At 62.4% G+C, this 115,343-nt stretch carries 65 protein-coding genes and 1 riboswitch (2 of these 66 cut by a window edge); of the genes, 38 read left to right on the top strand and 27 right to left on the bottom strand.

Annotated elements, in window-relative coordinates:
* Positions 1–570 carry the 3' portion of a YncE family protein gene (locus EC912_RS14285; protein ID WP_243649287.1) on the top strand. The gene continues 429 nt to the left of window position 1, outside the view, so only the last 570 of its 999 coding nucleotides appear in the window; its start codon lies off the left edge, out of view; the stop codon is at positions 568–570.
* A gap of 98 nt (positions 571–668) precedes the next feature.
* On the opposite strand, the gene rsgA is transcribed toward EC912_RS14285, so the two are convergent.
* The 3 genes from rsgA to EC912_RS14270 all read right to left on the bottom strand — a co-directional run bounded on the left by rsgA (position 669) and on the right by EC912_RS14270 (position 3,476).
* On the bottom strand, positions 669–1,724 hold the full coding sequence (rsgA, locus tag EC912_RS14280) for a ribosome small subunit-dependent GTPase A (RefSeq protein ID WP_132145199.1): 1,056 nt from the start codon (positions 1,722–1,724) through the stop codon (positions 669–671).
* A gap of 307 nt (positions 1,725–2,031) precedes the next feature.
* Positions 2,032–2,502: a hypothetical protein gene (locus EC912_RS14275; RefSeq protein ID WP_132145197.1), complete on the bottom strand. Its 471-nt coding sequence runs from the start codon at positions 2,500–2,502 to the stop codon at positions 2,032–2,034.
* 59 nt (positions 2,503–2,561) lie between these two features.
* On the bottom strand, positions 2,562–3,476 hold the full coding sequence (locus EC912_RS14270; RefSeq protein ID WP_207906850.1) for a LysR family transcriptional regulator: 915 nt from the start codon (positions 3,474–3,476) through the stop codon (positions 2,562–2,564).
* Positions 3,477–3,620: 144 nt separating this feature from the next.
* Between EC912_RS14270 and EC912_RS14265 the strand changes: the two genes are divergently transcribed.
* Together EC912_RS14265 and EC912_RS14260 are read left to right on the top strand one after the other, a co-directional pair.
* Positions 3,621–4,160 carry a lipocalin-like domain-containing protein gene (locus tag EC912_RS14265; protein ID WP_132145195.1) on the top strand — a complete coding sequence of 180 codons (540 nt, stop codon included), beginning with the start codon at positions 3,621–3,623 and terminating at the stop codon, positions 4,158–4,160.
* Positions 4,161–4,259: 99 nt separating this feature from the next.
* Positions 4,260–5,543 carry a WD40/YVTN/BNR-like repeat-containing protein gene (locus EC912_RS14260; RefSeq protein ID WP_132145193.1) on the top strand — a complete coding sequence of 428 codons (1,284 nt, stop codon included), beginning with the start codon at positions 4,260–4,262 and terminating at the stop codon, positions 5,541–5,543.
* Positions 5,544–5,561: 18 nt separating this feature from the next.
* On the opposite strand, the gene EC912_RS14255 is transcribed toward EC912_RS14260, so the two are convergent.
* The gene (locus tag EC912_RS14255; protein ID WP_132145191.1) at positions 5,562–6,983 is read right to left on the bottom strand and encodes a coniferyl aldehyde dehydrogenase; all 1,422 of its coding nucleotides are present in this window, start codon (positions 6,981–6,983) and stop codon (positions 5,562–5,564) included.
* A 184-nt stretch (positions 6,984–7,167) separates the two neighbouring features.
* Between EC912_RS14255 and EC912_RS14250 the strand changes: the two genes are divergently transcribed.
* The 4 genes from EC912_RS14250 (at position 7,168) to EC912_RS14235 (ending at position 12,347) form a co-directional block, all read left to right on the top strand.
* A complete protein-coding gene (locus EC912_RS14250) occupies positions 7,168–8,196 on the top strand; it encodes an AraC family transcriptional regulator (protein WP_132145189.1) in 1,029 nt (342 codons plus the stop codon).
* Positions 8,197–8,366: 170 nt separating this feature from the next.
* A complete protein-coding gene (locus EC912_RS14245) occupies positions 8,367–9,716 on the top strand; it encodes a D-arabinono-1,4-lactone oxidase (RefSeq protein ID WP_165973609.1) in 1,350 nt (449 codons plus the stop codon).
* Positions 9,713–10,933, top strand: a complete 1,221-nt coding sequence (locus EC912_RS14240; RefSeq protein ID WP_132145185.1) for an alanine racemase — start codon at positions 9,713–9,715, stop codon at positions 10,931–10,933. Before EC912_RS14245 ends, EC912_RS14240 begins: the two co-directional genes overlap by 4 nt.
* 277 nt (positions 10,934–11,210) lie before the next feature.
* On the top strand, positions 11,211–12,347 hold the full coding sequence (locus EC912_RS14235; RefSeq protein ID WP_132145183.1) for a hypothetical protein: 1,137 nt from the start codon (positions 11,211–11,213) through the stop codon (positions 12,345–12,347).
* 60 nt (positions 12,348–12,407) lie between these two features.
* Here EC912_RS14235 and EC912_RS14230 read toward each other — a convergent pair whose 3' ends face one another.
* The 6 genes from EC912_RS14230 to EC912_RS14205 all read right to left on the bottom strand — a co-directional run bounded on the left by EC912_RS14230 (position 12,408) and on the right by EC912_RS14205 (position 22,087).
* The gene (locus EC912_RS14230; protein WP_132145181.1) at positions 12,408–13,610 is read right to left on the bottom strand and encodes an MFS transporter; all 1,203 of its coding nucleotides are present in this window, start codon (positions 13,608–13,610) and stop codon (positions 12,408–12,410) included.
* 87 nt (positions 13,611–13,697) lie between these two features.
* Entirely contained in the window at positions 13,698–14,963 is a 1,266-nt protein-coding gene (locus EC912_RS14225) for an MFS transporter (RefSeq protein ID WP_132145179.1), read from the bottom strand.
* A gap of 20 nt (positions 14,964–14,983) precedes the next feature.
* Positions 14,984–16,333 (bottom strand): GH1 family beta-glucosidase, encoded by a 1,350-nt coding sequence (locus tag EC912_RS14220; protein WP_132145177.1) that lies wholly within the window; start codon positions 16,331–16,333, stop codon positions 14,984–14,986.
* 28 nt (positions 16,334–16,361) lie between these two features.
* The gene (locus tag EC912_RS14215; protein WP_132145175.1) at positions 16,362–18,827 is read right to left on the bottom strand and encodes a TonB-dependent receptor; all 2,466 of its coding nucleotides are present in this window, start codon (positions 18,825–18,827) and stop codon (positions 16,362–16,364) included.
* 415 nt (positions 18,828–19,242) lie between these two features.
* Positions 19,243–20,778, bottom strand: a complete 1,536-nt coding sequence (locus tag EC912_RS14210; protein ID WP_132145173.1) for a S41 family peptidase — start codon at positions 20,776–20,778, stop codon at positions 19,243–19,245.
* 118 nt (positions 20,779–20,896) lie between these two features.
* A complete protein-coding gene (locus EC912_RS14205; protein WP_132145171.1) occupies positions 20,897–22,087 on the bottom strand; it encodes a helix-turn-helix domain-containing protein in 1,191 nt (396 codons plus the stop codon).
* A gap of 654 nt (positions 22,088–22,741) precedes the next feature.
* Between EC912_RS14205 and EC912_RS14200 the strand changes: the two genes are divergently transcribed.
* The 3 genes from EC912_RS14200 to EC912_RS14190 all read left to right on the top strand — a co-directional run bounded on the left by EC912_RS14200 (position 22,742) and on the right by EC912_RS14190 (position 25,342).
* Positions 22,742–24,316, top strand: a complete 1,575-nt coding sequence (locus EC912_RS14200) for a phospholipase D-like domain-containing protein (protein ID WP_132145169.1) — start codon at positions 22,742–22,744, stop codon at positions 24,314–24,316.
* A gap of 28 nt (positions 24,317–24,344) precedes the next feature.
* A complete protein-coding gene (locus tag EC912_RS14195; RefSeq protein WP_132145167.1) occupies positions 24,345–24,773 on the top strand; it encodes a DUF5329 family protein in 429 nt (142 codons plus the stop codon).
* A gap of 119 nt (positions 24,774–24,892) precedes the next feature.
* Positions 24,893–25,342, top strand: coding sequence for an ester cyclase (locus EC912_RS14190; RefSeq protein WP_132145165.1), 450 nt, complete (start codon positions 24,893–24,895; stop codon positions 25,340–25,342).
* A 170-nt stretch (positions 25,343–25,512) separates the two neighbouring features.
* Here EC912_RS14190 and EC912_RS14185 read toward each other — a convergent pair whose 3' ends face one another.
* The 4 genes from EC912_RS14185 to EC912_RS14170 form a co-directional block, all read right to left on the bottom strand.
* The gene (locus tag EC912_RS14185) at positions 25,513–27,147 is read right to left on the bottom strand and encodes a multicopper oxidase family protein (RefSeq protein WP_243649286.1); all 1,635 of its coding nucleotides are present in this window, start codon (positions 27,145–27,147) and stop codon (positions 25,513–25,515) included.
* Positions 27,140–28,852, bottom strand: coding sequence for a phospholipase C (locus EC912_RS14180; protein ID WP_132145163.1), 1,713 nt, complete (start codon positions 28,850–28,852; stop codon positions 27,140–27,142). Before EC912_RS14180 ends, EC912_RS14185 begins: the two co-directional genes overlap by 8 nt.
* A gap of 786 nt (positions 28,853–29,638) precedes the next feature.
* Complete coding sequence (locus EC912_RS14175; protein WP_132145161.1) at positions 29,639–30,838, bottom strand: M24 family metallopeptidase; 1,200 nt, start codon at positions 30,836–30,838, stop codon at positions 29,639–29,641.
* 112 nt (positions 30,839–30,950) lie between these two features.
* Positions 30,951–33,275, bottom strand: coding sequence for a TonB-dependent receptor (locus EC912_RS14170; RefSeq protein ID WP_132145159.1), 2,325 nt, complete (start codon positions 33,273–33,275; stop codon positions 30,951–30,953).
* Between the two features lie 413 nt (positions 33,276–33,688).
* Between EC912_RS14170 and EC912_RS14165 the strand changes: the two genes are divergently transcribed.
* Entirely contained in the window at positions 33,689–34,141 is a 453-nt protein-coding gene (locus EC912_RS14165; RefSeq protein ID WP_132145157.1) for a YybH family protein, read from the top strand.
* A 2-nt stretch (positions 34,142–34,143) separates the two neighbouring features.
* Positions 34,144–34,722, top strand: a complete 579-nt coding sequence (locus tag EC912_RS14160; protein WP_132145155.1) for a helix-turn-helix domain-containing protein — start codon at positions 34,144–34,146, stop codon at positions 34,720–34,722.
* Positions 34,723–34,729: 7 nt separating this feature from the next.
* On the opposite strand, the gene EC912_RS14155 is transcribed toward EC912_RS14160, so the two are convergent.
* From EC912_RS14155 to EC912_RS14135, 5 genes are all read right to left on the bottom strand, one after another.
* Positions 34,730–35,377, bottom strand: coding sequence for an ankyrin repeat domain-containing protein (locus EC912_RS14155; RefSeq protein ID WP_132145153.1), 648 nt, complete (start codon positions 35,375–35,377; stop codon positions 34,730–34,732).
* Positions 35,378–35,444: 67 nt separating this feature from the next.
* Entirely contained in the window at positions 35,445–36,938 is a 1,494-nt protein-coding gene (locus EC912_RS14150) for a catalase (protein ID WP_243649293.1), read from the bottom strand.
* A gap of 186 nt (positions 36,939–37,124) precedes the next feature.
* Complete coding sequence (locus EC912_RS14145; protein ID WP_132145149.1) at positions 37,125–38,345, bottom strand: SGNH/GDSL hydrolase family protein; 1,221 nt, start codon at positions 38,343–38,345, stop codon at positions 37,125–37,127.
* Positions 38,346–38,370: 25 nt separating this feature from the next.
* Positions 38,371–40,803: a glycosyl hydrolase family 95 catalytic domain-containing protein gene (locus tag EC912_RS14140; RefSeq protein WP_207906849.1), complete on the bottom strand. Its 2,433-nt coding sequence runs from the start codon at positions 40,801–40,803 to the stop codon at positions 38,371–38,373.
* Positions 40,800–43,055 carry an alpha-galactosidase D gene (locus EC912_RS14135; protein WP_132145147.1) on the bottom strand — a complete coding sequence of 752 codons (2,256 nt, stop codon included), beginning with the start codon at positions 43,053–43,055 and terminating at the stop codon, positions 40,800–40,802. Before EC912_RS14135 ends, EC912_RS14140 begins: the two co-directional genes overlap by 4 nt.
* A 231-nt stretch (positions 43,056–43,286) precedes the next feature.
* Between EC912_RS14135 and EC912_RS14130 the strand changes: the two genes are divergently transcribed.
* The 6 genes from EC912_RS14130 to EC912_RS14105 all read left to right on the top strand — a co-directional run bounded on the left by EC912_RS14130 (position 43,287) and on the right by EC912_RS14105 (position 52,580).
* Positions 43,287–44,423, top strand: a complete 1,137-nt coding sequence (locus EC912_RS14130; RefSeq protein ID WP_132145145.1) for a phosphotransferase — start codon at positions 43,287–43,289, stop codon at positions 44,421–44,423.
* A gap of 18 nt (positions 44,424–44,441) precedes the next feature.
* A riboswitch (TPP riboswitch) is annotated at positions 44,442–44,537 on the top strand.
* A gap of 51 nt (positions 44,538–44,588) precedes the next feature.
* Entirely contained in the window at positions 44,589–46,763 is a 2,175-nt protein-coding gene (locus EC912_RS14125) for a TonB-dependent siderophore receptor (protein ID WP_132145143.1), read from the top strand.
* 1 nt (position 46,764) lies between these two features.
* On the top strand, positions 46,765–47,346 hold the full coding sequence (gene pnuC / locus EC912_RS14120; RefSeq protein ID WP_132145265.1) for a nicotinamide riboside transporter PnuC: 582 nt from the start codon (positions 46,765–46,767) through the stop codon (positions 47,344–47,346).
* A 779-nt stretch (positions 47,347–48,125) separates the two neighbouring features.
* Entirely contained in the window at positions 48,126–49,745 is a 1,620-nt protein-coding gene (locus EC912_RS14115; RefSeq protein ID WP_165973608.1) for a glucosyltransferase domain-containing protein, read from the top strand.
* 219 nt (positions 49,746–49,964) lie between these two features.
* Entirely contained in the window at positions 49,965–51,203 is a 1,239-nt protein-coding gene (locus EC912_RS14110) for an NRAMP family divalent metal transporter (protein WP_132145139.1), read from the top strand.
* A 6-nt stretch (positions 51,204–51,209) separates the two neighbouring features.
* Positions 51,210–52,580: a carbohydrate porin gene (locus tag EC912_RS14105; RefSeq protein ID WP_243649285.1), complete on the top strand. Its 1,371-nt coding sequence runs from the start codon at positions 51,210–51,212 to the stop codon at positions 52,578–52,580.
* Here the strand turns inward: EC912_RS14105 and EC912_RS14100 are convergent.
* The gene (locus EC912_RS14100; RefSeq protein WP_132145137.1) at positions 52,577–53,413 is read right to left on the bottom strand and encodes an isocitrate lyase/PEP mutase family protein; all 837 of its coding nucleotides are present in this window, start codon (positions 53,411–53,413) and stop codon (positions 52,577–52,579) included. The genes EC912_RS14105 and EC912_RS14100 overlap by 4 nt on opposite strands.
* Before the next feature lie 146 nt (positions 53,414–53,559).
* Between EC912_RS14100 and EC912_RS14095 the strand changes: the two genes are divergently transcribed.
* Complete coding sequence (locus tag EC912_RS14095; RefSeq protein WP_132145135.1) at positions 53,560–54,387, top strand: helix-turn-helix transcriptional regulator; 828 nt, start codon at positions 53,560–53,562, stop codon at positions 54,385–54,387.
* 83 nt (positions 54,388–54,470) lie between these two features.
* Positions 54,471–54,611 (top strand): hypothetical protein, encoded by a 141-nt coding sequence (locus EC912_RS19420; RefSeq protein ID WP_165973607.1) that lies wholly within the window; start codon positions 54,471–54,473, stop codon positions 54,609–54,611.
* Between the two features lie 57 nt (positions 54,612–54,668).
* Here EC912_RS19420 and EC912_RS14090 read toward each other — a convergent pair whose 3' ends face one another.
* The gene (locus EC912_RS14090) at positions 54,669–55,283 is read right to left on the bottom strand and encodes a c-type cytochrome (RefSeq protein WP_132145133.1); all 615 of its coding nucleotides are present in this window, start codon (positions 55,281–55,283) and stop codon (positions 54,669–54,671) included.
* A 472-nt stretch (positions 55,284–55,755) separates the two neighbouring features.
* Between EC912_RS14090 and EC912_RS14085 the strand changes: the two genes are divergently transcribed.
* From EC912_RS14085 to EC912_RS14040, 10 genes are all read left to right on the top strand, one after another.
* Positions 55,756–57,417: a Na/Pi cotransporter family protein gene (locus EC912_RS14085; protein WP_132145131.1), complete on the top strand. Its 1,662-nt coding sequence runs from the start codon at positions 55,756–55,758 to the stop codon at positions 57,415–57,417.
* A 268-nt stretch (positions 57,418–57,685) separates the two neighbouring features.
* Entirely contained in the window at positions 57,686–58,816 is a 1,131-nt protein-coding gene (locus EC912_RS14080) for an efflux RND transporter periplasmic adaptor subunit (protein WP_132145129.1), read from the top strand.
* On the top strand, positions 58,809–61,904 hold the full coding sequence (locus EC912_RS14075) for an efflux RND transporter permease subunit (protein WP_132145127.1): 3,096 nt from the start codon (positions 58,809–58,811) through the stop codon (positions 61,902–61,904). The genes EC912_RS14080 and EC912_RS14075 overlap by 8 nt, the downstream gene beginning before the upstream one ends.
* 2 nt (positions 61,905–61,906) lie before the next feature.
* On the top strand, positions 61,907–63,397 hold the full coding sequence (locus tag EC912_RS14070) for an efflux transporter outer membrane subunit (RefSeq protein ID WP_243649284.1): 1,491 nt from the start codon (positions 61,907–61,909) through the stop codon (positions 63,395–63,397).
* A 110-nt stretch (positions 63,398–63,507) separates the two neighbouring features.
* Complete coding sequence (locus tag EC912_RS14065; protein WP_132145125.1) at positions 63,508–63,921, top strand: hypothetical protein; 414 nt, start codon at positions 63,508–63,510, stop codon at positions 63,919–63,921.
* Between the two features lie 67 nt (positions 63,922–63,988).
* A complete protein-coding gene (locus tag EC912_RS14060) occupies positions 63,989–65,278 on the top strand; it encodes a TolC family protein (protein ID WP_132145123.1) in 1,290 nt (429 codons plus the stop codon).
* Positions 65,275–66,546: an efflux RND transporter periplasmic adaptor subunit gene (locus tag EC912_RS14055; protein ID WP_132145121.1), complete on the top strand. Its 1,272-nt coding sequence runs from the start codon at positions 65,275–65,277 to the stop codon at positions 66,544–66,546. The genes EC912_RS14060 and EC912_RS14055 overlap by 4 nt, the downstream gene beginning before the upstream one ends.
* Positions 66,543–69,728, top strand: a complete 3,186-nt coding sequence (locus tag EC912_RS14050) for an efflux RND transporter permease subunit (RefSeq protein WP_132145119.1) — start codon at positions 66,543–66,545, stop codon at positions 69,726–69,728. The genes EC912_RS14055 and EC912_RS14050 overlap by 4 nt, the downstream gene beginning before the upstream one ends.
* Positions 69,725–70,069, top strand: coding sequence for a copper-binding protein (locus tag EC912_RS14045; protein WP_132145117.1), 345 nt, complete (start codon positions 69,725–69,727; stop codon positions 70,067–70,069). The genes EC912_RS14050 and EC912_RS14045 overlap by 4 nt, the downstream gene beginning before the upstream one ends.
* Before the next feature lie 502 nt (positions 70,070–70,571).
* Entirely contained in the window at positions 70,572–71,480 is a 909-nt protein-coding gene (locus EC912_RS14040; protein WP_165973606.1) for a glycosyltransferase family 9 protein, read from the top strand.
* Positions 71,481–71,517: 37 nt separating this feature from the next.
* Here the strand turns inward: EC912_RS14040 and EC912_RS14035 are convergent, their stop codons facing one another.
* From EC912_RS14035 to EC912_RS14020, 4 genes are all read right to left on the bottom strand, one after another.
* A complete protein-coding gene (locus tag EC912_RS14035) occupies positions 71,518–72,420 on the bottom strand; it encodes a LysR family transcriptional regulator (RefSeq protein ID WP_132145113.1) in 903 nt (300 codons plus the stop codon).
* Between the two features lie 69 nt (positions 72,421–72,489).
* A complete protein-coding gene (locus tag EC912_RS14030) occupies positions 72,490–75,609 on the bottom strand; it encodes an efflux RND transporter permease subunit (RefSeq protein WP_132145111.1) in 3,120 nt (1,039 codons plus the stop codon).
* Positions 75,606–76,790: an efflux RND transporter periplasmic adaptor subunit gene (locus EC912_RS14025; RefSeq protein ID WP_132145109.1), complete on the bottom strand. Its 1,185-nt coding sequence runs from the start codon at positions 76,788–76,790 to the stop codon at positions 75,606–75,608. The genes EC912_RS14030 and EC912_RS14025 overlap by 4 nt, the downstream gene beginning before the upstream one ends.
* 103 nt (positions 76,791–76,893) lie before the next feature.
* Positions 76,894–77,577 carry a response regulator transcription factor gene (locus EC912_RS14020; RefSeq protein ID WP_132145107.1) on the bottom strand — a complete coding sequence of 228 codons (684 nt, stop codon included), beginning with the start codon at positions 77,575–77,577 and terminating at the stop codon, positions 76,894–76,896.
* Positions 77,578–77,740: 163 nt separating this feature from the next.
* Between EC912_RS14020 and EC912_RS14015 the strand changes: the two genes are divergently transcribed.
* Together EC912_RS14015 and EC912_RS14010 are read left to right on the top strand one after the other, a co-directional pair.
* The gene (locus EC912_RS14015; protein ID WP_132145105.1) at positions 77,741–78,424 is read left to right on the top strand and encodes a response regulator transcription factor; all 684 of its coding nucleotides are present in this window, start codon (positions 77,741–77,743) and stop codon (positions 78,422–78,424) included.
* On the top strand, positions 78,411–79,763 hold the full coding sequence (locus EC912_RS14010) for a sensor histidine kinase (protein WP_132145103.1): 1,353 nt from the start codon (positions 78,411–78,413) through the stop codon (positions 79,761–79,763). Before EC912_RS14015 ends, EC912_RS14010 begins: the two co-directional genes overlap by 14 nt.
* 1 nt (position 79,764) lies before the next feature.
* Here the strand turns inward: EC912_RS14010 and EC912_RS14005 are convergent, their stop codons facing one another.
* Both EC912_RS14005 and EC912_RS14000 read right to left on the bottom strand, forming a co-directional pair.
* Positions 79,765–80,916: a hypothetical protein gene (locus tag EC912_RS14005; protein WP_132145101.1), complete on the bottom strand. Its 1,152-nt coding sequence runs from the start codon at positions 80,914–80,916 to the stop codon at positions 79,765–79,767.
* On the bottom strand, positions 80,916–81,965 hold the full coding sequence (locus EC912_RS14000) for a GlxA family transcriptional regulator (protein WP_132145099.1): 1,050 nt from the start codon (positions 81,963–81,965) through the stop codon (positions 80,916–80,918). Before EC912_RS14000 ends, EC912_RS14005 begins: the two co-directional genes overlap by 1 nt.
* A gap of 98 nt (positions 81,966–82,063) precedes the next feature.
* Here EC912_RS14000 and EC912_RS13995 point away from each other — a divergent pair, with 98 nt between their 5' ends.
* The 6 genes from EC912_RS13995 to EC912_RS13970 form a co-directional block, all read left to right on the top strand.
* Positions 82,064–82,720: a cysteine hydrolase family protein gene (locus EC912_RS13995; RefSeq protein WP_132145097.1), complete on the top strand. Its 657-nt coding sequence runs from the start codon at positions 82,064–82,066 to the stop codon at positions 82,718–82,720.
* Between the two features lie 252 nt (positions 82,721–82,972).
* Positions 82,973–83,461, top strand: a complete 489-nt coding sequence (locus EC912_RS13990) for a hypothetical protein (protein ID WP_132145095.1) — start codon at positions 82,973–82,975, stop codon at positions 83,459–83,461.
* Between the two features lie 400 nt (positions 83,462–83,861).
* Complete coding sequence (locus EC912_RS13985; RefSeq protein WP_132145093.1) at positions 83,862–84,608, top strand: polysaccharide deacetylase family protein; 747 nt, start codon at positions 83,862–83,864, stop codon at positions 84,606–84,608.
* Positions 84,605–85,681, top strand: coding sequence for a glycosyltransferase family 4 protein (locus EC912_RS13980; protein ID WP_132145091.1), 1,077 nt, complete (start codon positions 84,605–84,607; stop codon positions 85,679–85,681). Before EC912_RS13985 ends, EC912_RS13980 begins: the two co-directional genes overlap by 4 nt.
* Positions 85,682–85,926: 245 nt before the next feature.
* A complete protein-coding gene (locus tag EC912_RS13975; RefSeq protein WP_343136987.1) occupies positions 85,927–86,862 on the top strand; it encodes an efflux RND transporter periplasmic adaptor subunit in 936 nt (311 codons plus the stop codon).
* 87 nt (positions 86,863–86,949) lie between these two features.
* A protein-coding gene (locus EC912_RS13970) for an Ig-like domain-containing protein (RefSeq protein ID WP_132145087.1) crosses the window boundary here: on the top strand, positions 86,950–115,343 show its 5' portion. It continues 7,852 nt past the right edge of the window; the window shows 28,394 of its 36,246 coding nt (coding positions 1–28,394); it begins with the start codon at positions 86,950–86,952; its stop codon lies off the right edge, out of view.

The following is a 115,343-nucleotide window of genomic DNA, read 5'->3' as shown; positions in this document are numbered from 1 at the left end:
AGCAACTCGATCAGCGTGATCGATCCGGATAGCGGCAAAGAGCTGAAGACGATCGCGCTCGAGGGAAATCCCGAGTTCGCGGCGAGCGATGGCGCCGGCAACGTCTACGTCAATCTGGAAGACAAAGGCGAGCTGGCACACATCGACATCAACGCCGGCGTAGTCAAGCACAACTGGTCGCTGGCCCCTTGCGAAGGGCCCACCGGCCTTGCCTTGGACAGCGCGCACAAGCGTCTGTTCTCGGTATGCGCGAACGGCTGGCTCATCGTGACCGATGCGAACGATGGCCATCAGGTCGCGAAGATCCAGGTAGGCAAGAAGCCCGATGCCGTCGCTTACGACACGCAGACACAGACCATCTTCAGCCCGGGTCGCGAAGGCGTCCTGAATGTCATCCATCAGGACGACGCGGACCATTACACCCCGGTCGCGACCGTCCCCACCATGAAGTACGCGCGCACGCTGGCGCTGGATCCGGCCTCGCACAACCTGTATCTCGTCGGGGCAAAAAATGCGGAACGTGGCCAGCCGGTAAGCGGCTTTACGATGTTGGTCGTAGGCGCGCACTAATTCCCCGCATCATCGATAAATCGATGCTGTAAGGAAGGTTGCTCGCGTCGTCACCGTGGGGTGACGACGCGAATGACTGGCCGCCCCATAACGTCCGGTCAGTAATCGCGCCCCTTCTTCTCGCGTTGCGCTCTTTGCACGTCCCGGCTCAGTTTCCCGAACTGACGGTTCCGATCGTGACGTTCCTTCAGCGTGTTTGATGCATGCGTCGATTCGCGTAACAGCTTTCTGTAGTTGACGAGCCGACGGGCATCCAGCTGACCTTCGGCAATCGCCTGCTCGACGGCGCAACCGGCATTGCCTTCGTGGCTGCAATCGCCGAACCGGCACCGTGCCGCGAATGCGGCGATGTCGTCGAATACGGTGTTCATCCCGGTTTCGACGGCACCGACACGCAGTTCGCGCATACCCGGCGTATCGATCACCCATGCTCCCGACGGCAACGCAAACATTTCGCGTGAGGTGGTGGTATGCCTGCCCCTGGCATCGTCCTCGCGGATGCCGCCAGTTGTCTGTGTGTCGTCGCCGGCCAGCGTATTGGCCAGTGTCGACTTGCCCACGCCGGACGAACCGACGAAGGCTACCGTTTGTCCGTGTTCCAGCCATCGGGCCAGTTGCCCGACGGATACCGTCGAGGTGGCGTCGATTGCCACGATGGCGACGTCGGCCGCTATCGTGCGTGCGGCGTCGATGTAGCCGTCGACATCCGCGCACAGGTCGGACTTGGTCAGCACGATGACCGGTTCGACACCCGACTCGAAGGCGACCGAAAGATAGCGCTCCAGCCGCGACAGACTGAAGTCGTCGTTGCACGATGTGACGACGAACAAGGTGTCGAGGTTGGCGGCGATCGTCTGCGTGCCCTGCCCGGTGCCAGCGGCGATGCGCGCGATCAACGAGTGCCGCTCGATCATGCGCAGCACCCGCGCGGCGTCCATTTCGAGCAGTACCCAGTCGCCAACGGTAACGGCGGATTCAAGGTTGTGGGAAAGAACGACCGTGGCCACGCCACGGCTGGACAGCACGGACAAGCCATTGCGATGCACGCCAACGACACGGGCGGGATAACCCGCCTCGAAATCCTCTAGCGTCAGATGCTGGGCAAAACCCGGCCGCCAGCCGAGCTGGTGGAGCGAGAAAGTCTGAAACGACATGCGTGGAACCCCAATGAATAGCGAAGCGCAGCGACCGCCCTTGCGGGAGGTCGAACGAAAGCCGGGGTCAACACGCGAAACGAATGGGGATGTGCCGGAAAGCGGCCATCCGGACGAGCGGAATTAGCGCAACGTCGACCCGGCGAGGATGTGACAATCAACAATCATGATTTTCTATACCTCGCTGTGGTTGGATGGACGGGATGCGCAGAATAGTGCCGCGCATCGCGGTGTGCAAGTCCGGAATGACGAATGTCGATGTGTGCCGCGTAGTTTTTCCGTCGGGAACCGACCGGTCACGGAACCGTCAGTTCTGACGGATGGAGTGATTTTCCGATGCGGCCGCGGGCCGGGCGAAGTAGTCGCGCGTTTTGCGCCCGAACATCACGAACCCGAGGTAGGCAAGAAACCCGATGCCCATCGCGACGTTCGCGATCTGCGCGCCCGCTTTCTCGGCCGCGCCATTGAGCGGAAACAACGGTGTGGGATCGGGCGTGAGGAGTGCCTCGAAGCCCACGACGCAGAACATCACCGCGAAACAGACGGTCACGACTCGTCCCCATGAGGGACGCTTGAAAATGGCATACAGCGTCAAGGCGGACAGAACGATCTCGACGATAAGCCTGAGCCACCTTCCCGCGTACCCAAGCACGGAAATTTCACCGGTGCTGACCATCTCGAGCCTGCCGGCGATATGCACAGCTCCCGAAATCGAAAACAGCAGTACCAGGCCGCTGATAACCAGCGTAAACAGAATAATTACCGGCTTCCCGCGCATGTGCTCCCCTTGTTGGCGTCCGTGTTGTCGTCGCGAATCTACCGCATCGGGTCGGCTTGCTAAAGCGCCACGGGCCGGTCGTGCGATCCCAGCGGCAGCCGTTCGGCCATTTCCGCCTGCAGGAAATCGATAAACCGGCGAACGCGCGCCGGCTGAAATGTATTGGGGTGGTATAGCGCGTGGATCGGTGCGGGCGCGAACCATTCGTCCGCGTGTACGAGTTCCAGGCGCCCTTCGCGTACATCCTTCGTCACGGCCCATAGCTGCCGGTATGCGAATCCCCTGCCCTGGATCGCCCATAGCCGGATGACTTCGCTGTCCGAGCACTCGTGATAGCGCCTTACCCGCACCGTCGTTTCGCCGAGGCGCCATTCGTTGCGCGGTCCGGCGCTGGTCGTCAGCACCAGCGCCGGAAGATCGGCCAGGTCTTCGGGACGCGATGGCATGCCGTGCGCCGCGATAAAGGCCGGCGCCGCGCAGACGACACGCCAGCTGTTCGCCAGGTGGCGGGCAATGAGATGACTGTCCTCGAGGGGGCCGACTCTTATGGCGACATCGACATCGTCGGGGACGAACCGCGATAGCGAGTCCGATAGCGTCAGGACAATACGGACGTCGGGATGGACGCCCATGAATCCATCGAGGATATCGATCAGCAGATTGCGCCCCAGATCGGATGGCGCGGAGATGCGCAGCGTGCCGCTGACGCCATCGGTACCGCTGCGAACGGCGCGCTCGGCTTCCTGCATGGTGTCGATGACGATCCGGCAATAGCCGATATAGGTCCGGCCTTCGTCGGTCGGACGCAGTTGCCGCGTCGTTCTTTCGAACAGCCGCGCGCCCAGCGCGGCTTCGATGCGTTGTACGCATGCGCTGGCGGCTGCGGGCGACAGGCCATTGCGGCGACCTGCCGCGGACAGGCTGCCGAGGTCGGCTGCATCGACGAGAAGCTGCATGTCGCTCAGACGATTCAATGCTGCCGGTCCCTGATGCGGAAGGCCGCGGGCATCGCATCATCTTCAAATAGGATTTGAAGGTCAATACAGATCGAGGCCAATTATCAAATCCACGTGCCGGCGCCACGATGCCTCACGCCCTCCCTCACCCAAGGTGATCCCATGCAGCGCTTCAAGACTTCCCTGCTCGTTTCCATTCTGGCGCTGGCCTCCGCATCGCCAATAGCCATGGCGGCCTCGGGCAGCGATGCCGCCGGCGGTCACATGCCGGTACCGAAAGACCTTGTCGGCGCCTGGACCCTCGTTCGCTGCGACAACGTGTATCCCGACGGGCATCGTGTCGAACTCTACGGTCCGAACCCCGAGGGGCTCTGGCTGATCGACGCCGACGGCGACTACATGATGCATATCGTCCGGGCGAAGCGGACAGCGTTCGCGGCGAACGACAAGTCCAAAGGCACGCCCGACGAATATCGCGCGGCATCGATGGACAGCAACTCCCACTACGGCCATGTGAGTGTCGAGGGGATGGTGATGCGTACCCACATACAGCGGGCGTCGTTTCCGAACTGGGATGGAAAGGGTGGCGATACGACCTATACGCTCAAAGGGGACGAACTGACGTACACCGTGGCCAAGCCATCGAGCGGTGCCGCCGAAGGCGCGCATGGCGAGGTCGTCTGGCGGCGGGTGCATTCGTAACGCCGATTGTCGGTCGTCGACCCGGAGTCCGGGCCGGCGACTGCCAGTGACGGCTGGACCGTTATAGGATGCGAGCCTGTATTCAGGCTCCCATTCATCATGACGATTCGTTGGCTCAGTTCGATGTTGTGCGGTTTGACGCTATGCGCCTGTTCCGCGCAAGCCCCATCGCCAAAGGTAGACTCGACTCCGGCCGCGGCCACGACGGCGGCGCAGGCAGCCTATCCTCGCTGCCCGTCTTCCGGCGGAGGCGGCAAATGCATCGATCTGTCCGATGGACTCAATCCGTATGAGTTCACCGCGAGAGATTACAAAGCACTTGCCGTGCCGCTTCAATCGCAGGGTCACGCCGCGACCGCGTTCGGACTGCCCGGCGCCGATACGTTTCTCAACGACATCGCCGTGAGCCCGTCCGGCCGCGTCTTTGCCGTCGGCGGCCCGGGCTTGCAGGTGGCCTCGAGCGATGGAGATTCCGGCAACTGGCATATCGCCACGCATATGCCGTACGCCAATACGTTGAACGGCATCGTGTTCCGCGATGCGGACCGGGCATTTACCGTTGGCGACTCCGCCGCGATATTGAGGACACTGGATGCAGGCTCGCACTGGGAAGCCTTCAACGCGACCTTCCCCAGCTACAAGGATCCCCAGTACAAAGCGTTACGCCTTGGCGGCGACGACCGGGGTAAAGCCTATGCCGTCGCATTCGCCGATGCCGACCATGGTGTCGTCGTCGGTCAGTCGGGCGTTCGGGACACCGTCGAAGCGGGCATCCTGCGCACCAGCGATGGCGGCCAGCATTGGGAGCGCGTCGCGCTGCCCAACGCGCCCGAGAACGTTGCCTTGCAGCAGGTGACCTTCGCGAATGCGAAAAAGGGATGGGCCATCGGCAGCCTCGGGACGGTCCTGCGTACCGACGATGCCGGTGCCGGATGGACCGTCGTCCCCCTCGGCGGCACCGATGTCCATCTTATGGGACTGAGCTTCAGCGGTCCCGATCACGGCTGCATCGCTGGCGGCTACAAGGTGTGGTGCACGTGGGACGGTGGCCAGCAGTGGCAGCCGGCGACCGTCGACGTACCGAAAAAGCTCGACGAAAACGAAGCCCTAGCCATCACGCGCTTGCGCATGCGCGACGCCGAACACGGCTGGTTCATCACGCGTGACGGCCTGATTTTCGCCAGCGAGGACGGCGGCCGGCACTGGAAGCTATGGATGAATGTCGTCGAGGCTTCGCACGGCAAGCTGGAGGGAGTCGAACTCTGGGGGCTGACGATGGGACGCGATCGCGTATGGGTCGTTGGCATCGGCAGTTTCGCGGCGCCCACGGAAGGGAAAGCATCGCTCAGCAGTTCGCCGCTTATTGTTTCCTGGCCTTGGTGAGCGGATCGATAGCCGGATTCAACGCACCAGCAGATCGATCATGCGCGCGGCGAAACCCTTGTAGGGTGGCTTGAGTTTGTCCGACAGCGGCCAGCGTGCCTGATGCAGTACCGGCATCATCTTGCTGAAGGTCACGAAGCCGTCGTGTCCGTGATAGTGGCCCATGCCGCTGGGGCCGATACCGCCGAATGGCAGGCTGTTGCACGCATTGTGAAACAGTGTCTCGTTGATGCAGACGCCGCCAGCCACCACCTGCGACAGCAACTTTTCGGTGTCGGCCCGGTTGCGGCTGAAGAAGTACAACGCCAACGGTCGATCGTGCGCGTTGATATAGGCAATGGCCTCATCCAGCGTGCGATAGGTTTTGACCGGCAGGATGGGGCCGAAGATTTCTTCCTGCATTAATTTTGCGTCGTCGCTGGGATCGATCACCAGCGTCGGTGGCAGCAGGCGTTCGGCTTCGGCGCGGGCTGTGTCCTTTACGTTGGCCAGAGGAATCACTTCGAAATGGCGTGCGCGGGCATCGTCCAGATAACCACGCAGGCGACGGTACTGGGCCTCGTTGACGATGCTGGTGTAATCCGGATTGCCGTCGATCTCCGGGTAACGTCGTGCCACTTCCTCACGCAGCGCCTGTACCAGCTCGTCGCGGCGCGACTGCGGCACCAGTACGTAATCGGGCGCGATGCACGTCTGCCCGGCATTGAGCAGTTTGCCCGTGGCCAGCCGCGTGGCGGCCTGCGCTATCGGAAAATCCTCGCCGATCACCGCTGGCGACTTGCCGCCTAATTCCAGCGTCAACGGTGTGAGATTGGCCGCCGCCGCGGCCATGACTTTGCGACCCACCGCCGTTGAGCCCGTGAACACCAGATGATCGAACGGCAACGCGGCAAATGCACTGGCGACATCCGCACCGCCCAAAGCCACCGCGACACGGTCGGCGGGAAATACTTCAGCCAGCAGTTCGCGCAGAAATTCACTGGTACGTGGCGTGTGTTCGGACGGCTTGAGATAGGCATGGTTGCCAGCGGCAATCGCTGTCGCAAGCGGCACCAGGGCCAGGTTGACCGGATAGTTCCACGGCGAAATCACGCCCACCACGCCGACCGGCACGTAACGCACCTCGGCATGCGCCGGCCACAAACGCCAGCCGGCACTGCGCCGCTCCTTGCGCATCCACTGACGCAGGTGCGCAATCATGTGATCGATCTCGGTAAGCACGGTCATGCCCTCGCCGATCAGGCTTTCATGCTTCGAGCGATGGCCGAAGTCGGCACTGACCGCTGCCGCCATGTCGTCCAGTCGCGCTTTGTACGCGCTGCGCAACCGTCGCAGATCGTCGCGACGCTGAGCGTAATCCGGGCGGTGCGCCATCCAGGCGCCGCGCAATTGCTGCAGCGTGGGTTGCAGTGCAGCGACGGGGGTGACGGCGATGTCCATGGGAGCTCCTGGGCTAGCATGCGAACTATGGATGCCATGTTAGGCGTATGCGCAGCTTAGGCAGCAACCCTTACCGGGCATAAGGACGAATCGGGTCAATTGCCGGGGATGCTGCGCTGCAGGGAACGGCGGGACGAAAGCCAGCGTAGTATGGGGACCATCGCGGCCACTATGGGGATTAAACGTGCCACGCCCCAAGCTTGATCCACGCCAGTTTGCTCCCGAAATCGCGCCGCTGGCGCTGGCGGAACTGACCGAACTGGTGAGCGAACTCGGGGTTGCACCCGAGCGTTTATGCGCGGACGTAGGCATCAGCAGCGCGGATATGTGCGCCGGCGAGCTGATCTCCAATCGCCAGGTCGGGCGCCTCGTCCGACGCGCCATACAACTGACCGGCCGTACCGATCTGGGCCTCGAGCTTGGACGGCGCCAGAACATAAGTCACTTCGGCCTGCCCGGCTTTGCCATGACCGCGATGCGTACGTTCGGCGAGGCGGTCGAACTCGGCGTGCGTTATCAAGGGCAAAGCGGTGGCCTGATGGACGTCACCTTTGAGCTCGACGACAACTTTGCTTCCTTGATAGGACAATCGCGCACGCGCGATCCGGTGGTGGAAACGTTCGTGGTCGAAGAGCTGTACGCCAGCGTGATGGTACTGGTTCGTATTCTTCTGGGCGGCGACTATCGTCCGCAGGCCCTCGAATTGACCTATGCCGCACCACCACACGCGGCGCGCTATACCGAGATATTCGGATGCCCGGTGCGGTTCGGACAACCGCGCAACCGTGGCCTTTTCCCGCGCGAATGGTTCGCGCTGCCACTGGCCAGCCATTCGCCGGTAGCAGCCGCGGAATTGCGTGCCTTGCTGGAAACGCGCGCACAAAGTCAGCACACGCCCAATACCGTGGCATCCGTCGAACATGTATTGCTGCAGACCGGCAACGTGGCGATGTCGGTGGAAGAGGTCGCGGCCGCGCTTGGTCTGAGCTCGCGTACTTTGCGCCGGCGTCTGAGCGAAGCGGACACGTCGTTCCGCATACTGAGCGAACGTCTGCGCGCACTCGAGGCGCAGCATCTGCTGCGCGATGAAGGACTGACGGTGGCGGAAGCCAGCGAGCATCTCGGATTCAGCGATGCACGCGCATTCCGTCGAGCTTTCAAACGCTGGGTAGGTGAAGTACCGGGAGCCATGCGGCGCAATGCGCGCGCATAACAGCGGACGCGCAACGGATTTGGCCGCTAGCGACCCCTGTAGCGCCCATAAAGCCTGTGCTGAACTAAGGCTCTAGATATCTCGAGCCAGCACTCATGTCCGAAAGGCCGTCACCGTCCGCCGCTGAACCCATGCATCCGCAGCCTTCGGCGACACCACGGAAACGCGGAATGCTATCCCGTCACTTCACGCCGCCAGCACCACGCACAGGCCTGGACGATGGTCTGCATGGTACGCAGCCGGCGTGGGAAAACTGGTCCGGCCAGCAGCACGCCCAACCTTCCGCGAAATGGTTGCCGCCGGACGAAGATGCGTTACGCCGGCAAGTACGCGATGCCACCAACGTACGCGTCGTCGGTGCGGGCCATTCATTCACCCCATTGGTACCGACGTCCGGTGCGATTCTGTCGCTGGATCGCCTCAGCGGCTTGATCAGTCACGACGTGCAGACGCAGCAAGCCCGGATGTGGGCCGGTACTCGCCTGTTCGACGCCGGCCCCTTGCTGCATGGCATCGGTCAATCCATGCCGAATCTGGGCGATATCGATCGGCAGAGCCTTGCTGGCGCACTTTCCACCGCGACGCACGGCACCGGCATCACCCTGCCCTGCATCGCTGCCGGCGCTACGGCGCTGCGGCTGGTGACCGCGCAAGGCGAGGTACTCGAATGCAGCCGCGACAGCGATACCGACCTGTTTCGCGCGGCCGCGGTATCGCTGGGTGCACTCGGCGTAATCACCCAGGTCACGCTGCAGAACATGCCTTCCTTTCGTCTGCGCGAGCGCGTGCAGTTGCTACCACTGGATAAGTTACTGCCCGACATGGACGAGTGGGTTCGTCAACATCGGCACTTCGAACTCCTGGTCTTTCCGTATAGCCGGCTGGCCATCGTCAAGACACTCGATGTCACCGAACAGCCGCCCTCGGGCGAAGCGCAAGGTGCCGACTCCGACGACGCCATGCTGAGATTGAGTTGCGAACTTACCCGTTGGCTGCCTGGCGTCGGACGTCGACTGCAACACATGATCGGCCGCTTCATTCAACCCACCGAACGCGTCGACTGGTCGCACAGGATATTCGCCTCGTCGCGCAACGTGCGCTTCAACGAGATGGAGTACCAGGTGCCGCTGGCTACGGGGGTATCCTGCCTGGATGAGGTCTGCACGGCGGTGAGCAAGAATAAGGTCGACGTGTTCTTTCCGATCGAATTTCGCTTCATAGCCGCCGACGATTATTGGCTTAGCCCTTTTCAGGGCGCTCAAGGCGAAGCGCGCTGTTCGATCTCGGTGCATCAGTATCACAAGCAGGATTACCGGCCCTTGTTCGCCGTGGCGGAACCCGTTCTGCGCCACTACAGCGGTCGCCCGCACTGGGGCAAGCTGCATACCGTCGATGCCGCGGACCTGCGTTCCCTGTATCCCGACCTCGAGCGCTTTCTCCGTTTACGCAATGAACTCGATCCGCACGGAAAGTTTCTCAATCCGTATCTGCGGCAATTGTTCGGAATGGCAACGTCATGACCCGGGACCGCTCGCCAGCGATTCACGCCAGCCCTCACGACATCTATTTCAATGGCCTGCAGAATGCGTTGAATCAGGCGGGCATCGCTCGTCCAAGCGTGGTGATCGACCGGGAACGCATGCGCCGCAATGCCGCGCGCCTGAAGGTGTTAATCGCACCGGGCACGCAACTGCGCCTGGTCGAAAAGTCGTTGCCCGTGCCAGCGCTGCTGGACGAGCTGATGAAACTGACCGATACCCGTTCGCTGATGGTGTTTCATGAGCCACAGTTGCGTCAGGTGGCACAGCGGTTCCCAGACAGCGACGTACTGATGGGAAAGCCGATGCCGGTACTTGCCGCACGGCATTTCTACCAGCACCTGGGCCATACTTCTTTCGATCCGGCACGCCAGCTGCAATGGCTGATCGATACGCCGGCGCGGCTGCAGGAATATCTGGAGCTCGCGTGCGGCCTTGGCACGAAGTTGCGCGTGAACCTGGAGATCGATGTCGGCCTGCACCGCGGTGGCGCGAGCGACCCGGCGGCCTTGCACGTCATGCTCGAACAACTACGTGCCGCGCCGGAGCATCTCGAGTTTTCCGGATTGATGGGATACGACGCGCATGTCGGAAAATTGCCGGCGCTGGTGGAAAGCCGCGATACCAGTTTCGCCAAAGCGGTCGCTGCCTATCGCGCCTTCCAGGCGACGGCGCGCGCCTGCTATCCCGAACTGGCACCGGGGATGTGCTGGAACGGCGCCGGCAGTCCGACCGTTGCCCTGCATCGGTACGACTCGCCGCTCAACGATGTGTCCGCTGGCTCGGCGCTGCTCAAGCCGCTCGAATTCGATATCGATCTGTTGGCGGAATTCGAGCCGGCGATATTCATCACCACGCCCGTGCTCAAGGCCCAGGACGGTACGCGTTTGCCGGGCCCGGCATGGCTGTCGAAGCTGCTGTTCGGCGGACGCGCGCGGCGTGCGCGCAGCTATTTCATCTATGGCGGCGGCTGGCCCGCGCAACCGGCCTCTCCCGTGGGACTTCAGCCTAACAAACAGTTTGGCCTCAGCTTCAACCAGTCCATCCTCAACGGACCGCGCGAGCATGCGCTCGCGGTGAACGACACCGTGTTCTTTCGCCCGTATCAGTCCGAAGGCAGTTTGCTGCACTACGGTCCGGTACACGTGATCGACAACGGTCGCATCGTCGATGCATGGATGCCATTCGGAGAGACCTGATGTCGTCTCCGCGCAATACCACGATCGCTACAGCGGCGGGTTCGTTCTTGTTGCTCGACAGCATCCGCGCATAGTTGCCGCCGTTGTCGCACGAATCAGTTGCAGGCTGACGCGAGTGACGAATGCCAACGGCATGCAATTCTGTGGCGATATTTGTGGGATTCGTGCGGCTTGACACCGCACGAACGTACTGCGTTTCGTAGTCGAACGTGCCCCCACTAGAAACTTATGTCGATCTGGCAGGTCCTTGTATCACTCAAAAAACACAGTGATATTCGTGCTAAAAATTCCTAGAAAAATTCGCCGTGCTTGCCAAATCAATATTGATCGTCGTCGTGCAGTGGGGAAAATACTTGGCGCCTCGTCAATGCTGGCGGTACCTGGTTTAGCGATAGGTGGCAGGGGTGGATTTTTTGGCACCGATGGAGGCAATAAAGTACAAATTTTGTCCCTCCAGACCATTACCCTGAACCCTGATATCCTCCACCCGCGTCAAAAAAATGAGTCGATTATCGATTTTGCCAAACGTGAAATTGAGGGTCGCCAGCTAAAATTGGCCAAGGCACTAGAGTCTTCACTTGCACAGCTAAAAAATGACCCATTCGACCCCTCCGTGACATTTTTTACCGCTCCTGAAATTTACTGGAATATTCCATGGCAAGCAGTAAAAAACAAAGATGAATTGCATCAATTATCCTATATTTATAATATCTTAGTAAAGAAACAGATCCAGAAACTAATCAAAAAATTCCCCGCCACGGAATGGGGCAGGCTAATTTTACTGCCAGGAACAAATGCTTTATTGCTTCCAAGCAAACAAAATGTAAATCGTTATGAGGCGATTAACTATGTGCTTGCCGCCAATAATTTCGGGCCAGGCCTGGAGCGAGGCGTGCCTTATTTTTCGATGTGGCCAAAACGTTATACCGCGGGAATTGACTTTCTTGGGTTATCGGTTGATATCAACGTGGAGGGAGAGGATACAATTATTTATACATACCACCTCTCCGACGGTCTCAGTGTCGAAGTGTATGAGTTAAGCGAAATAACGGCTCAGCACGATACTCGTTCTGGTCACGCGCCGCTATTTAATAATCAAATACTGACCTCAATACCTTATGGCGTTACTATCTGCGCCGATGTAGGCTTTCCTCGCCTGGAGGAATTCATACGACCTGATATAAAACTCGATTTCTTGATAGCCGCTGGTCAGTACGTGCCTAAAGGCTCCGATTTCCCGAAATCAGTGCAGTATTTGATACGCAATGATGGCAAGAATGGTTTGTCTGCTGACGGAACCAAACAGATCCCTCAATGTGAAACATGGCGCGTTACAAATGGTAAAACGAGCGAATTGGTGCAGGGACGTTTGCTGGATAATAATGTCTGGGTTTACCAACTTGATGTGACTTAATTTAATCAAAGCCCGCTTGCGCAGATGTCTGCTGGCGGATGATTACAACCTCAAACCCGGCTACGCGGGCCATCTTTGACGCGGCCCGCCAATGGCCGCAAGGACGCCCTGCACGACCAGCATGGCGATCAGCAGACAACAACCCAGTGTCCACTGCCCGGCATCGGCAATCGGCTCGAACGCAGCGATGAAGGCGGCGGCGCCGGCGTTACCCATCAGGAAAAACAGGCTGGCCGCGGTGCCTGCATGTTCCTCGCCGGCGCTCTTCGCCACGACCTGGATCAGCAACGGCAACGGTGCCAACAGGGTGGCGCCCAGCAGGATGCCGGCAAGACCCAGCACCACCGGCGAGCTGCTGGTAAATAACACCACGGTGACGCCGATCGAGCCCAGCGCGGCGATCAGCATAAGCATGCGCAAGCTCAACCAGCTGGAAACGCGTTCGATCAACGCCATGCACACAATCCCGCTGATCAGCATGCACAGTGCGACGATACCCGCTGTCTGCGGGTCGATCCCGTGCCGATGCAGAATCGATTCAAGCCATGTCGAAATGGCATTGAAATAGCCATTGGCCAGGAAGAAATACGCCGTGACTACCAGGAACGCCGGTGCACGCAGCATCGCCAGCATGCCGGAACGCCACGATGGTCGAGGGCCCGGCGTGGCAGCGGCCTCACGCGGGTCGGCTGGTACCCATAGCAAGGTCGACACGGCCAGTGCACCCAGCACGGCCACATCGAGCCATAAAGTCCGGAATCCGATCACCGGCACCAGCACGAAGGCCAGACCAAGACCCGCGAATATCGCCATGCTGGATATCTCGGTGGCTCGCAGGCGTTCGTCTTCAGCGAACCATACCGCGGCCAACCGGGCGACCAACGCCATGACCAACGGCTGCAGCACCGAGAACATGACCTGCCCCGCGAGCAGGAACCCGTAGCTCGGCCCGAGTATGCGCAGCAACGCAGCCAAAGCCATTCCTACCGCACTGATGCGCAGCGATGTACGCACCGGCACACGATCGAGCAACAGACCCGCCGGCAATGCCAGCGGTATAAACAGCAAGGGAAACACCAGCGACAGGTTGCCGATCGCACTCGGCGACACCCCGTACTGACTGGCGATCTCAGTGGTGATCGGCGCGAAGCGCAGCCATTCGAACTGCATCAATGCCTGCAGCGCGGCATAGATCGTGAGCGCGCGATAGCGCATGGGAATCATCGTGGCCCTGCCCCTGTCTTTGCCATCGGTTGCGGACACATATGCATCGTCGCAGATCGGTGCTCAGTCCAACACACCGCCGAAGGACACCAAAGGGCAAATCGTGCCAAAACCTTTCGACGGCGGTCAGGGAACGTTGCGAATCCGACGTACCAGCACGCCGCCGAGCAGGGTAAACGCCGCGGTGGCCAGATACAGCCCGGGATAGCCACCCAAGCGCGTCACCAGGATCGCCGCGATAGCCGGCGCCACCACCTGCGGGGCGGAGTTGGCGATGTTGATGATGCCAAGATCCTTGCCGCGATCGGTCGCCAGCGGCAACACCTGGGTTATCAAGGCCTGGTCGACCGCGACGTAAATGCCATAACCGAGCCCCAGTACCGCTGCAGCGGCCAGCACCAGCAGCCAGGTGGGTGGAGGCATCAACATCAAGGCGGCGACAGTCATTACCACGCTGGACAGGATCACATGGATCTTGCGGCGACCGCTGCGATCGGAAAGCACGCCACCCGCAAAGGCTCCGACCAGCACGCCAGCCGTATAGACCGTCACGACGATCAACAACCCGTCTGCTGAGGTTTTTCCCGGAAACAGTTGCTCGTAGTGCAGCCGGTCATGCAGGAAGTACAGCATGTACAGGGTGCCGATGGCATTTCCCAGATTGATCAGAAAGCGTGTTGCCCAGGCCCAGGCGAAATCCGGGTATTCACGCGGGCTGATCCAGAAGCCGCGCAGGAACGCGCGCGCGTTCCACGCTGGACGCTCGTCGCGTCGCAACGGACTATCGCGCACCAGCCCTACGAATGGCAGCGCGCACAGCACCAGTACCACGGCGACCAGAAGATAGCCTTGCGCGATATCGTGAGCCAGCAGGGTTACCAGCAATGCCCCGGCGACGACACCCAGCGGCTGGGTCACGCCCACCCAGGCGCTGCACACCGCACGCTGCGTTACCGGCACCTGGTCTGGCACTTCGGCGGACAACGCGGCAAGCATGGCATTGAGCGCGAACTGCACGACACACCACCACAACATAATACCCGGCAGGGTATGTTGCTGACCCAGCACAACCAGCGCCAATGCGCCGACCAGCGCGCCGCCGATATTCCACGGATGACGCCGGCCGAAGCGCGAAACAGTCCGGTCCGACCAGGCACCGAACAGCGGATTGGCAAACAACGACACCAGCGCGCCAATACCTGTCACCCAGCCCAGCGCGGACTCTTTGTGCATCGGCGCGAGCACTTCCATCTGCTGAGCCAGCAGGATCTGAATCGGCGCGAAAAAGGCCATCCATATCGCGAGATTGGATAGCGCCATACTGATGAAGAACCGCGAGCGTACCGGTGCGACAGGTTCGGTCAGTGCACCGGAGGAATCCCCTGCTTTCATCTCATGCGTGGCACCTGTGTTCATCGCTGGACTGCTATCAAGTGGCGATACCAGTCGAACGAAGCCTTGGGCGTGCGCTTCTGTGTGGCGTAGTCGACATGTACCAGTCCGAAGCGCGGCCGATAACCTTCGGCCCACTCGAAGTTGTCGAGCAGCGACCAGACGAAATAGCCGCGCACGTCGACGCCCGCGTCCATCGCGCGACGCAGCGCTTGCAGATGCGCCTGCAAATAAGCGATCCGACGCGGGTCGTCGATACGGCCTTGCGCGTCGACGATGTCGGGAAATGCCGCACCATTTTCGGTAATGAGGATCGGAGGCAACCTGGCGCCATAACGCTTGCGCAGATACAGCAACAACTCGCTGAAACCGTCGGCATCCACCGGCCAGCCCATCTCGGTGCGTTCCAGGTGCGCGGGTGGCTCGGCCGCTTCGATTGGCACGACGCCGCCCTTCGGTCCGCCACGGACATATTGCGGGTTGTAGAAATTGACGCCCAGGAAATCCAGCGGTTGCGCAATGGTCGCCAGATCGTTGGCGAGCAATGCCGACTTGTCCACGCCCAGCAGGCGAAGCTCTACCGGATAGCGGCCAAGCAGTAGCGGATCGGTATGCATGCGCAGATGCAGGATTTCGAGGAGGTGTGCCGCCCATCGATCCCTGATGCGGCCAGATGCCGGCCGCGTGCGCGCCATGCTCTGCGCGATGCCGATCCGCGAACCTGCCGGCAGTGCCGCTCGCAGGACTTGTACCGCCTTGCCATGCGACAGCAGCAAGTGGTGCACCACCGGGAAGATGTCCAGCCCCAGTTGCCGCCCCGGCGCATGCGTACCGATGGCATGGCCGAGCACGGTGTGCTCGAAGGTTTCGTTATGGGTGATCCAGCGCGATACGCGATCGCCGAGACGCTCGGCCACGATACGCGCGAATTCGGCGAAACGATCGGTCGTGTCGCGGTTGAACCAGCCCCCGGCGTCTTGCAGGGCCTGTGGCAGATCCCAGTGGAACAAGGTCGGCGTCGGGTCGACGCCTTTCGCCAGAAGCTCGTCGACCAGACGCGAATAGAAGTCCAGTCCCTTCGGATTTGCCGCGCCACGACCGTTTGGCTGAATGCGCGACCATGCGATCGAGAAACGATAGGCATCGACGCCGAGCGTGGCCATCAGTGCCACGTCTTCGGGATAGCGGCGGTAGTGATCGCAGGCGGTCCCGGCCGTATCGTCGTTGGCGATGCGGCCGGATTCGCTGCAGAAGGTATCCCAGATCGAAGGACCGCGACCGTCTTCGCCTAAAGCACCTTCAATCTGATAGGCCGACGTAGAGACGCCCCACAGGAAATTCCGGGGGAAACGCAGTTCATTGACGGACATGCATTCTTCCGCGGGGGCAATGGACGGGTCAAAAATCCACGCCTACCTCCACCCCCCACGTGCGCGGCGGAGTGATGTAGGCGAACGGTGTACCCAGAATGCTCGCGCTGATGTTGTTGATGCTCTGCACATAGCGCTTGTTGAATACATTGTTGGCGTACAACGCGACGCTCCATGGCATGCGCGACGAGGACCAGCCGATACGCAAATCGGTACGGTTCTGCGCAACGCCGAGCGTGAATGCCGGCGTGGACAGGCATTGTCCCTGGGCCGCCGAATCGCTGTTGCAGCGCTGCTTCCCACGATAGGCATGCTGCACGGTCAGATTCAGATCGCCGCTGGCGACATCGTGCCAGACATATTCCGCACCCGCCGCGGCCGACCACAACGGCTCACCCACTGCCTGACCGGACAGGCTGACGCCCTGCGGGTCCACGTAGTGCTGATAGGTCGCATTGGTGTAGGTCGTCGCGAGGTTGAAACGCAGGGCATTAGTGGCTTGCCAGTGCGCCTCGAGTTCGAGCCCTTTCGCGTGCTGATCGCTGGTCGTGACTTCGTATAGCGGCAGCGCTCCGTTGCCATTGGAAATCAGGCTCAGCGACTGCAGGTTGGAATAGCGGTAGTAGTACACCGACGCATTGAACAGCAGTCGATAGTCCGGGAAATAGCTCTTGAGGCCGATCTCATAGTTCCAGACGCTTTCCGGCTGATACACCGCATCGACCTGCTGCGCATTGAACCCACCCGCTTCGTAGCCCTTCGCCACCGAGCCGTACAGCATCATGTTGGGGGTCAATTTGTAGTCGAGTACCACGCGCGGACTGAAATCGTTCCAACTACGCTTGACGGCGAGGGGAGCATTGGTCGCGATGGGGCTGGCGAACTCGAGGTTCTGCTGGAAGGTCTCTATCGGGGGCACCCCCGGCATATCGAAAATCCCGAGTGCCTGCAATTGAGCCAGCGTCGCGTCGAGCTGCGTCGCCGTGCGCACGGGGTTGTACCAACTGAAATTCTTTTCGTCGCGGGTGAAACGCAAGCCGGTGGTCAGGTTCAGGCGATCGCTCAGATGCCAGATCACGTCGCCATACAGCGCTTCGGCCGTATAACGCCCGTGATTGATCATGTTTTCCTGCCACGGGTTGTTGAGCAGCAACCCCGGCTGTCCCAGCGCAGCCCCCAGAGGGCCGTACAAACCGCCCGGCGCCACGCCGGTATTGTTCAGAAGCGTATCGATGCTGTCGGTGAGCAGGTTGACCTGACTGTCCTGACGCGCGTTGTCGTGGTAGTAGCTCACGCCGGCCACCCAATCGAGCAGATCGTTTTTGCCGGACAGTTTGAATTCCTGCGACCAGCTGGTGTTCTGCTCGATATTGTTGGTGTCGAGATAGAGATAGGGCTGGTTGGTACCGTCGCCGTCCTCGAGGTTGAACGTGGAAAAATGTCGATAGGCCGTGATCGAACTCAGGTCGCCGAATGGAAACGAATGATCGACAAACAGACTCACGCCATCGAATGTTCGCCTCTCGTTATTCCCTTTGACGTCGTTGTAGACCGGCGCGTCGATGGGGTTGAGATAGGTTTGCGGATCGGCCGGAAACGGCAACACTCCCGGCGCCGCCGGCACCGGAACCAGGCCGATCGCCGGGCGCGCGGGCTGATTCAGTTTTTCGTGTTCCCAGGAAACGCGTACCTTGGTATCTCCGGGCGCATTCCAGCGCAGTTGGCTGCGTATGCCCCAGTCGTCGTTCTTGTTGTAGTGCTGACCATTGGCGGTGTCGCGCAACCATCCGTTGCTCTGGGTGTCGACAAAACTGAAACGGGCCGCGAGGTCGGGCGCGATCGGCGCATTCAGCACGCCGTCGACATAACGCGTGCCATAGTTACCCAGCCGCACTTTCGCTTTCCCTTCCCAGTCGTCTTCGGGTTCGTTCGTCACCACGGAAATGGCGCCGCCTGCACTGTTGCGGCCAAACAATGTACCTTGCGGTCCCTTCAGCACTTCGACGCGTTGAATATCGTTGAAGGTGAGTAGCGCACCACCCGTTTTCCCGGTGTATACCCCGTCTTCGTAGATGCCGATGGGCGAGTCGGTACCGATGCCGAAATCGGTGACCGTGATACCGCGCAACGAATAAACGGGCTGGGTCGGCTGCGAGCCATCGACGAACAGGCCGGGAATGTAACCGTTCATTTTGGACAGGTCGGTCGCGGCCAGCGCATCGATCTGCTTCTGGGTAACAATTTGCACCGGAATCGGCACAACCTGCACTTCCTGCGTACGACTTTGCGACGTTACCGTGATGTTGCCCAGGGCGACCGCATCTTTTTCCTCAGCGGATGCCGGTGCGGATTTCGTGACCTTTGCCGGTTTGGGTGCGTCGGTAGCCGGCTGATCCTGCGCCATGGCGCTGGCGCAGAAACATAGCGACAGCACAGTGCCGTTACCCAGGATGCTGCGCAGACACACGGCTAGCTTTCGTTGGCGAATAGACATCAAAACATCCCCTCGGCGATCTCGTAGCGACCCAGACAGCGGGTTGTCCTGGCTAGATCCACGCCATCGTCCCCGCATGAGTTCGTTTCCCCGGTGAGAACGGTACGGCACCGTCCTCTCCCCTATCGGCACGAGTCCTTATCGCTTTTCGCTGTGCCGCACGAACAGCGCAAAAGTGTCATGCCCCCGCAATCTATGGTGATTCACCATGGGTAGGTATCCGTGAGGACGGTTCGGGCCGATTCAACGACTGGGTCCCGCCCACGGTCCGGACCGCCTGGCCTCGCCTGCAGCTCCATGAAAGGCTGCGCCTTGCGTTGCATCATGAGCGTTTCGTTCGATGCGCTACGGGGACAATTACGGTCAATTGGGATTGCACGGAGCGGGCATCCTTGCCTGCCCCGCGCGATTCGACTTATTCGGGCGCCCGCAGAACCGCGGCACGTTGGGCAACACGTAGCACCGCATTCAACCGTCCGTTGTCGAACTCGGCATCGGATACCGAGGGATCGCCGGGATACACCTCAAGCGCGATATCCGGCGGCAAGCCGGTCACTTCGTAACCGATGCCATGCGGATCGCGGAGGACGGCATTGGATGTGGACAGTATCCAGCCGTTGGGCAGACCTTTCATGAAATCACCGGTCAACGCGCCCTGCGTGGCTTGTCCGATCTGAACCGTTCGGGGCAGAACCCGCATGCCGAGCGCGAGCCACTCGCCGGCGCTGACCGTCTCTTCGCTGGTCAGAACGAAAACCGGCTTGAGATAGCGGCCCTGCCCTTCGGGCGAAACCTGGAATGACTGCGGCGCCACTCTATAAGCCCCGGGTATCCGCACCGTAAAGGCAAGCCGGCGGCGATCGGCAAAACGCCCCGCAATATCCAGTCCGACCTGACCGTACCCACCGGAGTTGTTACTGATATCCAGCACCAGTGCTTTCGTGCCCTTCAGATCGTTAAGTGCCTTGTCCAGTGTCAGGCGCATCAGCTCCAGGTCTCTGCCGAAACCGGAGTCGGCTTCGTATCCCTCCATGCTCTCGATCGACAGATAGCCGACGTTGCCGTCGAGAACACCCCACATCACGGCATCGTCTTTCAGGGCCATATGACGTGTTGCCGGATTCAACGTGGCGAATACCCGCTGCTGTTGATCCTTGCGCCAGTTGAGGAACCAGTCGGAAAACAGAGTTGCGTTGTCCCGACGCGCCCGGGCCATCAATCGATGACCGGTCGGCTTGGCTTCGGAGCCGAGAATAAAGCTCTCGTCGCCCACCGAGCCGATGATGGCCGTGTGCGCATCTTCGAAACCAGCCAGAAGGTCGGTCAGTACACCTTTGAGTTCGGCGTCGTTGCGAGCCGCCGCGGCGCGCGGCCGCAAGAGCGCTTTTCGTTTCGCCCAGTCGATCTGGCGTTCGCTACCGAACGGATAGAAATCGACCAGCGTCGACGTGATCGCATCGAACGTGTAGAGCGACGTGCTGCGATCCGTGGCGCGTGTGCATACCGATGGCACGGACCCCAGTCTTTCCGCGTGGAGCTGATCGGTCCCACCGGGATACAGGTCCGCGGCGAAGGCGGTATCGACGGGGCGACGCGACTGCGCGTAGTAAGGAACGGTCTTTCCATCGCCCAGCAAGACCAGCAGCGCGGGATCCTGCCAGCACAAGCCGCCTGCATAGCTATAGGCGACCATATGCTCCCGATCGATATCGAGTATGTAACCCGAGCCGGGCATGTTCCACGTTCCCCGGATGTCGACCGCATTGGCTTGATTCACCGTTGATGGACGAAAAGCGCTTGCAGGAAACGCGGGCAAGCCACTGGCCGCCGATGCCGATGCCGATGCGATAGCTAGCGACAGGCCACCGATCGCGAGTGCCGTCATCGTGCGACGGCGGGAGGTACTGGAGCCTGCGCGCGTACTCAGGACGCGATATGGAACCGTCATCATCACTTGTTTCCTCTGGGGGTTTGGGGGGATAAAACGAGCGGCTGTGGCTATCCGCAGACGTGCGCGTACCTCCACCGGAGTGGCATTCGTTCACTGGACGAGTGGTTCGAAGCTGCCGCTAGGCTTCGCTTTGGTACGGCTCCGGCGCCGATGCGCGCTGGCGATAGATACTGGGTGTTTGTCCGACTATCTTTTTGAAAGCCGCGTTGAACGTCGAACGCGACTGGAAACCGACGTCTTCGCTGATGGTCAGGATGCTGCGTTCGCCATCGGCCAGTTGGGCGCAGGCGTCTTCGATTCGCCAACGATTGATGTAATCGAAAAAGCTGCAGCCGAGATGGATATTCAAAGTCTGCGATATGTAGTTCTGCGGTACGCCGGTCAGATCGCTCAGGCTCCGCAGGGTCAGCGAAGCATCGCGATACAGCCTTGCGTCATGCATGGCTTGCTGCAACTTGGCCGCGATCCGCACCAGGTCGACGCCGGTCAGGGCCGAGCGCGCGTATTTGGGCGGCGACGGTATGGAGGCCTCCTGAGCGCTTGCGCGCTCCCCTTCGTCGGCGAAGATTGGCGGCTGTGCCAGCGCAAGAAAGGTTAGCGGATACACCCAGAGCGCTTCGATCAGATTGGCGGCGGTGTCGCCGATGAGGTGGTAACCCAGCAGCGGTTCGGAAAACGTATCGACCACACTGGCCGCAAGCGCGACGCAAAGCAGCAGCAGGACCCAACGTAGCCAGGAGAGTGTTTTGTCCTCGATGTTGGAGAAAAAACCCTCCACCACGCGCATATGCCGGCGCAGACGCAGGAAGCTCGCGAGCAGGTATCCCGCCGCATACAGCGGATAAGCCAGTATCGCCAGCTGCAGCGGCACTCTCATCGATGCCGCGCTCGAACCGATATGCAGGTAGCCGACGTCGAGTACCGCCGTTTGTTGTGCCGCTTCCATGGCCAGGTACGGCACCGTGCAGAGCAGCCCCGCCAGCGGCCCGAGAGCCAGCCATCGAAGTTGGCGCGACTCCGGCGATCTGGCCGCCGATGTCAGTGTGTACGTATACAAATAGAGCAGCGGCGGCAACGCATACATCCACGGCAGATAGACGCCGACCAGCCAGGTCTGCTCCCGCAGAATGCCGAGCAACTGCAAAATATCCACCAGCTCGCAACCGGCGGCTCCCAGCAGGAACGCCGCCAGGAGGACCGCCGCCGACCGCGGCGAGCGTGGAATCGCCACCAGCCAGACCGCCACGAACAGCAAATGAGCCCCGAGGACCGCCTGCAGCACTATGTTGATCTGTGCATCCGTGCTCACCGGGATAATCCTTCTCGCGTTAAACCCCGGACAATAACGTGACCCTCGCGACACCGTAAGCGCCGGAATGCATGGGGGTGTAGCCAATGGGGTACTCGACGCATCGTGATGGTGCCGGCGGTAAGCAGGGGGATGGGGCGTTATCGCCAGGTCGCGCGCTTGGGGGAAGCCCGACCGGCTGTTGCCGCACCGGTATTGGATGCGATGGAGGCGCGGTTGTCGTCCGGGCCAACACTCCCGTACATGCGCGCGGCTAATAATCCCCCTCACCGTCGTCCCTGCGCAGGCAGGGACCCAGTGCGATGCATGGGGTTGTCGCGATCGCGCTCGATCAGCTCTTCGCCGTAGCGCCAGTGCATCGTTTTTTGCAGCTTTCAGCCTTACCCAGCGTGGTCGCTGCGGACCCCGGCGTACGCCGGGGTGACGGTGAGGAGGAGACAGGGGCGACAGTGAGGGAGACCGGGCCTCTCACTATTCTTCCGTCCGGCGTCGCTTCGTATTCACAACCCCTGGCCCAAGCTGCCCGCGGTGCCCGGCAGTGAATCCAGCCGTCGGCCCACGCCCGTCCGGCAGCTTCGATAACAAAGGAATACCCCGGGCGGAGCGGTTCGTCTGGATTCCGCTGCGAGTGGTCGATCCGGCCTGGTCATATTCATGTTGCGACGTGCCCATGCTCTGATGGTTCTGGCGATGATCGGGCTCGTGCTCGGCGCCTGCTCGGCCCCGCGCAGCGATGCCGCCAAGCCGCCGTCGAAGGCCATGTCGCCCGCCACCGGCACGCCGACCGGGCTCTATGTCCATTCCCAGGTGGACCAGCACCAGGACAAGTCCGGTTTCCGTCTGCTGACCCTCAGCACCAATGCGCTGATGAGCCGCATCGTGCTGGCCGACCACGCGCAGCATTCGATCGATCTGCAGTACTACATCTTCGACAATGACGCGACGGGCCGGCTGGTTGCGCAGCGTCTCCTGAAGGCCGCGGATCGGGGCGTGCGCGTGCGCCTGCTTCTGGACGACATCAATATACGCAACGAGATCGATATGCTGGATGCGCTCGACGCGCATCCGAATATCGAGGTAAGGCTGTTCAATCCGTTTTCCACGCACGACCCGTCTGTGGTGTCCCGGGCCGTGCAATTCATGTTCGATGCGCACCGGCTCAACCGCCGCATGCACAATAAGTCGTACATCGTGGACGGCAATGTGGCGGTCGTGGGCGGTCGCAATATCGGCAACGATTATTTCGATGCCGGCGACAGCACCAACTTCCGCGACCTGGACCTGATCGCCATCGGTCCCGTGGTAAAGGAGGCGTCGCATGCCTTCGACGACTACTGGAACTGCGATGCCGCCTATCCGGTCACGGCGTTCCAGGGCAAGCGTTCCAGTCTTTACGATCTGGCGAAACTGCGCGCCGATCTTGCACGCGATGCGCGAGCCTTCGCGCAATCGGACTATGCACAGGCAACTCTGGACGAGCTGCCGAACGGCCCCTCCGCGGACCGCCCCGGCTCCTGGTTCTGGGGGGAGGCCACCCTCGTCGCCGATCAACCGGAGAAGATCGCCACCGACCACGACGAGCCGGCGCTGCGAATCGGACCGCGGATCAGAGCCATGACCGATAGCGCACGACAGGAAGTATTGGTGATGTCGCCCTATTTCATTCCCGGCGATAGCGGCACGCAATATCTGGGCGGACTGGTCGCGCATGGCGTGACCGTCAAGGTGCTGACCAATTCGCTGGCCTCCACCGACGAGCCGGCCGTGCATTCGGGTTACGCGCACTATCGTCGCGCCTTGCTCGAAAGCGGCCTGCAACTCTACGAACTCAGGCCCGCGGCGGGCGCAGCCCAGCCAGCAACCGCCAGGGGAACGTCCTCCGGCGTCAGCCTGCATGCCAAGGCTATCGTGGTGGATCGGCGGTGGGTATTCATCGGCTCGATGAATATGGACGAACGCTCGAAACTTCTGAACACGGAGATGGGCATCATCGTCGACTGCCCCCCGCTTGCCGAAGCGGTGACCCATTTCTTCGATACCGCCATCCTCCCCGCGAATGCTTACCACGTGGTCCTTGATGGCAGGGATTCGCGGCATCGGGGCACGATGCGGTGGCAGGCAAGCAATGGCGACAAACCGTTGCGTTACAGCCATGATCCCGATGCCACCACGCAACGCCGCCTGGAGGTAATGCTGCTCCGGATGTTGCCGCTCGATGGAATGCTCTGATCCGCCCGGCCGACAGGAAGACAACCTCATGCTTTTTGCAACACAGCGCATAGCTGGCGACCGCCGCTACCGGCGTCGACTCGCACGAAGAATCGTGGCGGTATGGCTATTGTGCTTCGTGTGGCTGACCCCGGCATTCGGCCAGAACGCCGTCGAACAGCAGAAGATCGACTATCTCATTGCCTCCGTGGCATCCCTGAAGGGCGCGACCTTTATTCGCAACGGCACGTCCTACGATGCGGAGAAAGCCGCGGCGCACATGCGGCTGAAACTGCGTTTCGCGGGTAGCCGCGTGAAGACCGCCGAAGACTTCATCGTCTACTGCGCCACCAGCTCGTCGGAGTCCGGGATCAAATACACCATCCGGTTTCCCGATGGACAAATCGTCGATTCGGCAACGTTCCTGCGCGGCAAGCTCGCCGAATACCAGTCCGATCCATCCGGCGAAAAGCCCTGATGTCATATGGTGATCGAAGCGCAAGAAACGGAGGGTGATAGACGATCGGCATCGATATTGTTCGTGCACGGAGAAGCACACGGCTTCTCTTCCCTGCCGACCATTCGAGGAAATGCATCATGTCCAAAGAAGACGATAACAAGGCCATCGTAGGCCGCTGGTTTACCGAGTTCTGGGGAGATACCTACAACCCCGCCGTCGTGGACGATCTCGCCGCGCCGGATATGCTTCTGCAGTATTCGCTGCATGAACCGCGTCGCGGTCACGACGACATCAAGGCATTCATGGCCGACTTTCGCGAAGCGTTTCCAGACCTGTCTTTCGCCGGTGCCGCCGACCTTATCGCCGAAGGCGACTATGTCGTGGGACGCTGGGTGGGCGGCGGTACGCACAGTGGTCCGGCGTTCGGCGATTTCCTCATCGGTTCGCTCCCTGCCGCCACGGGCCGGACGATGCGCTTCACGGGCACGACGGTACTTCGTCTCGAAAACGGCAGGATCGTCGAAGAGATCGGCCTGGATGACGGTGTGAAGGCGTTGCAGCAGCTTGGGCTTATTCGCGCCGCTTGATCGAGTAGGAAGAAAGGTCGGGATGTTCCGGCCTTTCGCTTCGTAGGTATCGCGCGCAGGCGCGCTCCCACAGAGATCAAGATCAAGGAGCATACGACCCGCTTCCCGCTTTCTGTGGGAGCGCGCCTGCGCGCGATACCTACGGAGCATAGACGCCGGTACCTGCCCATTTACCCCGCAACAACCTCGAAAGGCCGCATCATCTCGTTGGCCTCATGTTCCGCCAGATGGCAATGCCAGGCATAACGTCCGGCATATCCATCGAATGTCGCAACGATACGCGTGACCATCCCGGGATACGCCTGCACCACATCCTTCCAGCCACGCTCGTGTGCCGGCGGTGCCTGCGCGGGACCGACATAGCGAAGGGTATTCGATTGCATGTACTCGTCGACGTCGTACGGGCGCCGGTCGAGAATCTGGAAACGCACGAGGTGCAGGTGGATCGGGTGGGTGTCCTCGGTGAGATTGACGAGACTCCACATTTCGGTACTGCCGAGCACCGGTTTTTCCGTGACCGGCTCATGCCAGCGCTTGCCGTTCAGCAGCATCAACATCGGCGTGGCGACGCAGTCGCTGTATTCGTCCAGTGTCAGCTCCCGCGTTTTCGTCGCGCTTGTTTCCGTCACCCGCGGAAGGTCGCGCAAGATGTCCGGCACGCGACTATCGTCGGTCGCGTTGCCCTGCCCTACCTGAAAGCGCATCAACGGCAGCGCGTCGTTCATCAGCTCCACCGCGCCGCCGCGCAACGCAGCGAAGTCGATCACGATATCGGCGCGCTCGCCCGGTGCAAGGAAGATCGCCTTCATCGTCACGGGTGCAGCCAGCAGACCCTGGTCCGATCCGATGACCTGGAAGGGGCGTCCATCTTTAAGACGCAGGTGATAGAAACGTCCGTTCGCCGCATTCAGCACACGCAGACGATAGCGACGCGGCTGCACGTCGGCGCGCGGCAGGATAACGCCGTTGACCAGCGTGAGGTTGCCGAAGACTTCGGGCACCCATGATGCCTTCGCGTCGCCGGAGTCGGGATAGTAAAGACGGCCGTCCGTATGCAACAGGCGGTCGGCCAGGACCAGCGGAATCTCCTGCTCACCCGAAGGCAGACCGAGCGACAGCTCGTGCTCGTCGCGTAACAGATACATTCCCATCAGCCCGGCGTACATGTTCAGGCGGTTAATGCCCATCGCATGATCGTGATACCAGAGCGTCGCCGCATCCTGCGTATTCGGGTAGTGGTGTTTGCGCGACTTGCCGGGGACATACCAGTCTTCCGGATAACCGTCGTCCGCGCGAGGCACCTTGGCACCGTGCAGATGCACGATCGCCCGCACTTCCGGTTTGTCGGCTTCGGCACCGCAGATGGCGTGATCGACCGGCAGGAAATGCTTCGCCGGCAGCGCGTTCTCCCAGACCACGTCGAACGCCTGACCCGTGCGCGCCTCGATCGTCGGACCGGGATAGTGGCCACCATAGGTCCACAACGTCGTCGTCGGCAGGTCGCGATGCAGCTTCTGCGACGACTCCGCCATACGCACGTGCAGCGGCTTGCCGGTGTCCGGACGTAGCGTCGGCGGTATCGGCAACGCATCGACGAAGGGCGCGAGTTTGCCCGGATCGACCAGCCCCGGCATGCGGGTGGTGTCGCCCATCGGATGCATGCACAGGTCGTTGCCCACCTGTCCCGGCGGGGCCGCGTGCATGCCGTGCATGTCGTGAGCGAACAGCCGCGACGGGAGCCAGCCCGCCGCGGTCGTCCACGCCGCCGCTTTCAGGAAGCGGCGGCGATCGATGGCATCAACCATGCCCGCCGTTCTCGAACGGCCAGTACGGCCAGCCCGCGTGGTTCTTCGGCTGACCGGTGGATTCGTCGAGGATCAACTTGCGACCGAACAGACGCGGTATCGAAAAGTCGAACATGCTGTCGAGACGGCCCGCCTGCGCGTCGGTGGAACCGCCGCCGATGCGCTGGCCGTTGAGCCAGTTGTCCTCGATGAAGCGCGTGATCGAGCTCTGGTCGGTCAGCGTGTGATCGACCGCGTTCTCGCGCGCCCAAGGCGAAATCACCAGCAGCGGCAGGCGCGGACCGAAGCCGCAACGGCCCTGCGCCGGCGTCGTGCCGTCCAGACCAGGAAGCGTCGCGCGGCCCTTGCATAACCCGGCTCCGTCGAGGGCGTCGGTCGTGCCGCTCGAGGCGTTCGTGCGCGGCGATGCCTGGTGGTCGTACCAGCCGTCGGAGTCGTCATAAGCAATAACCACGGCGGTATCGCGCCACTTGCCGCTCTGTTGCAAGGCGTTGATGACGTGGACGACGAAGGTCTGTTCGTCCAGCGGATCGGAATAGCCTGCGTGCCCATCCTGATACGCCGGCGCCTTGAGGAAGCTGACGGTCGGAAGATTGCCCGCTTCGAGGGTGTCGTAAAAATCTTCGATGTCGTACTGGTGATTGGCGGCGTCGCCGCTCTTGCCGATCGTGGCGACAGAGCTGGGCCGGGCATGCGTCGGGTTTGCCGTCGTCGGGTAATACTGGAACGGCTGATGATGCGGGCTATAGTCGTTCGAGGTCACGTTGGTGACCTTCGACAGCGTGCGGCGCGTGCAACCCGTGCTGCCGTCGGAATTGCTCCGGGTCAGGTCGAAACCGCCCTGAAAGAAGCCCCAGGTGATATTTTTCTCGTTGAGCAGGTCGCCGATATTGCGGCCGCCCATAGTCACCTGGTTTGCAGTCGGCGAAGCGCAGACATCGCCGATCGGATCGGGATCGCCGATCATCGTCAGGCCGCCGTTGCCGTCGTCCGTCTCGGCACCGGTGCCGTTGAGGGTATCGACGACACCGGCCGTCTGACCGGCGATCAAGCTGAGCGCACCGGGCGTCGAAGGACCGAACACCGTGCCATAACTATTGTCGTTAAGCGCGTAATTCTGCGCATAGTTCCAGAAAGCCGTGACGGTGTTGCCGTCGTAATAGCCCATGACCTGACCCTTGCCTTCCTGGGACGGGTCGCCGCCGGGCAGTACTTCGCCGCGGCCGGTGTACTGCGGAAAGAGATCCATCTTGCCGCCGTTGAAAGCGCGCTGCTCGGACGTATAGCCATGGTCCTGATCGGCCGTGGCGGCCTGCGTGCGGGCAAGGCGGAAGGGATTGATCGCGGCGGTGCCGTTGCCCGGATTGGCGGCGTTCGGATTGTGGTTGAGCAGGTTCTGGATCAATCCGTTGACCTGCGGCGTGAACGGCTTCGCATAGAAGGCCGGCTCGCCCTTCCCGTTCGCGGCGAAGGGATAGGTACCGAAGTAGTGATCGAAGGAGACGTTCTCCTGAAAGATCACCACCAGATGCTTGATCGGGGTAGCGGCACGCGGATTGTTGCCGCGACCGCCATGACCCCAGCCGGAATCCTGATCGTTGCCGCGCGCGTCGGCGGAGACATCCACCTGCTGCTGCGCTGCGACGATCGAGGCAGCGGATAGGGTAAGCACGCAGGCAATGCCTGCGGCCAGTAACTTACGCATGACGAAGCTCCTCGGAATGTGGTTCGGCCGAATTGCACAGAGCCGCATCCCCTGTCATGCGGTATCGTCAGCGTAGGTAGCTGTTGTGACAGGTGTGTAACAGACGCCCGGTTTTTTTGTGGTTCCTCTCGCACTATGGGGACGATCTCGCGCTTCTGGTCGCTCTTTGGGTGAAGACAGCCGATGCGCGGCTCGTGTCGGCAGCGGCTTCGTCGGCTCACGCTCGTGCCTCGGGGAAGCCGCGACCGGGTTGGCCCTTGGGGCCTTCGGCGCCGTCCCTGCGGGAGCGGGCCGTAGCTTCGCTTCGCTCCGTCACTAGGCGTCGCGGCCCTCGGCTAAGGCGGCCCCAAGGGCCAACCCGGCCACGGCACCGTCGACTGCGGTTGGTTGTGGGGAGAGCGTGAGCCGAGCACGTGATGGGACGGGACCGGCATGCGGTCGTCTATCGCCATGCGTCGACGCCATGCTTTCCTCCACGTGACCGCCGCATCCGGAAGAGCCGTCGGCCTCCACCCTCGACGCGACTTGCGCAACCGAGCGCGGCGGGCGGACAAGGCCCGCAGGGGGCGGACCTGGACGGTCCGCCGTTTTTGCTGAGGCAGGGATGCCGAATCAAAAACCCCCGCCCGCAGCGCGGGCGCGACGGGGCGCAGCCATCAGACAAAAGCCGCGCAGCGGCTCTCCCTCCCCGAGCGACGGTGAAGCCGGAGCGTCGAGGGTGGTGGCCGACGGCTCTCCCCGAAGCGTCCGAGCGCTACCGCGATGGCAAAGCCGAGCCGTCTATCGTCAGGAAAACGGCTTATCTATCGATGCAGAACGTTCCGTAAACCACTCGGCGCCGGTAGCCGTCACGAAGAAATGATCCTCCAGCCGCACCCCGAACTCGCCAGGTACGACAATCATCGGCTCGTTGGAGAAACACATGCCCGGCTGCATTTCCGTGCGGTCGCCGCGGACGAGATAAGGCGCCTCGTGCACCGACAGTCCGATGCCATGGCCGGTACGGTGGGGTACGCCGGGTAACTGGTAGTCGGGGCCCAGTCCGGCACGCTCCACCACGGCGCGCGCGGCCTGGTCGGCACGTTCGCAGGGTTCGCCGGGACGTGCCGCATCGAACGCGGCCTGCTGCGCTTCTTTCTCGAGATTCCACATGTCCCTTTGCAACCGGGTCGGTTCGCCGAACACATAGCTTCGCGTGATGTCGGAGTTGTAGCCCTGCACGGCGCACCCCGTGTCGATCAGAACCATATCGCCCTGCGCCAGCACGTCGTCCGACGGCAAGCCGTGCGGGTATGCGGTCGACGGGCCGAACAGGACAATGCAGAACGTGCTGCCTTCGCTGCCGATCGCGCGGTGGGCTTCGTCGATATAACGCCGTACCGTGCTGGCGGCGATGCCTTTGTGCAGGATACCTTGCGCGCGCCGCTGTACTTCCAGGGTCATCTGCTTGGCCTGACGCATCAAGGCAAGTTCGGCGCTGGACTTGAGCATGCGACAACCGTCGACGATCGACGCGGCGTTGACGAAGCTGACCGATCGCGTTGCGTGTTTCAGCGCGTCGACCATGGTGAATGGCAGCGCCGGATCGATGGCGAGTTTCCGGCTGCCGTTCTCGCGCAACACACCGGCGACCAGATCATACGGACTTTCATGTTCCTGCCAGAGACGCACGTCGACATCGATTTCCACGGCGGCATCCAGCGATCCCGCTTCGAAGGCCGGGCAGATGAGTACGGGATCGCCTTCCAGCGTCAGCACCATGCCCAGCAGGCGTTCGATCATGCCCCACGATATTCCCGTGAAATAGCGCAGGCTCTGGCCGGCACCGATCAACAGGCTGTCGACGCCGGCCTGAACCATGAGCTGACGGGCGCGTGCCAGTCGTTGCTTCCGTTCGTCGACGGTGATGGCGGGCGCGGGGTGGGCCCATCGGGGAATATCGAGGAGTGCCTCCCGAAGGAAAGCGTTGTCGATCGAGCGCGTCATGGGCGTCATCCAGAGTCTGTCGCGGGTTCGCCTGAGGCGATCCCGGTACGTGGTTCGGAATAAAAGATTCCGGATCGCCACGCGGCATGGTCGCCGCGTGGCTCCGTGAAGCTCAGTACTGGTATTGAACCGTTACACCGATCGTGCGCGGCTGATTGATCGCCACGCGGCGGGTCGTCGGCAAGTCGGCCGAGATGGCTACCGGCAGATCGGTTTCGCCATGCTTGTCGAACAGGTTGGTCGCGTACAGCGATATGTCGAAGCCGTTGCGACCTTCCACACCGATGCGGATGTTGGTGGTGGCGAAGCCCTTGCGACGGTAGAAAGGGCTATTCCGGTCGTAAAGGAAATTCGAGTCGCCGACATAGCTCATGTCGGCGCGTGCGAAGCCGTCGTAATCGGCATTGACGCGACGGCGGTACTCGGCGCCAACGGACCCGGTAAAGCGCGGGACATTGACCAGACGGTCGCCGTCTTTCGCCGAGGTGCCGGGAACGTCGTTCTTCAGATGTGCATCGTTGTAACCGAAACCCGCGCTCAGCGTCACCGCATCCACGGGGAGGAATTTCAGTTCGAGTTCGCCGCCCTGGCTTACCGCGTTGCCGAAGTTCGCGGTGATGTTATAGCCGCAACCCAGCACGATCTGCTGCTGCACGTGGTTCCAGTCGATGTGATAGACCGATGCGTCGACGAGCAGGCGACGGTCCATCCATGCACTCTTGAAACCCAGTTCGTAGTTCCAGAGAGTGTCCGGATTGTACTTGTTGAGCTGGGACTGGCTCAGGCCCAGACCCGCCACTTCCGTACCGCACAGCGCGGCCGGTGCGGGATTGTTCGGGCCGCCGGGACGATAGCCCTCGGACGCCGTCGCATAGACCATGTTGTCCGCATCGATCTGGTACTGCAGGGTGAACTTCGGCGTGCTGCCGTAATCCTTCGAGCTGCTATGCACGCTGCTCGGACCGCCGTTCAGGAGACCATCGCCGCTTTGCGAAAAGCCCTGCTTCACCTCGAACGCACGGATACCCGCGCTCGCCTTCAGCTTGTCGGTAATGTTCCAGGACAGTTCGCCGAACACCGCGTATTCGTCGAGCGTGGCGTTGCGCGCGCCGGCATAAATCGTGGAGTACGCCGGGAACGGGGTGCCGAAGGTCTGGTTGAATCCCGCGGGATAAGGGATGGAGGACGTCAATGGCGCCCTGACATCGTGATAGAACGCGCCAAGGATCGCCTGCACGGGACCGTCGAACTTGCTGGTCGCCCTCACCTCTTCCGTGAATTCCTTGTTCTTGTAGCTACCGTACATCGTGACCGGATAAACGCTGGGCAGTCCAAAGAAATAGTTGATGACCTTGGAACTGTCGTCGCGCAAGCTGATATCGCGGGTGAAGTAAGACGTGGAGGACATCAGCTCGAAGGTATCGAACTGCTTGTGGATGGCAATGTTCGAGATCGTCGACTTCTGGACATTGGCCTCGTTGACATCGCGAACCTGGTAGGGATTGTTCAGCGAGGCCGGGATCTTGTCGTAGGTAAACGGCGAGCCCAGCTTGGAGTACTGGTAGATCACGCTGGGCGTGATGGTCAGCGTATCGTCCGGCTTGATAAGCATGGCGATGCGTGCGCCATACGTCTTATAGGTGTTGACGTTGTCCTGTTTCTTGCCGGATGGGTCCGCCGCAAGGTAATTGGACGGACTGATGGGATAGCGATCGATGTAACCGTCGTCGTCGCGGTAGTACGCGGACACGCGCAGGGCCACCTTGTCCTTCATCAGCGGAATATTCAGCACGCCGTTGACGTTGGCATTCGCGCCGCCATGATGCGTGCCGGACACGTCGGTCTTGATGCGGGCTTCGACGTTGTCCAGATCCGGCTGGTTGGTCACGTACTTGACCGTGCCGCCCATGGAGCTGGAGCCATAGATGGTTCCCTGCGGCCCACGCAGGACTTCGACGCGTTCGATATCGAACACCGACGGATCGATCACGCCACGTGTCGACAACAGGGCGGCGTTGCTCGACGCCGCGATGGGCACGTCGTCGAGGTAATAGCCCACCGTGGCGGCGGAGCCGGCGCTGGAAGAAATGCCGCGAATAATGAGGTTATTTTCGCCGGGACCGGACGAGGCGACCGTCAGCGAAGGAGCGATGCGCGCGAGATCGGCAAGGCTGGTGACGCCCTGGCGTTCGAGCTGTTCGCCCGTCAGCGCCGTCATGCTGATCGGTACTTTCTGGATGTCCTGCTCGCGCTTGGCGGCCGTGACCGTGATGCCCTCGAGCGTCTGCGGCGTATCGGACGCAAGCGTTTTCTTCTTGTCGGCCTTGGTCTGGTCGGCACCGGTTCCGGCAGCGTCCTGCGCCTGGACCACATCGACAGTCAGCGCAGCGCTCAGCAGGGCTACGTAAAGAAGGGTGTGCCTGAGATCTTGTTTCATGTGACTCCCCGGATAGCGGCTGAAAGAAGCGGCCTGTAAGACCTGCATACCTCCCGCGCACGCCTGTCGTACAGGCGCGTTCGCGGTACATCGTGTGCGTTGCTACCCCGGCCGCCGAGTGGATGAATCCACTGGAACGGCCCACGTCCGGTTACTGCCAGATGTCCCTGACCGGCTGCGCCTTCATTCCCCTGGCACCGGATATTGCCTGGCCGCCTGCTTAATCGCGCGTTTGCGATTCATGGCCCTGCCCGATTTCGATCAGATCAAAAAGTTTTGATGGAGTCAAGCGTTTTAGGTTAGAATCGAAACGCGGGTGCCAGATAGCTTGCAAAGGGTGCCGATGCATTCCAGTCGGGTACATTTACTGGTGTCGTCGGTAGAGCTGATTCTCACAATGTTCCCGGGATGCCATGAAAAACCTATCCGTCCTTTTCTGTGCCGTTGGCGCAGTCGCCATGGCTGCGACCGTGTCGGCTGAAACACCTTCCATTTCGCCGCAGCAGGCTATCGGACAGGCACTGGATGCCAGCGCCGCTGCCTGGTCGGCAGGCGACCTGAAGACCTTCATGGAGCTGTACGAACGGGCTCCGAATACGCGATATGTCAGCGCCAAAGGTGTCGTCGAAGGCTACGACGCGATCGAGGCGATGTACGCCTCGCGCTTCAAAACGCCCGGTGCCTCCGGCATGGGCAAGCTGACGCTCGAGGTGATCGACGTGAAGTTGCTGGGTTCCCAGTACGCATTCGTCATCGGCCGCTATCACCTCAAACCGGAAACCGGCGACACGGTATCGGGCCTGACCACGCTGCTCTTTCATAAAGTCGGCACGCGCTGGCTTATCAGCGCCGATCATTCGTCGTAACCATGGCGAGCCAACAGCCTTCGCCGGAGAAAACCGTTGGACTGAGCATCGGCGCCGCGATCCGCGATCGGCGCCGCGGCCTGGGCCTCACGTTACAGGGCCTCGCCAACGGCTCCGGCCTTTCGGTTCCGTTCCTTTCGCAGGTGGAACGGAATCTCGCCCACCCTTCGCTGCTGTCGCTGGAAGCCATCGCGCAGGCACTGGATGTCGACGTCGACTATTTCGTGGGCGTGCCGACACCGGGCCAGATCGTTTGCCGGGCCGACGAACACGATCGCATCGACCTGCATTCGCCGGTGGTTTACGAGCGGCTGAGCGGTCGCCATGCCGAGCGCAAGATGGAAGCGCTACGGCTGATCGTTCCCGCCGGCCTCGCCGCGCCCACGATCCACCGCGAGGGCGAGGGATTCTGGTACATCCTCAGCGGCACGCTCGAGATGACCGTAGGCAGGAAGAAATTCGTGCTCAACGCCGGGGACAGTGCCCATTTCGATCAGCGTCATCCGTACAGCATGCGCAACACCGGCAAGTCCGACGTTCGCATGATCTGGGTCGGAACGCCGGCCATATTCAAGGACTGAAGACGCGTCAACGAATCGCGCCCACCTTGCGTAACGCTGCCGCCGACTCCTCGTTGCCTTGCTTGAGCACCACCTGCAACGGTGTATTGCCTTGTGCATCGGCGTGGTTGGGATCGGCACCGCGTGCCGCGAGCAGGGGAATGAATTCCAGCCGCCCGAACAGCGCGGCGAAAGACAGGGCCGTTTCACCGGAGTTGTTCGCCTGATCGATGGGGCAATGCGCGTCGAGCAGTCGTTTCGCGATAGCCGTATGGCCTTTGTATAACGCTCCCATCAGCGCGGTGTTGCCGTTACGGTCGCCGCGACACGCATCGGCACCGATACCAAGCAGATAGTCCAGCGCTTCGGGTTGCTCGTCGTAGGCGGTCAGAATCACGGCGGTATAGCCGGACGATGTCTGGGTATCGATGGGGTAATGCGCTTCGCTGAGCGCGCGAAGGATATCCGTTCGCCCTACCCTTGCGGCATCGAACCACGGCTGGTCGTAGCGATGGGCATCGACCCATTGAGCGTTCGGTATCTCGCGGATTCGGTCGCCATGGATCAGCAGTCGCAGCGCGGGAAAGCAAAAATAGGCACCGGCGGCAATGAGAATGGCGAGTATCGGCAGCACGACGTAAAGCGTGCGACGTCGCCGGAGCGGACGAGAGGACATAGCGGTTTCCCGGGAAAGTGACGACATGACTCCGGGCTGTAACGCGCCGGAGTCATGTCATGGAACGTCAGTCCTTCAACTGCGCCGCCGCGGCCTTGACCCGCGCGACATCGGCATGGGTCGCCTTTGCAAGGCGGCTACCGTAGTCCGGATCGGCTTTGTAGAAATACGAAAGCATCGTGTACTTGTTGCCTTCGTTGGTCACGTTGTTGAGATCGGCACTCAACGTGACGATCAGGTCGGACTTGTCCTGTGCCGACAGCGCACGGTAATACTCGCCGGCCTGAACGAAGTTGCGCATCTTCGCGATCGCCTGCTGCTGCGTGGTACCGCTCAACGCCGTATTCACTAGCCTGCCCTGCGGATCTTCCGGCACTTCCTTGACGCCCGAGGGCTCGAAGTTGATATCGCCCTTGCGGCCGCTGATGTTCATGTTGCCGTCCTGATCCTCGTTGTTCACGGGAACGGCGGGACGATTGATCGGCAGGCTCTGGTAGTTGGCGCCCAGGCGATAGATCTGCGTATCGGCATAGGCGAACAACCGGCCCTGCAACATGCGGTCTTCCGAAGCCTCGATGCCCGGTACCATGCGCGAGGGCGCGAATGCCGACTGCTCGGTGCTTTCGAAGTAGTTGTCCGGCACGCGGTTGAGCGTCATGGTGCCGATCTTCTTTTCCGGCACGTCGGGCCAGATCTTGGTGTCATCCAGCGCATTGAAGTCGAACCGGGCGAGATCTTTCGGTTCGAGCACCTGGATATACAGATCCCACTTCGGATAATCGCCGGCCTTCAGCGCCTTGTAGAGATCGTTGGTGTGGTGGTTCCAGTCCCCAGCCAGCGACGCGGGCACATCCTTCGGACGGATGCTGTGCAGACCCTGCACACTCTTCCAGTGGAACTTCACGTAGTGCACGTCGCCCTGGGCATTGACCAGCTTGAAGGCATGCACGCCGAAGCCATCCATATGCCGGTACGAATCGGGCATGCCCTCAGCCGAATACAGGCGCGTCAGCATGGCGGTAGCTTCGGGTGTGTGCGCGAAGAAATCGAACGCCAGATTGGCATCCTGCACGTTGGTCACCGCGCTGGGCTTGTTCGCGTGCACGAAGTCGGGGAACTTGATCGCATCGCGGATGAAGAAAATCGGCATGTTATTGCCGACAAGATCCCAGTTGCCCTGCTGCGTATAGAACTTCACGGCGAAGCCGCGCGGGTCGCGTGCCTGCTCGGGCGAACCGCGGTAGTTCATCACCGTCGAGAAGCGCACGAATACCGGCGTTGTCGTGCCCGGCGTGAATACCTTGGCCTTGCTCAGCGACGATATGTCGGCATCCGGCTGAAAAACGCCGAAAGCGCCGGTGCCGCGTGCGTGCACAACCCGTTCCGGAATACGCTCGCGATCGAATCGCTGCAATTTTTCGATAAGGTGCGAATCCTGCAGAAGCACCGGACCGTCCGGTCCCGCCGTCTGCGAATTCTGGTTGTCTCCAACGGGCGCACCGGCGTCGGTGGTTAACCGGACATCCTGCGCACTGACTGCGAATACGCTGCCGGAGACCAGGGCTAGGAGGGCATATTTCGCCACGAAACTACTTGTCGTTTTCAATGAGACGTCCTCTTTGGCGGGTTGCGCTAAGGCGCGCTGCATTAGCGCCTCCGCAGCCGGGGAACGTCCAATTGATTATTCGGATCAGCCCGATAGGCAATAACGATTCATATCATTCGTTGCTGTAGAAGATTCTCATAACTATTTCGTCAGCAATCGAAGATCGACTGCATTCGCCATGGCCTGCATGCCAGCCGCGTTCGGATGAAGGTGATCGCCGGAATCGTAGCTTGCGCGCATGGCCAGCGGATCGGATGGATCCTGCATGGCCCGATCGAAGTCGATGACGCCATCGAATGCACCGCTGCTGCGTATCCACTGGTTGCAGGCCTGACGGATCGCCTCGTGGGCCTCGGTGTAGTATCCGGCGCCCTTGTTCGGAAGCATGGTGCCGCCGACGATCCGAACGCCTGCATCGTGCGCCTGCCGGATCAGCTTCCGGTAGCCGTCGATCAGGTCCTGCGCGGTCAGGGGGCCGCCATCCGGACCGGCGTCGTTGCCGATATCGTTGATCCCTTCCATCAGGATGACCGTCCGTACGCCCGGCTGCTCGAGCGCATCGTGGCCGAACCGCTTGATGGCGCTGATGCCCTGCCAGATATTCGGTACGTCCGTCAGAACGCGGTTTCCGCCGATGCCTGCGTCCACGACGCCCATGGGATGGCGGTCGTCGGCAAGTCGGCGCGCCAGGTAGTCGGGCCAGCGGGCATACGCGCCAACAGGCGTGTTGTAGCCGTCGGTAATGGAATCGCCGAAAGCCACCACGGTACCGTCGGCACGGGAAACAATGTCCATGCCGGACAGGTAATACCAGGAGGTAGTCGACTTGATGTAGCTGCCACCGTCGGCATCGTCGGAGCGATCCCCCGAACCGGATTCGGACAGATAAGTCGTATCGAACGCGTCGGAATGCCAGGTCGCCGAACGGGTGGCCTGCGGAAGATACATGCTGACCAGCAGGTTCTGCCCGGCGTCCACCGTCATCGGGATCGGATCGCTGACTACCTCCGCACCGGCCGGGATGGTGAAATTCCTGGCAAGCGATACGGTCACCGGACGCAACGAGCCCGCGGCGGTTTCGGCGCCATGGGCCTGGGCGGCAATACTCACCTTCCCTACGACCAGCGGCGTCGTGCCGCGCAGGTTGGACAGGTGCAGGACCAGCGACGACCCGCCGACACTCGCATGCACGACCATGCGAATGGTCTGATTGTCGAAGGCCGGTCCACCGATGGTCATGCTTGGCGCCCACACCGCGATGCGCTGGATATGTCTGTACTGCTTTTCCGCAAGCGCACCGCTCGTCCCACAGGTTGCCGTCAGCAGCATCAGGGCCATCAGCCCGATCTTCTTGATCGTCATCGGTGTCGCCTCTTCGCTGGTTTGCTTAACCGATCTCCGGCTCGACGGTGATGGATTCACCGGCTTGCAATGAAATCGTCTTGGACTGCGCGCCGTACTTCAGTGTGGTTTGCGTGCCGCCGACACTATGCACGGTCACGGCCATGATTTTGCCGTCGCGCCAACGCAGGTCCACCTTGAAACCGCCGCGCGCGCCGATGCCGCTGACGCTTCCACTGGCAGCCCATGCCTTCGGAAGCGCGGGGAGCAGCTCGATCGAACCGGGCCGCGAGTACAGCAGCATTTCCAGCATCGCCGTGGGAGTACCGAAGTTGGCGTCTATCTGGAAGGCGTCGGAGTTCTCGTCCAGTTTGTAGAAATCGAAGAAGTTCTGCGAGGTACCGTTGCCGTGGTTCTTCGATGGCAGCAGATTGGTGAGCAGCAACTGATAGGCGTTGTCCGCGTTCTTCAGTCGTGCCCAGCAGATCGCACGCCAGGCGCAGCCCCAACCGTAGCCCGTCATGCCACGGGCTTCCAGCAGTCGGGTCACACCGTCGATCAGCGCCGGAGGACTGGTGTCCGTATTGATGCGGTCGCCCGGGAAGAAGCCGATGAGTGGCGACAGGTGGCGATGCGTCGTCTCGCCAAGATTGTCCGGTGTCATCCATTCTTCGAGCCAGCCGGTTTCGCTGCTGATCTGGGGCAGATATAGCCGAGCCTGCAATCGGCCGATCGTCGCGGCATAGTCGGCATCGCGTCGCAGCAGGCGACTTGCCTGCCGGTAGTTTTCGAACAGGTCCCAGACCAGCTCCTGCGCATAGGTGATGCCTTTGGCATTCGTCGGCCCCTGCTCCGGCGACCAGTCCGAATCGTCGATCAGTACGTCGCGTTTGAGCCCGGTCGCGGGATCGGTCACATTTACGGTCAACAGGCGCGCCTCCCAGAACTGGCAGGCCCCTTTCAGCAACGGATAAATGCGCGTCAGATAGTCGCGATCCGGTACGTACTGATAGTGCTGGTACAGGCTGTTGCACAGCCAGGCGCTCCCCGCCGGATGCCACCACCAGCCGTTGCCGCCATAGATGTTGGTGGAAATAGCCAGGGTCCAGCCGGCGAGCTTGCCCGAGCTGTTGCGGAAGCCATTGCTTGGATCGTTGAAGAACTGCTGCGTGAGTGCCGTCCACGAATCGAACTGATCCAGGCAGTACGTCGCCAGTGCATCGAAGCACGATGACAGGCCTGCCCTGTCCGGCAACCAGTAGTTCATCTGTATGTTGATGTCGCTGTGGTAGTCGGCCATCCACGGTGACGCGTTGTCGCTCAGCCACAACCCTTGCAAACCGGTCGGCAGCTTGTCGCGCGATCCGACGATGGTGAGGTAACGGCCGAATTGCAGATAGGTCGCTTCCAGCTCCGGATCGGCGGCGGCGCCGGCTTCGGCGCGGGCCTGAAGACGTGTCCAGCTATCCATGCCGCGCTGTTCGTTGCTCGATGCGCCGAGATCCACGCTCATCGCATCGAAAAGACCGCGATGGTCGGCTACATGCGTACGCAGCAACACCTGCGACGAGAGCTTCAGCGCCGCATCGACCTTGCGCGTCGCGAGCGTCAGAGGATCCAGCGCCGGGTCCATATAGCCTGTCGCAAGATTCGGCGTGTAGTTTGTGCCTCCGCAGAAGACCACGGTCAGGCTCTTGCATCCGTCGAACCGGAGTGTCGATCCGCTGGACGCGACCTTGCCCGACGAACCCACTGCCTTCACGGTCGCTGCGTATTTCAGTCCGTTGTCCAGCGTGCCGGAGAAATAGCTGAAAGGCTTGCCCGCATCGCCATGCGTGGTTTCGTTGTGCGTTCCTTGCAGATCGATCGCGCCGCTGTATACGCCGCCACCGCTCTGCGACAGATGGACAACGACGATATCGTCCGGATGGCTGGCGAAGATTTCACGCACATAGGCGACACCGTCTTTTTTGTATGAGACGCGGACATAGCCGTTGCTCAGGTCCAGTTCGCGACGGTAATCGGTCAGGCTGGAAAACTCGTGTCCATCCACCGAAAGATACAGCTTCGCCAGCATGACCAGACTGCCGAAATCCGACGTCGCATAGCCGAACTGCCCGTTGCCATCCAGCGAAGCGTTCCGCCCGCCCAGCCACATCGAGCCATCGGTCAGATAAAGGAAATCCCGCGTGGGATCGCCGCCGACCAAGGCCCCGAGACGGCCATTGCCGATGGGCAATCCTTCGCGAAGTACGTTGGCCTCGACGGCCGGCGTGTCGTACCAGAGCCCGAGCTTGCGTCCCGCGAGCGGCGACGGGCCCGTGGGGCGCTGAACCGCCGCGCACGCCGTGAACGTCGGCAGGCCAAGCATCGGAAGCAAGGCCGTCAGCGTGCCGGTCATTTTCAGGAAGCGGCGCCTTGCGGCCAGCTCTTGCGGCAGATCCTCGGGCGATGTCTTTCCTTCGTTTTCGTTCTTCATGGCCGGCCACACGTTTGTGTCGTGCCACCCAACGACCAGCCCGAATCGAACCATGGCGCGACGACGATACGATCGAGATCGGGTGCGTTGCCGCTGGGATTACCCATCTGGATCGTGTTCGCTCCGGCCTTCAGCTGGACGCGTACGATCGTTGTCGCAGGGTCGTCGAACGAACTTCCGTTCAGATCCAGCGGCTGGGATTTGCCGCCATTGACCGACACGAACAACGTGCGTACGCCGTTCGTCTGATAGTCGATTTCAAGCTGATACGTGCCAGCGGTGGGGACGGTGATGTGGGAGAAGGTCACCGTATTCGCCGGGCCACCGCCGATGTTTCCGGCTTTGGACAGACCGGACGCATAGTTGCTGAAGCCCGCTGTTACGGCACCGCCCAGCTTGGCAGCTTCCGCCTCGTAGGTAGTCCCGGTAGGCAGGGCGGCATCGCCGTTGCCGCTGACGACGATGCGGTCGAGATCCGGCGGATAGCTGGTGGGATTGCCGAACTGGATGCTGTTGTAACCCGCCTGCAGGCAAATCGGAACCGTGCTTGAGGATGGAAGAAGGAAGCTGCTGCCGCCGGAGTTGAATGTCTGGAACGGACCGTTACCGACTTTGAACAGATAGGAACGCAACCCGAGTGTCAGCGAATCGACCCGCATCAGATACACGCCGGAACGACGCGCATAGACGTTGTTGAATGTCACCGTGTTGCCGGAGCCAAGGCCCAGACCGCCTACTTTCTTTCCACCCGAGCAGCCGTCGCAACCGGAAGCGACAGCGCCACCGGCCAGCGATGCGGATTCGGCTTCATAGCTCGTGGAAGGCACGGGAGGCACACGATCGACCGATGACCGGACTTTCAGCAAGCGCACGCCGTGACCTTCCAGCCGTGTCGAAAACTCGCCCCACGATGGGCCGAGATCAGCATGTGCCCACAGGTCGCGTACTTGCCGCACGCCTGCGAATCCGAGCACGTTCCATGGCAGCCTGGCCACGGTCGGCGTCGCGTTCATGTTGAACAGCGCGATGTTGTAGCTGCCATCGCCCAGGTCGGTAACCCATACCTGCATATCGCCGCCGAGTATCTGTTTGGCGGGCTTGCCGGACTGATTGACTGCGATGACCTCATCGTTCGTCGCCAGCTTCTTGCCGAAATCGTCGATCTTCGTCAGATCGCCGCCCAGGTACAGCGGCGCATTCGCTATCGCCCACAGCGTCATCGCGGATCGCTTTTCGTCCTTCGTGAGGCCGTCCAGATCGCCGTCTCCGATATCGAGCGAATCCAGGTCGTTCCAGCCAAGCGTCGGGCCAGCGGCGTTCTGCCATGCGGGCAGATCCCTGAATCGCTTGTAGATGCGCGGCCAGTTGGAAAGCGTGGCGCAGCGACTTTCGCATTCGACGTCGTCGTCGATCCGGCGCGCATTGGAGAACTGTTGCCAGGTGCCGAGATAGTCCTGACCCACCGCCCACGAAACCGTCAACCAGATGGGACGCCCGCTTTTCGCGATCGCTTTGGACCACGCTTCGACGTCGGATCGATTGTCGATACGGAGGTCGTCGTTGTACGAACCCGGCGTCACGCCGTCGAGCTTGATGAAATCGACGCCCCACGAAGCGAACAACGCCACGACGGAGTCGATGTATTCCTGCGCGCCCGGCTTGGTGAAGTCGATTTTGTAGTGATAGGGCGATGTACCCGATCCACCGAACGCGTTGCCGGCGGTGTACGGCACCGTCAGGATGTCCTGGATGTGATACGGCGTTCCGAGGATCGGCGAGTTGGCGAGAACAGCGGGCTCTTCCACGCCCGGAATCCAGTAAATGCCAGCCTTCTGTCCGTTGCGATGGATGTGATCGATCAGTCCCTTGATATCCGGAAACTTCACCGTATCCGGCGTGGGACGGCCGTTTACGTCGAAGCTACCCTGCCAGCCCGAATCCATGTTGATGTAGTTGTAGCCATGTGCCTGCAATCCCGAAAAAAGCAACGCATCGGACTGCGCGACCATGCTGGCCTGGGTGAAGAATTCGGAATCGATCGTCTGCTGGCTGAAGCTGCTCCAGCCAAGATACGGCTTCTGGGCAACGCCATTGACCTGCGCGCTTGCTATCGATGCAAGCCCGAGCAATCCAAAGGCCAGAGCGCTACGTGGAAAGAGGGAACGGATGTTTCGATGCAGGGAGGGTTGCCCATCGCGTACATGGTGGGCCGGGATGTTCGAATCGTGAGGCGCAAATACACAGTCTTCCATCGAAGAATTCTTCCTTCAGATATGAAACGCACACGAGCGGGCGTTCGTCGATATCCCCCGAGCATCTCGACGAAGAGTATTTGTCATACAAATAAAAAGTAAGCCCGCGCGGCTTCCACTGTCAAGCAATCTTTGTCGAACAAAGTGAGACGTAGCGCATGGGTTCGCGCGTGCGGGTGATAGACTTCCCGCCCTTTCGCAAAACGATATGGAAGACTTCGCGTAACAGCCATGAGCGACATCACCCATCGCATTCACGGCGTCGCCGGCGACCATGTCGCTCCCGATTGGCCGCCCATAACCCGTAGCGAAGTCGACGACCTGCTTCGGGGTTATGCCGTGTCTGGCGCGATCCACGGTATCGAATGGCACAGCCCTCGCCCGTTATCGGCGGCATGCCTGGTGCGCACCGAAACGGCGACACTCTTCGTCAAGCGGCATCATCGCCGCGTCCGGACCGTTGCCACGCTAAGCGAAGAACATCGCTTCATCGCGCATCAGCGGGCGATGGGTATTCCGGTGCCTCGCGTCATGTGCGATCGCAATGGAAACTCGGTCGCCGCCATGGGCGCCTGGGTTTATGAAGTGCATGAAGCCGCTACCGGCATCGATCTCTACAGGGACGTATTTTCATGGTCGCCACTGGCTAACGTTGGCCATGCATTTACCGCCGGTCGAATGCTGGCCACCATGCACGATGCCGCAACGGATTATGTTGCTCCGCAACGCAACACGCATATTCTCGTCGCCCGCTGCGACCTCATCGCGGCTCCCGATCCCATCGCCGCATTGCAGGCACAGCTTCCCGATCGCCCGGGTCTGGCCGCTTATCTGAATGAACGCGACTGGATCGCGGACCTGCGACGCGCACTGGCGCCGTGGCATGGCCACGCCCAGCCACGGATCTCACGGGAACCGCGACTCTGGACGCATGGCGACTGGCATGTTTCGAATCTCTTCTGGAGCGGCGACCGGGACGATGCGTCTGTCGCCGCTGTGCTGGACTTCGGTCTGGCGGCCGAAACCTTCGCCCTGTTCGATCTGGCGACAGCCATCGAGCGCAACGCCATTGCATGGCTACAACTCGAACAACCCGATGCGCCACGTGTCGATATCGCTCTTGCCCTGATCGAAGGCTATCGGCAGCAGCGTCGTCTGGACGCCGACGATATCCACTTGCTCGCGGATATCCTGCCGATCGTCCACGTCGACTTCGCGCTCTCCGAAGTTGAGTATTTTCATGGCATTACCGCCTCTTCCTCCGACGCGGACGTGGCCTATACGGCATTCCTCCTCGGCCATATCGCCTGGTTCGACACGCCGCCGGGGCAGGCTCTGCTACAGGCCATCCGCGCGCTGGCCGGCTGATTCGTGGTTCAATACGCGTTCTAGAAGCGGGGGTGCCTGGCGTTGCCGGGCTGAGATAGTCCCTTAGAACCTGATCCGGTTAGTACCGGCGTAGGGAGCTTAAAGATTCAGGTCGCCGCGGCGACCGGATCTCCGTCGCTTCGTCCGTATACCTCGACGACGACCATGATCAATCTCCGCACCACCTCTACCCTGCTTCTTCTGTCTGCCACGGCGCTCGTGCATGCCGCCGACGAGCCGGCTACGCCACAGACCACCACGCTCGCTCCCGTGGATGTGAACGCGAAGGTCGCCAATGGCTATCGCGCCACCGATTCGCAGCTTGGTTCGCTGGGCGCGTTCGGTGCACCGCTGCACGACGTTCCCGCGTCGATCACGGTCATGACGCGCGATCAGATCGACGACCGGCAGCCGCGAAGCCTGAGCGAACTGGTCCGCAGCGACGCCGCGATCGGCGATAACTACGCACCGATCGGTTACTACCAGGACGTATCCATTCGCGGCTTCCCTCTGGATCTGGCGACCGGTTTTCGCTTCAACGGAACGATGATGTCCGCCGAGCAACCGCTCGCGCTCGAAGACAAACAGAGCGTTGAAGTACTCAAGGGACTTGGCGGCATCGAAGCGGGCATCGTCGCACCCGGTGGCCTTATCAACTACGTCAGCAAGCGGCCGGAGAACGTTCACACGGTCACCGCCGGCACCGACTCGCACGGGTCGACGTACGAAGCGCTGGACCTGGGCGCGTGGCTCAGCCCGACCTTCGGCGTGCGCGTCAACGCGGCAAACGAAAAAACGCATTCGTACATCGAACATGCGAATGGCCGTCGCAGCTTCGTGTCGCTGGCAGCGGACTGGAAAATCGGATCGAAGACGACGATCGAGCTGGACACGGATTACCAGCACAGCGGCCAACGCTCCGCATCGGGATACCAGTTACTGGGTGGCACGGACATCCCGCAGCACGCCTCTCGTACGCGCTTGCTCGGTTACGAGCCGTGGCAACAACCCGTCGGCATCGCGGCAAGCAATACATCGCTTCGCGCGAACTACCGTTTCAACGAGCAGTGGAACGCGCAGATTTCGGCGGGTCACAGCCGCACGAAGATCGACGACAACGTCGCCTTCGCCTATGGCTGCTTCTACGCCGAATCATGCGCAACGGGCGCCACGCCCGGTTACTTCTTCGCCCCGAAAGGCGACTACGATGTCTACGATTACCGCAGCCCGGACGATACGCGGCAGAACGACGAACTGCGCGGCGTACTGAGTGGCTCGTTCGACACCGGCACAATCGCTCACGAACTGAATCTGGGCATCAGCGCCTTCCATCGGACGGTGGATCAGCGTCCCTATGTTTACGACTACGTCGGTACCGCGAACATCGCCGATGCGCAGCCGCCTTATTTTCCGCCATCGCCGAACGAACCTGGCCCGTCCGCGCGCCGCCTCGACAGCTGGCAGCGCAGCGTGTTCGCGACCGATCGCGTGCACCTGGGCGAAGCGTGGCAGGTTCTTGCGGGTGGCCGCTTCGTACGTCTTCACGAACGTGCTTACGACGACGCGGGCGCACCGCAACGCGATACCCGCTTCCAGAAATTCCTGCCGCAAGCAGCGTTGCTCTGGCAACCCATCGCGCCGCTGACCACCTATGTCAGCTATACGAAGGGTCTGTCACTCGGCAATGACGCCCCGTACTGGACGTCAAATGGCGGGACGACATTGCCGCCCCTTCTCTCGCGACAGATCGAAGCCGGCGCCAAATACACATGGAGCGACGCGCTCGATCTTCAGGCCGCCGTATACCGCATTACCCAGTCGTATCAGTACGCACAGCCGGACACGTCAGCCGCGGGATTCACCTTCGTGCAGCGCGGTAACGAAGTACATACCGGTATCGAGTTGAATGCGGCCGGCAGGATCAGTACGAATCTTCGCCTGACGGCCAGCGTCAACGTGATCGAGGCGCGCGCGCACGACACCGGCACGCCCGCGTTCGAGGGGCATCAGGTCGTCAACGTTCCCCGTCTGCGCACGGCCGTATACGCGAACTATCGCCTGCCGTTCGCCCCGCGGCTGAGCCTGCTTGGCGGATGGCGCTATGCCAGCACGAATACGGCGACGGCGGATGGTCTCGCGCGCGTTCCGGCCTATCACGTATTCGACGCGGGGCTGCGCTACGACATGGACATCGACGGCCATGCCCTGACATGGCGACTGAACGTGGACAACGTCTTCAACCATTTTTACTGGCGGGACACCGGTACGTCCGGCGGCGATCGCTATCTGTTCCCCGGCGCGCCTCGCCTTGCCCGGTTGTCGGTTACCTATGACCTCTGAAATGTCCCTCTACGAGGCGGGTGCGGCGTTCGTCAGCGCCTGGGCGGTCTGGCTCACGGCTCGCCGGCAACCGTGGTGCTACCCGATCGGACTGGTATCGGTCCTTGCGTACGCGTGGATCTTCACCGACTCGAAGCTCTATTCCGACGCGGCGCTGCAGATCGTGTTCGCGCTATTGCTGGTCTACGGCTGGCATCGCTGGCTGCATAACCTCGACGACGACGGGCTCGTGCGGATAGCGCCACTGTCGCGCGGGGACGCGACAATGCATCTGGCGGTGGGCATTCTCGCGGCGCTCGTCCTCGGTTTCGTCATGCATCGATGGACCGACGCCTCCCTGCCCTGGCTCGATGCGGCGCTGGCCGCTTTCAGTCTGGTCGCGCAATGGTGGCAGGCACGCCGCCATGTCGCGGCTTGGTGGCTATGGATCGCGGTCGACGTCGTTTACGTCGGCGAGTATCTCTACAAGTCCCTGTTCATCACCTCGATTCTGTATGCCGCTTTTGTCGTTCTTGCGGTGATCGGGCTGCGTACCTGGCGCCGGGAGCGCCGCGTTGGGCAATCGGTCGTCGCACAGACATAATGTATAGGTAGGGCTCGGCTTTGCCATCGCGGTAGCGCTCGGACGCTTCGGGGAGAGCCGTCGGCCACCACCCTCGACGCTCCGGCTTCACCGTCGCTCGGGGAAGGAGAGCCGCTGCGCGGCTTTTGTCTGATGGCTGCGCCCCGTCGCGCCCGCGCTGCGGGCGGGGGTTTTTGATTCGGCATCCTTGCCTCAGCAAAAACGGCGGACCGTCCAGGTCCGCCCCCTGCGGGCCTTTTCCGCCCGCCGCGCTCGGTTGCGCAAGTCGCGTCGAGGGTGGTGGCCGACGGCTCTTCCGGATGCGGCGGTCACGTGGGGGAAAGCATCGCGTGATGCATGGCCAGTGATGACCGCATGCCGGTCCAGTCCCATCACGTGCTCGGCTCACGCTCTCCCCACAACAAACCACAGTCGACGGTGCCGTGGCCGGGTTGGTCCTTGGGGCCGCCTTAGCCGAGGGCCGCGATGGCTGACTGACGGAGCGAAGCGGCGCTACGGCCCGCTCCCGCAGGGACGGCGCCGAAGGCCCCAAGGGCCAACCCGGTCGCGGCCTCCCCGACGCACGAGCGTGAGCCGACGAAGCCGCGGGCAACACGCGCCGCGAGAGATCGTCCCTGTAGTGACTGAAGAACCCAAAAGCTTGCAGGCGAACAACGCCGTTTGCGTCACAGGTTATGTGCAGGAAATGCACCACGGTTTGCGTGACAACCTTGCTAGCATGCAAGGCGGTGATAAGCTGCTGCGCTATATAAATAACGCCCGGAAACAGGTGGTCCGCCTTGAGTCAGTCGCTACCCCACCGCCATCCCGCCGAGGCTCCTGCCGACCGTCCGAACGGCGATGTCCGCGTCTTTTTTTATCTGCTTTCACTGTATTTCCTGATCATCATTCCGATCCTGCGTGCGAACCGGTACTTCAACGACGATCTTAAGCGGGCGTTGATCGGGCGTACCGGCTGGGATTCCAACGGTCGGCCGCTGACCACGCTGCTGATGAAGCTGTTGCAGAGCTACGACCGTGCACTGGTCGACATATCGCCCCTGACCCAGATCGGCGCTATCGCCGTGCTTGCGTGGGTCGGTGTGCTGATAGCGCGCAGATATGCCATCCGTTCGCCGTGGATGGCGGCGCTGGTCGCCTTCCCGTTGGGAGCGCAGCCATTTTTCCTGGAAAACCTGTCGTATAAGTTCGACGCCCTGAGCATGGGATTGGCGATTTACTTCGCCTTGTTGCCGATCGTCGCCCTGAAAGACCACCGACGTGGCTGGTGGTGGGGCGTTCTGGCGATTTTCGCCAGTCTCAACTTCTATCAGCCCGCCATCAATGTCTACCTGATTTTCGTTCTGCTGGATCTGGTCGTCAGCCAGCTTCATGGAATGACGCCACGGCTGTTGCTGAGGCAATTCCTGTCGCGGGCGTTGCAGGCAGGCGTAAGCATGCTCGTTTACCAGCTGATCGTGGGTATTCATATCAACGGCTGGGTAAAAATCAAAAGCGAAAAGATTCACGGATTCCACGATCTGCCCGTACTGAAAACGAATCTCGTCGATTTCTATACGTACGTTGCAAAATGCTTCAACGAACAATGGTGGATGTACTTCGGCCCGGTTCTGGTTTTGCTGGCGTTCTTTCCCGTGGCGATCGGCCTTCGTTACATGGCCCGCGTCCGCTCCACGCATCCGGTCTGGGTCGGCCCCACCCTCCTCGTTACCAGTTTCCTGCTGCCACTGGCGGTGCTTGTCTGCGTACCCGGTCCGATGCTGCTGCTATTGAGGCCGGAAACCGAACCGCGCGTGTTCATGGGCGTGGGCGCGGTACTGGTCGCCGGACTGATCGTCATGCAGGCGGCCATGGCGCAATGGCGCCGATCGGATAAGTGGGCCATGGCTGTCGCCTGCATGCTGGCCCTCGGCATGTGTTCGTTTGCCAGCGCCTACGGCAATGCCCTGGGCGAGCAGAAGAACTATGAAGACCGGATCGGCGCGCGCCTTGCCGACGACCTGGCCGATTTCAGGACAAGCCACGGCATCCATACCTATCTTCTCGACGGCTCGGCGGGTTATTCGCCGATAACGTCGCATGTTATCGAACAATTCCCCCTGGTCCGGTGGCTGATTCAGCCCTACATCGATGGGGACGAAACGTTTCTGACCCCCTACTTCCTGATGTATTACGTATCGGATATCGCCGATATGCGTTTCCGTGCCGACGATGCCGCCATGCAGCGGGTATCCGGGGTCCTGACGAAAGCCTGCCCGCTGCCCGTGATACGCAGCACACAGGCTTACGACGTTCGCCTGGTCGACGATATCGCGGTGGTGTCGTTCCGATCGGCCAGCGCACGTTGCTCCACTGGCAACGCCAGGGTCGATGCCTCCGGGGAGTCCGGCGCGAAATAGCGCGGGACCGGGCCATAGCGGGTACCCGACTCGTCCAACACAATGCATTCACGTCATCGAGATGAAGCTTGCCCGCGGGACAATCCGAGGCGCTGGTGAGCGATACGCGCAATCCAACAATCGCTTTCATGCTTGGGGGAAGAGACGTCAATGACGCGCTCAAACGCAAAGGAAAAGTCTTCGCGGTCGTTCGATAGCGGTAAGGGTAAATCGTCGTTAATGAAAAAGCTGAGCGCAGGCCTCATTACCGGCGCGGCCGACGACGACCCCAGTGGCATCGCCACGTATTCCCAGGTCGGTGCGGCCTATGGTTACGCCACGATCTGGAGCCTGCTGCTGGTCATGCCGCTGATGATCGCCATCCAGGCGATCAGTGCGCAGATCGGGCGCGCTTCCGGGCAAGACATTGCCTCGAACATGCGCAAGCACTATCCGCACATGCTGGTCTACGTGCTGATCTTCTCCGTCGTTCTCGCCAACATCATCAATCTGGCGGCCGATATCGGCGCGATGGGTGCCGCATTGAAACTGCTGATCGGCGGACCGGCGCTTCTGTATGCCGCGGTCTTCGCCATTGTCTCGCTGTTGCTGCAGATTTTCGTGCCCTTTTCGCATTACTCGCCCGTGCTCAAGGTGCTTACCCTGAGCCTGTTCGCGTATGTCGGCACGGTGTTCGTGATCCACGTGCCGTGGGGCGAGGTGATAAAAGGCATCGCGATCCCGAAGGCGACGTTCGATGCCAGGTATGTCGTCGCCATCGTCGCGGTACTCGGCACGACGATCAGTCCCTATCTCTTCATCTGGCAGGCCGCGCAGGAAGTCGAGGAAATCAGGGGCGAATCCTATCGCACAGCTTTGAAATGGGCGCCCTGGCAAGGACCGGGCGCACTCGCCCGCATCAGGCTGGATACCTCGATCGGCATGATTTTCTCCAATGTCATCGCGGGTTTCATCATTCTCACCGCTGCGGTTGTCCTGCACGCGCATGGCAAAACGGATATCCAGTCCTCGTCGGAAGCGGCCGAGGCTCTGCGCCCGATTGCCGGACGCTTTGCCTTTGCGCTGTTTGCGGCGGGCATCATCGGCACCGGGCTGCTGGCGGTGCCTGTACTGGCGGGTTCCACCGCTTTCGCGGCAGCCGGTGCCCTCGGATATCCCTGCGGTCTGGAGCACAAACCCAAACGCGCGAAGTTGTTCTACGGCGTTCTGATCATCGCCAGCGTGGCCGGTATCGCGCTGAACTTTACCCCCATCGATCCGATCAAGGCACTCTACTGGAGCGCCGTCATCAATGGCGTGGCCGCGGTGCCGATGATGGTCATGATCATGTTCCTGAGCATGAACAGAAAAGCGATGGGCAAATACACACTCAATACATCGCTCAGGATCTGGGGCTGGATTGCTACGGTCGTGATGGCAATCGCCGCGGCGGTTATGTTCCTCACATGGGGAAAGTAAGTTCCGATGACGCATCGTCTCCTTCGCCGCAGGGTGGGTAGTCGCGCCCTGCCAGTATTCGTTCGGGCCATCGTCACGGCATCCGTGGCGTGTTTCGCCACCCATGCCATGGCCGACGATACGTCCTACCTGGTTCCGCAATTGCTCGGTGCCCAGTACACCTTCATCGAGCAATGGCAGAACAGTCTTCACGCGCCCTACTCCGGCGGTCTCAGCCTGAAACCCGGCGGGGATCAGGCGCGCTCGCATACGTTCGGCATCTATTTCGGCGTTCCGCTCGCCAATCATCTCGCCTTTTATCTCGACACGGAGATGTTTCGCGGGCAGGGCGTCAGCAATGCGACGGGGCTGGCCGGATTGACCAATGGCGATGTGATCCGCGGTGGAGGCGGCACACTGTCACGCTCGGCCTATATCGCCCGTGCGTTCCTGACCTATGACATTCCGCTGGGCGGCAAGACCACCCCGCAAGCGCGGAAGACGGATCAACTGCCGGGCGATCTGGCCGACGATCGGCTGAGTTTCAAATTGGGCCTGATCGCCGTCAACGACGACTTCGATCAAAGCCGCTACGCCAACTCCACCCGGACCCAGTTCATGAACTGGAGTCTGTTCAATAGTCCCGCATGGGACTTTGCCGCGGATACGCGCGGCTACACCGTGGGCGGCGTGGCCACCTTCGCCACCGGTCCATGGACGTGGCGTTACGGCATCTATCAGATGCCGACCGAAGCGAACGGCGACAAGCTCGAAGGGCCGATCCACCGGGCGAACGGTCAGAACGCGCAAGTCACCTGGCAACGCGATCCCGATGGCGCGAGCGTCTGGCTGATGCTGTACCGGAATCGCGCTCGAATGGGTATCTATGACGACGCCTTGAGAGATGCGCGGCTTGCGCATACGGTCCCGGATATCCATGCCGACGATAGGGAGGGTCGCCACAAGTTCGGTGCCGCCATGGGAGCGGACCTCCCTTTGGCCGATCATGGCGATACCGGATTGTTTGCTCGCGCGGCCTGGAACGACGGCAAGACCGAATCGTTCGTTTTCACCGAAGCGGATCGAAGTGCGAGCGTCGGCGCCCAGCTTTCGGGAGCGCATTGGCATCGCGCCGACGATCGTCTTGGCGCCGCATGGGCGGTCAATGGGCTGTCTCCCGGACATCGCGCCTACCTGGCTGCGGGTGGCTCGGGCTTCACGCTGGGAGACGGCGCGTTGAACTACGGTACGGAACAAATCTTCGAGGCTTATTACAACGCGGCCATCACGTCCTTTGCGTTCGTCACCGCCGACTTCCAGTTGATTCACAACCCCGGATATAACCGCGATCGGGGGCCGGCGCGTTTCCTTGGACTTCGCGTGCATCTCCAGTACTAGCGGAACAATCCGTTCGCTTCGCTACCGGATAGCATGTCGGCGGTCATCGCTTCGTATGTCCCTTGATCGATAGCCTCGTGCGCGATCCTGCGCATATGCGCCATCACCGATTGCAGCGGGCCGCATCCGAGACTCACGCGCCGCACTCCTGCTCTTTGCAGTTCCGCGACAGCGGGTATGCCTGCACCGCCAGCATAAATATTCAGAGGGACCGGTATCTGTCTCGCGAGGTTTTCTATTTCCGCGAGATCGGCCAGGCCTGGCACGAAGATGCCGTCCGCTCCGACTTCTACGTACAGGAGCGCGCGGCGCACTGTTTCCTTAAAACGTGCGGCTCGATCGGTACTGGGAACACAATATGTATCGGTGCGCGCATTGATGAATAACGGCACGTTCCTGCGTTGCGCCACTGCCTTGATGTGAACGATCCGTTCGCTCAGCACGGACGGATGCGTCAATGTCGACGTATCGCGAAGCGTTCCATCCTCGATGTTGACGCCGACGATGCCGAGTTCAAGCAATGCGTCGACCAGCTCGCCGCTGTCTTCCGGCGTCGGTCCATATCCGCGTTCGATGTCGACAGTCACGGGTACCGACGTCACCCGGCAGATCCGCCGGCAGGCGGCGATCAGATCGTGCACCGGCAATTGCTCTCCATCGGAAAAACCGTGCGACCAGGCGATGCCGGCGCTGGTGGTTCCCACGGCTTTTGCGCCGGCCTCTTCGACGATGCGGGCGCTGGCCGCGTCCCATGCGTTGGGCAGCACGAGTACCGTATCGCCCGCGTGCATCTCGTGGAATTGCCGTACCCGTTCTGCCTGTGTCTCGTTCATGGTCGACTGCTTTCCGCTCTGCCCGCCATCCGGGCAGGTATAGAAAACCATGGGACTGGCCGGGGCGCTGTCGGAATCTTTAGCTATATGCCGCTGGGCCGGCTTTCCCACAACAGGACGGCCTGTGAGGGTAAGCTGTCCGGGCCATGTCAAGCTTCGAAATCGACACTTTGCTGACCACCGACACGCTGACGCTTCGCAACGTCCGCTGCAACGGGATGTGCCGTCATCGCAGTGCGGAAGAGTGCGTGTCCTCTACGCACCTGGTCTTCCCCTATCGCGGCGTTTACACGCGACATGTCGGGACGGATCAGGCCATTGCCGATGCGAATCATGTCCTTTTCTTCAACGCAGGCGAGGGATATCAGGTCGCTCATCCGGTCGCCGGCGGCGACGCCAGCCTGTCGCTGAGCTTGTCCGATTCCCTGCTCGAGGAACTGGCGCCGAAGACACTCCTTCACGGCGGGGCGGACATCGGTTTCCGCCGCCAGTACCAGCGCATCGACCCACGCGCCCAGGCACTGGTCGCCCTGCTCCGGCATAACCTCGAGAACGACGGCATCGAATCGCTGGAAGCCGAGGCGCTCCTGCTGACACTGGTTTGCCGAAGCCTTGGACCGCGCACCTCCCGCGAGCCCGCGTCGACGTATGCCCGTCGCCGCCTCGCGGACCGGGTCAAGGTGCTGCTCGCCAGCGATCTTTCGCGCCGCTGGACCCTGGCCGACATCGCCGGCGAAATAGGCGGCTCGCCGGTTTATCTGACCCAGGTCTTCAGTCAGGTCGAAGGTATTCCGCTATATCGTTATCACCTGCGTTTGCGTCTCGCACGCGCACTGGATCTCATCGCTGGCTACGAAGACCTTTCCGCGCTGGCCGCGGAACTCGGCTTTTCCAGTCACAGCCACTTCGCCACGGCCTTTCGTCAGGCCTATGGCCAGTCGCCGGCGGAATTCAGAAAGTCCGCGCAACCGTAACGGCTAAAGATTCCGACAGCGGCATTCGCCACGCCGTGGTCTCCTGACGATGCCCCGATACGAGGGCTCCGAGGAGAAACGAAATGACTGCGAAAACATGCGCGGCGTGCGACTGCGAACTCGATTCGACGGCAATGCTCGTCACCATCGGCACGCGTGTCGTCGAGGTGTGTTGCGACGAATGCGCGGAAAAACTGCGCGAAGCCGGCACGCAGGCCGGGTAAATACCCGTATCTTCTTCAACCTGTCGTCACGAGGCGCGCCGGATTTCGAATCCGGGCCTAATTCGCAGGAATCTGCGGACTCGTTTCGTGCGCGCCGTCACCAGCCTCGTGTTCATGGCTGTGACCGTCGCCCTCATCGCCCATATCCATATCGTCGTCCGGCGGTGCCTTGGCGACTATCTCTTTATACGCAGCCGGCGTCATGGCGGGCAATTTCTGCAGAAAGGCGACCATGCTCCAGATCGTCATGTCGTCGTGGCTACCGCCCCACGCCGGCATGGCGCTCATTTTGATGCCGTGCTTGATGGTCCAGAACGCTTCCCTGGGATCGACGCGAGCCTGCGTAAGATCCGGCGGCTGCGGGTAGAGACCCGGCCGGATTTCGGAATCCTTCATACCCGGCTTGAGATGGCATTGGGTACACATCGCCGCGTACTGGCCCGCGCCTTTCAGGATCAGCTCGGGGTCGTTCAGATCGGGAACCTGGATATCGCGCGCATGCCGTGCGATGGACTGCGAGCGCACGGTTTCCATGATCGCCAGCACCGGCCGGGTGTGATGATCGTCCGCACCGACGTTGTAAGCGCCCGAGTAGATGTAGATCGCCGCGCCTGCCGCGGCGATCGCGCCCGCACCGAATAACGTAACGATTGCCACGGTCAGTTTCTTCATGCCGGCAGAGTAATCTCAAGCATTGGCACGCCTCAACTCTGGATGTGGGTACATAAGGGTCCAACGCATCCGCAAAGGTGGCTTGCAGTACCCCTGGCCCGGGGATCCGTCATGCATGCCGTCCTTGCCACTTGTTCAGGTTGACAGTCGTTCAGGTGGTAGGTATGGTTCGCGCGCCCTTGGGTCTCCCAGGGCACTCTTTCCGGTTACCTACCTGCGAGAAATGGACAGTTACCCTAGTCGAAGCGTCAAGGTCGAATGCATTCCTTCGATGTTGACGCCATCCGTACACAACTTGGACGTCTGCGACCGCATTCGGTCGGCTGGCGCTTTCCTCGACTAGGAAAGTCCCGCTGACTCCTGCGCCGTCGCCGGTGAACAGGAGTCATGCCATGAACTTCTTCTGCTTCCTTTTCGGGCCCGCTCGCCGCGCCCGCTTCTTGTCCGTGCTTTCCGTTCTCGGGAGCGGGACATGAAAGGCACGTTCGCCCTGCTCGATCTGGCGGGCTACGTCGCCCTGCTGCTGTGGGGCACACACATGGTCACCAGCGGCATATTGCGCGGCTACGGCAGTGCGCTGCGTCGCTGGCTGGGCCGATATCTCGGACATCGACCGGCGGCGTTCGCGTTCGGCGTATGCCTTACCGCGCTATTGCAGAGCAGTACCGCCACCGGCCTGATGGCCACCTCGTTCGCGGCCAATGGTTTTCTCGGGCTCGCGCCCGGCCTGGCGGTGATGCTGGGCGCCAATGTCGGCACGACACTGATCGTGCAGGTGATGTCGTTCGACATCTCGGTGTTGGCGCCGGTACTGGTCTTGCTCGGTTTCACGATCCATCGCCGTAGCGACGATGCGCGTTTCGAGAACCTGGGTCGCGTGGCGATCGGACTGGGCCTGATGCTGCTTTCGCTGCATTTGCTCGTGGCTTCGCTGGCGCCGGTGGAGAACGCGGAAGCATTGCGTGCGGTGCTGCAAAGCCTGGCCAGCGAACCCGTGCTGGCGATGCTGGTCGCCGCGCTGCTGACCTGGCTCTGCCATTCCAGTGTCGCGATCGTGTTGCTGATTGTGTCGCTGGCCAATGCTGGCGTGATCGATGCGTCCGGTGCACTGGCACTGGTGCTTGGCGCGAATCTCGGCGGCACCATACCGGCACTGCTGGATGCGCACAGCCCGGTTGCCCGTCGCCTGCCCCTGGGCAATCTGCTGGTACGCGCTATCGGTTGCATCGTCTGCCTGCCGTTGCTGCATCCGCTGGCGCAGTGGCTGGCACCGCTCGGTGCCTCGCCGGCGCGCATCGCGGTGAATTTCCACACCGCGTTCAACCTGGGACTGGCGTTGGTGTTCATCGTCCCGGTCGAACAACTGGCACGGTTGCTGATGCGCCTGTTGCCGGAGCCGCCGCGCCCGAACGATCCCGGCGTGCCGCAGTACCTCGACGAAGGCGCGCTGGATTCGGCCAACGTCGCGCTCGCCAACGCCGCCCGCGAATCCATGCGGATGGCCGATATGGTCGAAGGCATGCTGAAAGGCCTGGTGGAAGTGTTCGGCAAGGACGATCGTGCGCGTGCCGCCGCGATCAGCCATATGGACCCCTGGCTCGACCGTCTCGGTATGGCGATACGCGGATACCTCGCCGATCTGGGCGGCGAAGCGCTGAACGAAGAGGATGGCGAGCGCAGCCAGGAAATCCTCGCCTTTGTCATCAACATCGAACACATCGGCGATATCACCGCGAATAACCTGATGGAGTTCGCCGCAAAGAAAGCGGAGCGTGGACAGGATTTCTCGGCCGACGACATCCAGGACCTCGCCGCCATGCATAACCAGGTGATGGAAAGCCTGCGGCTGGGTCTGACCGTATTCCTGCGAGGCGACCTGCGCGCCGCGCAGGAACTGGTGGCGCGCAAGGAAGTGCTGTGGCGTCTGGAGAACGAAGCCTCCGAGCGGCATATTCGCGCGCTGCGCGAACGTCGCGACGGTGGCGGTGGTGGCGATGTGTATCTGCGCATCCTGCGCGACCTGAAGCGTATTCACTCGCATCTGGCCGCGCTGGCTTATCTGCCCCTCGAACGCGCGGGCCTATTGCGGGACCGGCTGGTACGCGAGTCGGTCGCTTCGCGAAACGTCGTATGAGCGGACAAACGAAAACTAAGGAGACGAACGACCTTGGACCCTGACCCTAAAAGCGATTCAACCCCGAATCACCGATCGCACTGACGACGTTTCTGCGCACGCTCAACCGAGCGACGCCCGGACGCGGCGGCCGATGACGATCGGAACCGCGGACGGGTGACGCGCCGGCGGCCTTCGATGGCCGCCCGCCTTCCCCTCCGTATGTTTGCGCCGTGGTCTCACGACCGCGGCGGGCTGGCTTGCGCCATACATAAGAGGGGAAATCCCCATGTTCTTCCGTCCGTTGAAAACATTACCCACCCTGTTTCTGGCATTGACGACGTCCCTGTTTCTGGCGGCTTGCTCGCGTGGCGCCGATGATCGCCAGGACGTTTCTCCCGCCGTCGTGATCGAGCATGGCGTGTTGCGCGTGCCCGAAAAATCGCCGCTGCGCACGCGGCTGAAAGTACAGCCGGTGGTGCTGCGCGACCTCGCGCATCCCCTGGTGTCTCCGGCCATGATCGAAGCCGATCCGGCGTACACCGTCAACATCCTGTCGCCGCTGACCGGACGTGTCGTGGCGTTGAAGGCCGGTCTGGGCGATCGCGTCGCCCGCGGGCAAGTTCTCGCCGTGATCGCTTCGGGCGACTATGCGCAGGCGACTTCCGACAAGCAGAAAGCCGGCGATGTTCTCGCTCTGGCCAGGAAGACGATGGAACGCGCCGAAGGCGTGAAGGAAGCCGGAGGCGCCGCGCAGAAGGATCTCGAGGCGGCCCGCAGCGCTTACGTGCAGGCACAGGCCGAATACAACCGCAGCGAAGTGCGTCTTGCTTCGCTCGGCGATATCGGCGCGGGTAAAGACGGGGCCCGTCGCATGACGATCGTCTCGCCGACGGATGGCAGCATCACCTCGTTGTCGACGGCCGTGGGCGCGTTCGCCAACGATCCGAACGCGGTCCTGATGACCGTGACCAATCTTCGCCATGTGTGGGTAACCGCGAATGTCGCGGAGAACGAAGCGACCCAGATCGCGCCGGAACAGCAGGCCGACGTGACATTGCCGGCGTGGCCGGGACGGGATTTCCACGGCACGGTGCAGTCGGTGAGCGCGGTACTCGATGCCGATACGCGTCGGATCAAGGCGCGTATCGCCGTGCCGAACGACGATGACGCGCTGAAACCGAACATGTTCGCCACCGCCACCTTCCGGGTTCCCCAGGCGAAATCGCTGCTGGTTCCGCAATCCGCGCTTCTGATGAATAACGAAAGCGTGTCCGTCTTCGTCGAAGTGTCGCCGTGGGCCTTCGTGCGCCGGTCGGTCGAACTGGGTCGCGACGAAGGCGACGAAGCGCGTGTCGTCGCTGGCCTCAAGCCGGGGGATCGCATCGTCGTGGCCGGCGGAGTGCTGATCAATGATTGAGAAAGCCATCGAATGGTGCCTGCGCAAGCGCACCCTGGTCTTCGTGATAACGGCGCTGGTGATGGTCTATGGCTATTACGCCTGGACCCAAATGGCGATCGAGGCCTACCCGGAACTGAGCGACGTCACCGCGCAGGTCACCACGCAGGTCCCCGGACTGGCGGCGGAAGAAATCGAGCAGCAGATCACCACGCCGCTGGAGCGTGCGCTTGCCGGTACGCCGGGGCTGGTCTCGATGCGTTCGAGCAGCACGTTCGGACTCTCGTTGATCACCCTGGTGTTCCGCGACGGTGCGGAAGATTACTGGTCGCGCCAGCGCGTCACCGAGCGCCTTTCCGGTGTAACGCTTCCGGCGGGCGTGACGCCATCGCTAGACCCCGTATCGGGACCGGCCGGCGAGATTTATCGCTACACGCTGGAGTCGGATACCAAAAACCTGATGGAGCTGTCGGAGCTGCAGCGCTGGAAGATCATCCCGGCGTTGCAGCAGGTACCCGGCGTGGCCAACGTCGACAACTTCGGCGGCTTCACCAAGGAGTTCCAGCTTGAGGTAGAGCCGCAGAAACTGCTTCAGTACGGCGTGGGCATGAACGATGTCATCGCCGCCATCAGCGCCAACAACACCAATGCCGGAGGTGGCCGCGTGACGCGTGGCGAGCAGTCCTATGTCATTCGCGGCGAAGGCCTCATGCGCACGCTCGAGGACATGGGCAGCATCGTCGTGACCCAGCACGACGGCAATCCGGTTCGCGTCCGCGATCTGGGCAAGCTTCGATACGGCCACCAGATCCGCGAAGGCATTCTGGGCAAGAACGGCAATCCGGACACCATCGAAGGCATTGTCGACCTGCTCAAGTACGAGAACCCCTCCGAGGTACTCAAGGGCATCCACGCGCGGGTCGACGCGCTGAACGCGGAACTTGCCTTGCAGGATGTCCGCATCGTGCCGTTCATCGATCGCGACGAACTGGTGCGGGCCACGGTGAGCAAGGTATCGCACACCGTGCTCGAGGGCGTGGTGCTGGTCTGCATCGTGCTGATCCTGTTCCTGGGAAGCCCGCGCAGCGCGATGGTCGCGGCGGTGACCATTCCCTTCGCGCTGGTGACCGTATTCATCGTCATGCACTTCACGAAGATGCCGGCCAATCTGTTTTCGCTTGGTGCGCTCGACTTCGGCGTCATCGTGGATGGCGCTATCGTGGTCACGGAAGCGATCCTTCGCAAACGCGAAGCGCGACCGGATGCATGGCTGCACGAGACCGACGTTCTCGCCGCGACCAAACAGGTAGCACGACCGATTTTCTTCGCGACCCTGATCATCGTGACGGCCTATGCACCGCTGCTGGCCTTCGAACGCGCCGAGGGCAAACTGTTCTCGCCGATGGCGCATACCGTGGGCTATGCCTTGCTGGGTGCGCTGCTGTGCGCGCTCGCACTGGTACCCGGGCTGGCCTATCTTGCGCTGCGCAAGCCACGCAAGATGTTCCACAACAAGCCGCTCGAGCGTCTGCAAAACGGATATCGCAACCTGCTGGATCGGCTGCTCCGGCGCCCGCGCATCGCCTATGCCGCGGCAGGCATCGCGCTGGTTGCCGTGGTGTCGCTGGGCATGACCATCGGCCGCGAATTCCTGCCCGACCTGGACGAAGGCACGCTATGGGTGCAAGTGCAGTTGCCGAGCGGGCTGTCGCTGGAGAAAGCGAGCGAGATGGCCAGCGAGTATCGGCATGTGGTGGGCGAGTTTCAGGAAGTGAGCTACGTCGTCACCCAGCTCGGCCGCAACGACACGGGTAGCGATCCGTGGACGCCGTCGCATATCGAATCCGGTGTCGGTCTGAAGCCATACGATTCCTGGCCGTCGGGCGAGAGCAAGGCCGATTTCGTGCGCCGTCTCAACGATCGCCTGAAAAAGCTGCCCGGCATCTCCGTCGGCATCAGCCAGCCCATCATCGATGGCGAGAACGACATGGTCGGCGGAGCACACAGCCCACTGGTACTGCGCATCTACGGCGACGACTTCGGCGAGCTTCGGCGTATCGGCGGCGAGATCGTGGATGTATTGCATAACGTCCGCGGCACGGCCGATGCGTCGATCTTCCAGGAGCCGCCGATCCCGCAGCTGACGGTGAAGGTGGATCGCGACGCGGCGGCGCGTTACGGCATCAATGTCGCCGACATCAATACGCTGATCGAAACGGGCGTCGGCGGCGCGCCGATCACCCAGGCGTATGTGCAGGATCGCGTCTATAACGTCACCGCCCATGTGCCGCACCAGGTGGCGGCGAATCCCGAGGTGCTCGGCCAGCTTGTGGTTACCGCGCCTTCCGGTGCCAAAGTACCCCTGGCGATGCTCACCCGGATTACCTTGCAGACCGGCGAAAGCACGATCGCGCATGAGCAGGGACATCGTCAGCTGACCGTCCGCATCGACAACCGCGATCGCGCTCTTTCCGAGTATCTGGCCGATGCGCAGGAAAAGATCGGCAAGACCGTGCATTTCGACAAGCAGAAATACCGGCTGGAATGGGCGGGTCAGTTCGAGAACCAGCAGCGCGCCGAGGCGCGCCTGATCCTGGTCATGGGACTCGTGCTGGCTGTGATGGCCGTACTGCTGTTCGCGGAGTTCGGCAATCTGCGGCAGGCCATGCTCGTGCTGGGCATCGTGCCGCTGGCAACACTGGGCGGCTTGATTTCGCTGCATGTCAAAGGCGAGACCCTGAATATCGCCACGGCAGTGGGCTTCATTGCGTTGTTCGGCGTGGCGGTGCAGAACGGCATCATCATGGTGGCCAACTTCAACCGCATGCGCCGGGATGGGCACGGTGTGCGCGACGCCGTGTTGCTGGGTGCCACCGAGCGTTTCCGTCCGGTGTTGATGACCGCCACCGTGGCCAGCGTGGGCATGTTGCCCGCGGCGCTGGCTACCGGCATCGGCACGGACGTGCAGCGCGGCCTGGCCACGGTCGTGGTCGGCGGCCTGGTGATCGCCACGCTGCTCACGCTCTTCATTCTTCCCACGTTCTATGACGCGCTCGAACGTTATGTCGAGCGTCGTCGACGCTCATCGCCGCCGGCGAAGGAGATCTGATCATGCAGACCGAAATCATGAAATCGACGCGTGCGCCGGGTATGCGTCTGCTGCTAGCCCTGTGCGTAAGCATCGCGCTGGCCGGTTGCGCCGTCGGTCCCGACTATCGTCGACCGGATGCTCCCCACGCACAGGAGTACGCGTCGACGCCGCAGCCGGAAACGACGGTATCGGCTTCCGTGCATGGTGGCGAGGCACAACACCTGGTGAAGTCGATGGATATCCCGGGTCAATGGTGGACGCTTTTCCGCTCGCCGTCCCTGAATGCGTTGATCGACGATGCGCTCGCGCACAACGCCGATGTGGAGGCGGCGAAAGCCGCGCTTCAGGTCGCTTGGGAAAACGCCTATGCGCAGCGCGGAGCGTATTTTCCGTCCGTCGGTGCGGGCATCAATCCCACACGGCAGGATATCGCGACGGCCCTGGCCAGCCCTGCTGCATCCAACGCCAGTCTTTACAGCCTGACCACGGCGCAGGTGAGCGTGTCCTATGCCCCCGATATCTGGGGCGGTACCCGGCGTCAGGTCGAATCGTCGGTAGCGCAGGCCAACGCGCAGCGCTTCGAGCTGGAAGCCACCTACCTCACGCTGACGAGCAACCTGGTCAATGCAGCTATTGAGGAAGCATCGTTGCGCGCGCAGATCGATGCGACGGGACGGATCGTCGATGCGCAGACGGGCATTCTCGACACGCTGCGCCGTCAGCAGGCGCTCGGGGATGCCGCCGAAGCCGCGGTGGCCGCACAGGTAACTGTTCTGGAGCAGAGTCGCGCCACGTTGCCTCCCTTGCAGAAACAGCTCAGCCAGCAGCGCGACCTGCTGGCTGCCCTCACCGGACGCATGCCCGACGACACTATCGATGCACGGTTCGTACTGGACGATCTGAAGCTTCCTGTCGACCTGCCGCTCAGCCTTCCCGCCCGGCTGGTCGAGCAACGTCCGGACGTGCGTGCGGCGGATGAGCAATGGCATGCCGCGAGTGCCGCCATCGGCGTGGCGATAGCCGACCGGCTGCCGAATGTGCAGATCGACGCGACGCTGGGCAGTGCCGCGGAGAAGGCCAGCTCGCTGTTCACCGCCGGCACCGGTTTCTGGAGTCTCGGAGCGAACCTTACGCAACCGCTGTACGACGGCGGTGCGCTGAAGCACAAGCAGCGCGCGGCGGAAGCCGGCTATCGCCAGGCGGCGGCGCAGTATCGCGGCACAGTGATAGCGGCCGTGCAGAACGTCGCCGATGTATTGCATGCGATCCGCTCGGACGCGGAGGCGCTGGTGGCGGCGGAACGCGCGGAACGTGCCGCGGCTCGGAGTCTGGATATTGCAAGGCGACAACTGGATCTGGGCGATATCAGCCAGAGCGTCATGCTCTCCGCCGAACTTGCATGGCAACAAACGAACATCGCCCTGGTACAGGCCAGGGCGGCCCGATTCACGGACACGGCCGCCCTTTTTCAGGCGTTGGGTGGGGGGTGGTGGAATCGCCACGACGCATAGCGATACCGGGTGTCCGGCGAGAAACCTGCTCGCCGGACGCCCGCGTCGTCGCCCGGTCACTTCGTCCACTTGACAGGACCCCACTCCAGCTGAGCTAAGATGGCGCCGCCATGCGCACACGTTATCGTCTCAGCCGTCGTCGCCGGATCCTCTGGGTGGGGATGGCGATGTTTTGCCTGTTGTTCCAGCAACTGGCGATGGCCGCTTATGTCTGCACCCTGCCGACGGCGCCTGCCGATACGGTCATGACAGGCGATTGCGCGGCGATGGATATGGCCCCCACGGCGGATGCCTCCTCCGCGCACCAAAGTCCGGACCCGCGTTGTACCGAGCATTGCGCCGACCATGTGTCGGCAACGCCGGATGCGCGCCTGCCGATGGTCCCGCCGCTGCTGTTGCCTCCGGCATCTCCCGCACTGGCAGGCACGATCGTGCATATGCCCGAGCGGATTTCGCTGCCGGACCCTGCGATGCATCGTCCCGACCCGCCGCCTGCACTGCGGTTCTGCTCCCTGTTGATTTAGCCCCCGATCGCCCTGGGTTCATTGGCCGTGCTTGCACGGCTGTGTTCGTCCGCGATCGGAGTTCAACATGCTTTCCCTTATCGACTACGTTCGTGCCTGTCCGGCGCGACGTTTACGTTGGCCGTCTTGTGCTGCCATCTTTCTGTTCGCATTGCCCGCGTGGGCAGGCGATCCCGCGACGCTGACACTGGCTGCCGCCACGCAGCAAGCTATCCGGCACGCGCCGATGCTGGAGGCGCGACGCGCGCAATCGGAATCGGCACGGCAGGAAGCCGTTCGCGCGGGTGCCTTGCCCGATCCCCAACTGACCTTCGGCATCGACAACCTGGCCATCCAGGGACCGGGTGCGTTGACGGCCGGCGGCGACAGCATGACCATGCGCACCGTTGGCATCAGTCAGGCGCTGCCGTCCCGCAGCAAGCGTCTAGCCGAGCGGACGATGGGATATGCCCAGGCGGATCTGGCCGCTTCGACGGAGTCGGCGACTGCCTTGTCGATCCGGCAACAGGTCGCCGATGCATGGATTGCCGCCTGGGGCGCGCATCGCGAAGGGCAAATGTTGCAGTCCATGCGCAATGCATGGACGCAAGACGTCGATGTAGCGAAAGCGCGACTGCGCGGAGGCACCGGCAGCGCCGCGGATGTACTCGCCGCGCGCATGAGTGCGCTCGATCTCGAAAACCGCATCGACGAGACCACGGCGCGCGAAGCGCAGGCGCGGGCGGACCTCGCGCGCTGGCTGGGTGCTCCTGTCGACCAGCCCTTGGCGGATACGCCGGATTTCTCCACGCTGCCCTATGACGAGCCGGCCTTGCTGGCCAGTCTCGACCGTCAGGGCAATCTGTTGGGCTGGCCGGCTCGCGAACAGGTAGCCGAGGCGGCACTCGACGCTGCTCGCGCCGACAAGCGTCCCGTATGGAACGTAGGCGTGAATTACGGATCGCGCGTGCGTGGCCTCTCGGACATGGTGTCGTTGCAGGTGGGCGTAAGCCTGCCGCTGTTTACCCGCAACCGGCAGGACCGGGGCATTTCCGCCCGTGCGGCCGATCTCGACGCCGTTCGCGCGGAACGCACCGATGCGCGCAGTCAGCAGACCGCGGTCATTCGGGCAGCCTGGGCGCAATGGCTATCGCTGGGCCAACAAGTGCGCCGGCATCGCGACGAATTGCTGCCGCTGGCCGAGGATCGCGTCGTCCTCGCCCTCGCGGCCTATCGCGGCGGCGGCGACATCCAGCCCCTGCTGGAAGCTCGCCGCGACGAGATCGCCCATCACACCGACTACGCCCGCATGCAGGCCGATTTCGGTCGCGCCTGGGCCGCGCTGGCCTATCTGATGCCTGAAGGAGAAACGCCATGAAGCGGCCTCTGCAAATCGCGCTCGTCGCGCTCGTACTGCTGATTACGGCGACACTTGCGTATTGGACCGGTCGGCGACACGCACCCGTGACCACGGCCGCCTCGTCCTCTCCATCGAAGGCGGCGCCGCGGTACTGGTACGACCCGATGGTGCCGGATCAGCATTTCGACCACCCTGGCCTCTCGCCGATGGGAATGGAAATGTTGCCCCGATACGACAGTGCCGGGGACGCGAAAGATGTCGTGCGGATCGATCCCGCGACGGTACAAAACCTTGGCGTACGCACCGCTCCGATCGAGCGCCGCGTGCTCGATGGCGACGTGCAGGCGCCTGGCAGCATCACATGGGACCTACGTCAGGCCATCACCGTAAGCGCACGCGTCGATGCGGTCGTCACGAAGCTCGACGTACGCGCTCCCTATACGACAGTGGCGGAAGGTACGCCCCTGGTCGACCTTCTGGCGCCGCAGTGGAGCAGCGCAATGGCCGAAGCGGAAGCGCTTCGGGATGTGCGGTCGGCGGATGCCAAAGCCCTGCGCGACGCCGCACGGCAACGTCTTCAGGTACTGGGGCTGTCCCCGGCGGATAGCGGTTCGGCGCGTCGAAGCGGCGGCGCGATCACCGTACACGCGCCCCGGCGTGGCGTGGTCACCTCGCTCGAGGTCCGCGAAGGCCAGCGCGTGAATGCAGGACAGACGTTGATGACCATCAACGGCATCGACACGGTATGGATCGAGGCCGCCCTGCCCCAGGCCGTGGCGGGCGCCATAAGCGCGAACACGCCGGTAAAGGTGCGTGTCGATGCGCTGCCGGGACGCGTGTTCGAAGGCAAGGTCGAAACACTGTTGCCGGATATCGACGTGACGACACGTACGCAACGCGCCCGGATCGTGCTGGCGAATCCCGAGGGGGTGCTGAGCCCAGGCATGTTCGCCCACGTGCAGCTCATACCGGGTCAGGGGGTAGCCGTTCCGGTGGTGCCCGACGAAGCGCTGATTGCCACGGGTGGCCGCACGCGCGTGATCGTCGCGGAAAACGAGGGCCACTTCCGCCCGGTAGCGGTACGCACCGGGCGCGCCGCCGGCGGTTACACCGAAGTATTGGAGGGATTGCATGGCGACGAGAAAGTCGTTGTCTCCGGACAATTCCTGATCGATTCGGAAGCGAGTCTGTCCGGTGCGCTGGATCGTCTGGACAGCGACGCCACGTCACCGGCAAGCGCACAAAGCGCTCCGGTGTCCGGCATGCCGATGGGAGACGGACGATGATCGGCGCCCTGATCCGTGCCGCGATCGCCCATCGCGTCTTCGTACTGCTTGCCGCCCTGGCACTCGCCGCCATCGGCGTGTATTCGGCTTTGCATACCCCAGTCGACGCACTGCCGGACCTCTCGGACACACAGGTGATCATTCGTACGAGCTGGGCCGGTCAGTCGCCGCAGATCGTGGAGGACCAGGTCACCTATCCGCTGGCCACCACGATGCTGTCGGTACCGGGAGCGACCACGGTGCGCGGCTACTCGTTCTTCGGGGATTCCTACGTCTATGTCCTGTTCGACGAGCATACGGATCTGTACTGGGCTCGTTCGCGCGTACTGGAGTACCTGAGCCAGGTACGCGACCGCCTGCCGTCCGGTGTCAATCCATCGCTGGGTCCCGACGCGACGGGGCTGGGCTGGATTTACGAGTACGCGCTGGTCGATCGCACCGGAAAACACGATCTCGGTCAGCTACGCAGCCTGCAGGACTGGTTCCTGCGCTATCAGCTCAAGACCGTACCGGACGTGGCCGAGGTCGCCAGCCTCGGCGGGATGGAACGTGCGTGGCAGATCGTGCCCGATCCGCGGCAACTGGCCGCCCGGGCGATAACCGTGGATCGGCTGGTCGAGGCAGTCCGCACAGCCAACGGCGCCAATGGCGGCTCGGTCATCGAGCAGGGCGAGGCGGAGTTCATGGTGCGCAGCGAGGGCTATCTGCGCACACAGCAGGACTTCGAGAGCGTGCCGGTCGGTGCGAATAAGGACGGCGTGCCTGTGCTGCTGCGCGACGTCGCGACGGTCCGCCGCGGTCCTTCGTTCCGCCGGGGTATCGCGGAACTGGACGGCCAGGGCGAAGTGGCAGGTGGCGTCATCGTGCTGCGTTCCGGAAAAAATGCCCGGGCGGCCATCGATGCCGTGAAAATCCGGCTGGACGAACTCAAACGCAGCTTGCCCGCGGGTGTCGAAATCGTACCGACCTACGATCGTTCGCAACTGATCGATGCGGCGGTGGAGAACCTCTGGGGCAAGTTGCTGGAAGAGTTTCTCGTCGTTGCCCTCGTATGCGTGCTGTTCCTCGGTCATCTGCGATCGGCGCTGGTCGCTGTCATCACATTGCCGCTCGGCGTGCTGGCCGCTTTCATCGTGATGCACATGCAAGGCGTCTCGGCGAACCTGATGTCGCTTGGCGGTATCGCCATTGCCATCGGTGCGATGGTCGATGCGGCGGTCGTGATGATCGAGAACGCGCACAAGCATCTGGAACATTGGCGCGAATGCCACGACGGTGCCGAACCGCGGGGAGCCGAGCATTGGACGTTGATTGCGGACGCAGCCGCGGAGGTCGGACCGGCGCTGTTCGTGAGCCTGCTTATCATCGCATTGTCGTTCGTCCCGGTGTTCGCTCTGGAAGCGCAGGAGGGACGGCTGTTCAAACCACTCGCATTCACCAAAACCTATGCGATGGCGGCAGCCGCCGGCCTCGCCGTGACGCTGGTGCCCGTACTGATGGGTTACCTGGTACGCGGACGTATCCGCGCCGAACGCGACAATCCGCTCAATCGCGGTTTGATCGCGCTGTACCGGCCGATACTCGATACCGTCCTGCGTCATCCGAGAATCATGCTGGCACTCGCGGGCCTTTTGCTGGCAAGCGCGCTATGGCCACTGAGCCGGGTCGGCAGCGAATTCATGCCGCCGATGGACGAAGGCACGCTGCTGTACATGCCGACGGCGTTGCCGGGTCTGTCCGCCGGCAAGGCATCGCAGCTTCTGCAGATCACCGATCGCATGATCAAGACGGTACCCGAAGTCGACCACGTGTTCGGCAAGGCGGGGCGTGCCGAAACGGCGACCGACCCGGCACCGCTGGAGATGTTCGAGACCACGATCACCTTCAAACCGAAGAGCCAATGGCGTCCCGGCATGACGATGGACAAACTCAAGGTCGAGTTGAACAACGCGGTGCACGTGCCGGGGCTGACGAATCTGTTCGTGCCACCGATCCGCAATCGCATCGACATGCTCGCGACCGGCATCAAAAGCCCGATAGGTATCAAGGTACTCGGCTCCGATGCAAAGACGCTGCAAACGGTGGCCGATGAGATCGAAGCGGTCGCGCGCCGCGTGCCGGGCGTAAGTTCGGCCGTCGCCGAGCGTGCCGCGAGCGGTCGCTATGTCGATGTGCGTGTCAGGCGCGACGATGCCGCACGTTATGGCCTGACCCAACAGGAAGTGCAGTCTCTGATTGCGACCGTGGTCGGTGGCGATCCCATCGGTCAGACTGTCGAAGGACGGGAGCGCTATCCGATCGTGCTGCGCTATCCGCGAGCGGAGCGCGATTCGATCGCCGCACTGACGCAGCTGCCCATCGTGGCGGCTAACGGCGCTCAGCCGACTCTGGGGCAGATCGCCGATATCCAGGTGACCGCAGGTCCGCCGATGCTGAAAAGCGAGAACGGTCGTCTGACCACGTATGTCTATGTCGATACGGCGGGCCGCGATCTTGGTGCCGTCGTTACCGACTTGCAGCATGCGGTCGCGCGGCAGGTTGCGTTGCCTCCCGGTACGACGGTGGCATGGTCCGGCCAGTTCGAATATCTGGCGCGTGCGATGCGCCGGTTGACGTGGGTCATCCCGACCGCGCTGGCGATTATTTTCCTGCTTATCTATGCCGTCTTCCGGCGCATGAGCGAGGCGGCGCTGATCATGGCAAGCGTACCGCTGGCACTGGTCGGCGGGCTCTGGCTCATCTGGACACTCGGTCACGCGATCTCGGTAGCGACAGTGATCGGTTTCATCGCACTCGGCGGCGTTGCCGCCGAATTTGGCGTCGTCATGCTGTTCTATCTTCGCCATGCATGGGACAGACAGCTCGCGCTCGATCCGCATGCCGGTTCCGCCGAACTGGATGAAGCGATCCGCGAAGGTGCCGTTCAACGCGTGCGCCCCAAGGCGATGACTGTTGCGGTGATTCTCGCGGGTCTGTTTCCGATTCTTCTGGGCCACGGCGCAGGCTCCGAAGTCATGCAGCGCATTGCTGCACCGATGGTGGGCGGCATGCTCACCGCGCCCCTGCTGTCCATGCTCGTCATCCCCGCCGCATTCCAGCTGCTGATGCGGCGCCGGTTGCGTCGATCGCCAACGCACCTTCTTTCGATTCACTCCCACCCACAAGGAAATTCCGATTCATGAAAATGCACCCCACGCCGTTCATCGTGTTTGCCGCCCTGCTCCCTGTATCCGTGTTCGCGGCTCCGCAAAATATGTCGGCCATGCCCGGCATGTCTCACGACGTGGCACCGGTCGAGGCACAAGGTATCGGTGTCGTCAAAGCCATCGACAGCGCAAAAGGCACCGTCACCTTGCAGCATGAAGCGATTGCTTCGATTCACTGGCCGGCGATGACCATGCCGTTCAAAGTCGCTTCGCCGGATATGCTCAAGACCATAAAGGTCGGCGACAACGTGCGGTTCACACTACATCCCGCGGGTATGAACAGCATGGTGACGTCGATCGAGCCGGTGCGGCTCTAGCAAGATGCCGACGAATAAATAACGCCAGTTCAGTCGCAGCAGGATAATTCCTGCTGCTTTGGCGAAGTTTGCCTCGTGATGTACGAAAAAGTCCTATTGCATGGACGTATAAATTGCCAACGGAATTCTAACCTGAGCAGCAAGAACTTACCGATCCGACTCGTCTTCAACTGTACCGATTAGTTCATGTTTTCCAGCGGTTTCACACGCAAGAAATCCCGTAAGAGTCCTGTAAGTAAGTATGCTCAAGCTGGCTTTTTCGCTCGAGCGATATTCCGTGCCATCCATACCGAAGATCGAACAACTTCCGGCCCCGGTGGGTACGGCACATGTTTCCCGTCACGGTCGCTTGCAGGAACGCAGGCGACATGCGACGCGGCGTGTCGTCGACTGGATTCTGGGTCGGGGTACATCGGTATGTCAGCAGGGAACACTCCCGACAACAGGCATTCATCGAATCCTTGTCCTGCGACCGAACCATCGCCTGGGCAACATGCTTCTCGTGGGTCCTCTGATCTCCGAACTCGAACGCCTTTATCCCGGTGCCGAAGTGGATATCGTCGCCGCCGGACCCGCGGCCCACGCCGTGTTTTCCACCTATCCGACCGTGCGTCGCATCGTCAGTTTTCATCAGCGGATAGTGCATCACCTGCCTATGACCGTCGCGCAACTGTTCGGTATCCGGAGAACCGTATACGACGTCGCCATCGATGCGGGCGGTGGATCGCAGTCCGGACGTCTTCTGCTGGCCTTCGTGAAAGCGCGCTACAAGATTGGCACCACCGATCACGCTTCCGAAGAAGCACTGCGTCCATTGCACCTGGCCCAGCGCCCGGTCCATCTTCTGCGACACGCTTACGCGGGCGATGCATCCGGACCGTGGCCCGTCATGGATATCCGTCTGACCGACGACGAGCGACGGAAGGGACGAGATCTCCTGGCAAAGATACTGGGCGACACGGGCGTTTCGAGCGATACCTTGACCCTAGCGATTTTCGCTAACGCGACTGGCCGTAAATGCTATGCGGAAACGTGGTGGGCGCAGTTTATCCAGGAGCTCACCGACCATCATTCCAACGTGCGCATTGTCGAAGTGGTTGCCGCTCATGCGGTGTCGCAACTGAACTCGAAGCACGCAACGTTCTATTCCCGCGACCTGCGCAAGATGGCCGCGGTCATCTCCGCCGCCGATGTATTCCTCAGCGCCGACTGCGGAGTCATGCATCTGGCCGCGGCCAGCGGCACGCGGACGCTAGGTCTGTTTTCGGTGACGGACCAGCGAAAGTACGCACCGTATGGTGCCAGCAATGCGGCGATCGACAATCGCGAAGGCGATCCCGGTGTCGCGGCCCGGATCGTTTCGGCTCATCTGAGCGGGTTGTTTCAATCGCTTTCCGAGGAACGCCACTGATCGCAAGCAGGGTTGGCGATACCTGCCCACCCTGCTTTCAGTCCTGAAACGGTCGATCGCCCAGCGATTCGGCCATGTAATCCAGAAACGATGCGATTCGCGCCGACAACACCGTATTGCGGTAGTAGACCGCGTTGATCGGCTGCCGGACGTCCAGCGTCTCGCGGGCGAACAACTGCACCAGCCGGCCCTCCTTCCGGTCCACTTGAGTCATGAAGTCGGACAGGCAGACGATTCCCTGGCCTTCCAGAGCCAACTGTCGCAAGGTCTCGCCGCTCGACGACCAAATGGCCGGGTGAACATGCAACTGATCGCCGGTGCGATCGCGCAGCGGCCAGTCGTTCAGCGTTTCGGGCTGGTTGAACCCAAGCAGCGTGTGCTGGGCCAGATCGTCAACTCGCCGGGGCTTCCCGTGTTTTTCCAGATAGGCCGGACTGGCCAGCACCCGCGTGCGACTGCTGCCGAGCGGTCGTGCATGCAACGTGGAATCCTTGAGCCGTCCGATGCGGATAGCGACGTCGGTGCGACGTTCGATCAGGTCCGTGATGCCTTCGTTGCTGTTGAATTCGAGCTCGACCTCCGGATAGCGTTCGCGAAAGCCTCCCACCAGCGGAATTACTACGTGCAGCATGAAAGGCGTGGCCGCATCCACGCGCAGCCGGCCTGCGGGCTTCTGACGCCGGGCCGACATCTGTTCCTCGGCCAGCTCCACGGATTCGACGATGACGCGGGCATGCAGCAGGAAAGCGCTGCCTTCTTCGGTCAGTTCGATACGACGGGTGGTACGCCGGAGCAATGTGGTCTGAAGTTTTTCCTCCAGACGTCCCAGGGTACGACTGACCCCGGATACCGTCTGATCGAGCCGCTCTCCGGCCGCGGTAATCGAGCCGGTATCCACGACCGCGATGAAGGCTTGCAGCTCGTCGAGTGTCGTTTTCATTGTTGATCGCAAAGCAATTGTGATTGGCTTATAGCATGGTTTTTCAGCAAGGGACAAAAGTCGACCTGCTCACTTCGTAGCGCCGGCGGGAAGCGTATGCCCAGCGTCGGCAGCATCGCTATCCGAATGCTTCTTGCCGAAGCGTCGCGCCCACTGATCGAACCAGAGATAGACGACCGGCGTGGTGTATAGCGTCAGCAGCTGGGAGACGATCAGACCGCCGACGATGGAGATACCCAGCGGCACGCGCAGTTCGGCGCCGGCACCGTGACCCAACGCGAGCGGCAGCGCGCCAAGCAAGGCTGCCAGCGTCGTCATCATGATCGGTCTGAAACGCAGGGCGCAGCCCTGGCGGATAGCGCTCTTGGCATCCATGCCTTCGCGCTCCGCGACCAGCGCGAAGTCGATCATCATGATCGCGTTCTTCTTCACGATGCCGATCAGCAGGATGATGCCGATCATGCCCATGACCGAGAGATCCTGGCCGCACAGCATCAACGCGACCAGCGCGCCCATGCCCGCCGACGGCAGCGTCGAGATGATGGTCAGCGGATGGATGGCGCTCTCATACAGCACGCCCAGCACGATGTAGACCGTGACCAGTGCGGCGAGGATCAGCCAGGGCTGGCTGCTCAGCGAACTCTGGAATGCCTGCGCCGTGCCCTGGAACGAGCCGGTCACGGTGGCTGGCATGCCCATGCTCTGCTCGGCCGCGTGGATAGCGATCACCGCTTCGCCCAACGACGCACCCGGCGCGAGATTGAACGACAGCGTGATCGCGGGGAACAAACCCTGGTGGTTCACCGTGACGGGCGATACGCCGTGCTCGATCGTCGCCAGCATGCTCAGTGGCACCAATTGCTGGGTGAGCGTGGAGCGCACATACAGATGGGCCAGCGCGTCGGTGGATAGCTGCAGGCTCGGGTCGACTTCTTCGATCACGTGGTACTGGTTGGTCTGCGTAAAAAGCGTAGCTATCTGGCGCTGGCCGAAGGCGTCGTAAAGCACGTCGTCGATGGCCTGCACGCTTACGCCAAGTCGCGCCGCCGTGTCGCGATGAATGTTCAGCGTCGCGGTCATCGCCGAGGGCTGACGATCGGAACTGATATCCCGAAGTTGCGGCAGCGCGCTCATTTTTTTGGTGAGTTCGCCCGCCCAGCGATCCAGGTCGGTGACGTTGGCGCTCTGCATGGTGTACTGGTATTGCGCAGCGCTGGCCCGGCCACCAACCTGGATATCCTGGCGCACCTGCATCTGCAGTTTCACGCCTTCGACGTTCTGGGTCGCTTTCTTCAGGCGCGCCATCACGGTGTCGGCGCTGGCGACGCGCTGCCCGAACGGCTTGAGGTTGATCATCATGCGACCCTGGCTCAGGGTCGGGTTCGAACCAATCCAGTAGTACGCGTTGTCCACGTCGGGATCGGCCATCACGATATTGCCAAGCGTCTGGATACGTCCGGACATGGCGTCGTAAGAAATGCTGGACGAGGCCTGCGCGGTCGCCATGATCAGGCCCGCGTCTTCCTGCGGAAAGAAACCCTTGGGAATAACGGTGTACAAGCCGATGGTCGCGGCAAACGTGAGTACCGCGATGCCGAGCACGATGCGCCGGTGGTTGAGCGCGATATCCAGCGTGCGCACATAGAAGCGCGTCATCGATTCGAAGAAATTTTCCAGCCACAGATACACGCGGCCATGTACCTGGTCGTGATGCGGACGGATCAGCCACGCGCACAGCATCGGGGTCACGGTCAGCGAAACGATGCCGGACACGACGATCGCCGCGCTGACCGTCACCGCGAATTCGCGGAACAGCCGGCCGACGATGCCGCCCATCAGCAGGATGGGAATGAAGACCGCGATCAGCGAAATGGTCATCGATACGATGGTGAAACCCACTTCGCGCGTACCGTCGATAGCCGCCTGCACGCGACCCTTGCCCATCTCCATGTGGCGAACCACGTTCTCGATGACCACGATGGCATCGTCCACCACGAAGCCGACGGCGATGGTCAGTCCCATCAGCGACAGGTTGTCCAGGCTGTACCCCAACAGATACATCACACCGAAGGTCGCGATCAGCGACAGTGGAATGGTGAGACTGGGAATGACCGTCGCCCAGAGATTGCGCAGGAAGCAGGCAATCACCCCAATCACGAGGGCGATGGTGATCATCATGGTGATCTGCACGTCGGACACCGACGCCTGGATGGTCTGGGTGCGATCCCCGACGATCTGCACCTTGACCGACGGCGGAATGGACGCGGTGAGTCCCGGCAACCGGTCCTTGATGTTCTGGATGGTGTCGACCACGTTATAGCCGGGCTGCTTGTGCACATCCATGATGATGGCGCGCTTGCCCTGCAGCCATGCCGCTTCGTGCACGTCCTCGGCGCCCTGCACGACCTTGCCGATGTCGGCTATCCGGATCGCGGCGCCGTTGCGGTAAGCGACCACGAGTTGGGCATACGCGTCCGGATTGACGATCTGGTCGGTGCTGTCCAGCACGATGGTCTGGCTCCTGCCGTTCAATGTGCCTTTGGGTGCATTGACCGTCTGCGTGCCGACGACGTTGCGCACTTCGTCCATGGTCAGGCCCAGTCCGGCCACTTTGTCCGGATCGAGCTGGATGCGCACCGAGGGACGCTGCTGTCCGTGGAAATCGACCAGACCGACGCCGGGCATCTGCGAGACCTGCGGCGCGATGAAGTCTTCCATGTAGCGATCCAGCTCGGTCGTCGGCAGCGTGTCCGAGGTGAGCGCGATCGACATGATGGTGAAGTCCGCCGGATTCACCTTGTGATACGTCGGCGGGTTCGGGAGGTTCTTCGGAAGCAGGCCACCGGCGGCGCTGATGGCGGTCTGTACGTCCTGCGCCGCGCCGTCGATATTGCGCGACAGATCGAACTGGAGCACCACCTGGGTCGTGCCCAGCGAGCTGGACGACGTCATCTGGGTCACGCTCGGCACATTCGCCAGCGAGCGTTCCAGCGGCGTCGCCACGGACGAAGCCATGGTGTCCGCACTGGCGCCCGGCAGACTCGCACTGACGCTGATGGTGGGAAAGTCCACCTGGGGCAGCGGCGCTACCGGCAGCATCCGGTAGGCCACCAGCCCCACCAGGATCAGACCGATGGCAAGCAGGCTGCTGCCGACGCGGCGGCGAATGAAGGTATCGGAAAAGCTCATGTGGAAGCACCCGTTGCCACCGCGCTGGAAGGCACGATGTTCACCTTCGCGCCCGGCGTCAGCAGCGACTGGCCATCGAGCACCACCGTATCGCCGACGCGAATGCCCTCTTCCACGACCTGGAGGTCGCCATTGGCGACACCCAGCCGTACCGGACGCGACTGCGCGGCATGCTGCGCATCCACGACATAGACGTATGCGCCGTTCTGGTCGCGTTGCACCGCGCGCGAGGGAACGACGACCGCATGCGGTTGCACGCGGAGCAGCAAGCGCGCGGCGACGAACTCGCCCGGCCACAACGAGCGGTCTTCATTGACGAACTGCGCCTTCAGCATGATCTGCCCCGTGCCCGCATCGACCTGGCTGTCGACGAACACGAGCGCGCCATCGGCCAGGTGCCGGCTACCGTCGCGCGTGCTCACGGAAACCCGGGCCTGGCCTGCCGCCTGTGCGTCCATCACTTCCGGAAGCACGTCCTGCGGTACCTGGAAGGTCACCGTGATCGGCTGGATCTGCGTGATCGTGACCAGTCCGGTCGTATCGGTGGCATGGACCTGACTGCCCTGATCGACCAGACGCTGTCCGACACGTCCCCCGATCGGTGCCGTGATGCGGGTGAAGCCAAGCTGCAGACGCGCGCCGTCGACGGCGCCGCGATCCGACGCCACCGACGCAAGCAGGGACTGCGCCTGCGCCTTCTGCGCATCCAGTTGCTGCGCCGGCACGACTTGCAGACTGGACAGTTTGGCGTAGCGCTGCAGGTCGAGTTCGGCATTGGCGCGCTGCGCGTCGTCCTTGTGCAGGTTGGCCTGGGCCTGATCCACCGTGGCCTGGAACGGACGCGGATCGATCTCCGCGAGCAGGTCGCCCGCCTTGACCATCTGTCCCTCTGTGAAAGCGACCTTATCGAGCTGGCCATCCACGCGCGTTTTCACGGTCACCACGTTCAATGGCTGCACCGTACCGATGGCACTGACCCATACCGGCATGTCGCGCTGTTCGGCCTGTCCGACGCTGACCGGGACCGACGCGACCTTCGGGCCGGGCGGTTCCGCGCCCTGCGATCGCGACGCATAAACGAACGCCAGCGCGATCGCGATGAGGACGGCGGCCGAGCCGGCCACGATAAAGCGTCGCGAGCGACGAGGGCGGACAGGGTTCGATACGGGCAGAGACGACATGACGGCAGTCCATGGGGAGCCATACGGGCACAACCGGAGCATGCCGGTCCTCGCCTGCACTCCCTTTCGCCGTTACATTAAAAACAGTTAAGGCGGTAAAAAATCAGGTGACGGGCGGTGTCGTCGATAGCACGTAGCCCACACCCGGCAAGGTATGCAGCAGCGGCGACGCATCCTGCTCGATCTTCCGGCGCAGGCGGTAAACATGCATGTCCACCACGGAACCCTGCGGGTCGAAGTCGTAATCCCATACCGCTTCCAGCAGCATGGTTCGCGTCACGACCTGGTCCGCATGGCGCATCAGATATTCCAGCAGCAGATACTCCCTCGGCTGCAGGGCGATAAGACGATCGCCGCGACGCAGCTGACGGGCAAGCACATCGAGCTGCAAATCGCCCACCTGAAGTACATGCCCCTCGCGGGACCGGTCGCCACGCCGTGCCAGAGACTCGATGCGCGCCAGGACCTCGACGAAGGCATAGGGCTTGACCAGATAGTCGTCGCACCCGGCGTGCATACCCGCTACGCGGTCGGCGGTCCCGGCCATGGCGCTCAACATCAGCACGCCAATGCGGGGATCGTCGCGGCGCAGCGTGCGCACCAGTTCCAGCCCGTCCATGGCGGGCAGGAGCCGGTCGACGATCAATACGTCATAGATGCCTTCGCGCGCCATCGCCAGACCCAGCGCGCCGTCGCCAGCCACGTCCACCACATGGCCGCTTTCGCTCAATCCGCGAGCCAGATAGGCCGCCGCGCGTTCGTCGTCCTCGATGATCAGCAGTCGCATGCGCTGGAAGCCTTGTATGGCGTAACTTGTATGGCGATTCTTAACGCGAATTAATCTTCCGGCCAAAGCCGGCTACGAATTGTCCTGCGACACTACTCCCCCGAAAAGGCGGATATCGAATGAACGGGTCGCCGCAGCATCCCATCGCACCATGGAGAAACCGATGTCGCGCATTCTAGTGGTCGAAGACGACGCGCAAACCGCGACGGAAATCGTCGACGCGCTGGTCGATCACGGCTTCAGCGTCGACCATGCCGCGGACGGGCGGCAGGGCTTGCTGATGTCCATGGCTGGCGGCTTCGACGCCATGGTGCTCGATCGCATGTTGCCCGGTACGCCGGATGGATTGGGCGTTCTGGCAACGTTGCGGGCCACGGGTGCGCAGATGCCGGTGCTGATTCTCAGCGCGCTATCCGCGCTGGACGAACGCGTGCGGGGTCTGCGCGCCGGCGGCGACGATTACCTGACCAAACCGTTCGAAGCCGTGGAACTCACGGCAAGGCTCGATGCCCTGCTCCGCCGTCGCCACGTACCGGGGCAGCAGACATCGCTGCGCGCCGGGCCGCTGGAAATCGACCTGCTGACCCGCGGCGTACGTCGCGAAGGCGAAACCATCAGCCTGCTGCCCCGCGAATACGATCTGCTGACTTTCCTGATGCGGCACGCCGGCCAGGTGGTCACCCGCACGATGTTGTTCGAAGAGGTGTGGGGTTATCGGTCCGAAGAGCGCACCAATGTGATCGATGTGCATATCAGCAAGTTGCGCCAGAAGATCGATACGGACAATCGTCCCTCGCTGATCCAGACCGTACGCGGCTCGGGGTACATCCTTTATGCGACTGACTGAATTGCGACGTACGACGGGCTTCCGGCTCGCGCTGATGTTCCTGCTGCTTTTCGGCACGTGCTCGTCGTTGCTGTTCGCCTTCGTGTACTGGCAGACCGTGGGCTATATGGTGCGCGAGCAGGAGGGCTGGCTGCGTCGCGAATCGACCAACTTCAGCTCGCTGTCTACCGACGATCGCATGCTCAGGCTGCGCGAGCATATGCGCGGCGACCCGGGTATGCGCCGGCCATTCGGCGAGTTCGATGCCACGGGCCACTGGCTGGCCGGCAATCTGCCCTCGCTGCCTGTGGAGATGCAACAGACAGACAGGCCAGTGAATTTCCACATGATGTATGCCGGCGCCCGCGTTCCGTTCCGCGGTTACTCCACGCATCTTCCGGATGGTCACTGGCTGGTTGTTGCACAGAACGTGCACGAACCGTACGAGTTCGAAGAACTCATGGTCCGCGCGATGTTCGGCGCGGGCCTGCTGACGTTGATCTTCGGTCTGGCGGGTGCCGTCGCGGTGGGGACGTCTTCGATGCGCCGCATCGATGCGATCACGCTCGCCATCCGACGCATCGTCACCGGGGATCTTACGGAGCGTCTGCCGGTTCAACGCGGAGGCGGCGATCTGAGCCGGCTCACGCATGAAGTGAATGGCATGCTCGACGATCTCGAGCGACTGGTGCACGAGGTCAAAGGCGTCTGCGACAGCATCGCCCATGACCTGCGTACACCGTTGACCCGGCTGTTAGGCGGTCTGGAACGTGCATTGCGTCGCGCGTCCACCGTCGACGAGTTCCGCCTGTCGATCGCCGACGCGATCGACGAGGTCGGTAGCCTGCTGCATACCTTCAACGCCCTGCTGCGCATTTCGGAAATCGAAGCCGGCGCGCGGCGCGCGGGGTTCACTCAGGTGTCGTTGTCCACCGTGCTGACGGATGTCGTCGAGTTCTATCAGCCATTGGCCGAAGAGAAACGGCTTTCCCTGCAATTCGTCGACGATGCCGCGTCCGTTGCGGTCGCTGGCGACGCCAGTCTGTTATTCGATGCCGTCAGCAATCTGGTCGACAATGCCATCAAATTCACGCCACCCGGCGGAACCATCCAGGTACGCCTCGATGCGGCGCATCGCCAACTGAGCGTCGTCGACAGCGGCCCGGGCATCCCACCCGGCGAGCGCAAAGCCGTACTCAACCGCTTCCATCGCAGCGAACCCAGCCGCAGCACGCCCGGCAACGGACTCGGCCTGAGCCTCGTCGCCGTGATCGCGCGCCTGCACGACATGACTATCGAAATTTCGGACGCCACGCCGGGCTGTCGCATTTCGCTCTCATGGTCCGGAACTGAGGGCTAAGTCATTTCTCCTCTTCCCAGCTCCAGGTTTTCTTCGCCAGGTCGAAGGTTCCGTCGCGTATCGCCGTGTCGGCGTCTGCATCCGGATCGGTCGCAGGGGTCACGACGTGTACCTTGATCGAATGGTTGTATACATACAGCCCCACGTACTCGCCTTGCAGGACAACCCCTGAAATCGTCAGGCTCGTCGCGGCAGGCAGGTCGAACTGGACGTACTGGGACTCGTCCATCGTGTGAGTACGCAACGTATCCGCACTGATGTACTGACCGTTGTACGACGTTTTAAACGCCGAACCCGCGGGAATGCGCACGCCCGCCACATCGAAATCGTGCGACAGAGCGCCCTCGTAGACAACCGCCGAACCTTTCCCGTCGACTTTGAAGGAAGCCGTGTGTCCGGCAGCGACGGGATATCCGTCGAATACCTGGTCCCGCGTGAGCGGGCATTCGAGAACGCTAAAGTACGTAAAGTGCCCCTCGGCGCAGTCCACGCCCGACGCTCTCCATGCACGCTTGACGTCACCACTGGCGTCTATCTGGCCGTTATACGTATTGAACGTAACGACGACTTCGCTACCGGACGGTATCGGAATGCCATCGATCGTACCCTCGGTGGAAAGCGTGCAGGTCACGACTTCATTTGTATTCGACGTATCGAACGTATGGCTGAAACCGCCCTTCGCGCACGGCACCTTATGGATCGTAGCCGGTGCGACCAGCGTGCCTGCCGCAAGATACGGCGTCTGTCCATCGTCGCCGGTGCGCGAGATGGTGAAGTCGCCGTCGATCTTCAGTCCGAACAGCGTCGTACCCGCAGGCACCGTTCCCCCCATGACCGGGTGCGGATCGTCGTAGTCGCGGATCACGGTGGAGCCGGCAGGAAAGGATATCCCCTCGTATGTGGCGGGCGACCTGAGATGCGACGTATAGAGCCTGACCTGAAGGTCGCGGAAGGACTGCTCTATCTCGCGGTGACTCGTAAGCAGCGGCACCTGGAGCACCGTTATCCCTGCGAGGCAAGCCAACCAGATACGCCAGCTCTTGCTGCGGCGAATGGACGACTTGATGCCGAGTAGCGCAACGACGATCGTTACGATAGTCCCCAGCACAAGAATAACCAGCGCGAAGAAAAGAAGGTTGGATATTTGCAGCATCAAGCTGGAGTCCCTCTGGATTCGAACGAGCGGACGCTACGATCCGCCAATGGTGCAACGTTGAAACGATGCCGGTAGTCGGCGGGCGATAGTCCCATGACCTTGTGGAATACCTTGCGGAACGCGCCAGGGTCCTGGTAGCCGACATCCCATGCTATCTGTTCCATGCTCCGATGACCGAGTTCCAGCAACTCGCGCGCTTTGCCGACCCGCAGGTGCTGGCAGTATTCCAGCGGTCGCAAGCCGGTGGCTTTGAAGAAGCGGCGCTGGAAGGTCCGGTCCTGCAGTTGCGCCTCAGTGGCCATCGCGGCCAGCGTAATGTCCTGCGCCGCCCGTGCCTGCAACCAGTGCTGCACTTTCAGTATGGCTTTGTCGCCATGCTGCAGCCGTGGCGAGAACGTACTGTAGTAACGCTGCTCGCGTCCGGGCGGATCGATCAACAGAAAGCGCGCCGTCTCGACCATCACCGTTGGCCCTAGCAGACGATCGACCAGTCGCAGCCCCAGATCGGTCCATGCCATCAGACCACCGGCGGTGATGATGTCGCCATCGTCGATCACCAGCTTTTCGCCTTCTACCCGCAGTTCGGGAAAGCGTGCCGCGAGATTCTCCGTCTGGGACCAGTGGGTGGTTACGCTGCGTCCGGCAAGCAAGCCCGTTTCCGCCAACAGGAAAGCGCCCGCGCATACGGATGCCAGGACAGTACCGGTCGAATGCTGCTCCTTCAGCCAAAGGGCCAGATGTTTTGTCGCCTCCGGAGAAGACGTGGCGCCGAGGCTTGGCGGCAGGATGAGGAAGTCCGGTTGCTCATGGTTGCCCGGCTGGCTTTCGAAAACCCGTTCTACCCGTGTGCCGCGCGCGGACAACTGCCAGTGGCTTACCCGGAGCGGCGCGACGTCCCGCGGCCGGTGCGTCAGCAGCATCCGGTTAGCCACTTCGAACAGGTCGGTCAGGCCATGCACGGCCGCCAGTTGCGCGCCGGGATATATCAGCAGCCCGATCTCGGCCAACGGATTCGCCGCCGATCCAGGTAGTGTCGTTTTTGCCATGAAGAATGTCTTTTTCGCCAATCGCAAGCCTGCGCCCCTCTCATTAACCTGTCCACTACCGGGCACAACAATCTTCATGAATAACCAGAGGTAACCCTATGTCTCACAATAAAATCCACCGCGCGCTTGTCGTCATCGACGTCCAGAACGAGTACGTTACCGGCAACTTCCGCATCGAGTATCCCGACGTAAATTCGTCCCTCGACAATATCCGTCGCGCGATGGATGCCGCGGACGAGAACGGCATCCCGATTGTCGTTGTGCAGCATGTTTCCCCCGGGGGCGCTCCGATCTTCGCGAGAGGAACGCATGGTGTCGAACTGCATCCCGTCGTCGCAACACGCCGGCGCGCCCACCTGATCGAAAAGACGCTGCCCAGTGTCTTCGCCGGGACGGATTTTCATGCGTGGATCAAAGCGAACGACATCGACACCCTTACGGTTGTCGGTTACATGACCCACAACTGCAACGACTCGACGATGCGTCAGGCGATGCATGAAGGCCTCGATGTGGAATTCCTCCCGGATGCCGCAGGTTCCCTACCCTATCGAAATCGTGCGGGCGCAGCGACCGCCGAGGAAATCCATCGCGCCACCACCGTCGTCATGCACTCCGCGTTCGCTGCCGTTATGTCGACCGACGAATGGATCGCCATGCTCGCCAGTGGAGCGGCACCGGAGCGCGACAACGTCTTTCTTTCGAACCAGCGGGCAATCGCGCATCGGGTGGCTCCGGAAAACGCAGTCCAGATGTAGCGGGGGCGTCGGAATGCCGATGTATCGGCTGGCGCGGATGTTGTCTGGATAGCGCGATATTCCGTAGTTGCATGCCTGGCATCCAACCATCGCACTGTCCTGATTCGCGCTGGCTTACATTCATTTCGCACGTCAACGAAATTGCATTTTGCATGCCAACGCATTCGTTGAATCCTACAACGCAAGTGATATTCCGAACCGAGTGACAAGGGAATAGTTTTCTTGAACACCAACTCGTGCCGGGAAAGTCATATGTTCGCTGCACTCGAGTTCGATCATGACTTGTTCAAGCCACAGATCAAGTGGATCGTGGTGGAGTGCTCGGGAATCGGGCAAAAATGCGGCGGTCCCATCGCCCATCCGCCACGGTGCGACCGGGCGTATTTCATATCTCCGGAAACCGCCCGAGAAGACGCCGAAGCGTACGCCGACTTCAAGAACCACCAGGAGCAGCGCTGCCTCAGCAAGGTGGAGCGGGCAGCGCTATTGCTAGCCCGGCATGGCAAGCATCCGACGCATCATCGCGCTTACCCCTGGGATCATCTGCTACTGGCAGACAGTCCTTTATCCTGGGCGGTCTTCGAATGGTCAGGCAATGACGCCATCGATGGCCAACGAATTGACGCCGCATACTTTACGCATGCGCATGAAGTGGGAGTCGATGCCATGGCATTCGCTTTTCTGCGCGAGAAAAACCGGAGCATGCGGACGCAGCTTCGCGTAGTGCCGGAGCGTGTGTGAACTCCGACGTACTCGGGCGTGATCTTGTTCGCGACCTGCTTGTACCGTGACAGAACCGTTATCGACAAAAGCTCTCAGCCAGTTCGCGCTGATGAGGAAATAGCGCCAGAAACTCTTCCTTCGACCGTTGACGTAGACACGGTCGATGGCGGAAAGCGTCCGCCACCCTCGCTTCGCGTATTCCGGTTCGTAATGCGGCACGTATCGCCGGACGGTGATAGAGCTTCCGTTGTAGGGGAGACCGCCCGCCATGCATATGAAGACGTCGAAACATACGCCAGCTTCATCTCCCTAGGCGTTGGCGGTATCGGGGGAGAGGTTAAGCCTAAACTCAGCCAGACCGTCCAATCTCATATCGCCAAGAGGCGTAGTGACGGGTGCGGGCTTAAGGAGCTGGGCCATGAATCAAGAAACATCCAGGCGCACGGGAAACGTGCCTGTTCTGATGTACCACAACATCGCGCGCGCGCCGCGCGACCTGCAGGTTTTCCGCAGCTTATACGTCAACCCCGGAACGTTCGCCCGCCAGATGTGGCTTCTGCACCGCCTCGGTTACACCGGGTTATCCATGTCCGCTGCGATGCCTTACCTGCGTGGAGAACGCCAGGGCCGGATTGTCGTCATCACGCTGGACGACGGCTATGCCGACAACCTGGAGGCTGCGCTCCCGATCCTCTCCCGGTATGCCTTCAGCGCAACGGTCTACGTGGTGAGCCAGAGTATCGGACGATATAACGAGTGGGACGCGGCACGCCTGGGTATTCGCAAACCCACCATGACGGTGGAAGAGCTGCGTCGCTGGCACGAAGGCGGCATGGAGATCGGCGCGCACACGCGAACCCATCCGCGGTTGACCAGTTGCAACGACAACCAGTTGCACAACGAAATCGGCGGCTGCAAGGCCGATCTCGAAGATCGTATCGGCGTGGCGGTCACCCAGTTCTGCTATCCATACGGCAACCTGGACAATCGTGTCGCCAATGTCGTCAGGCAGGCCGGATACGTAGCGGCGACCACGACGCGACGCGGACGCGCCACACCCGACATGGACCTGTGGCAGCTGCCGCGGGTGCAGATAGCGCGACACCACTTCCTGCCGCAATTCGCCATGCGCGTGCTGACCGGCTATGAGGATCGGCGCGCGTGAAATTTCTTTTCGTCGGCACGAATCAAGAGAACACCGGAGCCTCCACGCACTTCGTCACCCTTGCCCAGGCGATGGAAGAAGCGGGGCATCAGGTTGGAGTCATGACGTGCCCGGGCGGGTTGATCGCGCAGGAGCTGGCCAGATCGCATGTCCAGGTGGACAACGCGATGTTTCGCAACGCTTACGATCTGCGGGGATACGCCAGGGTATTCGCGGTAGCGAAGCGTACAAAGCCCGACTATCTCGTCGGCAATTTCGGCAAGGAGTACTGGCCGCTGATCGCCATCGGGCGGCTGCTCGGGATACCGGTCGCGCTGTTCCGGCACCGCATACCTCCCATGAAGCGGTTGTCGGCTTATCTGCTGCCGCGGCTGGCGCATCGGTTCTTTGCCGTCTCGAACTATGCCCGCCAGGCCTACCTCGATCGAGGCGTTCCGGCGGAGCGGGTACACATCCTTTACAACCCGGTGAACACGACGCGATACCGGCCCGATCGCCAGCAGCGCAGCACCATTCTGCGCACGCTGGGTATCGACGACGAAGCGATCGTGCTGGGCTACTCCGGTCGCATGTTCGCCGGCAAAGGAATATTCGTCCTGCTCGAAGCGGCGACGAAAGCCATGGAACGGGAACCGCGACTGCATTGCCTGTGGCTTGGCGACGGTCCCGATCTGAAGGCATTACGCGATCGCGTCGCCGCGCTTCCCACGGCGCACCGTCATCGTTTTGCCGGCTGGATCCACGACATCGCCCCCTACTACAGCGCGATGTCGATGCTGGCGTTTCCATCGCTGGCACCGGAAACCTTCGGCCGGGGGTCCATCGAGGCGCAGGCCGCAGGCATCCCTGTACTGTGCAGCAATATCGGCGGGCTACCCGAGACGCTGCTTCCGGGCGTTACCGGTCTGCTACTGCCGCCGGGCGACGTCGATGCATGGCGCGACGCCATCCTGAAAACGTGCGAGCCATCGTTTCGATTGCCCATGGGCAGCGCGGCGCGCGAATACATGCTGGCGCGTTTCAGCACGATCGTGATCGCTACCCAGTTCGTAGGCATCCTGACGGACAGCTAGAGGCGCCTCCATAGGCAGAAGTTTGTAGGGGAAGGACTACACGACTGCCTCGCTTTCGCCCCCTCTCGAAACGTGAAGACATAGCCATCTTCGTCGAGCATTCGATCGCAACCTCTTGTTTCCATAACGAAGGTTTTTGCGAGTCCCGCAAGCTTCCATTCCGTAACTTCTTACGTTCGCAAGTATGCCTTGCCCGGCCCGTGGGCCTCCGATAGATTTCGCGGCCAGAACACCGCAAACAGGGGGTGGTGCACCCGCACCGCTACGGTGATCTGGCAGGGAGCAAGGGATTGAAGCTTCGTACGCATGTCTCGCCACAGGCGGGGCCAGGGTATCGTTCGCATCGGAAAGCGGCGACACGCGCGGGCGTTTGCGCGTTCGTTTTTTACTGCGCACAGGCGACGGCCGCCCCACCTCCCTCCTCCCCTTCTTACGATTGCCTCATCGAACCGGCACAGACCGTCGAGGTAGGAACCCCCGTCGCCGGGTTGCTTGATCGCGTGGCGGTGAAACGCGGCGACCGGGTAACGCGTAACCAGGTACTGGCCACGCTGGAGTCCCACGCCGAACAGGCGGCGGCCGATCTCGCCCGTTACAAGTCGCAGCTGGCCGGTCCCACCCAGGTTGCCGAGAGCAAGATCGAGTTTTCCGGTCGCAAGTACGATCGCCGGCGCGATATGGCCGCCGAGAAACTGATGTCGCCGCAGGATCGCGACGATGCCGAAGCAGAACTGAAACTCGCCAAAGCCGAGCTGCAGACAGCGAAGGAAAATCGCGAAATCGCGCGTCTGGAATACTCGCAGCAGAACAGCCAGCTCGCCCTGCGCACGATCCGTAGCCCCTTCGACGGGGTCGTCGTCGACCAGATGATCTGGCCCGGCGAAGTCGTCGAACCCGGCGCGACGAAGCACGCCATCCTGAAACTCGCGAAGCTCGATCCGCTTCGCGTCCGCGTCGTGATGCCCATGCGCGCCTTCGGCGAACCGAAGGTCGGCGGCGTTGTGCGCGTCGCTCCGGAAATTCAGCAGGACAAGTCGTACACCGCACACGTCGCGAGCATCGATCGGGTGATCGACGCGGCCAGCGGCACCTTTGTCGTATTGCTCGATCTGCCTAATAGCGCGCTGGACCTTCCGTCCGGCGTGAAATGTAAAGCCACATTCGCATCCACGCCGCCGTAAAGGCGTCGCAGCCGGTTTTATCTATCCGTCGTTAAACAACGTGCCGTACGCGTGCCATCGCACCGACGCACATCGAAGGGATCAGTCATGGAAACGTCGAGCCGTCCGTCCAGCAAGGAAGTCGCGAACACAGCCGCCGAGCACGATACGGCGCCCGGTCCCGCCATCCGCTTCGAAACCATCGAACCACGCGTGCTGCTTTCCGGCGACGTGAATCCGGCCGCCATATCGATCAACGGATCGTTGACCAATCCCGGCCAGGAAAACCACTACCAGTTCACCGTACAGGACGATCGCCGCGTCGTTTTCGACAGCCTGACGAATCGAAGCGATATCAGCTGGACGCTGACGGGCCCGGGCGGCCAGCTCGGCAGCTCGAACTTCGCCGCGACGGACGCCGGTTACCAGTTCCCCGCGTTCGACCTCCGGGCCGGTACCTATACCTTAAGCGTCAACGGAACCAACGATGCGACCGGCAGCTATGCGCTGCGCATCGTCGACGCACAGGCTGCGGCCGACCTGACCATCGGACAGCCGACCGCCGGCACGCTGACGAAGGGCAACGACACTGCCGTTTACCGTTTCGACGCGACGGCCGGGCAGAAGTTTTCGCTTGGCGACGGCACGCTCACGAGCACCGGCCAGTACAAGCAGATCAACTGGCGTCTGGTCGATCCGTATGGGCGCCAGGTGGACTCGTCCAAAACCCTGTCGTCGACGGCCCAGGGCTTCACGACGGCATATAGCGGCCAGTACCTGTTGTTGATGGAGGGCACGCAGAACAATACCGCCGCAGTGGATTTCTCCTTCAACCTGCGCACCATCGCGGACGTCGATACCAACATTTCACTCAATCAGGCAGTGAGCCTGACGACGCCGGTCGACGGACAGGAATTGCGCTACCACTTCCACGTGGACCAGGCGCAGTCCGTTATTTTCGACAACGTCGGCGGCACCGCCTATTACTGGTCGCTGACCGGTCCCAACGGCAAGGTGGTGACGACCGACTACAGCGGATACGCTGCCAGTCGCGATGCGCTCCCGCTCGTTTCGGGCGACTACACGCTTACCGTTACCGACTACACGACGACCCAGGGCGCCAGCGGCTTCACGATGCGCAGCGTCGCGTCCGCCACGCTGTTGTCCGACGGGACGACCGTCAGCAATTCGCTGGGCGTCGCCGATGGCACGCGTCTTTACAGCATGGACCTCGTCCAGGGGCAGTCCTACGACCTGAGCGGATGGTCCTCGTCGTCCGGCTACATCAGCTGGCGCCTGCTCGATCCGTATGGCCATCAGGGCATCTCGGGAAATTCCTATACCGCCAACACGCGCTTCACGGCGACCGCTTCGGGTCGTTTCACGCTCGCCGTGAACACAGGCTCCGCGCAGACGAACTACGGCTTCGCGTTCCAGGCCGTGCCCGATATCGTGACCGTGCTCGATCCGGCGTCGCCCGACTTCCCAGCGCGTATCGCCGGCGCGGTGACGTTGCCCGGACAGCAGTCGGTCTATCGCTTCCACCTGAGCTCGGCGACAACGCTGGCTTTCGATGCGATGCAGGCCAGTACGGGTATCGCCTGGACGCTGACCGGCAGTTACGGCAGCGGCTTCACGCGCCGCTACCTCAGCAACGGATCGCTCGACAAAACCATCGCGGCAATGCCACCGGGCGATTACACGCTCACCATCGATAGCGATGGCGGCAAGGCGGGTTCCTATGTCTTCGCCATGAACAACCTGGCAGCCGCTCAGGCGCTGACTGCGGGAACGGGCGTCGACGTCGCCATGACCGACGGCAGCGACAATCGCGCCTATCGTTTTTCGGCACATGCTGGCGATAAGTTGCAGCTCGTCGCATCTGCCGTTACCGGGGGACCGTTGAACTGGCGCATCGTCGATGCCTACGGTAACGACGTCGTGACAGCCAGCCGTCTCGACGGCACGGAATCGGCCTTTACCCTCGCCTCGGACGGCGACTACACGTTGCTGGTCGAAGGTCAGGGCGCGCTTGCCGCGGCGGCATCGCTGCATATGCAGCTGAACTTCCTTGGCAATACGCCGCCCGTCGCGCTGCCCAGCGGTCAGCCGCTGGCTTTCGGCAATGTCGTCGCGGGTACATTGGCTACCTGGGACGCGACACAGGTCTTTCGCTTCACCGTGCCCGCCGACGGCGTATACGCGTTCGACGCGCAGAGCCAGACGAATGCGATCTGGTCGCTGGCCGGGCCGTACGGGACGGAAGCCAGCCAGGTCCAGATTTACGGCGGCGACCGCACGCTTTTCCTGCGCGCGGGCGACTATGCACTGACCGTGCAGGGTGCGCTTTACCCGTCGTGGTACTCCGGCAACGGCGCTTATGCCTTCCAGATGATCGACACATCGGCCGCACCGGCACTGGCGCTCGGACAGCCGACCACCACGACGCGCTCGCCCGGTACGGCAGCGGTGGCCTACCGCGTCGATGCCGTCGCGGGAACGACGCTTGCCCTCAATGGAAGCAGCACGGGCAACTCGCCGTCCTACCAGCTGATCGATGCCTATGGCCGCGTCGTCGCCGGACGTAGCGACCGGGCGGTTCTCGGAACCCTGTTCGACATCACGGCGGGCGGTACCTATACGTTGCTCGTCGGCGGCCCCTCGTACTCCAATACGAACGGCCGCGACACGTTCACGCTGGCGCAGGTCGATCATCCGTCGAGCCCGCTGGTACTCGACGACGTAGTGACCGGGACGCTTGCCGCGCGCAACACCGCGACGACTTATACGTTCAGCATGGCCAGGGCGGGCTGGATCACCTTCGACGCGCTCGGCGGACTGCCCAGCGACAACGTGCAGTGGCTACTGTCGGCAGGTAACAATTCGATCAGCGGCTGGAACAGTACGCGCTACGACGCGGCGCCGATCTGGCTCGCAGCGGGCGACTATACGCTCGACCTGCGCAACGTCCAGGACACGGCGACCGCATTCCGGTTCCGCATCCTGGACGCCAATGGCGTGCCCGATATCCAGCCTGGCTCACTGGTCAACTCCACGGGCAATGGCGACCAGATCCGTTCCTATCACCTTCATGGCGAGGCCGGCGACCGGCTTTACTTCAAGGGAGGAGTAGCCGACACATCGATAGGCTCCTGGAACCTGCTCGGCCCCGACGGACGCGTCGCCGCGACCGGTTATTACTTCTCGGACAACGTGAATATCCCGCTGGCACTGAGCGGCGACTATCTCCTGCAGCTGACTCCGCGCAACAACAACCCGAATATTTCCGTCGCACTCCCCTTCACGATCGGTCGTCGCGATGTCGTCATGGCACCTGCGTCGCTGGACACGCCCATCGTGGGGTCCATCGCCACGCCAGGTCAGACGATCGCTTATGGCTTCACGCTGGACGCCGCCACGCTGCTGACGTTCAATCCAGGCAACCATGCGACGTCGCTGCACTGGAGCCTGTCCGGACCGCGCGGTACGGAGTTCACGTCGCGCGACTTCGACGACGTTTCCATCCTCCTGCGTTTGCCGGCCGGTACGTACGTACTCACGGTGGAAGGCAACGATCTGACGACGGGTGCGTTCTCGTTCGGCATCGGTACGCCGGCCAGTCAGCTACCCATGATGCCCGGCACTGCCATCGAAATGACGGCAGGTGCCGGCCAGAGGACGGTCTATAGCCTGAATCTGACCGAAGCCGATTATCGCAGCGCGATGACGACCACGCGTGCCGACACGCAGTGGGATCTTTTCGACGATTACGGCAATCGCGTGTGGTCCGGATCGGGCTACTCGTCGGCGCAGACGATGCATCTTCGCGCGGGCCACTACGCACTGGTCGTACGCGTTTCGGCCAGTGCCACCGCCCCCGTAACGACCGACCTGAACCTGTACGCGCTCAGTACCGGGGCCGTACAACCGCTGGTGCCGGGCACGCCCGTACATGCCACGATCGGTGCCGTCGGCCAGGGCCTGGTCTTCGAATTCACGGTCGCCCATCCCGACCAGGCATTACTCGACGCCCTCGCCACCCGCGACGACATCGGCTGGACCCTCGACGGTCCGACGGGACGCGTGCAGTCGTCCGGAAGCCTGTACGACTATTTCGGCAGCTACATGGCGCTGCCGGTCGCGGGCACCTACCGGCTGACGATCCTGCCCAACGGACTCACCACGGGCAACGTCGACTTCAACCTGATGCTCCTGGGAAGCGCTCCCGCGCTCGACGCGGCAGCACCTCTGAACATTTCGCTACCGTCCACCGCCGCCGGCGTCTATCGCATCGATGCCGGCACGCGCGATTACGTGCAACTCGCCAACGCGGCGAACGCCGGACACTTCAACGTCTTGCTACTCGATGCGAATGGCAACGGCATCAATGGCTGGCAATCGTTGTCGCCGGGCTCGCACCTGGCTCTGGCGATACCGTCGAGCGGCACCTGGTATGTCCTCGTAAACGGCATCGACGACAACGGCAGCGCCCTCGCATCGGCGATCACGCTGACACAGGTGCATGCCTTGCACGGCGACGCGACAATCGGCACGACGCTTTCCGGTGCGACCGTCGACACGTCGATTCCCGACATGTGGCGACTCGCACTGGATACGCCGACACGCATCCTGATCGGCGGCGACAGCCGACAGACCGCATCGTGGACCTTGCGCTCGGACAGCGGTACCGTCATCGCGACGGGTAACCTCGCAACGGCGTTGCCGGTATCTCTTGGCGCGGGCGTATACACGCTGCAAATCGGCGGCGACGGCACCGGTACACCCGGTGCTTACAGTGTTGCATTGACCGATATCGCTACCCTGCCCCTTCTCGTCGCCGGCAGTGTGACGAATGGCGTACTTGCCGACGGCGGCACCGCGGTTTGGCGCGTAGCGGCGACGGCCGCCCTCGCCGACCTTGCGCTCGCGACGGCCGGCAATGTCGACGTGACCGTCTACGACGGCGCGGGACGCGTGGTGTTCTCGGGTCACGGCCCCTTCGATCGCGCCGTTCTCGCACATGCCGTAAGCACGGGCACCGACCGGGTCGTCGTGGTGCACGGCACGGCGGGAGCCGCGTATTCGCTGACGTCCACCGAAACGGCCATACCGGTCGGCGTCGACCTCTCCGCCGTATCGCTTGGCAGCGCATTCTCCGGCGATCTCGCGCATGCCGGCGACGCAACCACGTACCGGCTCATCGTCGGTTACGGACAGACCATTCCGCTGGGCAAACTGCTGCGCGACCTCGGGTCGCAGGGCGTGCACTGGCGTATCTCGGTGGGCGGCGCGGCCTATGGCTGGAACGACGCGGACACCACCGCGGCGAGCCTGGTACTCGCCGCGGGAGACTATGACTTCATCGTCGAAGCCCTCGTGGACGGCGCGCACTTCGCATGGCAAACGCTCGATAGTGCGGCAGCGACCTTGACGACCGACGGCGACAACGCCGTCACGGTGGCGGCCGGCCTCGATTCGGGTATCTATCGCCTCGACCTTGCCTCGCCGCGCGCACTTCACCTCGGCCTGTCGCTGGGCAATAACGCAAGCTGGACCCTGTACGACGCGCAGGGTCGCCTCATCGTATCCGGCGTCAGCGGCACGCTTGTCGATACCGCGGTGCTGGACAACGGCGCATACACGTTGCTCGTCGAGCGCACCGGCGATCTGTCCGCCGCCGTGCAAGGCACGCTGACGTTCGCGCAGGCCGCGCCATTGCCGCTGCCGTTGCCCGCCGTGCTGAACGACCATCTCGCCCATGCAGGCGATATCGCCGTCCATGCCTTCAGCCTGTCCACGGGCACGTATATCCATCTCGGCGATATCGGTACATCGGGCGGTCTGCGCGCGAAGCTGACCCTGCGCGGTGCGGCAGGTAGCTGGAAGACGATCGATGCCGCGACGGGCGATCTGCTGTGGCTGGCGGCAGGCGACTACGAGCTGTCCCTGCAAGCGTCGAGCGACGATACCGTCGCCGCCGTCCAGTTGCTTTCCTACGCCGTGGCACCGGCGCTGAACGCCGGCGGCATCACCGATGCGCTGACCGTTCCTTCCGCCGCCGCGATATGGCGCGTGGACGTACCGGTGGCCCAGAACACCCGCATCGCCTTCACCGCTACCGGTGCGGACATGCGTTGGATGCTGGTCGACGCCAATGCGAGCATCGTTGCCCAGGGGTTCGGCAGCGGCACGTTCGATCTCGGTCCCATCGCACCGGGCAGTTATTCCGTCCTTGTGCTGGGTGGCGCCGACAACGACAACGCCGGTTACAGCCTCACCGTGGGCGCGTATGCGCCACCGGCCGTCGCCCTTGGCGATATCGTCCAGGGCGTCACGCCCGACGTGCCGGGTGTTGTCACGTATGCACTCAGTCTGCCCGCGGGCGGCACCCTGTTCGCGTGGAACGACACGGATAGCGCTCAGTTCGCCATCATCGACACCTGGGGCAACGAAGTCGCACATAGCGGCTCGCCCACCGTCCTCTCCGCGGGCAATTACACCCTGCGGATCACGACGAACGAACCGGGCGGAGCGTACCGCTTCGAACTGACGAACCTGGATGCAGGCAGCGTTCCCGCCACGCAGCCTGCCGCCACGTCGCTGGCCGCCGGACAAGACACCGCCGTCTACGAATTGCCCGCGGGCGCGCCACTGTCCTCGGTGTCCCTGGTCGTTGGCGATGCGGATGCCGGCGATATCGGCTGGATGATCGTGCACGGCAACACCATCGTCGCTAACGGTATCGGCGGGATCTCCGGCGTACGCCGTCTGAATGGCGATGGGTACCGGCTGATCGTGCGCCGCATCGGCAACCGCAGCGATGCCATCGCCTATTCGGTCGGAGCCGCCGCCGTACCGGTGGTCGTGCAGCCGCTGGCCCTCGGCGAAACCGGTCAGGTCGTACTCAACGACGACAACGGCCATCTGCAGTCGTTCTCGTTCTCGCTGGACTCCTCGCGACACATCGCCGTCGTGCTGCCTTCGGGCTACGACATCCAGTCGTACTACCGCATTGTCGACGCCTCCGGACAGACCTGGCTCGACTGGACACGCAGCGGCAACCAGCCGCTTCCCCAACTGCTGGACAAGGGCGACTACCGGATCGAGTTCGACAGCAGCTCGCACGGCGGCGGCGGAGAAAACTTCTTCGCCGTGCGTTCGACTGAATCCTCGGTATCCCCGCAGGCCCTTACGTCGGCCATTCGCATCGTCGACGTCGACAACGCCCCGCTGCTGGCCAGCGGGCACGATGCCTCCGTATCGATCGACGGTTCGCTCGATACGCATTACGTCCGCATCGACGGAAACATCGGCGACACCGTCACGATCGTCGGCGCGCTGACCGGAACGGGTTACGCCAATTGGGAAATCTACACCGCGTTCGGATCGAGCGTTGCGTACGGCAACAACAATTCGACCGTCAGCTTCACACTCGACTATCCGGGCACGTATTTCCTGCGCGTCCTGGGCACCAACGATCCGGTGACCCTGTCGTTCTCGCAGACGAACGTTCCCCGCGGCACGACAGCACCCGCGTCGGTCGTGCTTCCGGTCGATACCGCAACATCGGTATCCCTGCCCGCCAATGCCGCGCAGACCTATACGTTCCATCTCGACGGTACGTCGTTCGTATCGATGCAGACGACCGCCTACCTGTACCAGGTGTCCTGGTCGCTACAGGATGCGAACGGCATCGTGCTGGATGGCAACACGTCGCTGACCCAGTCGTCGTTCTATATGCGTCTACCCGCCGGCGACTACCGTCTGGTCTTCGCCAACTCGCTCGCTACCGTCAACACGTTCGATTTCACCCTGTCCACGCAGGGCAGTGCGACGCCGGCGACGGCCAACGGAACGGTTTCCGGCCCTGTCGGGCTGTACAGCCTCACCGTGCAGGCGGGACACCGGTACGGCTTCGTGCGCGCCGAAAACGCCCGTTATGTCCTGTACGGATCCGATTTCGGCGTGCTTGCGGACCTGACCGGCTATCAGAACGAAAACGATGGATTGAAGTGGTTTACGGCCACCGCCGATGGCACGTGGTACATCGACCTGACCAACCACGGCTATAACGACGTCTCCGTTTTCCTGGTGCAGCCCACGCCGGTAACGGCCGGAACAGTGGAGAACGGCTCGGTCGCGCCGATGGGCGACGTCCTGTCGCGCACGCTGCACGTCGACCGGCCGGGTACGTACTATATCGGCTTCACGCACATCAGCGACAACGTGACTCTGTCGATCGATGGTGCGGATGTCAGCGGTCACTGGACCTTCGGTCAGGACAGCATCATGTACGCGCTGTTCACCCTTGGTGCCGGCGATTACGACATCGAAATCGCCAGCGGCCGGGGCGTTTACAACTGGGGTCTCGACTACGGTTTCCTGGCCTTCGATATGGCCAGCGCGACATCGCTCGCGCCCGATGTCGCCAGCACGATCGCGTTCTCGAATGTCATGCCGACGTTCGCCCGCATCGACGGCCTGCAAGGACAGCGGATGTATCTGCCCGCATGGCCCGCGGGTGCGGTCACCGCGAGCTGGTCGCTGCTCGATGCCGAAGGCAATGCCATCGCCAATGGTGCGTCGGATGCCCCCGCATTGTTCCCCGCCCTGCCGGCGGACGGCACGTATTACCTCGTCTGGACGCGCACGGACGGGTCTACCGATCCGGCCAGTGTCAATATCACTCTCGTAAGCAATGGCTCCGACGCGCTGCCCGTCGCGTCCGTGGGCGGCACGTTGCACATCGTTCCCGATCCCGCGCATCTGGATCGCGTGCAGGGCGTATACCGGATCGATCTGTCGCAGGCGGCACAGCTTGTCCTGACAGCGCCGGCCAGCAGCGGGCAGGTGGACTGGACGCTGTCCTCCGAGGACGGCACGCAGACCTATGGAACGTGGCCCGCCGGCAGCCATGACATCTCGCTGCTCAACCTCGTGGCTGGCCGATACGTGCTGTCGTTCCTCGCGGACGGCGATGCGACGCCCTTCGATATCCGGGTCGTGGACGCCGCCGCGGCCCGTCCCATCGCGCTGGACGAACCGGTAACCCTTGGGGCCGGCGATACGCAGCCCGGCCTGTATACGTTCTCCACCGACCGGCAGACGACCCTCCACTTCGACGCCGGCAACTTTGGCAGCAAGGAAGGATTCGACGGAACCTGGGTGCTTTACGACACCTTCGGTCATCTCGTCCGTTCCTCCGACATGGCCGACAACAACAGCTTTGTCGTCGGACCGGGCCGTTACCTGCTCAGTGCCGAAGCCCACGAGTCAAGCGGAACGCCCGCGACGGTCTCGTTCTCCGTTGCCCACGAGCCGACGCCGTTCGGGACGAACACCGGGCTGTACTACGAAGATTCGGTGTACTTCTCGGTCAATGCATCCACGCATGTGCTCGCCGACATCACCCAGATGTACGGACAGGCGCGACAGTGGACGCTGCTGCGCGACGGCCAGGTTGTCGCCAGTGGCACGTTCAATAATTCCAATGCGGGTGGCGGCGCGCTGTTCGAAGTAAACGCGGGCAACTATGAGCTTCGCGTATCCACCGGCAATGGCAACTACCTCGGTCTGCGCCTGCTCGACCTCGGCGCCGCGGGAACCGTGGGCGATGGCGGAACGATCAGCGGCTATGTATCGAACGGTTATGCATCCGCGTACACCTTCCAGGCCATCGCCGGCGGCACGTTCGCCCTGGCGGGCGGATACGACGGTTCCACGTGGACGATCTACGACGCCTTCGGCGCGCGCGTGGCGGACATCCAACCCGGTCAGGTCTCCGCGCCGTTGTCGCGCACGGGCACCTATTTCCTCGTACGCGACGCATACGGCAATGCCGCCAATGTGTCGTTCAACAACACCATCGCCCTCGGTGCGGTCAGTCGCGACATCGCGATCGGCACGCCGGTCAGCGCCCAGCTTCCTTCGAACGGCGGTCTGAACTTCGCCTTCGACGGCCAGGCGGGTCAGCTGTTGTGGCTTACCACGCTGAACAGCCAGCTCTACGGCCACGCGGATGTCTATGACAGCCACGGCGTGCTCGTCTATTCGCAGGACATCAACGGAGCCACGAAACAGGCCATCCGGCTGAACGCCGACGGCCGCTACGTGCTGCGTCTGAGCAACACCTATTCCTCGAACCCTTTGCGCTTCGTGCTCACTGACCTGGCGGGTGCGCAAGCCCTCGCCTCCGGGGCCATCGCTTCGGGACAGCTCGATACCAATACCGGCGTGCTCGCCTATCGCGTCACGGTGGATGCCAGCGGCCGGATCGTATTCGATCCGGGCACGGGCAACACCAACGGATCGCCTGCCTGGAAGCTGATCTCGCGTTACGGACAGATCGTGGCGTCGGGCAACATGTACAACATGAGCGGCTCTCTCGCCGTGCCGCCGGGCGACTATGTTCTCGTCATCGATGGCGAAGGCCGGATATCCGGAACCGCCAGTGTCCGCTTCTCCATCGATACCACGACATCGCCGTTGCCCCTGAATACATCCGTGTCCGGTACGTTGCCCGCCAACGGCGGCAGTGTCAGCTACGCGCTGCACCTGGACGAAGGAAAGCTGCTGACGTTCGATACGCTTAGCGCGGACAAGAACGTGTACTGGCGTCTGCTGGGTTCCAACGGCAGCGTGCTGATATCGGGTAGCACGCTGGGCTATTACAACAATTACTACTCCTACTCCCTGAATCCGTCGCTGTTCGTTCCCGCCGGCGATTACACGCTGCTTCTGGACAGCAACACGACCGCGTCCGGAAACTACAACTTCCGGGTCATGGACGCCGCCAGTGCCACCCCGGTCGCCGTCGATACGACGATCCAGACGCAGGTAGCGACACCCAACGCCGTCGCGACGTATACCTATGCGCTGGACGCGGGCCAGCACTACTACCTCGACATTCTTCCCGGCCAGCTTGCCAACGATACGCAGGCGACACAGGTATACCTGTCGCTACGCGATCCGTTGGGCAGGACGGTCGTCTCGCCCGCGGTCATGGGATCGTGGCGTTCCGTGTATGACCAGGCAGCTGGCGTCTACCACTATTTCATCGACGGCACCGGCTTCGATCTGGGCAAGATCACCCAGGGCGGCACCTATACACTGTCGCTCGAACGCATCGACGGTTACGGCGTTACGTCGACCCCCGTCGCGTTCCGCATGGTGCACGTCATCGATCCGCCCACGGTCATCCTCGACACGCTGATTACCAACCCCGCGCCGGATCTGACGATCAACACCGCGGCCGTCGCCCCCGCGAGCGACATCCACAGCGGCCAGACCGTCGATCTTTCGTGGACCGAGGAAAACCGCGGCACGCTCGCCACCGGCGGTAGCTGGAACGATCGCGTCATCGTGCGCAACACCGCGACGGGTGCCATCGTCCTCGACATCGTCGTGCCCTACGACAGTACAGATCCGTCCAACACCGGCATCGGTGTCGGCGGCGCCATCGTGCGCCATGCGCTGCTCCATCTTCCCGACGGCAGCGATGCGACGGGCACGTTGTCGATCACGATCATCGCCGACTCCGACAACCTGCTGAAAGAAAGCAATTCCAGCGGCACGGGCGAAAGCAACAATACGGCGCACCTGGATATCCAGGTCACGCTCGCACCTTATGCCGACCTCACGGTTGGCCAGCTGGTCCTGACACCCGCGGGCGGTTTCGTACCCGGCCAGCAGGTCGCGGTGGACTGGGTCACCTCCAACAGCGGCAGTACCGCCGTGGTTGCTCCATTCAGCGAAACGCTCGAAGTGCGCAATACGTCGACCGGCCGCGTCGTGGCCACGGTCACCCTGCGCGAGCTGCTTGGCGACGGTGCGTTCGCCGCCGGCAGCAACCGCGCGCGGCACGCCACGTTCAACTGGCCCGACGGGATCGACGCCGCGGGCAATTTCTCGGTCCGGGTTATCGCCGACTCGCTCAACGAGATCGCCGAAGCGAATGCCGCGGGTACCGCGGAAACCAACAACGTCGCCTCGCTCGCGACGGTCGTCGGTCCCGACCTTACCGTGCGCAACCTGCAGATCGTCAGCACGACCGTGCAAGCCGGCGGTATCGTCACCATTACCTGGGAAGACTGGAACGACGGCAGCAGCCCCACCGCCGCGGCGTTCAACGATCGCATCACCGTCGCCCGCGCGGACTCGGGTCTGGTACTCGTCGACGCGACGCTGCCTTACGACCCGGCCACTCTCGTGGACGGTCAACCGAACGGACCGAACGGACCGATCGGCCCGGGCGGTCACCGTCTGCGCAGCTACACCTTCCGTCTGCCCGACGGTCTGCGCGGTGCCGGCAACCTCGCCGTCACCGTCACGGCCGATCAGAACACGGCCGGCGTCGGCGTGCTGTACGAGGCCAATCTGACCAACGATGCCGAAACGAACAACTCGGCAAGCGGCAGCATGGTCTCCGCCACGACTGCCTATGCGGACCTCACCGTCGCCGACGTGTCGGCACCCGTGAAGGCAACCGGCGGACAGACGGTCAACGTCAGCTGGACGGTCACCAACCGCGGACAGGCCGCCACCGGCGATTCGTGGACCGATGAAATCGTGCTCAGCACCGATAGCATCATCGGCAATGGCGACGACATCGTCATCGGCAGCATCCGTCACAACGGTGCACTCACGGCAGGACAGAGCTACGCCCAGACGCTGGCTCTCACGCTTCCGCTGCTGGGCGACGGACGCTATTTCCTTGCCGTGCGCAGCGACGCACGCGGCGAAGTACTGCAGCCGGATACGCGCGCGCATACCGTCAGTGGCGCGAATGCCATCGATGTCGCGGCGGCCTATGCCGATCTCGGCGTCACCCAGGTCACGGCACCCACCGTCGCGCAGAGCGGCGAGAACGTCCTGATCAGCTGGCAGGTGACCAACAGCGGCAATGCACCGACCAATCTCTCGCTGTGGAACGACCGCGTGTATCTATCGCGCACGGGCGTTCCCTCGGCCGACGACATCGTGCTGGCCGGCTCGGTCGTGCATGCCGGTGTGCTTGCCGTAGGCGACAGCTATACCGCGACGGCGACGCTCAGCCTGCCGCGCGACCTCGTCGGCGATTACTACATCCTGGTACTGACGAATCTCAACGGCGTCGTCGTGGAGAACGGTCACGTCGGCAACAACACGAAGGCGTCCGCTTCGGTCCTGCATATTTCGCTTGCGCCGGCGGCGAATCTCACCGTGAGCGACGTCACGGGACCGACCGCCCTGCGTCCCGGCGACAGCGTTTCGGTCGCGTATACCGCGCACAACATCGGCAATGTCGCGACGACCGGCGCATGGCGCGATCGCGTATACCTGAAAGCCGCGGACGGCACGCTGACCGAAGTCGGCAGCCGTTTCTACACCGATGGTCTCGATGTCGGTGCAAGCGCGGCGCGCAGCATCGACGTCGCGGTTCCCGCATGGTTCGCGGAAGGTACGTATACGTGGCTCGTTCGCACCGATGCCGACGACACGGTCTACGAACGCAACGGCGAATCGGATAACGACACGGCGGCCACCGCCCCGGTGGTCATCGCGCGGCCCGATCTGACGGTATCGGCTGTTTCGGGTCCGACGTTGGTGCTATCAGGCACGACGGTAACCGTCGGCTGGACCGTCGCCAACAACGGCGGTGCCGCCCTCGGCGGCTGGATCGACCAGGTCTTCCTTTCGCATAACGGCACGCTGGTCAAGGTCGGCGAGATCGCGCACGCCGGCGGGCTGGCCACCGGTGCGACCTACAATGCATCCGCTTCGTTCGCGTTGCCGCTCGAAGCGAGCGGCGACTACGAAATCGTCGTGGTGACCGATGCCGCGCGCGCGATCGACGACCGCGCTCGCGACAACAACACGTACCGCAACGGCCTGACGGTCCAGATGGCGGCCCATGCCGATCTCGCGGTGAGCGCCGTGCAGGCGCCCGCCACGCTGATCGCCGACCCGGCCACCCTGGCGGTGACCTGGACGGTGACCAACCAGGGTACGGGCGCGGGCGACAGCACGGGCTGGACGGATCGCATCGTCCTCTCCACCGACGACATCCTCGGCAATGGCGACGATATCGTCGTCGGCGAAGTGCGCCACGACGGCGCGCTTGCCGTGGGTGCAAGCTACAACGGGCAGTTCAGCACGATGCTGCCGCCGGGCACCACCGGTCGCTACAAGCTCTTCGTCGTGACCGACGCGGCACATACCGTGTTCCAGAATGGCGCGACCGCCAACGATGCCGCATTGCTCGACCACACCGTCGACATCATGCCGAAACCGTATGCCGATCTCGTCGTGCAATCGGTGGGCTCGCAGGGCGCCGCGATCAGCGGCCAGTCCCTCACGGTGACGTGGAACGTCGTCAATCAGGGCATCGGCATTACCGATACGTCCGAATGGCGCGACCAGGTCTGGCTCAGCTCGCTGCCCGACGGCACCGGCACCATTTTCCAGCTTGGCAACGCGGACCATATCGGCCAGCTCGCCATCGGCGACAGCTATACGCGCAGCATCGTCGTGACGATGCCTAACGGCATCTCAGGCAATTACTACCTCAACGTCAAGACCGGCGGCCCGTTCGAGTTCGTCTACAACAACAACGACACCGGTCACAGCATCGCCCTGCCCGTGCAGCTGGCACCCTCGCCCGATCTCGTGGTGCAGACGGTCAGCATGCCGGCCGCGGCGGTCGAAGGTTCCGTCGTCGACGTGGCATGGACCGTTATCAATAACGGCACGGCCACGGCTACCGGTCCGTGGGTCGATACCGTCAAGCTCGTGCCCGTCAGCGGCAATGGTGCGACGATCACGCTTGGCAGCTTCACCTACGATCGTCCGCTCGGCGCGGGCATCAGCTATACGCGTACCGAACAGCTTCGCCTGCCGTCGAAGATCGAAGGCCTGTACCGGATCGAAGTCATCACCAACGCCAATCTCGGCGGCGACGGTGCGCAGGTTTACGAATACGGCGCCGCGCGCCTGAACAACTTGCTGATCGCCAGCGACGCATCGCAGATCAGCTTGCAGAGCCGCCCGGATCTGCAGGTAGGTAATGTCGTCGTACCCGACCACGTCACCGCCGGCACCACGGTCGGCATCCAGTACACCGTCGTCAACCAGGGTCCGATGCCGGCCAACGGTCACTGGCGCGACAAGGTCTACCTGTCGCTCGATGGCCTGCTCAGCGGCGACGATGTGCTCGTCGGCGTCTTCGACAATGGCAGCGCGCTGGCTCCGACCGGCAGCTACACGAACGCAAGCGGCACGATCAATATTCCGATCCAGTACCGCGGCAATGTCTACCTGATTGTTGTCACCGACGCGGACAACGTCGTCGACGAATACCCGAACGAGCAGAACAACGTTCGCGCCGCTCACTTCTACGTGGACCCGGTGCCGTTCGCCGATCTGGTCACCAGCAACGTCACCGCGCCCGATCAGGCGGTGCATGGCGCTACGATCCAGGTCGATTACAAGGTCACCAATTCCGGTAGCGCGACAACCCGCGGCGTATCCGCCGATATCAACAGCTGGACCGACACGGTATGGCTGGCCAAGGACCCGCGTCGCCCCGGTGCGAACAAGGGCGACGTGCTGCTCGGCTCGGTCGTGCACACCGGCAATCTGGCCATCGGCGCCGACTATCTGGGCACCCTGCGCGTCACGATTCCGGACGATACCTTCAGCGGCAAGTACTACATCACCGTCTGGAGCGATGCATACGACAGCATCCTTGAGGACACGCTCGCCTCCAATATCAATCCGGACGACCCGAACCAGGTCGACAACAATAACTACAAGGCCCGCGCGATCAGCGTCCTCGGCATTACGCCGCCGGATCTGGTCGTGACCCAGGTCACCGCACCCGCGACGGTCGATGCCGGCGGGACGATCACGTTCGGCTATACGGTGCAGAACCAGGGCGATCTGTTCACTGGCGGCTGGACCGATTCGGTCTACGTCGCGGACAACCCCGATCTGTCCAAGGCCACGAAGTTCTGGCTGATCGGCAGCTATACGCAAAGCCGTACGCTGAACAACGGCGAGAAGTACACGGTTTCGCAGACCCTCCAGCTCGCACCATCGGTGAACGGCGGTTACGTCGTCGTCCGCACGGATGCGTACAACAACGTCCGCGAAGTCAACGAAAGCAACAACGTCACCGCGATCGCGTCGAACGTCGTGACCCATCCCGCCGATCTGCAGGTGACCTCGATCGTCACCCAGCCGCAGAACTGGTCGGGAGAGCTCACCCCCATCACCTGGACGGTGACCAACAAGGGCGAGGCGGTATGGCCGTCGACCGTCGGCTGGGTGGACTCGGTCTACATCAGTACCGATCCGACGTTCATCCCCAAGCGAGCGACGGCGCTCGGTGCATTCACGCATTACAACCTCGCGGGCCTTCCCGCCGGCGCGAGCTATAGCGTCACCGCGAACGTGCAACTGCCGCCGGGTACGGACGGCAAGTACTACATCTATGTCATTACGGACAGCATGCCGGGCGAAACGCTCAGCTCGCCCGTGCCGCAACCGAATGCAGCGACCGAACAGCTCACCGGCACGATCAACGCGAACGACGTTTTCTACTACGGCAAGTCGGTCTACGAAGGCACGCTGGGCAACAACAACATCGGTAGCGGCAGCCTCGCCATTACCTATCGCGAAGCCGATCTGCAGATCGACGGCATTACGATTTCCAATCCGGCACCGCAATCCGGCGAGCTGGTCACCGTGACCTGGGTCGTCACCAACCGTGGCGACCGCGCCACGCGCGTGTCGGGCTGGTCCGATGGCGTCTATCTGTCCAACGATGCGTCGCTCGACGCGTCCGATACACCGTTGCCGGAAGGCTCGCTTTACGACAACCCGGGACGGGTCGTGGGCATCTCGCTCACCGATGCCAATGGCAAGCCGCGCTTCCTGCTGCCGGGCGAGTCGTATACGCAGTCGGTGACGTTCCACTTACCGCAGTCGATCAGCGGCAACTTCCACGTCATCGTAAAAGCCGATACCTCCACGCTGAAAGACTGGCTCTACAGCGAGCCGAGTTCGATCCGTGCCGGTCTGGACGTCGTCGCCGGCGACGGTCCCGGCTCGGTGCTGGAGTTCCGCGACGAAGGCAATAATGTCTCCTCGATTGCCCTGCCGATCACGCTGGCTACACCGCCCGATCTCACGGTATCGAAGGTCACTGCGCCCGACCATGTCGTCGCGGGACAGTCCTTTGTCGTCGACTACACCGTCTACAACGCGGGCGGTGCGACCCCCAGCGACCAGAGCGCATGGAACGACCTGATCTATCTGTCGCGCGACCGCTTCCTCGACGTCAACCAGGATCGTTACCTCGGTTATCTCGGTCATTCCGGCGGCCTGAGCGCCTCCGGCAGTTATGACGGCCGCTTTACCATCACCGCGCCCGGCGACCTCGACGGCCCGTACTACGTCTTCGTCATTACCGATCCCGCACGTGCCTTCGGCGCGGGTCCGAGTGGCAAGGTGCTGGAATTCGGCAACGACCAGAACAATGCCACCGCCGCCGTCCAGCCGATTATCGTGGAGACGCCGCCACCGGCCGACCTCAAGGTCGGTCAGGTCACGGTGCCCCCGCAGGCCCAGGTCGGCCAGCCGGTCACGATCGCCTATACGGTGAGCAACGACTCGGCCAATACCGCGCACGGTCAGTGGACGGATGCGATCTATCTCTCGGCGGACAACACCTGGGGACTGGACGACATCCTGCTCGGCAAGGTGCTGCATATCGGCGATCTCATCGGCCAGGGCAGCTATACCGGCACGCTCACGGCCAACCTGCCTCCGCTGAAGGACGGCACCTGGCGCATCATCGTCCGCCCCGATCTCTACAACGAAGTCTTCGAAGGCGGCATTTATTACGGCCCGACCGGCCTGGTCATGGCACCGGGCGAGGCGAACAACCTCACCGCATCGGCCGCCGTGATCCAGACCCAGGTACCGCGCCTCGATGTGGCGAGTCCCGCGGCGATCACGTTGTCCGATGGCCAGACCCAGCTCTACAAGGTGAGCGTCGCGGCTGGCCAGACGCTGCGCGTGCTGCTCGATTCCACCGCGCAATCCGGCGACAACGAGCTGTATATCCGTTACGGCGATATCCCGACCACCTATGCGTACGACGCCTCGTACAGCAATGCCTCATCCGCCGACCAGCAAGCGCTGATCGCCAGCACGCTGGCGGGCGACTACTACATCCTCGTACGCAGCCGTGGCGGCCACGCCGTGCCGGCAACGCTGCGCGCCGACCTGCTGCCGTTGTCGATCACGAAGATCACGCCGGATTCGGGCGGTGTCAGCGACGATGCGCATCGCTGGGTCACGCTGGACATCTACGGCTCCAGCTTCCAGCCCGGAGCGCTCGTCAAGCTCACCCGCCCCGGCGTCTACGAGGCCGAACCCGATCGCTGGCAGGTGCTGGACGCAACGCATATCCGCGCCATCTTCGACACACGCGCCTTCCCGCTCGGCCTGTACGACGTCACGGTCATCAATCCGAACGGCCAGAGCATCACCGAAGCGAATCGTTATCTCGTGGAGCGTGGTATCGAGGACGATGTGACCATCGGTGTCGGTGGTCCGCGCAATCTCGAGCCGGGCGACAGCGCGACCTATACGGTGTCGTTGCAGAGTCTTACCAACGTCAACACGCCTTACGTCCGCTTCGATTTCGGTGCGGTGGAGATGGGTTACAACCAGTACCTGCTCGACGGCCTCAACCTGCCCTATGCGCTGTTCGGCGCCAACGTCGGCGGTTCGCCTTACGGCAACATCGCCGGCGCGCCGGCGAACACCATGGGTTACGGGCAGACGCCTTCGACACAGTCGCGCACGGATATTCCGTGGGCCTCGCTCGATGGCACGCTGAACACCAACGGCTACAACCTCGCACCGGGTTATGCCTTCGACGTGGCCGCTCACGGTTTCGTCGGCATGACCTTCCGCCTGCAGACCTATCCGGGTCTGACGGCGTGGCTCAACCGCGATTTCGACGGCTTGCGCGACGCCTTGTATGCGACGCATCCGGACTGGAAGACGAAAGGCATCCTCGATGCCGGCGTCAGCGGACTGGACAAAATTTCCGCCGGCCTAACGGCCCGCTTCCTCGCGGCCGATCCGCAAGACCGCATCAGCAAGCTCGAAATCCTTTCCGAATCGTTCCAGATGAACGTGGTGGCGTCCGCGACCGCGCTGACGCGTGCGCAATTCGTCGCCGAACAGACGGCGTATGCGTTGCGTCTGCGTACCGCCATCCTCGCAGATGCCAGCGCGCCGGTGAACCTGTCCGTGCTCGCCGCCGACGCGTCGACCTGGGTCAACGGCTGGCTGGCCGCGCTGGAAACGGCGGGCATGCTGACGCCCGAGAACCAGGCACCGCCGATCACCACCAATCCGCAGGTCGTCAGCCTGAATGCGACCCTGGCTGCCGGCATCCTGCTTTCGCGCGGCGGCGACAGCTATCGCACGCAGGCCGACCTGCTCGGATTCTTCGCCAAGGTGCAGCAGTGGTATGGCGACACGGCCGCCTATAGCGGCGATCCGAAAGCCGCGAAGGGACCGATCGACCATATCGAAATCCGCGAGGACGACGAAGGCGACTACGTCGAAGTACCGGTGCCGGCCCTGGCCAATCCGGCCGATTACGACCAGCACGTGGGACGCACGCTGCAGTTCGAGAACTTCCAGATCTTCGTGGGCGGTCGCTCCGAACTCGAGTACCTGCGTTCGCAGGGCCTGCTCGACGAGAAGTTCAATCCGTTGCCGGGCAAGGCGCTCAATCTCGCCCAGTATCTGCAGATCGTCGCGCAGCAGCGCGGTGCTGCCGATGCCGCTATCAGCGTGCAGGGTCCGCAGGGACGCAGCACGGCAAGCGACGGCAGTGTCTATGTTCCGGCCGGGACACCGCTGCCGTATACGTTCGCGTTCGCGAATCCGACCCAGCAAGGCGTGGGCCAGATCCGCATCGTGACGCAGCTCGATCCGTCGCTGGATCCGCGTTCGCTACGCCTCGGCGATCTGAAGCTCGGCGACATCAGCATCCACGTACCGGCGGATCGCGCGAACTTCCAGGCCGATTTCGACTTCAGCGGCAGCAAGGGCTACGTGCTTCGCGTCAGCGCGGGCATCGACGTCGAATCGCGTATCGCGACATGGCTGATCCAGGCCATCGATCCGGCCACCGGCGAAGTGATGCAGGATCTGACGCGTGCGCTGCTTTCGGGCAGCAGCGCGCAGTCCGGCGGTTTCGTCAGCTTCACGGTTGCCGCATCGGCGACCGCCGTATCCGGTTCGCGTATCGCGACGACCGCACGCATTTTCTTCGACGGCGCGCCGCCGATCGACAGCGTGACCGTGAACACGACGCTGGACGCCAGCGTGCCGCATACCACGGTCACGGCGACGAGCCTCGGCAACGACGTCAACGGCGCGCCGACCTATTCGGTGAAGTGGAATGCGAGCGACGATGCGAGCGGCATCCGTTTCGTTACCGTGTATGTCGCGACCGATGGCGGCGACTTCCGCATCTGGCAGCGCCAGGTCGGACCGGACAAGACCGAAGCCGTCTTCAATGGCGAAGCGGGTCACCATTACGAGTTCCTCGCCGTCGCCACCGACAACGCGGGCAATCGCGAAGCGGCCAATGTCACGAACGCGGTCCTGCCCGACGATGGCGGTCGCCAGCAGGTGCTGGATGGCCTTGGCGTGACGCCGGGCGTCGAGCAGAGCCCGACCGTTCCGCAGGCGGCACCGGATCGCAACTACCCGGCCAATCCGCTGTTCACCGATGCGGCCCAGCTCCTGCCGGGACAGGTATCGACGAACAACGCTGGCGATCTGGGCAACGTGCTTGCCCCGTTCGTTTCGCGCGGTTTCGCCGACGGCTTCGCTACCGGCGCGGCCGATATCGGTGCCATGGCGATGGTCGAACTGCCCGATCACAGCGTCCTCGTCAGTGCGGGTGCCCAGCGCAACGAGGTTTACCGTTACGGCAAGGACGGCGGTCACTCGGTGACGCCGCTCTTCGTCCTCGACTCGCCCGTACTCGACATGGCCGTCGACGCGCTTGGCCAGCTATGGGTCATGACCGGCAACGAACTGCTGCAGGTCGATGCCAGCAGCGGCGCCATCGTGCGGCGCATGCAGGGCCCGACCGGCCAGCCGCTGACACATGCTCTCGCCATCCAGCCGTCCACCGGCGACATCTTTGTTTCCTCCGGCAGCGGCATCGAAGTCTTCCATCCGAACGAAACCAATCCGAACCGTGCGTGGCAGCACTTCAGCAATACGCGCGTAGGCGACCTCGCATTCGGACCGGACGGGCGCCTGTGGGGCATCCGCTGGACCGGTAGCGATATCGCGGCCGCCGATCCCAAGGGCAGCACGGATATCGTCAGCTTCCCGATGTCCGGCGCCACGCTCGGCCGTGCGGAACTCGAGTACCGCCTGACCGGAGTCGTCAGCTCCATTGCCTTCGGTGCGGCGGGCACGCCGCTCGACGGACTGTTGCTCGCTTCCGGCGCCCTGCCGCAGCACGTGCAGGTCGCCGGCGTCGTCGATACCACACACGGTTCGACGGTGTGGATGATCGAACTGAACTCCCGCCGCGTTCTTCAGGTCGCCGGCGGCGGTACGCAGGGCGAAGCGATCGTCGCGACCAGCGACGGACGCATTCTCGTAGCGCAGACCAACCACGTCGACGAAATCGCTCCGGCGCACGCGCCGAAGGTACTAGCGACGAGCGTACCCGATGGGGCGCTGCTGCCCTTGCCTGTTGGTGAGATTGCGGTGCGGTTCGATCAGGATATGTGGCTGGGTAGCGATCCGGCTTCGGCGCTCGCGGACCCGGCCAGCGTGTTCTACGCCGCGAACTTCACCCTGCTCTCCAGCGAGACGGGTGCGACGGCGATAACCCCGAAAAATATTCGTTGGGACGCCGTAACGCATACGGCATATCTCGACGTCAGCGGGATCGCGGCGGGCCACTACCAGCTGACTATCAACGGCAACCTGCGCAGTGCCAGCCACCTGGCCATCGGGCAGAACACGGTCAGCGGTTTCACCGCGCTGCTGGATATGAGCAGCACCGTGCAGCTGGCGTTTACCAATACGCGCGCCGACCACACAACGGGTGCCGTCAGTTACGACGTCAGCATCACCAACATCGGCACCGACGACCTGCATGGGCCGTTGATGCTTTTGCTGGATCCGGGCGCTTATTTCGCCTCCGGTATCGATGGCGCGGTTCAGGGCACAGGCGCACAGGCAGGTTTCTGGATCCTCGACCTGACTGGCGCGTTGCAAGCGATGGGGGGCAAGCTGGCGGTAGGTGCCACCCTTGCCAACCAGACCGTGACGGTGGTTCCGGCGAATTTCTTCGGTAACGCCGGCGTGCTCGCCGACCTGGCGAAGTTCAATCTCGGCCATGGTATTTACGCGGTTCCTCAAGCCAATCTGCCGCCGACCATTCCCGCGGTAGGCAGCACGAGCAAACCCGATACGTTCAACCAGCCCGCGACGATCGGTCAGCCCTGGAATGCCACGCTCGAAGCCGTCGACAACGATGGAACGGCCTTCCATTGGGAAGTCGTGCAGGCACCTCCCGGTCTTTCCATTAGCGCCACGGGGGCCTACACGGTAGATGCCGACGGTCACTACCATTCCGTCGCGACGCTCAGCTGGACTCCCGGTGCGAACGCCGATGCGGACACTGTCGTGGTCGTGCGCGTACAGGACGGGCGTGGCGGCGTGGCACTCCGTGTGCTTCATGTCGTCGTCCAGCAAGGCAACCGCACGCCGGTACTGGGTCGGCAGAACGACATCGTACTTGCCGAAGGTGCGACGCTTTCGCTCCCGCTGCGCGCCGCCGACGCGGATGGCGACGTCCTGACGATGAGCGTCACGAACCTGCCCCCCGGCGCCCAGTTCGACGCACAAACCGGTCTGCTTACGTGGAATCCGACGTACTCGCAGGCAGGTATCTACTCGAACGTGACGATACGTGTCAGCGATGGAAAGTCGACGGTCAGCGAGACCTTCACGATCACCGTGACCCAGGCTCAACCCAACCCCGTACTGGGAGCCGTTGCGCCGCAGGTACTTCGCGAAGGCGACGCGTACGGTCTTCAGCTGGCCGGCTCGTTGCCGGGCGGCACGGCGCGCGCCGATGGATCGACCGTCACGCTGAGCTACAGCGCGGCATCGATTCCCGGCGGCATGACGCTGAACAGCGACACCGGCTGGCTCAGCTGGACGCCTGGCTTCGACCAGCACGGTTCGTACAGCGTCAATGTCCTGCTCACGGCCACGTTCACCGCGCTCGACGGCACCGCCGTGACGCGTACCGCGTCGCGGGTGGTGAACTTCAGCGTCCTGAATGCGAACGGCGCACCGGTATTCGACAGCAACGTGGGCAGCCCATGGAATGTTGTCGAAGGCCAGGATCTGCGCATCAGCGTCTTTGCATTCGATCCGGACAATCCCGGTTTCGCGCCCAAGGTGCGACTGGGCACCGGTGCTCCCGCGACGGATCAGGGCGTCGCTGTCGCTCCGACGGTCACCTATCAGGTACTCGGTCTGCCCGAGGGCGCGACCTTCGATACCGACACACTTGAGATCGTGTGGACGCCCGGCTATGCCCAGGCCGGTACCTATCATGTGACGGTTATCGCCACGGACGATGGCGATGGCACGGGAACTCCGGCAGTCAGCCAGGTAACGATTCCGATCGTCGTTGCCGATACGAACCGGGCTCCGTATATCGCTCCGATTACGAATGCGTTCGTCGATAAGGGCGCCACGCTCGACATTCCGGTGAATATCACGGACATCGACGGCAACCCGATTCAGCTGACCATTTCCGGCCTGCCGCGTTTTGCCACCTACACCCAAAATCCGCCTGGCGCGGACGGACGCATCACCGGGACGATTCATTTCGCGCCCGGCGACAACGACCGGGGCGATTACACCATCACGCTCACCGCACAGGACAACGGCAATGGCGACCCATCGCGCGTACTGGCCCAGTCCATCAGTTTCGTCGTCACCGCGCGGAGCCTGACCGAACCGCCGGCATTCGCTTTGCCCGACCAGATCGTCGCCGTTGCCGGTCAGCCGATCAGTTTGCCGGTGGTTGTCAGCGATCGCGACCAGGACGCTTTGACGTTCGGCACCGCAGGTCTGCCGGTTGGCGCGACGCTTGTTCCGACGGGAGTATACGGACAGGCGATCTTCACCTGGACACCGACGGCCGACGATCTTGGCGCGCACGATATCGTGTTCACCGTAACCGACAGCGGCCTGCCGCCACAGGATCAGGGCACCACGAATCCGGCATCGCCGGTACCCAACGTCACCCGGCATACCGTGCGCATCATCGTTCGCGCGGCAAACACCGCACCACAGCTCCTTGCGGTGCAGTTGAACGGCAACGCGGTCGCCGATTCCGTCGCGCCCTCGGTTCCCGTCGTGCTTTCGGCCAACGAAGGCGCTGCGATGTCGCTCGACCTGTTCGCACGCGATGCGGACAGCGACCTCATCAGCTGGACCGCGACGGGCCTGCCTTCGGGCATGCAGATGTCCGTTCCCGCGGGCGGCGGTCACGCGACGCTGAACTGGACACCGGGATTCTTTGCCGCGCAAAGCGACAACACCGGTGGCAAGAGCCCCGGCATCTATCGCTTCACCGTGACGGGAAGCGATGGCGCCGCCGTGTTTACACGCACCTTCGAGCTACACGTCGCCAACGTGAACCAGGCACCGGTCATCCTTCCGATGCCGCTTCAGCTGGTTAACGAAGGTGACACGACATCGTTCACGCTGCGTACGATCGACGTCGACGGCGACCCGCTGCATATCAGCCTGATCTACGACGAAAACACGCCGGCAAGCATCATTTTCAACGCGACAACCGGCGAGTTCGAATGGACGCCGGGGTATGACACCGTCAACAACGCATTGGGAGGAAGCCGCGACTTCGCCTTCAAGTTCACCGCGACGGATGGCAGCCTCACTACCACGCAGACTGTGCATGTCCGTGTCTTCGACACCAATCGCGCGCCTGCCCTGTCGGTATCGAGCCACGCCATAACGATAGGCCAGGACTGGAGTATTCCGGTCGAACTCGGCGGCACGGATACCCTGCGCGGCATTCACGCTTCCGATGCGGACGGCGTCACGCAGACGCAAGGACTGGTCGTTGCCTTCTCGGGTCTTCCCGATGGCGCCGTCTACGATGCGCAGACGAAGAATCTTCGCTGGACGCCCGGCCCGGGCCAGGTCGGCGATTTCGTCATCACGGCGATCGTTTCCGATGGGCTCGCTACGGTCCGCAAGACGTTCACCGTGCGTGTCGTCGCCGATGCGTCGGCCAACGCACCGTCCATTCTTGTCGACAGCGTGCCGGGAACACCCGCGCTTCCCGGTCAATCCATTCTGGTGACGGTGCGCGCAAGCAGCTTCAGCGCCATCACCAGCATGGTCGTCCAGGTACGCGGAACGGGGCTTGCCAGCGACACATGGCAAACCGTTGCGCTCGATTCCAGCGGGCGTATGCGCCTGACCGCCACGCAACCCGGCCTTATCGACGTGCGCGTGATCGCCACGGATGCGGACGGATTCGTCGGGACGCGCGATAGCCAGTTGCGGATCAGGGACGCAAGCGATATCGCGGCACCCGTACTCGCATGGAGCGGTGCCCTTTCCGGTGGCACCGCCACGGGGAAACCGGTCGACGTCACTTCGCCGCTCGCCCTGGCCGCCTCGCTGAGCGAGCTTCAGCTCATGGGCTACCGCCTTGAAATCGCTTCGGCCGACAGCGACCAGTGGCGGGTACTTACCAGTGCCGATCTCGCCGCGGCGACGGTCGACCAGTCGTTGACCCTCGGTACGCTGGACCCGGCCGCTTTCGGCAACGGGGTGTATCGCCTGCGCCTTACCGCATGGGACCTGGCAGGCCGCACCAGCCAGATCGAAACGCGCCTTATCGTCGATACGACACAGAAGAATCCGACGGTCGCCGCGATGGGCGACACGACGTACCAGCTCGGCGGTCATGCGTTTACCGTGACCCGTACTCCGGCCAATGGCACCGGTGCCGACTTCGGCAACTGGTCGATGGCCGGCTTCGACACGGGCCTGTCCACCGACCAGCTCGCCATGACGGCGACCGGTACCACGGCATCGTGGGTGGAAGGCGCGCGCGTGTGGTTGCAGATGCCGGCGAATCTCGGCGATGGCAATGCTCCGATGCGTTACCTCAGCTTCGACCTCGCCACCATCGGTACGCCGATGGTCGGAAGTGCGAATGCGCCCGTCACGTATCGCGCGTCCTTCGGCCAGGATCAGGGCTGGTCGCTCGATGCGCTGGGCGGCGACACGCTGCAGCGTCAGGGTACGCATCTGTACGACCAGATCACCGGTCTTCCGTGGCAACCGGCCGGCTATGTGCTCACCGCACCGGACGGCACACGCTACAGCCTCGATACCGCGGGGAAAATTACGGCGGTCGCCTTCACCGACGGCACGAAATGGCTGGTATCGGATGCGGGCATTGCGCTCGTGGGCGGTAACGCATCGGCGCGCGTCACCATGGTCCGCGACGCACAGGGCCGTATCGTGCGCATGACCGGTCCCGTGGATACCGCGGGGCACTCGCGTACCACGGTCTATCTTTACGACACGGCCGGCCGTCTCTCGCTCGTTCGCGCGCTGGACACGGCCGATACCGGGCACGCCTACGGTTACGACAGCAATGGGCAGCCTTATCCGGACGTCGTCACGGCTAATCTCGGCACGGCGGCGAACTGGCTGGGCAATAGCAGTGGAAACACCTGGTCGGGTGGCCTTTCCAATCAGGGAACGACCACGCTGGGCTTTACGGTTCGCGACAGCGAACTCGCTTCGAGTGTGAAGATTCCCGGCACGACCGGCGCAATCGTCCTGGCCATCAGCGTCGCCTTCGACGACGCCAGTTCGACGGTCGATATCGTGGGTGGCGATATCCTCGGTCGCGTGCTGCACAACGGCGTGCTTACGCTGCTCGTGCGCGTCGACGAAGCGGGTCTGAAGCTGATCCGGCTGACCGGCAACGGTCACGCCACGGTTTCCATATCTGTCGCCGGCGACCTGAACCACGACGGCCGCATCGACGGTGCCGACACCGCGGCGTTTGCCAGCGACCTCGCAGGCGGCCTGGCGGCTGGCGATATCAATGGCGATGGAAACATCGATCAGGCCGACCGGCAGTTGCTATATGCGAACTACGGATGGCGCGCGAATGGCGCGCCGGAGGCATCGGCCTCGATACCCGCGGTGCTCACGCATACGGACCTGGGCGTTGCCATTCCGCTGTCTTCTATCGCGCAGGACTATGAAGGCGACACATTGTTCTGGAAGATCGTCGGCGTCACGCACGGCAGTGCGCGGCTCAGTGCCGATGGTCTCTCCGTCATCTTTACGCCGGAACCCGGTTATAGCGGTGTCGCCGCGATTTACGTCAGTGCCGACGACGGCTATTCGAGCAGTGCGCCTATCCAGCTCAACGTGACGGTGAGTGCCGCCAAACTTACGGGCATCCATCTGGAACCCGTTGGCGAGGTATTGCCGGGTCAGGCCGTGCACGTAAAGGCTACGGTCGATTTCGAGGATCAGGCGGGTGTCGACATCAGCGCGGACTCCGGCTATCTCACGCTCACGCTGGGCAATCTGAGTGGCCTGGGCGTTACGGGGCCGGCCGCTGTCACGGTCGACGACGCAAGGGATTTCCTCGTCACCGTTGGAACGGGCCCCGTGCTGCTGATCGCATCGCACGTCCGCGCCGACGGCTCGGTGGTCCGTACCGTCGAAACGTTCAACGTCGCAGCGACGGCCATCACGGACGCGCAGCCAGACGCGCCGCTGCCACTGGTCACGCCCGATGTCTATCCCGCGACGCTGGCGATGGTCGAAGGCGGTACGCGCCAGATCAAGGTGCATGCCACCGATCCTTACGGCGATGCGGTCGTCGACGTGAGCCATGGTCAGGTCCTGTATGTCTCCAGCGACGAGACCGTGGCGACCGTGGATGCAAACGGTTTTGTCACCGCCGGCGCGGTCGGCGTAGCGCGTATTTTCGTGATCTATGTCTACACAGGTCGGCTGTCCGACGGAACGATCCTCACTCAATCCGTCGCCATGGGCGAGGTGTTGATTCATGTGGACAAGGCTGCGGTTCAGACGACGCCGCAGGCCATCGAGATCTCGCATGATGTGGGTGGCGTTGTCAGTTCCACGACAGGCGAGACGGTTCTCATCGGCGCAGGCGCAATGCCCGTCGATACATCCGTGTCCATCTCGCGTATCTCGCTCGACGATCCCTCCCTGCCCGGCGCTGGCGGTGTCCCCGGTACGGGCGTACTCGTCCCGCTGGCGGCCTTCCACCTCGACCTTGGCGGCACGAGTTCGAATTATCCGTTGCAGCTTGCGATCCCCGTGCAGGGTTCGGG

Source organism: Luteibacter rhizovicinus (assembly GCF_004342265.1).
GTDB classification, from domain to species: domain Bacteria; phylum Pseudomonadota; class Gammaproteobacteria; order Xanthomonadales; family Rhodanobacteraceae; genus Luteibacter; species Luteibacter rhizovicinus_B.
The sequence above is the reverse complement of the archived record's forward strand: the minus strand, read 5'-3'. Positions and strand labels throughout refer to the sequence as shown.

Coding starts and splice junctions, on each gene's coding strand:
- EC912_RS14030 (WP_132145111.1), bottom strand. CDS start 75,609: ATGAGCTTTTCCGATACCTTCATTCGCCGCCGCGTCGGCAGCAGCCTG.
- EC912_RS14190 (WP_132145165.1), top strand. CDS start 24,893: ATGTCCAAAGAAGACGATAACAAGGCCATCGTAGGCCGCTGGTTTACC.
- EC912_RS14185 (WP_243649286.1), bottom strand. CDS start 27,147: ATGGTTGATGCCATCGATCGCCGCCGCTTCCTGAAAGCGGCGGCGTGG.
- EC912_RS14095 (WP_132145135.1), top strand. CDS start 53,560: ATGTCAAGCTTCGAAATCGACACTTTGCTGACCACCGACACGCTGACG.
- EC912_RS14055 (WP_132145121.1), top strand. CDS start 65,275: ATGAAGCGGCCTCTGCAAATCGCGCTCGTCGCGCTCGTACTGCTGATT.
- EC912_RS14210 (WP_132145173.1), bottom strand. CDS start 20,778: ATGATGACGGTTCCATATCGCGTCCTGAGTACGCGCGCAGGCTCCAGT.
- EC912_RS14145 (WP_132145149.1), bottom strand. CDS start 38,345: ATGACGATCAAGAAGATCGGGCTGATGGCCCTGATGCTGCTGACGGCA.
- EC912_RS14155 (WP_132145153.1), bottom strand. CDS start 35,377: ATGTCCTCTCGTCCGCTCCGGCGACGTCGCACGCTTTACGTCGTGCTG.
- EC912_RS14100 (WP_132145137.1), bottom strand. CDS start 53,413: ATGAACGAGACACAGGCAGAACGGGTACGGCAATTCCACGAGATGCAC.
- EC912_RS14020 (WP_132145107.1), bottom strand. CDS start 77,577: ATGCGACTGCTGATCATCGAGGACGACGAACGCGCGGCGGCCTATCTG.
- EC912_RS14125 (WP_132145143.1), top strand. CDS start 44,589: ATGATCAATCTCCGCACCACCTCTACCCTGCTTCTTCTGTCTGCCACG.
- EC912_RS14060 (WP_132145123.1), top strand. CDS start 63,989: ATGCTTTCCCTTATCGACTACGTTCGTGCCTGTCCGGCGCGACGTTTA.
- EC912_RS14245 (WP_165973609.1), top strand. CDS start 8,367: ATGCTATCCCGTCACTTCACGCCGCCAGCACCACGCACAGGCCTGGAC.
- EC912_RS14105 (WP_243649285.1), top strand. CDS start 51,210: ATGACGCATCGTCTCCTTCGCCGCAGGGTGGGTAGTCGCGCCCTGCCA.
- EC912_RS14080 (WP_132145129.1), top strand. CDS start 57,686: ATGTTCTTCCGTCCGTTGAAAACATTACCCACCCTGTTTCTGGCATTG.
- EC912_RS14000 (WP_132145099.1), bottom strand. CDS start 81,965: ATGGCAAAAACGACACTACCTGGATCGGCGGCGAATCCGTTGGCCGAG.
- pnuC (WP_132145265.1), top strand. CDS start 46,765: ATGTCCCTCTACGAGGCGGGTGCGGCGTTCGTCAGCGCCTGGGCGGTC.
- EC912_RS14240 (WP_132145185.1), top strand. CDS start 9,713: ATGACCCGGGACCGCTCGCCAGCGATTCACGCCAGCCCTCACGACATC.
- EC912_RS14075 (WP_132145127.1), top strand. CDS start 58,809: ATGATTGAGAAAGCCATCGAATGGTGCCTGCGCAAGCGCACCCTGGTC.
- EC912_RS14070 (WP_243649284.1), top strand. CDS start 61,907: ATGCAGACCGAAATCATGAAATCGACGCGTGCGCCGGGTATGCGTCTG.
- EC912_RS14160 (WP_132145155.1), top strand. CDS start 34,144: ATGGCGAGCCAACAGCCTTCGCCGGAGAAAACCGTTGGACTGAGCATC.
- EC912_RS13985 (WP_132145093.1), top strand. CDS start 83,862: ATGAATCAAGAAACATCCAGGCGCACGGGAAACGTGCCTGTTCTGATG.
- EC912_RS14135 (WP_132145147.1), bottom strand. CDS start 43,055: ATGGAAGACTGTGTATTTGCGCCTCACGATTCGAACATCCCGGCCCAC.
- EC912_RS14015 (WP_132145105.1), top strand. CDS start 77,741: ATGTCGCGCATTCTAGTGGTCGAAGACGACGCGCAAACCGCGACGGAA.
- rsgA (WP_132145199.1), bottom strand. CDS start 1,724: ATGTCGTTTCAGACTTTCTCGCTCCACCAGCTCGGCTGGCGGCCGGGT.
- EC912_RS14275 (WP_132145197.1), bottom strand. CDS start 2,502: ATGCGCGGGAAGCCGGTAATTATTCTGTTTACGCTGGTTATCAGCGGC.
- EC912_RS14255 (WP_132145191.1), bottom strand. CDS start 6,983: ATGGACATCGCCGTCACCCCCGTCGCTGCACTGCAACCCACGCTGCAG.
- EC912_RS14090 (WP_132145133.1), bottom strand. CDS start 55,283: ATGAAGAAACTGACCGTGGCAATCGTTACGTTATTCGGTGCGGGCGCG.
- EC912_RS14170 (WP_132145159.1), bottom strand. CDS start 33,275: ATGAAACAAGATCTCAGGCACACCCTTCTTTACGTAGCCCTGCTGAGC.
- EC912_RS14265 (WP_132145195.1), top strand. CDS start 3,621: ATGCAGCGCTTCAAGACTTCCCTGCTCGTTTCCATTCTGGCGCTGGCC.
- EC912_RS14010 (WP_132145103.1), top strand. CDS start 78,411: ATGCGACTGACTGAATTGCGACGTACGACGGGCTTCCGGCTCGCGCTG.
- EC912_RS14050 (WP_132145119.1), top strand. CDS start 66,543: ATGATCGGCGCCCTGATCCGTGCCGCGATCGCCCATCGCGTCTTCGTA.
- EC912_RS14035 (WP_132145113.1), bottom strand. CDS start 72,420: ATGAAAACGACACTCGACGAGCTGCAAGCCTTCATCGCGGTCGTGGAT.
- EC912_RS14200 (WP_132145169.1), top strand. CDS start 22,742: ATGTTGCGACGTGCCCATGCTCTGATGGTTCTGGCGATGATCGGGCTC.
- EC912_RS14215 (WP_132145175.1), bottom strand. CDS start 18,827: ATGTCTATTCGCCAACGAAAGCTAGCCGTGTGTCTGCGCAGCATCCTG.
- EC912_RS14195 (WP_132145167.1), top strand. CDS start 24,345: ATGCTTTTTGCAACACAGCGCATAGCTGGCGACCGCCGCTACCGGCGT.
- EC912_RS13995 (WP_132145097.1), top strand. CDS start 82,064: ATGTCTCACAATAAAATCCACCGCGCGCTTGTCGTCATCGACGTCCAG.
- EC912_RS14065 (WP_132145125.1), top strand. CDS start 63,508: ATGCGCACACGTTATCGTCTCAGCCGTCGTCGCCGGATCCTCTGGGTG.
- EC912_RS14025 (WP_132145109.1), bottom strand. CDS start 76,790: ATGTCGTCTCTGCCCGTATCGAACCCTGTCCGCCCTCGTCGCTCGCGA.
- EC912_RS14140 (WP_207906849.1), bottom strand. CDS start 40,803: ATGAAGAACGAAAACGAAGGAAAGACATCGCCCGAGGATCTGCCGCAA.
- EC912_RS14045 (WP_132145117.1), top strand. CDS start 69,725: ATGAAAATGCACCCCACGCCGTTCATCGTGTTTGCCGCCCTGCTCCCT.
- EC912_RS14110 (WP_132145139.1), top strand. CDS start 49,965: ATGAAAAAGCTGAGCGCAGGCCTCATTACCGGCGCGGCCGACGACGAC.
- EC912_RS14130 (WP_132145145.1), top strand. CDS start 43,287: ATGAGCGACATCACCCATCGCATTCACGGCGTCGCCGGCGACCATGTC.
- EC912_RS14175 (WP_132145161.1), bottom strand. CDS start 30,838: ATGACGCGCTCGATCGACAACGCTTTCCTTCGGGAGGCACTCCTCGAT.
- EC912_RS14220 (WP_132145177.1), bottom strand. CDS start 16,333: ATGTCCGTCAATGAACTGCGTTTCCCCCGGAATTTCCTGTGGGGCGTC.
- EC912_RS14165 (WP_132145157.1), top strand. CDS start 33,689: ATGAAAAACCTATCCGTCCTTTTCTGTGCCGTTGGCGCAGTCGCCATG.
- EC912_RS14085 (WP_132145131.1), top strand. CDS start 55,756: ATGAAAGGCACGTTCGCCCTGCTCGATCTGGCGGGCTACGTCGCCCTG.
- EC912_RS14005 (WP_132145101.1), bottom strand. CDS start 80,916: ATGCTGCAAATATCCAACCTTCTTTTCTTCGCGCTGGTTATTCTTGTG.
- EC912_RS14225 (WP_132145179.1), bottom strand. CDS start 14,963: ATGAAAGCAGGGGATTCCTCCGGTGCACTGACCGAACCTGTCGCACCG.
- EC912_RS14260 (WP_132145193.1), top strand. CDS start 4,260: ATGACGATTCGTTGGCTCAGTTCGATGTTGTGCGGTTTGACGCTATGC.
- EC912_RS19420 (WP_165973607.1), top strand. CDS start 54,471: ATGACTGCGAAAACATGCGCGGCGTGCGACTGCGAACTCGATTCGACG.
- EC912_RS13990 (WP_132145095.1), top strand. CDS start 82,973: ATGTTCGCTGCACTCGAGTTCGATCATGACTTGTTCAAGCCACAGATC.
- EC912_RS14180 (WP_132145163.1), bottom strand. CDS start 28,852: ATGCGTAAGTTACTGGCCGCAGGCATTGCCTGCGTGCTTACCCTATCC.